The sequence below is a fragment of the Pseudomonas sp. C321 genome (assembly GCF_055407105.1).
On record NZ_JBUZRB010000007.1, the window covers coordinates 57,672 to 170,350 of the forward strand.

The window sequence follows — 112,679 nt, forward strand, 5'->3', positions numbered from 1 at the left end:
TCTGGCAAACACTGTTGCTGATTCCTTACGGGCGTACCTGGACTTATGGCGAGCAGGCCCGGCACCTGGACAATCCCAAGGCCATTCGCGCCGTAGGCACTGCCAATGGCGCCAATCCGATTTCCATCATCATTCCCTGCCACAGGGTGGTGGGCAGTGATGGAACGCTGGTGGGGTACGGTGGCGGGATTGAAAACAAGTTGAAACTGCTGGAGCTGGAAGGCAGTTGGTTAATTTGAACAACTCAACCGTATCAAAGCCATTGCCATGACGCGACCGTAGATACTCCGTTCACGGTCAAGCTTTAGCGAGACTGGTGGGGGGGCGACTGGTGCTGGGGGCTGATCTGATGGCAGCGGTGTGGCTGACGTAGCCTCGCTGGGGCTCGACAACTGCTACGGTGATTTTGTGTAGATATTCCCCGTAGCAGCTGTCGAGTGAAACGAGGCTGCGTCCGGCGGCCTGTCTGACACACCGCAAACGCAGCCTCGTTTCACTCGACAGTTGCTACGGGGGGTATTGCAGGGTGATCAGTCAGATCCGCACATTGCCCCGTGGCCCGGCAATCGCCCAGATGATCAAGCCCAACACTGGCAGCAGCAGGATCAACAGGATCCACAGCACTTTTGCCCCGGTACCGGCGCCGCTTTTGAACACGTTGATAATCGCCCAGATATCCAGCGCCAGGATGATCAACCCGATCAGACTATTAAAAGTGGAACCCATGGTGTCGCTCCTATAGTGAGGGCTTGCCTCTTTAGGATAGTTCGCCGTGACTAGGGTTCCGTATTATTTCAGACGTGGACCGCAACCCGCAGGGCTTCCAGGGACGGCTCGCCCTTGATGCCAACCTGGGCACACAATTCCAGCACCCGTGGCACATCGTTGCCATAGACCAGCACCATCTGAATCTCGTCATCGAGCAACTGGCTGAAATTCATCAGCACATAGCCGCCGTTTTCCGGGTTCAGGGCGCTCATCTGGATCTGGATGCGGTTCAGCGCGGTGAGCGCCTCAGTTTTAGCAAGCTGCTTGGGTTTGAGGTTGAACGCCACGCCGGGGCCAAAGGAGGCGACGATCTGGGCGAACAGGTCCTGATAGGTGTCGGCCTGGAACAGCACGGTGTCCGGCAGGCTGCCGACGACAATCCATTCACCCAAGGGAATCGGAAAAGTGTCGTCGTAGTTGATGTCCGGGTTGGCCGCCAGAAACGCCTCAGGATCAGCAAACGCCTGGGCCGCTTCGTCGGCCACTTTTACGACCTCGGTTTCGCTCATGCAGCCGGAGCTGATTTTGTTGATGAGTTCGACGAGTGCGGTTTTCATGGGGCGAATCCTGTGGCTGAGGCTGGTTTTGAGGGCGCGAAGATAACACTGGTCTATGGAGGGCAACAATTCCAGTTTTGGCCGGTATCTACTCATCTGTTGAGGTTGCCGATGGCAGGGGCTTGCCGGCAATGGACTTACAGGCACCGCGCTCACTCAGAAAGCCCGCGTCATCGTTAACGACCATCGCGAGCAAGCTCGCTCCTACAGTGGCAGTCGATCCGCTCTTGCTTTCCACCACTCAGGTCGGCTACCAGGCCGCCGTGCTTTTGATCTTGATCTAAGGCGCCCCGTTAACCACGATGGCTGAACGCAGGCATTGATCTGTGGGTAAACCGGCAGGACGCCGGTTTAGCCGCGCTGGGCCAGGGATGGCCCATCGCGGCGGCCCACGGAGCAATGCCGGAGAGAGGGCATGCCGAGCCCTAGCGAGGCACCAAGTGGTGGGGCAAGAGCGCTTTGGTTACTTTGCCGCTTTTGCAAAGTGACACGCCGTAAGGGCGTAACCCTAAGCCGCCCTGACCAAAATAACGGATATGTACCCAACCCAACCCAACCCAACCTACCCACATGTTGACCGTGCAAGACATTACGTCCCGCCGCGCCTACACCAGTTTTTGCAACTGCGCCGCCGTATCCACTGCGCCCATGGTCTGGGCCGCGGCCAGCGCGGTAACGCCCTGGGCGTCCGTTACCTTGGGGTTGGCGCCCTTGGAGATCAAGTAATCCACCATCTCGGTGCGATTGAACATCGCTGCCATCATCAACGCAGTACGACCATCGACGGATGCGCCTTCAACCTGGGCACCGCCTTCGATCAGCGCCTTGACCACGTCCAGGTTGCCCTTGAACGCCGCACCAGCAATCGGCAACTGGTTCTTGTCGTTGGCAATCTGCGGATCGGCCTTGAATTCCAGCAGCACTTTCACCGCATCGGCGTGGCCGTGGTAGGCGGACAGCATCAACAAGGTGTCGCCATTGTGGTTACGCAGATTGGCCGGCAAGCCCTTGGCCAGCAGTGCCGCGAGCAAGGCTGCATCGCCCTTGCGCGCCACGTCGAAGACCTGCTCGGCAAACTCGGCAGCTTCTTCTTCGGTCATTTGTTTGGCTTGGTCTGTCATCTGTGGCTCCTTGTTCGGCATTTCGTAAGGCGCTCAGTTTCCCGAGCGCCGCCAAACCTGTCACCCCTTTTTTCCTCACCGCGACCATAGGCACAATCAATAGCGAAACTTGCCTGCCTGGATATCCACAAGCATGTCGCCAGTCACGGGCACATAGGTATCGGAGCCCGGCAGCCAGGCGTACAGCGGATCGTCACCGACCTTGGCCGGGTCGAACGCTTCTTCCTTGAGCCGCACCTTCTGGTATTTAAAGGTGCCGGTGGTTTCCATTGTCACCTTGATCCGTAGGAACAACGGCACGGCATAGGACGGCAGTTGGCCATGGGCAAACTGCAATAACGCCCGCATGTCCAGAGCCGCCAGGGATTCAGACGGGGTAATCGCCGCCATCCCGGCCCGGCCGTTGGTGTTGTGGATCTCGACGCCATAAGCGACCGCTTCGGCGATCTGCGGGTGTTGCATGAAGATATTTTCCACTTCGGTGGTGGAGACGTTTTCGCCTTTCCAGCGGTAGGTGTCCCCGAGGCGGTCGACAAATTGCGCATGGCCGAAACCGATGCTGCGCAACAGATCACCGGTGTTGAAATAGCAATCGCCCTTTTCAAACACATCGCTGAGCACCACCTTGCGGTTCTTCTCGGGGTCGGTGTAGCCATCGAAGGGTGCCTTGTCGTCGATCCTGGCCAGCAGCAGGCCCTGGCCGCCCTTCTGCACTTCGCGCATGAAGCCGTTGCTGCCGCGAATTGGCTCACCGGTGTCATGGGCGTAGTCCACGAGCGCCCAGTGCATCAGGGAAAAACCGATGGTGTTATCGAAATTCAACACATTGGTGAAGCCGATATTGCCGTCGCTGGCGGCATACAGTTCGCAGATGTGATCGACACCGAAACGCTCCTTGAATTGTGCCCAGACCCCAGGGCGCAGGCCGTTGCCGATCATTTTCACCACGCGGTTGTCCCGGTCGTGCACGCTGGGCGGTTGGTCGATCAGGTAACGGCACAGTTCACCGACATATCCCAGGGTCGTGGCGTTGAATTTACGTACATCGTCCCAGAACTGGCTGGCGCTGAACTTGCGGCGGATGGCAAATCCCGACGCCCCGGCTATCGCCGAACCCCAGCACACGCACAAGCCCGTGGCGTGATACAGCGGCAAGGTGCAATACATGACGTCATCGGGCCCCATGTCCAGGGCGATGGTGCCGAAGCTGGCTGAGGATTTCATCCAGCGTCCATGCTTGAAGATGCCGGCCTTGGGCAGCCCCGTGGTGCCGGAGGTGTAGATGTAGAAGCAAGGGTCGTTGAAGTAGATCTGCTGGCTGCTGGCCGGATTGCCCACCGAGGCTCCAGCGCTGGCCGCCATCAAGTCGACGTAGCCATCCGGCGCAGGGGCCTGGAACTGCTCGGCGACAAACCAGGTTCGCGCCGGATCAATCGCCACCTGATCGCGCACGGCCGTGTAGGCCGCGACCAGTTCCGCCCCCACGACAATGGCCACCGGTTTGACCAGGTTCAGGCTGTGTACCAGCACCGCGTGGGTTTGTGCGGTGTTGAGCATGGCGCAAATGCCGCCGACCTTGGCCACGGCCAGCACGGTCAACAACAGTTCCGGACGGTTTTCAATAAACAGCGCCACCACGTCGCCCTTGCCGATGCCCTGTTCCAGCAGATAATGGGCAATGCGGTTGGCTTGCTGGTTGGCCTCGGTGTAGCTGAGCACCCGGTCGCCATACAGCAACGCGGCGCCATTGGGGTTGCGCAGGGTGGCCTGTTCGAAGGTGAAGCCCAGCCCGCAAGGCTGGTTGGGGTCGGTGATGTTGGCGACGCGGATGCCGCGTACCAGCCTTGGCAAGGCCCGGACGATAGTGGGCACCTTACGCAACATCATGCCCCAGGTAATCATGTCACTTTGCTGATGGCTCATGAGCGGGAACGTCCTTTTTCTTATTATTCGTATGATCCTTGGCCATCCATCCCCTGTAGGACTAACGATGAATGGCTTGCAGGAAAATACGCCAACCATTCTTTGGCTGTACACGCAGGATTTGAAAAGTTTTGTATCCCGGATCAGCGGGAGACGATAAAGGGAATTTATACAGCCATTGAGTGGTCGGTATGGATGTCCTGCCTTGTCCGGCAACGGCAAAATCCCCGCCTGGACAAAGCAAAATGCAGGATGCACGATGGCCATTCATGCAGATTGCACGAATCCAAAAATAGGGAAAACTTACAACACGTTGATTTATAACGACTTTTAGAAAAACAGAATACTGGCACAATCACTGCACCTATCACTCCACGCTTGCCAATCATGAGCTAACGGAGCTGATAGACATGAGCCTGATCCAAGATAAGTTTTCTTCTGTGTTCTCCAATTTCGACGTCACCACCCAGGCCCGTCCTGACGGTGGCATCCTGCTGACCCTGCGCAACAGCGAAGGCAAGCAAATCAAGCGCTCGATTTCTTATCAGCAGTTGCACACGGCCGATCAACTGACGTGGGTCATCAGCGCCATCCGTCGTGACCTGGCCGAACAAGCCAGCGAACTGCCGCAGATTTCGATGTTGCAAAGCCAGCACCGCTTTGCCCTGCCGACCTACCACTCGGCATAAGCGCACGTTTCATTTATCGGGTCGTGATGCCGCCGTGCATCACGGCCCGTTTTTTTTACCGCATTATTTGCAATAGATGTTTCGCAGATGAAACTTGACCGTTGCCGGTGAGGCAGTGGTCAGAAGCGTCAGTCGTCCAGACGCGGGAAACCATTGGCGATATCGTCGCCAGTCAAGAGCTCACCCCCACCTTCGGCGCCCCTGAACAGGCGGATCGCCACGAATCGCGGTTCCTCGCCCATATCGAACCAGCAAGCCGTCCCGGCGGGTACACAAATCAGGTCGTTTTTCTCACACAGCACGGCATAGACGTAGTCACCGATGTGCAAACTGAACAGCCCACGGCCCGCAGCGAAAAGACGGACTTCGTCGACACCATGGCGGTGTTCGTCGAGGAACCGCGCGCGAATTTCGGCTTTTTGCGGATCATCGCTGTTGACGCTGAGCACACCCACCGAGGTGTAGCCGCCCTTGGTCATCAGCGTGTCGATCTGTGCCTTGTACGCCGAAATCACGTCGACCTCGCTGGCGCCCGCCTCGATCCTGGTAGCGGCTTGCCAACGCTCAAAACCCACGCCCTGCTCGGCCAGCGTGGATGCGATATCGTCGAAATGGGTCAGCACCTTGTTCGGCGTATCCGGGGTACTGATGTGGTAAACGAAAAGACTGCTCATGAAAGGGTTCCTCGGTCGGCACCACCGTTCGGCATTTCAAGGTCCGGTCGGGCGGTATAAATCATTAGGCGCAAGGCTGCTTCTTGATCACCACGGCTCATGACTGCTCCTCTGGCAATCGAACAGCCATGATCACAGCGGCCGCGAGGGCCGCGAGGCTGGCAATACTGAAAGTCAGGGTCGGCCCCAGCAGGTTCCAGCTATACCCCGAATACAAGGCGCCCACCGCGCCTCCGGTGCCGGCAAGAGCGGCATACAGCGCCTGTCCCTGGCCTTGCTGGCGAGCGCCGAAGCTACGCTGGACGAACTGAATGGCAGCAGCATGAAAACTGCCGAAAGTAGCGGCGTGCAAGACCTGGGCAAACAGCAGCACCCAGAAAAACTCGGCAAACGAACCCAGCAACAGCCAGCGCATCGCCGCCAGCAAAAAACTGGCGATCAGCACCCGGCGCACCGAGAAGCGCGTCAGAATCCGGCTCATGGCCATGAACATCAACACTTCCGCCACCACCCCCAGGGCCCAGAGCAGGCCGATCACGCCACGGCTGTAGCCAAGATGTTCAAGGTGCAGGGTCAGGAAGGTGTAATACGGGCCGTGGCTCATTTGCATTAGCGCGACGCAGGCATAAAACGCCATTACGCCGGGGCTGCTTAGTTGGCGCAAGAAGCCATCGGCGGCCAGGCGATTGCCCTGGGTCGACGGTTGGGCATTGGGCACCCATAGGCTGGCACCGATGATGCCCGCCATGATCACCGCGATCGCCACCGGGTAAATGTCCAGGCTCAAGGCCTCGAATAGGCGACCCAGGGCCACCACGGCCAGGATAAAACCGATGGAGCCCCACAGGCGGATCTGGCTGTAGCGCGAGGTCTGGCCTTGCAAATGCGCCAGGGTAATCACTTCAAACTGCGGCAGCACCGCATGCCAGAAGAAAGCGTGCAAGGCCATGACCAGCGCCAGCCAGGCGTAAGACTTGCTGATGAAGATCAGCGAAAAGCTCAACAGGGTGCAGACTGCGCCAAACCGCACGATGGCCAGGCGCCGGCCCGTGTAGTCCCCCAGCCAGCCCCAGATATTGGGCGCCACGCAGCGCATCAGCATGGGGATAGCTACCAACTCGCCGATGCGCGCGCTGGAAAACCCGAGGTGATCGAAATACAGCGCCAGGAATGGCGCTGTCGATCCGAGCAGGGCGAAATAGAACAGGTAAAAGCTGGAGAGCCGCCAGTACGCAAGCGCTGCCACGGCCGTCAGACCGTCACAACTGACCCAACACCGGGGTGCTCACACGCACATCGGCATTTTGCCCGCGATGGCGCAGCAGATGATCCATCAGCACGATAGCCATCATTGCTTCGGCAATCGGCGTGGCACGGATGCCGACACATGGGTCATGGCGACCCTTGGTGATCACGTCCACCGGGTTGCCGTGAACATCAATGGAACGCCCCGGCGTGGTGATGCTCGACGTTGGCTTGAGTGCCAGGTGCGCAACGATGGGCTGGCCGGAGGAAATGCCGCCGAGAATACCGCCAGCGTTGTTGCTGACAAACCCTTCAGGCGTCAGTTCGTCGCGGTGCTCGGTGCCACGCTGGGCAACACTGGCGAAACCGGCGCCGATTTCCACGCCCTTGACCGCGTTGATGCTCATCAGCGCATGGGCCAGTTCGGCGTCCAGGCGGTCGAAGATCGGCTCGCCCAGGCCCGGCATCACGCCTTCGGCGACTACGGTGATCTTGGCGCCGACGGAATCCTGATCCCGGCGCAATTGGTCCATGTAGGCTTCCAGCTCCGGCACTTTGTCTGGGTCGGGGCTGAAGAAGGCGTTTTCTTCAACGCTGTCCCAAGTCTTGAACGGGATTTCGATCGGGCCGAGCTGGCTCATGTAGCCGCGAATGACGATGCCCTGGGTGGCCAGGTATTTCTTGGCAATGGCGCCGGCTGCGACGCGCATGGCGGTTTCCCGCGCCGAACTGCGACCGCCACCACGGTAATCGCGCTCACCGTATTTGTGATGGTAGGTGTAGTCGGCATGGGACGGGCGGAACAGGTCCTTGATAGCCGAGTAGTCCTTGGACTTCTGGTCGGTGTTGCGGATCAACAGGCCGATGGCACAACCGGTGGTGCGGCCCTCGAACACACCGGAGAGGATTTCGACTTCGTCGGGCTCCTGGCGCTGGGTAGTGTGGCGGCTGGTGCCGGGCTTGCGGCGATCCAGATCGCGCTGCAGGTCTTCCAGGGACAGCTCAAGACCCGGCGGGCAGCCGTCGACAATGGCGACCAACGCCGGGCCATGGCTTTCGCCAGCGGTGGTGACAGTGAACAGCTTGCCGTAGGTATTGCCGGACATGCAGGGCGCTCCGTGAAATCAGCTGAAATAACTCAACCGTGATAACTAAGCGCGCCAGTATACGCAGGCTCTCTCAGTAGTTCATCCTCGAAACCTTACCGGTAGACGTTGGTCCAACCGGCACCTTCCTCATGATGGCGCGATGATGCTTCGAGTCTTGCTCTTGACCCTCACCCTGTTTTCCAGCCTTGGCTTCGCCGCCTCCCCTGTCGTGCTGCAACGGCCCATCAGCCTGGACACCGGCAGCGGCGAGCTGTTCGGCTCGCTGTTGCTGCCCAAATCCGACAGCCCGGTGCCCGTGGTACTGATCATTGCCGGCTCAGGGCCCACCGACCGCAACGGCAACAGCGCCGATGGCGCACGTAACGACAGCCTCAAACGCCTGGCGTGGGTGCTGGCCAAACACAACATCGCCAGCGTGCGCTATGACAAGCGCGGTGTGGCCGCCAGCCTCGCGGCAACACCCGATGAGCGCAACCTGACCTTGGACGCCTACGTGGCCGACGCCGTCGCCTGGGGCAAACTGCTGAAAACCGACCCGCGCCTGGGGCCGCTGATTGTACTGGGCCACAGCGAAGGCGCATTGGTGGCCGCCCTCGCCGCCCCGCAACTGAATCCCGCCGGGGTGATTTCCCTGTCCGGCAGCGCCCGCCCGGTGGACCAGGTGATCCGCCAGCAACTGGCTGACCATCTGCCCCCGGCCCTGTTGCTGCGCAGCAACCAGATTCTCGACCACCTCAAGTCCGGCCAGGTGGACGCCGATGTACCCGGCCCGCTTGAGGGCATTTTCCGTCCCAGCGTGCAGCCTTATCTGATCAGCCTGTTCCGCGCCGATCCTTCGGCCGCGTTTGCCAAGCTGACGATGCCGGCCCTGATCATCCAGGGCACCAACGACCTGCAAGTGGGCGTGGCTGACGCGCAGAAGCTCAAGGCGTCCAAACCGGATGCCGAGCTGACAGTGATCGAAGGCATGAACCATGTGATGCGTATCGTCCCCAACGATGTGAAACAGCAATTGGCCTCCTACAACAACCCGCAATTGCCTCTCGCTGCTGAGCTGGGTACCCGCCTGATTCGCTTTATCGACGGACTTCGCCCCAGTTAAGCGAGCATTTGCCCTCCAGTCCTGAATAAAGCGGCCGATAAGCACAGGGTCAACAGCAAAAAGACTGTCGACTCGCAGGGGCTTGGACAGGATCGCACCGAATGACGAACACCGACGCAATACCGGAATCTCCCGCCGAAACCCCCGCTGAAACCGAAGCCGCCGCAGCGGCTGCGCTGCCGTGGGCGGAGGTTCAGGCCGAACACTTCAAGATGCTGCGCCTGGCGCCCTTGGCAACCGATCGCGCCACCGGCGTGCGGCCGTTGCGCTTTGTTCAATTTGGCTACGCCGAACGCAATAACAAGGACCAGAGCCTGCTACGCATGGTCATCCAACTGCCTGGGCAGCGAGTGCGGCGCGAACAGAACCACCTGGATATCTGGGTTGAACACGCCACCCAGCGGGTGCATTTCGGCCCCGGCAACAGCCTGGAGATCGAACCGGCCAACCGTGGCATCGGTCGCTTCCTGGTGGCACAGGGTGTCGCCTGGGCAAAAAAGAAGTGGTCACACTATCGCGTCGACGGTGTCGACCTGGCGAACAAGGATGCGCTGAACGAAGCCACGCGCCTGCGGCGTGATCACTTCCTGCGCATCCAGGGCTTTGATGTGGCCTACGCCGATGTCCAGCATTTGAAGGGCAACGTGCAACCGGGCAAGGTCAGCGACCTGCTGGACAGCTGGAGCACCGAAAAGCTGCAGTTCGTGGAAATCCTCGAAGCGGCGCAGATGCTGCAGCAAGCCGAGCAGAACCTGGCGGAGCAGGAAGTGAGGCTGCGCAAGGAAGAGGAAAAGGTCATCAAGTTCAAGCGAGAAGACAGCGGCTTGCGCTTCACCATTACTTGCCTGGTGGCGTTTACGGTGTTTCAGGCGGGGTTGTTGATCTGGATTGCGACGCATCGCTGACAACTGATTCGCACTGAAGAAATTGAGTTGAATATGGGGCTGCGGGCAGAGGCTGGGCTGGGTACATATCCGTTATTTTGGTCAGGGCGGCTTGGGGTTACGCCCTGACCAAAATAACGGATATGTACTCAATTGCCAGATCCTGCCTCACCATTGACTGCCCCATCGCTATCGCAGGCAAGCCACACATTTTGTGTCCCGATTCCTACAGTGAGCAAGGTTAAACCCTTGAGGCAAACACCGCCTGATGCTGCCGGCACTGTTCGGCGGTGAGCATAAACACCCCATGCCCGCCTCGCTTGAAGTCCAGCCAGGCAAAATCTACCTCGGGGTATAGCGCCTCGACATGAACCTGGCTGTTGCCCACCTCGACGATCAACAAGCCTTTCTCGGTCAAATGATCCGCCGCCTCGGCCAGCATGCGCCGTACCAGGTTCAAGCCATCTTCACCACAGGCCAGGCCCAGTTCGGGTTCGTGCTGGTATTCGTCGGGCATGTCGGCGAAGTCTTCGGCATCGACATACGGTGGGTTGGAAACGATCAGGTCAAAACGCTGGCCCGGCAGGCCGTCGAAGCCGTCGCCCTGAACGGTGTAGACCCGTTCATCGACGCCATGACGCTCGATGTTTTGGTTGGCCACTTCCAGCGCTTCGAACGACAAGTCCGCCAGTACCACTTCGGCGTCCTGGAACTCGTAGGCACAGGCAATGCCGATGCAGCCAGAACCGGTGCACAGGTCGAGGATGCGCGCCGGCGGTACGGCGAACCAAGGTTCGAAGCGGTTTTCGATCAGCTCGCCAATCGGCGAACGCGGGATCAGCACTCGCTCATCAACGATAAACGACATGCTGCAAAACCACGCTTCCCCCAACAGGTAGGCGGTGGGAATGCGCTCTTCAATCCGGCGATTGAGCAAGCGCTGCAGATTGACCAGTTCATCCTCTTCCAGGTTGCAGTCCAGATAACTGTCAGCAATTTCCCACGGCAGGTGCAAGGCGCCGAGCACCAGTTGCCGGGCTTCGTCCCAGGCATTGTCGGTGCCATGGCCAAAAAACAGGTCTTCCCCATGGAAACGGCTGACAGCCCAACGGATGTGGTCGCGCAAAGTGCGCAGGCGAGAAGTGATCACGGGGGCAGGCTCCTGGAAAAAACGACTGGCGATTCTAACAGTCTTAAGCTGTACGGACGATGTACGAAAAAACTTCACCGCACGTCGGATTTCATCCGCTTGTGCTTTTTTCTGTGACACAACGCCCCCTCTTGACATGGCTGTAGGCCAACAACGGCGTACCTTACGATGGTAGCGATTCACAGAAGCGCTCAGCCAGAGGACAATGTCGCAAAAGCCCCACTCACAGGAGCCCCAGAATGTCCGTTCCAAAGACGATGTTTCAACTCAGCGGTCGTGGTTACGCACCGGCCAACTTGAGCCACGCGACCCTTGTGATCATCGATGCCCAGAAAGAATATTTGAGCGGCCCCCTTGCCCTGTCGGGCATGGAGGCAGCTGTCGAAAACATCAAACAACTGACGGCTGCGGCACGCAACGCCGGGCGTCCGATTGTCCATGTGCGCCACTTGGGCACTGTGGGCGGTCTGTTCGACCCACAGGGCGAACGCGGTGAATTCATCCCGGGGCTTGAGCCTGAAGGTGAAGAAACCATCATCGGCAAGCTGCTACCCAGCGCCTTCCATGGCACAGCCCTGGAAAAGCGCCTGCAGGACCTCGGCTCCCTGGACCTGATCGTCTGCGGCTTCATGAGCCACTCCAGTGTCAGCACCACCGTGCGCGCAGCGAAGAACCTGGGCTTTCGCTGCACCTTGGTGGAAGATGCCTGCGCCACCCGCGACCTGCCTTACAAGGGCGGCATCCTCAGCGCCGAGCATGTGCAGCAAACCGAGATGGCCATCATGGCCGACAACTTCGCCACACTCGCCTTGACCAAAGATCTGATCTGATCGACCTATCGATGAGCGGTGCAGCCATTGCGGCCCCGCTCATCCGCAAAAAACCTCTCATTTTCTGCAATTGCCTCTGTACCCGGAACAACCTGTCCATCTTCCGGTCGAAGGGCCGATACCCTTGAGGAAAGGTCGGAATGAAGATATCCGATGGTTTTGATGCTCGTCGCTTGCGCCCCAAGGGCCCGAGCAACTGGCGTCTGCGTCTGGGCGCTGGCTTTGCCGCGCTTTTGGCGATGTTGGGCGTGTTGCTGGCGATGGCCGGGGCCGCAAGTCTGTTGGGACACTCACCGGCTCTTGGCGAGCTGAATGCCAGCCCGGGCGGTTCTGCCGTAGTGCTGGTGATTGGCCTGTTGATCCTGTGGTTTGGCGTGTGGTTGTGGCGCCGTTGCCGGCGGCGCATGCGTCAGCCGCTAGAGCTGAGCATCGCCTCGCACTTGATGAAAAAACACGACTAAAAAAACACTGATAGCGTTTTGTCCCGCCTCTGGCACCTCGATTTGGGTAAACTGCCCGCCCTTCGCGGAGGCTGACATGCAAGACGACGATTTTTCCCTGTTCAAAAGCGCGACTCAAGGCATCAAGCCCATCAAGCACGAGCGCGCTGAAACCGGCAAACCCAAGGCCGACCGTGCGCAGATCGCCAAGCTGCGCCAAGCGGCCACGGTGCGTACTGACGCCACCACGGTGGACGGCCTGTCTGATCAGTTCGTCATCGACGTCGGCCCCGAAGATGAGCTGATGTGGGTCCGCGACGGCGTCCAGGAAAGCCAGATGCGCAAGCTCAAGGTTGGCCAGATTCCGTTCGAGGGTAGCCTCGACCTGCACGGCATGACCGTGGAAAAGGCGCGTGAAACCCTCTGGGCCTTCCTTGCCGAAGCCACTAAATTCGAAATCCGCTGCGTGCGCGTCACCCACGGCAAGGCTGTGCGCCTGGATGGGAAGCGCCCGATGATCAAGAGCCACGTCAATACCTGGTTGCGCCAGCATTCCCAGGTGCTCGGCTTTACCTCCTGCCAACCGCGCCACGGCGGTGCTGGCGCGGTGTATGTGATGCTCAAGCGCACGATGATGGAAGGGCGCGACGAGTAACAAGTACCATCGTCAGGCTTGCAGCGATGTGTCGGCCACCGTACCCTTGCACTTTGCGAAAATCCCACAGGTAGTTTCATGTCCCTGGAACAGAATTACACCGCGATCCTCGGCCAACTCGGCGAGGACGTCTCCCGCGAGGGCCTGCTCGACACGCCAAAACGTGCCGCCAAGGCGATGCAGTACCTTTGCCGCGGTTATGAACAGACTCTGGAAGAAGTCACCAACGGTGCCTTGTTCAGCTCCGACAACAGTGAAATGGTGCTGGTCAAGGACATCGAGTTGTACTCGTTGTGCGAACACCACTTGCTGCCGTTCATCGGCAAGGCCCACGTCGCCTATATCCCCAGCGGCAAAGTACTGGGGCTGTCGAAGGTCGCGCGTATCGTCGACATGTACGCCCGCCGCCTGCAGATCCAGGAAAACCTCAGCCGCCAGATCGCCGATGCCGTTCAGCAGGTGACCGGTGCCCTGGGCGTGGCCGTGGTGATCGAGGCCAAGCACATGTGCATGATGATGCGCGGTGTGGAGAAACAGAATTCATCGATGATCACGTCGGTGATGCTGGGTGAGTTCCGCGAAAACGCGGCGACCCGTAGCGAGTTTCTCAGCCTGATCAAATAACAGGCTGCACAAAAGAAAACCGGCATTCATCGCCGGTTTTTTTTCGCCTATCGAAAATCAGGTAAGCTGCCGCCCCTTCGTTCATGGGCAAGAGGTTTTAACCGTGTTAGTCAAAGCGCTTCGAATAGGCCTCGGCCAAGTCATCATCTTTGTCGACTTCATCACCCGCCCGCGCAAACAACAGCGCCCGGCCAATGCCCAGGCGGTGGTCGACCAGTCGGCCAAGGCCCTGACCCTGTATCAGTTCCACGCCTGCCCGTTCTGCGTGAAGACCCGCCGTACCTTGCACCGCCTGAACGTGCCAGTAGCATTGAAAGACGCGAAGAACAATGAACAGGATCGCCAGACGCTGCTGGAACAGGGTGGCAAGATCAAAGTGCCGTGCCTGCGCATTGAAGAGAACGGCCAGACCACCTGGATGTATGACTCCAAGGTGATCATCGATTACCTGGACAAGCGGTTTACGGCGGCCTGAAACCCTGCTGTTCCTACATTGGCTCGCGATCAGTCCAGCATCGCCACATGTTTCGGATGGCTGGCCACTCGTTTCAGCCAGGCCTGCACGCTCGGATAAGGGCTCAAGTCAAAACCACCTTCATGAGCGACATGGGTGTAGGCATACAGGGCAATATCGGCAATGGAATACTGATCGCCCACCAGGTACGGCGTGGCTTGCAGCTGCCTTTCCATGACCTTCAAGGCCTTGTAGCCGCCTTTATGGGTGGTCTTGTATTCCTCCAGGCGATCTTCCGGCAGCCCCAGGTAAGACTGGATAAACCGCGCTACTGCAATGTACGGTTCATGACTGTACTGCTCGAAAAACTGCCACTGCAGCACTTGCGTACGCAAGCGCGGTTCGGTTGGCAGGAATTCGCTGCCGTCGGCCAGGAAGTTGAGGATCGCGTTGGATTCCCACAGGCAAGTGCCGTCTTCCAGTTCCAGCACCGGGATCTTGCCGTTGGGGTTCTTTGCCAGGAATTCGGCCGTCTGGGTGTCGCCTTTCAAGATATCCACGTCCACCCACTGGTACGGGATACCCAGCAGGTTGAGCATCAATTTGACCTTGTAGCAGTTGCCCGAACGGTAATCGCCATAAACCTTGTACATGGGGCTCCCCTTATGCCGCTTGCGCGAGCTGTGCTTGGCGGACCACCGCAGCGAGACGCTTGATACCTTCGTCCAGGCGCTGCGGGTCAATGTGGCTGAAATTGAGCCGCAAATGACCGTGATGCTGGTCCGGCTCTGAAAAGAACGGTTCACCGGGCATGAACGCGACGTCCTGATCGAGCGCTTGATCCAATAAAGTGCGGGTGTCGAGCGGCTGTTTCAAGGTCAGCCAGAAGAATAATCCGCCTTGGGGCACCTGCCAGTCGGCCAATTCAGCGAAATGCCGCTCCAGCGCCACCTGGAATGCGTCGCGGCGAACCCGATAGAAACTGCGCAGCTCAACCAGATGTTGCCGGTACTTTTCAGTGCCAATCCACTGCATCGCCTGCCATTGGCCGACACGATTGGTGTGCAGGTCCGCCGACTGCTTGAGCTTGAGCAGATGGGGGAAAAGGTCGGGGCTGGCGATCAGGTAACCGACGCGCAGACCTGGCAGCAAGGTCTTGGACACGGTCCCGGTGTAGACCCAACTGGCTTTCTTCAAACGGCTGACAATCGGCCGGGCGCTGCCGCCGTCGAAGGTCAGTTCACGATAGGGTTCGTCTTCGATCAGTGTCACGCCGAATTCATCGAGCAACGCCGCCACCGCGTCGCGCTTGGCTTCGCTGTAGCGCACCGCCGACGGATTCTGGAAGGTCGGGATCAGGTAGATGAATGCAGGGCGGTGCAGTTCAAGACTGTTGCGCAGGGCCGCCAGATCAGGGCCATCGGCCTCAAGCTGCACCGTCAGACAATCGGCGCCGAACAGTTGAAAAATCTGCAACGCCGCCAGATAGGTCGGCCCTTCCAGGAGGACTTTCGTGCCTCGGTCGATATACAGCTTGGCCGCCAGGTCCAGGGTTTGCTGGGAGCCACTGACCACCAACACCTGGCTGTCTTCGCACTGCACACCCAATGCCCGCGCCTCGGCAGCCAGCAGTTCACGCAACTGCGGCTCGCCTTCACTCATGCCGTACTGGCCGATACTCAGCGGCATGTCTTCCCAATCAAGCTTGGGCAGCATAGCTTCGGCCGGCAGGCCACCAGCAAAGGACATCACCTCCGGCCGCTGGGCCGCCGCGAGGATTTCACGGATCAAGGAACTTTTAAGGCGCGAGACACGTTCGGAGAAAGCCATAGAGGTCACCGGTAGCAAAGCCAGGGAAGAATACGTCAAACTGGTTGACCGAAATTACGATGACTCGGGTAGATACGTCAATATGCTTGACCTTAAAAACCAGACCACCCAGCAAGCGGCCATGGAGGCATTTTTCTTCGGCTACCAGGCCTTTACCGCCAAGGCCGATGAAATGCTCGAACGCCGGGGCTTGAGCCGCGTGCACCAGCGCGTGGTGTTTTTTATCGCCCGCTACCCAGCCTTGAGCGTGAAAGAACTGCTGCAATTGCTCGGCGTGAGCAAGCAAGCGTTAAACATACCGCTACGCCAATTGCAGGAAATGCACCTGGTGAACAGCGTCGCCTGCGAGACCGACAAGCGTAAGCGCCTATTGGAATTGACCGAGGAAGGATTGCGTTTCGAACAATCCTTGCGCCGCGAACAGGTGAAGCTGTTACAGCGGGCGTTTGCCGACGCCGGGGAGACGGCGGTGAATGGCTGGTTGGCGGTGAACAAGGCGCTGGGCGGCCAATCCTGAATTGCCTTTCATCTCTTTCGCACAAAAAATATAAAACATTATTTGCTTTATTTGTATACAAAAGCATAATTCGCTTCGTGCGAGTTCCTGACCTAATGGTCAACAAAACCCGCAAGCCTGACGTACCTCAAAGCGCCGCTGCCCACTCATGTGTCCGGCGCTGGAAATAACAATAAAACTCTTGAGGAGTACTCGCTGTGGAAAGCCGCAAATCCGAAGCCCCGCTGAACCTCGCCTCGCCGCACCTCTCTTCCACGAAGCACGGCTGGCTGGAACGCCTGTTCAAACTCAGCTTGCATGGCACCACAGTGAAGACCGAGCTGATCGCCGGCCTCACGACCTTCATCACCATGGCCTACATCATTTTCGTCAACCCCAACATTATGGCCGACGCAGGCATCGATCACGGTGCGGCGTTCGTCGCCACCTGTATCGCCGCTGCCCTGGGTTGCCTGTTGATGGGCCTATACGCCAACTGGCCGGTGGGCCTGGCGCCAGGCATGGGCCTGAATGCATTTTTCACCTACACCGTGGTCGGCACCATGGGCTACACCTGGGAAACCGCGCTGGGAGCAGTGTTCATCTCCGGCGTGTTGTTCATGATCCTGACCCTGTCGCGCATCCGTGAATGGCTGCTCAACAGCATCCCGGTGAGCCTGCGTCACGCCATGGGCGCAGGGGTGGGCCTGTTTCTCGGCGTCATCGGCCTGAAAACCGCTGGCATCATCGTCGAGAGCCCGGCCACCCTGATCAAGCTTGGCTCCCTGCATGAACCTGCCCCACTGCTGGCGGCCATCTGCTTTCTGTTGATCGCGGTGCTCAGCTATCACCGTGTGTTCGGCGCGATCCTGATCAGCATCATCGCCGTGACGCTCGCCGGCTGGGGCCTGGACCTGGTGCAATATAAAGGTATTGTCGCCGCCCCACCGAGCCTGGCGCCGACCTGGATGGCGATGGATGTGATGGGTGTCTTCAATGTCAGCATGATCAGCGTGGTATTCGCCTTTCTGTTTGTACACATGTTCGACACCGCCGGTACGCTGATGGGCGTCGCACAGCGGGCAGGCCTGGTGAATGCGCACGGCAAGATCGAAAACCTATCACGCGCCCTGAAAGCCGACAGTGCCTCCAGCGTGTTCGGCGCCATGGTCGGCGTACCGCCGGTGACCAGCTACGTGGAAAGCGCGGCGGGCGTGGCAGCCGGTGGGCGCACCGGGCTGACGGCGGTGACCGTGGGCGTGCTGTTTATCGCGGCGATGTTTTTTGCTCCGTTGGCTGGCATGATTCCCGCTTACGCCACCGCCGGTGCCTTGATCTATGTGGCGATGCTGATGATGAGCGGCATGGCTCACATCAACTGGGACGACGCTACTGACAGCATTCCGGCAATTGTCACGGCGATCATGATGCCCCTGACCTTTTCCGTTGCCGACGGCATCGCCCTGGGCTTTATCACCTACGTGGTGCTTAAGGCCGGTACCGGTAAACACAAGGAAATTTCCGTCAGCCTGTGGGTTCTTTGCGCGATTTTCATCGCCAAATTTGCGTTCCTGTAGGCCTGCACGCGTGATCCCGCCTCACCCCGTCGGGTGGGGCTTTTGTACGAATGGAGGAATGCAATGAGTCTGGAAACCTGGCTGCTGTTCAGCGGCGCTGCGCTGGTGGTGATTCTAATCCCAGGCCCACTGTCGTTGTTGATGATCAGCAACAGCTTGAACTACGGCCTGCGCCGTTCGTACCCAGCGTTTCTCGGCGGGGTGTTTGCCTCGATCTGCCTGCTGAGCGCTTCGGCCCTGGGCCTGGGCGCCTTGTTGCTGGCCTCGGAGCAACTGTTCAGCGCCCTGAAAATTGTCGGCGCGCTGTACCTGTTCTACCTCGCCTGGCAGAGCTGGCAGCAATCACGCCAACCGGCCCATGGCGCCGAAGTGCCTGAAACCGCGCCGACTCCACGCTTTCGCGCCCTGTTCAGCCGAGCCTTTGTGCTAGGTGCGAGCAACCCCAAGGACATCTTGTTTTTTGCCGCCTTTTTGCCGCAGTTCCTCAGTAGCCAGCAACCGTTTCTACCGCAGTTGCTGATCATGATTGCCACCTGGACTGTTCTGGATCTGCTGTGCAAATTGGCCTACGGCCTGGGTGCCCATGGCGCGGCGCGGTATTTGCGCAGTGGCAAGGGCCAGAGCTGGTTCAACCGGATCAGCGCGGGGTTATTCAGTGGCGCAGGGGCGGCCTCATTATTGAGCCGCTAGCCAAAAAAAAGCCCGCAGTGTGAGCGGGCGAAACCAACGAAGAGCGTGGGGTATGAAGCGAGGTGACGACTCAGCTACCGCGATAGGTCGAATAGCTGTAAGGCGAGATCAGCAAGGGCACGTGGTAATGGTCCTGTTCGGCGCTGACACCGAAACGTAGTACCACCACGTCAAGAAAGGCCGGTTCAGGTAAGTGCACACCACGGGCGCGGTAGTAATCACCGGCGCTGAACTGCAACTGATAGACGCCACTGCGGTAGTCGTCACCTTGCAGCAGCGGTGCGTCGCAACGGCCGTCGTTGTTGGTCAGCGTGCTGGCCACCAACTCCAGTTGCGTGCCTTCGACGCGGTACAGTTCAACCTTGATGGCGCTGCCGGGGCAGCCATGTGCGGCGTCCAAAACGTGTGTGGTCAGTCGTCCCATGGGTCGCGAGCCTTCCGAAGTTGGTGAGAAAAAAGCCGCACCTTTTCAGGGCATGAAATAAGCCGGCGATGCCTAATTAAGACACTTTCTAAAAAAATTGTACACAATAAATTCAACAGGCCAGTTTTATGGCGTGGACATCGTTTCTGTAGGAGCGAGGGGGACGCCTAGTTCTTGCTCGCGAAAATCGTCAACGATGACGCAGCACATTCGGTTTACCGTGGTGCTCTCAGGTTTTTCGCGAGCAAGCTCGCTCCTACAGTGGACGAGTGTTTATTTTGATTTAGCTGTCCAGTCAGGCAGGTTTATTGCAATACCGTACAAGGTAGGCCGTTCGGAAAAAATGCAGAAATTCAGGCTTACAAAGTTGGCGATAAGTTGTATACAATCACTCATCGCTGTGACGCCACTCAGTCTTTTCGCTGCCCGGCCGCCACACCATTGCTACCACGAACAAGAAGGAAGACTGCAGTGAGCGCTGACTATCCACGCGACCTGATCGGTTACGGCAGTAACCCTCCTCACCCTCACTGGCCGGGCAAGGCCCGTATCGCCCTGTCGTTCGTACTCAACTACGAAGAAGGCGGCGAGCGCAATATCTTGCATGGCGACAAAGAGTCGGAAGCTTTCCTCTCGGAAATGGTCTCGGCGCAACCGCTGCAAGGCGAGCGCAACATGAGCATGGAGTCGCTCTACGAATACGGCAGCCGGGCCGGCGTGTGGCGCATCCTCAAACTCTTTAAAGAATTCGATATCCCGCTGACCATCTTCGCCGTGGCCATGGCCGCCCAACGCCATCCGGATGTGATCCGCGCCATGGTCGCCGCAGGCCACGAGATCTGCAGCCACGGCTATCGCTGGATCGACTACCAGCACATGGACGAGGCCCAGGAGCGCGAGCACATGCTCGAAGCTATCCGCATCCTCACCGAACTGACCGGCGAGCGCCCACTGGGCTGGTACACCGGGCGCACCGGCGCCAACACCCGGCGGCTGGTGATGGAGGAAGGCGGTTTCCTCTACGATTGCGACACCTATGACGACGACCTGCCCTACTGGGAACCCAACAACCCGACCGGCAAGCCGCACCTGGTGATCCCCTACACCCTGGACACCAATGACATGCGCTTCACCCAGGTCCAGGGTTTCAACAAGGGCGATGACTTTTTCGAATACCTCAAGGATGCCTTCGATGTGCTGTACGCCGAAGGTAGCGAAGCACCGAAAATGCTCTCCATCGGCCTACATTGCCGCCTGATCGGCCGCCCGGCACGCCTGGCCGCCCTCAAGCGTTTTATCGAATACGCCAAAGGCCATGAGCAGGTGTGGTTCACCCGCCGTGTGGACATTGCCCGCCACTGGCACCAAGCCCATCCTTTTCAGGGAGCGGCCAAATGAGCACCTTCCAGACCTTGAAACCCTCGACCCTGAGCCGCGATGAGTTTGTCGCCGCCTTCGCCGACATCTACGAACATTCGCCATGGGTGGCCGAAAAGGCCTTCGACCTGGGCCAGGACGCATCGATCGATGAGATCGAAACCCTGCACCAGCGCATGAGCGACATCCTGTTGAGCGCTGATCACGAAAGCCAACTGGCCCTGATCAACGCTCACCCGGACCTGGCCGGCAAAGCTGCCGTCCAGGGCCAGCTTACCGCGGCCAGCACTGGAGAACAGGCAGGCGCGGGTATTCACCAATGCTCGAGCAACGAGTTTTCTCGCTTCACCGAGCTGAACGACGCCTACAAGGCCAAGTTCAAGTTTCCCTTCATCATGGCGGTAAAAGGCAGCAACCGGCATCAGATCCTCGCGGCATTCGAAACCCGCATCCACAACTCAACAGACACCGAGTTCAAGTGCGCGCTGGCCGAGATCAACAAGATCGCGTTGTTCCGATTACTGACCCTTTAGCAGACCTGGCCCGAGCGATCAGCGCCCAGGGCCTGGCGAGCATCCCAAGCCACTTAATTTAAGGCAGACAAGAAGAATGAAATCTTACGCCGTACCTTTCGAGAAGTTCGTCAACCTGGCCGACGCCCGTTTGGGCACCAAGATCATCTCGGTGACCGATGACTGGTTCGCTGACGCCAACCGTCTGTTCCAGCCGACCCCGGCCGTGTGGAAGGAGGGCGTTTTCGATGACAACGGCAAGTGGATGGACGGCTGGGAGTCACGCCGCAAGCGCTTCGAAGGCTACGACAGCGCGGTGATCCGCCTGGGCGTGCCGGGTTCGATCAAAGGCGTGGACATCGACACTTCATTCTTCACCGGCAACTACCCGCCGTCGGCCTCGCTGGAAGCGTGCTTCCTGGCCTGCGGCGAGCCGGATGCAAACACCCAGTGGGTTGAAGTGCTGTCGGCTGTTGAGTTGCAGGGCAACAGCCATCACTTCCACGAGATCAGCAACGACCAGGCGTTCAGCCACCTGCGCTTCAATATCTACCCGGATGGCGGCGTGGCACGTCTGCGTGTGTACGGTATTCCGTTTCGCGACTGGTCCGCTGTGGGCGACAACGAACAGGTTGACCTGGCTGCCGCACTTAATGGCGGTCGCGCCCTGGCATGCTCCGATGAACACTTCGGCCGCATGAGCAACATCCTCAACCCAGGCCGTGGCATCAACATGGGCGACGGCTGGGAAACCGCTCGTCGTCGCACACCTGGCAATGACTGGGTGATCGTCGCGTTGGGCCATCCGGGCGAGATCGAAAAAATCGTCGTCGACACCCTGCACTTCAAAGGCAACTACCCGGACACTTGCTCGATCCAGGGCGCGTTCGTCAAGGGCGGCACCGACAGCCAGATCGAAACCCAATCGCTGTTCTGGCGCGAACTGCTGCCGGCGCAGAAACTGGAAATGCATGCCGAACACAGCTTCGCCGAGCAGATCAAGGCACTGGGCCCAATCACTCACATTCGTCTGAATGTGTTCCCGGATGGTGGCGTGAGCCGCTTGCGGGTTCTTGGCAAGGTCGCGAAGTAATGCTGAGTCTGTAGGAGCGAGGGGGACGCCTAGTTCTTGCTCCTACAAAGATCCATCAACAACCAAACAGATTAAGAGACAGCCATGCGCACACTGATGATCGAACCCCTGACCAAAGAAGCCTTCGCCCCTTTCGGAGACGTCATCGAAACCGACGGCAGCGATCACTTCATGATCAACAACGGTTCGACCATGCGTTTCCACCGGCTGGCCGACGTAGAAACGGCCACGCCTGAGGACAAGGCGATCATCAGCATCTTCCGCGCCGATGCGCAGGACATGCCGCTGACCGTGTGCATGCTGGAGCGACATCCGCTGGGCAGCCAGGCTTTCATACCGCTGCTCGGCAATCCCTTTCTGATCGTGGTCGCGCCACTTGGCGATGAACCTGTATCAGGCTTGGTCCGCGCCTTCGTCACCAACGGCAGGCAGGGCATTAATTACCATCGCGGCGTCTGGCACCACCCGGTGCTGACGATCGAAAAGCGGGATGACTTCCTGGTGGTTGATCGCAGTGGCACAGGCAATAACTGCGATGAGCATTTTTTCAAAGAGGATGAGCAGTTGATCCTTGCCCCCCACCAATAAGAGAAGGCCTGATCACCTGACAACAAGGGTGACAAGCGAGAGGTAAAGACTGTGGAAGCACATTTGATGGAATGGCTGAACCTTAGCGTGCGCTGGGTTCACATGATCACTGGCGTCGCCTGGATCGGCGCTTCGTTCTACTTCGTCTGGCTGGAAAACAACCTGAACCGCGTCAACCCCAAGGACGGCCTGTCCGGCGACTTGTGGGCGATCCATGGTGGTGGCATCTATCACCTGGAAAAATACAAACTGGCCCCGCCGACCATGCCGGACAACCTGCACTGGTTCAAATGGGAGGCCTACTTCACCTGGATGTCAGGCGTAGCCTTGCTGTGCGTGGTGTTCTACCTCAACCCGACGCTGTACCTGCTTGCCCCCGGCAGCAGTCTCAGCGGTAGCGAAGGCGTATTGCTGGGCATTGGCTCACTGTTCGCGGGCTGGTTCATCTACTCCTTTCTTTGCGACTCGGCCCTGGGCAAGCGCCCTGCCCTGCTCGGTTTCATCCTGTTCGTGCTATTGATCGGCGCGGCCTACGGCTTCAGCAAAGTGTTCAGCGGTCGCGGTGCGTACCTGCATGTCGGCGCCATCATTGGCACCATCATGGTCGGCAACGTGTTCCGCATCATCATGCCGGCCCAACGGGCGCTGGTGGCGGCGATCGCGGAAAACCGCACCCCTGATCCGTCGCTGCCAGCCAAGGGTTTGCTGCGTTCACGGCACAACAACTACTTCACCTTGCCGGTGCTGTTCATCATGATCAGCAACCACTTCCCGAGCACCTATGGCAGCCAATACAACTGGCTGATCCTGGCCGGGATCGCGGTGGCGGCGGTATTGGTGCGCCACTACTTCAACACCCGCCATAACAGCCAGAAATACGCCTGGACCCTGCCGGTCGGCGCCCTGGCGATGATTTGCCTGGCCTATGTCACCGGCCCCAAGCCGGTGGCGACTGCTCCGGACGTGGCCAAGGCTGCGACCACCATCCAATACCAACCATTGCCGGAAACCGCAGTGGGCGGCGGCGCCAAACCCGCAGCACCCGCAGCACCTGCACCCGCTGCTGATCCAGCACCGGCCCAGGCTTCGACGGACTTCGGCAAGGTGCACAGCGTGATTCAAGAACGTTGCGCCGTGTGCCATTCAGCCAAGCCCACCAGCCCGCTGTTCAGCGCTGCACCAGGCGGGGTGATGTTTGATACGCCGCAGCAGATCCAGCAACAAGCGGCACGGATTCAGGCACAGGCGGTGGCGAGCCAGATCATGCCGCTGGGCAACATTACCCAGATGACCCAGCAGGAACGGGATTTGATTGGCACCTGGATCAATCAAGGAGCCCACGCTAACTAGCTATGTGCACCATCCACTGTAGGAGCGAGCTTGCTCGCGAAGATCGTCAACGATAACGCGCCCATCCTGAATGAACGCGGTGCCCTTGAGTTTTTCGCGAGCAAGCTCGCTCCTACAGAGGTCGCGAACAGCTCCAATGGCAATTGAATACCGAACAACACAAAAATAAAAAAGATCCGAGGTGTTGCATGTCCGAGTTAGCCGAACCGCAGATTCCTGCCGCACCCGCCATGGTGCGGCTCCCCCTGTTGCAACTGATCCTGGTAGGCCTGCAACACGTCCTTCTGATGTACGGCGGCGCGGTGGCAGTGCCCTTGATCATCGGACAAGCCGCGGGCTTGAGTCGTGAAGAAATCGCTTTTCTGATCAACGCCGACCTGCTGGTGGCAGGCATCGCCACCATGGTCCAGTCGTTCGGCATCGGCCCGGTGGGCATCCGCATGCCCGTGATGATGGGCGCCAGTTTCGCCGCCGTCGGCAGCATGGTGGCCATGGCCGGCATGCCCGGCATCGGCCTGCAAGGGATCTTCGGCGCGACGATCGCCGCCGGGTTCTTCGGCATGGTGATTGCGCCGTTCATGTCCAAGGTGGTGCGTTTCTTCCCTCCTCTGGTGACGGGCACAGTCATCACAGCCATCGGCTTATCCCTGTTTCCGGTCGCTGTGAACTGGGCCGGTGGCGGTGCTGCTGCGGTGCAATTCGGCTCGCCGATTTACCTGGCGATTGCCGCGTTGGTGCTGGTTACCATCCTGCTGATCAACCGTTTCATGCACGGGTTTTGGGTCAATATCTCGGTGCTGATCGGCATGGCCGTGGGTTACGGGCTGTGCGGGATGATTGGCATGGTCGACCTCAGCGGCATGGCCCAGGCGCCGTGGCTGCAAGTGGTGACGCCGCTGCATTTCGGCATGCCGAAATTCGAGTTGGCACCAATCCTGTCAATGTGCCTGGTGGTGGTGATTATCTTCGTTGAGTCCACCGGGATGTTCCTCGCCCTGGGCAAGATCACCGACCAGGAAGTCACGCCAAAGATGCTGCGGCGCGGACTGCTGTGTGATGCCGGCGCATCGTTTTTTGCCGGGTTCTTCAACACCTTTACCCACTCCTCTTTCGCGCAAAACATCGGCCTGGTGCAGATGACCGGTGTGCGCTGCCGTTCGGTGACGATCGTCGCCGGGGGCTTTTTGATCGTCCTCAGTCTGTTGCCAAAGGCGGCGTACCTGGTGGCATCGATTCCACCTGCCGTACTCGGTGGTGCATCCATCGCCATGTTCGGCATGGTGGCGGCCACCGGGATCAAAATTCTCCAGGAAGCCGACATCGCCGACCGGCGCAACCAGTTGCTGGTAGCCGTGAGCATCGGCATGGGCTTGATTCCGGTGGTGCGTGCGGAGTTCTTCGCGCAATTGCCGCTGTGGATGAGCCCGATTACCCACAGTGGCATCGCCATGGCCACCATCAGTGCGTTGTCGCTGAACCTGTTGTTCAACATCCTGGGCGGAGCCGAACGGGCTGCGGCCTCTGAACATGTCCACCAGCATTGATTTAGAAAACAGCTCACCCGGCGTCACAACAACAATAAGAACGATCAGGGAGCAAGACCATGCACGCCATTCACCCAGGGCCGGCCTCACGCCGTGCCCTATTCTCGCCCCACGCGCTCTGTAACGGCGCACTTGAGCCAAGGCACGGTAGCCAGTATTCTCCGCGCCTGCTCAAGTCAACTCAAAAAAAAACAGCGAATGTAAAAGCTGACTACAAGGCCAACTTATCCCGGCCCCATGTCCGCAGCCAAAGCGTGCAAAAAACCTCTGAATTCGACTGCGTTTATCGCAGCCGACGGGGTTTTATTGGCTTTTTAAACACCTTGGCGCAGCTCTTGCTAAAAGCATTAAAGCTGACCGAACAGACGATTTTTGCAGCACCCAAAAAAACGCCAAACCAGAGCGTTTTGCCTAGAAAAAAAACACAAAACTTTAACTCGGGAGCAACCGAATGAAACGCACCGTCAATAGCCTGATGCTGGCAGGGTCCCTGCTGGCCGGGGGCCAGGCACTTGCTGGCGATCTGCTGCAGTGGCAGAACAACAGCCTGACCTATCTGTGGGGCAAAAACTTCACCGTTAACCCGCAGATCCAGCAAACCGTCACTTTCGAGCATGCCGATGCCTGGAAGTACGGTGACAACTTCTTCTTCCTCGACCGTATTTTTTATAACGGCAAGGAAGACGGCAACGTCGGCCCCAGCACTTACTACGGCGAGTTCAGCCCACGCCTGTCGTTTGGCAAGATTTTCGACACCGACCTGTCATTCGGGCCGATCAAGGATGTGCTGTTGGCGTTTACTTACGAGTTCGGCGAAGGCGACAACGAGTCCTACTTGCTGGGCCCGGGTTTCGACCTGGCGATCCCTGGTTTCGACTACTTCCAGTTGAACTTCTACCAGCGCCAGACCGAAGGCAATCGCCCGGGTGACGGCATCTGGCAGATCACCCCGGCATGGGCCTACACCATCCCGGTGGGCAATTCCAACGTGCTGATCGATGGCTTTATCGACTGGGTCGTGGACAACGACAAGAACGCCCGCGGAACTTACCACGCCAACCTGCACATCAACCCGCAGATCAAATATGACCTGGGCAAGGCGATGAGCTGGGGCGAAAAGCAGCTGTATGTCGGTGTTGAATACGACTACTGGAAGAACAAGTACGGAATCCAGGATTCAGGCGCGTTCGAGACCAATCAGGACACGGCGAGTCTGTTGGTCAAGTATCACTTCTAAACATAATCCCGCTTTACCCCACTGTAGGAGCGAGCTTGCTCGCTCCTACAGAAGGTCAGGACAGGCCCAGAAACCGCTGCAACTCCTCGCGTTTGGCCAACGCATCCCGCCTTCCCAACTCAATCAACTCGCTGCAATACCCCGCCTCGAACAGCAAGTAACTGAGCACCCCCGCCCCGCTGGTCTTGGTTGCCCCCGGCCCACGCAAAAACAGGCGCAACGCTGCCGGCAATTCCTGGCGATGACGGGCGGCGATTTCATCGATGGGCTGGCTCGGCGCGATCACCAGCACTTCCACCGGCGACAGACCGTGGATGGCGCTGTCAGCGGGTTGCAGATGGCTGAAATGGTTCAAGCGTTCCAGTAATTCAATATCGCTTTCCAGGCTGTCGATGAACGTGCTGTTGAGCATGTGCCCGCCGATCTGCGCCAGGGTCGGTTCCTGACCGGTGTAACTGCGCTGCAAGGGATTTTGCGGGTCAGGGCTACGCGGGTTGCCGCTGACGCCCACGACCAGCACCCGAGTCGCCCCCAGGTGCAGCGCCGGGCTGATCGGCGCCGACTGGCGCACCGCGCCATCACCGAAATATTCCTGATCGAGCTTGACCGGCGCAAACAGCAACGGGATGGCCGAACTGGCCAACAGGTGTTCAACGGTCAATTGGGTGGGCAGGCCGATGCGTCGATGACGCAGCCAGGCATCGATGGCGCCGCCGCTCTGATAGAAAGTCACGGCCTGCCCCGATTCGTAACCGAAGGCGGTCACCGCAACAGCGTGCAGTTGCTTGTGACGGATGGCGTGGTCGATGCCTTCCAGTTGCAGCTTGTTGAGCAGCAGATCCCGCAGCGGGGAGCTGTCGAGCAGCGCCACCGGCACCTGCGCCCCCAGGCCCAACAGGCTGTGCGTGACGAATCGGCTCGCCTGGCGGATCACCCCAGGCCAGTCGCTGCGCAGTACCTGATGGCTGCGAAAGCCCTGCCAGAACGCGGTCAACCGCTCGACGGCGGCGGTGAAGTCCATGGCACCGCTGGCCAGGCTGACCGCATTGATCGCCCCCGCCGACGTGCCAACAATCACCGGAAATGGATTGGCTGCACCCGGCGGCAGCAGTTCGGCAATCGCCGCCAGCACCCCTACTTGATAGGCCGCTCGCGCTCCGCCGCCGGAAAGAATCAAGCCTGTGACCGGTTCCGCTGAACGCATTGCATCACTCCATGGTGCTTAAGGGCTACGAATCAACGGCGGCGTTTTTCGTACAGTTTCGGTTCGCCCGGTGGCCGGCTCTTGAAGCGGCGGTGGGTCCACAGGTATTGCTCGGGGCATTCGCGCACGGAGGCTTCAACCCACTGATTGATGCGCAGGCAGTCGATTTCGTCGGTTTCACCAGGGAAGTCGGTCAACGGTGGATGGATCACCAGTCGGTAACCGCTGCCATCAGCCAGGCGTTCCTGGGTAAAGGGCACCACCAAGGCCTTGCCCAGACGGGCGAACTTGCTGGTGGCAGTGACCGTCGCCGCCTGAACGCCGAACAACGGCACAAAGATGCTTTGCTTGGCGCCATAGTCCTGGTCCGGTGCATACCAGATCGCTCGGCCGGCCCGCAGCAGCTTGAGCATGCCGCGCACGTCTTCACGCTCCACGGCCAGGGAATCGAGGTTATGCCGCTCGCGGCCACGGCGCTGGACGAAGTCGAACAACGGGTTGCCGTGTTCGCGGTACATGCCATCAATGGTGTGCTTCTGCCCCAGCAAGGCGGCGCCGATTTCCAGGGTAGTGAAATGCAGGGCCATCAGAATAACGCCCTTGCCTTCAAGCTGGGCCTGCTTGAGGTGTTCCAGGCCTTCGACATGGGCCAGGCGCGCCAGGCGCGGCTTGGGCCACCACCAGCTCATGGCCATCTCGAAGAAGGCGATGCCGGTGGAAGCAAAGTTTTCCTTGAGCAAATGTTTACGCTCTTTGGCGGACTTTTCCGGGAAACACAGCTCCAGGTTTCGCGCGGCAATACGCCGACGCTCACCGGCCACCCGGTACATCCCCGCACCCAGGACGCGGCCAATCCCCAATAAAACCCGATACGGCAACTGCACGATCAGCCACAGCAGACCGAGTCCCAGCCATAACAGCCAAAAACGCGGGTGAAAAAATACAGCTCGAAAACGCGGGCGATCCATTACAGATTCCGGTAAAGACAAGGGCCGCGCATTCTACAACGGTTCGACCCGGCTTGCGGCTTGCGGATGTTCTCGTTATAAGTCTCGACACTTTTCGTGACAAGCCGCTTTAATGCCGACCATGAGCCAAACCGACCCGCTAGACCAAGATCCCGTGTTCCAGCTCAAAGGCAGCATGCTCGCCATTACCGTGCTGGAACTGGCCCGTAATGACCTTGACGCCCTGGACCGCCAGCTCGCTGCCAAGGTCGCCCTGGCGCCGAACTTCTTCAACAACGCCCCACTGGTGCTGGCCCTGGACAAACTGCCAGCCGGCCAGGGTGCGGTTGACCTGCCTGGATTGATGCGTGTGTGCCGCCAACATGGCCTGCGCACCCTGGCCATTCGTGCCAACCGTATTGAAGATATTGCAGCGGCCATCGCCATTGAACTGCCAGTACTGCCACCGTCCGGTGCCCGCGAGCGCCCGATCGACCCGCGGGAAGGCGATGTGAAGAAAAAACCGGAAAAGCCACCGGAGCCGATGATCAAGCCTACAAAAATCATCACCTCCCCCGTACGCGGCGGGCAGCAAATTTACGCCCAGGGCGGCGACCTGGTGGTGATCGCCCCGGTCAGTCCCGGGGCGGAACTTCTCGCCGATGGCAACATCCATGTATACGGCCCCATGCGCGGTCGCGCACTGGCCGGCATCAAGGGTGACACCAAGGCCCGTATTTTTTGCCAGCAATTGACCGCTGAGCTAGTGTCCATCGCAGGCCAGTACAAGGTTTCAGAAGATTTGCGCCGTGATCCGCTGTGGGGGGCCGGGGTACAAATCAGCCTGTCGGGTGATGTGTTGAACATCATTCGTCTTTAACGGATACTGCCGCATTTTCCAAGCATCTCTAAACTCTGATAGCACAGCGAAAACGGCAAAACTTGAGTAGGAATAATCAGCAGGTGGCGTTTCCTTCCGGTAAACCGCACCTTTTTCAGCTTATTCCTACACAGGCTGTCCGCCTGCAGCGGGTTTCAAGAGATGTTTTTCAGGGGCTAGAAAGTCCTTTTTCCTTAGGGGTGAAACACCTTGGCCAAGATTCTCGTGGTTACATCCGGCAAGGGTGGTGTGGGTAAGACCACCACCAGCGCCGCTATCGGTACCGGCCTCGCTCTGCGCGGCCACAAGACAGTCATCGTCGACTTCGACGTCGGCTTGCGTAACCTCGACCTGATCATGGGCTGCGAACGCCGTGTGGTGTACGACTTCGTCAATGTCGTCAACGGCGAAGCGACCCTGAGCCAGGCCCTGATCAAGGACAAGCGCCTTGAGAACCTGTATGTACTGGCCGCCAGCCAGACCCGGGACAAGGAAGCGCTGACCAAGGAAGGCGTGGAAAAAGTCCTGATGGATCTCAAGGAAACCTTTGAGTACGTGGTCTGCGACTCCCCGGCCGGCATCGAGACCGGTGCTCACCTGGCGATGTACTTCGCCGATGAAGCCATCGTCGTGACCAACCCGGAAGTGTCTTCGGTACGTGACTCGGACCGCATGCTGGGCCTGTTGGCCAGCAAATCCCGCCGTGCCGAGAAAGGCGAAGAGCCAATCAAGGAACACTTGCTGCTGACCCGCTACAACCCGGAGCGTGTGAGCAAAGGCGAAATGCTTGGCGTTGAAGACGTCAAGGACATCCTGGCAGTGACCCTGCTGGGCGTCATTCCAGAATCCCAGGCAGTGCTCAAGGCCTCCAACCAGGGCGTCCCGGTGATTCTCGATGACCAGAGCGACGCCGGCCAGGCGTACAGCGATGCCGTCGATCGTTTGCTGGGCAAGACCGTGGAACATCGCTTCCTCGATGTACAGAAGAAGGGATTCTTCGAGCGTATTTTTGGAGGCAACTAAACAATGAAATTTCTTGACTTCTTTCGTGCCAATAAAAAGCCAAGCACCGCGTCGGTAGCGAAAGAGCGTCTACAGATCATCGTGGCGCACGAACGCGGCCAACGCAGCACGCCGGATTACCTGCCAGCCTTGCAGAAGGAACTGGTAGAGGTGATTCGCAAGTACGTCAATATCGGCAACGATGATGTGCATGTCGCTCTGGAAAACGACGGCAGCTGCTCGATTCTGGAACTCAATATCACCCTGCCTGATCGTTGATCGAAAAGGCGGTCGCCACGGCGGCTCGGGCACTTTTACCCCATGCGGGGTCGAGGTGGCCGAGCCGCCGTTGGCGTTTGTTACGAGGCTGTTTTAATGCCGTTGTCCAATATCCATATCCTTCACCAGGACGCCGCTGTCCTGGTAGTGAACAAGCCTACCCTGTTGCTGTCCGTGCCCGGCCGGGCCGACGATAACAAGGACTGCCTGATCACCCGCCTGCAGGAAAACGGCTACCCCGAAGCCCGCATCGTCCATCGCCTGGACTGGGAAACCTCGGGAATCATCCTCCTGGCGCGGGATGCCGACACCCACCGTGAACTGTCTCGCCAGTTCCACGACCGCGAAACTGAAAAGGCCTACACCGCGCTGTGCTGGGGCCAGCCGGAACTGGACAGCGGCAGCATCGACCTGCCGCTGCGCTACGACCCGCCGACCAAGCCCCGGCATGTGGTGGACCACGAGTTCGGCAAGAACGCCCTGACCTTCTGGAAAGTCCTGGAGCGTTGCGGGGACTGGTGCCGGGTTGAACTGACGCCGATTACCGGGCGCTCGCATCAATTGCGGGTGCACATGCTGTCCATCGGGCATCCATTGCTCGGCGATGGCTTGTACGCCCATGAGCAGGCGCTGGCTGCGTGGCCGCGCCTGTGCCTGCATGCAAGCATGTTGAGTTTTACCCATCCGCAAAGCGGCGAGCGCTTGCGCTTTGAGTGCCCTGCACCGTTCTAAAGGGTAAATACGGTTACCTGAGCGAGGGGGACGCCTAGTTCTTGCTCGCGCAAATCCAGAATACCCGCGTTATCGTTGGTGATTTTCGCGAGCAAGCTCGCTCCTACAATGAATCGGCTGGGCCAATACGGTAAACTCGCGCCATTGCTGTCTGGAGCTACTTATGCGCGAAGCGTTGAACCAAGGCCTGATCGACTTCCTCAAGGCCTCCCCTACCCCCTTTCATGCCACTGCCGCCCTCGCCCAGCGCCTGGAAGCAGCTGGTTTCCAGCGTCTTGATGAGCGCGAAACCTGGACCACCGAGGCCAATGGTCGCTACTACGTGACCCGCAACGACTCCTCAATCATCGCCTTCAAGCTTGGCCGCCATTCACCCCTGCAAGACGGCATCCGCCTGGTTGGCGCCCACACCGACAGCCCGTGCCTGCGAGTCAAGCCACAACCGGAGTTGCAACGCCAGGGCTTCTGGCAGTTGGGCGTGGAAGTCTACGGCGGCGCGCTGCTGGCTCCGTGGTTCGACCGCGACCTGTCCCTGGCCGGCCGCGTCACCTTCCGCCGGGACGGCAAGGTCGAAAGCCAACTGATCGACTTCAAGCTGCCTATCGCCATCATCCCCAACCTGGCCATTCACCTGAACCGTGAAGCCAACCAGGGCTGGGCGATCAATGCCCAGACCGAGTTGCCGCCAATCCTCGCGCAGTTTGCCGGTGACGAGCGCGTGGACTTTCGCGCCGTGCTCACCGACCAACTGGCCCGCGAGCATGGCCTGAACGCCGACGTGGTCCTCGACTATGAGCTGAGTTTCTACGACACCCAAAGCGCGGCTGTGATCGGCCTGCACGGCGACTTTATTGCCGGCGCGCGGCTGGACAACCTGCTGTCGTGCTACGCCGGCCTGCAAGCCTTGTTGACTGCCGAAACCGAAGAAACCTGCGTATTGGTGTGCAACGACCACGAAGAAGTTGGCTCTTGCTCCGCCTGCGGTGCCGACGGCCCGATGCTGGAACAGACCCTGCGTCGCCTGCTGCCCGAAGGTGATGAATTCGTACGCACCATCCAGAAGTCGCTGCTGGTTTCCGTCGACAACGCCCACGGCGTACACCCCAACTACGCCGACAAGCACGACGCCAACCATGGCCCAAAACTCAACGCTGGCCCGGTAATCAAGGTCAACAGCAACCAGCGCTACGCCACCAACAGCGAGACCGCCGGGTTCTTCCGCCACTTGTGCATGGCCGAAGAAGTACCGGTGCAAAGCTTTGTGGTGCGCAGCGATATGGGCTGCGGCTCAACCATCGGCCCGATCACTGCCAGTCACCTGGGCGTGCGCACCGTGGACATCGGCCTGCCAACCTTTGCCATGCACTCGATTCGTGAGTTGTGCGGCAGCCATGATTTGGCGCACCTGGTGAAAGTGTTGAGCGCGTTTTACGCGAGTCGCGATTTGCCGTGATCGGATGATGAGGGAGCTTGCTCCCTCCTTTCTGACTCACATCAACCCCACTTCCCACAAACCCGCCTAGACTTATCTGCATCCCTCTTCGACAAGGCCGTCGCCCGATGATCACTATGCAAGCCTTCCACGCCATGCTTATCCCTATCCTCACGGGCATGATCCTGCTAGCCGTCGGCTTCAACTTCCGCGACAAGAATGTCGGTGTGTTTGGCATGTGGGTCGGCATGCTGCTGATCCTCGGCACCGTGGTTTACAAGATCCTCGCCAAACTCGCCGAATAAACAAATGCACTCGCATTGGGCATAGCCGCCTCGTACACTCGGTCAATCTGTCGTTTTCAAGGTTGACCGCCTCGTGCTTGCCCGTCTGTTTACCCTGCCGTACTGCCTGCTTCTTTGCCTGCTGACCCTGTTGCCCATGGCCCCAGCCCAGGCCGTCGGTTTACCGGGCATTCTGGGCAGCACCACTAAAACCCAGCCGCAGGCCGATGTGCCGCTGGGGCAGTCCCTGGACGAAGTCATCAAGACCCTGGAAAACGACCAGCAGCGCACCAAGCTGCTGAGCGATCTGAAGAAGCTGCGCGAGACCACAAAAAAAGCTCAACCCGCCGTCGAGCAAGGCGTGCTCGGCCTTATTGGCGGTACCCTGGCGAGCCTTGAGCAACAGTTCTCCGGTGCCAACAGCCCGCTGAGCCGCTGGTCCAGCGAGGTTGACCAGGCCAAGGATGAACTGGCCGCGCTGATGCTGCCGACCAGTGAGTGGCTGCCGATTATCTTTGGCTTTGCCATGATTCTGATGCTCTGGAGCCTGCTGGCAGCCGCGCTGATCTGGCTCAGCTCTCGGGTGCGGATGCGCTTCGGCCTTACCGAAGAACTGCCGCAACACCCCAAAACCTGGGACATACTGCGCTTTGCCCTGCGCAAACTAGGTCCGTGGCTGATCGCCTTGGTGATCACCGTTTACCTGAGCTACGCGCTGCCGTCGTCCCTGGGCAAATCCCTGGCGATGGTGCTGGCCTACGCCCTGGTGGTGGGCACCTGTTTCTCGGCGATCTGCGTAGTAGCGTTTTCCGTACTGGATGGCCCACACCGCCGTCGGGCACTGTACATCCTGCGCCACCAGGCCTTTCGCCCGCTGTGGCTGATCGGCAGCTTTGCTGCCTTCGGCGAAGCCCTTAGCGACCCGCGCCTGACCGACAGCCTGGGTGCGCACCTGGCCCACACCGCTGCGACCATCGCCAATGTAATGGCCGCGCTGTCCACCGGCGTGTTCATCCTGCGCTTTCGCCGCCCCATCGCCCACCTGATCCGCAACCAGCCACTGTCCCGGCGCCTGACCCGCCGCGCCCTGAGCGACACCCTCTCAATCATCGGCACCTTCTGGTACCTGCCCGCGCTGCTACTGGTAGGCATCTCGCTGTTTGCCACCTTCGTCTCCGCGGGCGACACCAGTACCGCTCTGCGCCAATCCTTGCTCTGCACGGTGTTGCTGGTGCTGTGCATGGTGATCAACGGCTTGGTGCGCCGTCATTCTCTCAAGCCGCAGCGCGGGCACAAACGCCACGCGCTGTATTCCGAGCGCCTGAAAAGCTTCGTCTACACCCTCGTCCATCTGCTGGTGTGGCTGGTGTTTATCGAACTGGGCCTGCGGGTCTGGGGGTTGTCGCTGATTCGCTTTACCGAAGGCGATGGCCATGAAGTCAGCGTCAAGCTGTTCGGTCTCGCCGGCACGCTGCTGTTCGCCTGGCTGATCTGGATCCTCAGCGACACCGCGATCCACCACGCCCTGACCCATTCGCGCAAAGGCCTGGCCAACGCCCGTGCGCAAACCATGATGCCGTTGATTCGTAACGTGCTGTTCGTGACGATCTTTATCATTGCTGCCATCGTCGCATTGGCGAACATGGGCATGAACGTCACGCCGCTGCTCGCCGGTGCCGGCGTGATCGGCCTGGCCATCGGTTTCGGCGCGCAGTCCCTGGTGGCGGACTTGATCACCGGCCTGTTCATCATCATCGAAGACTCCCTGGCCATTGATGACTACGTCGACGTCGGCGGCCACCTCGGCACCGTCGAAGGCCTGACTATCCGCACCGTGCGCCTGCGGGATATCGACGGCATTGTCCACACCATCCCGTTCAGTGAAATCAAAAGCATCAAGAACTACTCCCGTGAGTTCGGCTACGCGATCTTCCGGGTGGCCATTCCCTACAACATGGAAATCGACGACGCCATCAAGCTGATGCGCGATGTTGGCCAGAAAATGCGCAACGATCCGCTGCAGCGCCGCAACATCTGGTCGCCACTGGAGATCCAGGGGGTGGAAAGTTTCGAGTCCGGCAGCGCGATTCTTCGCGCACGCTTCAAGACCGCGCCCATCAAGCAGTGGGAAGTGTCGCGGGCATTCAACCTGTCCCTCAAGCGGCACCTGGACGAAGCCGGGCTGGACCTGGCGACACCGCGCTTGAGTGTGCAGGTGGTGACGGCGGCGGGTGGTGCCCAGGAGAAAGAGTAAGCGCTACCAGACGGCCGCGGACCCACAACAATAATCATGGAGAAGTCCCTATGCGATTAACCGGTTTTAGACATCAATGGGTATTAGGCCTGCTCTGTGGCGTCGCCAGCAGTGCGGTGATTGCCGCCAGCAGCGACCAGGACAGCGCCCGGGAAGAAATCGCCGCCCAGGCGAAAATTCTCGAGCCGGCCCTGCTGGAAACCCGGCGCGACATCCACGCCCATCCCGAACTGGGCAACACCGAAAAACGCACCGCCGAGCTTGTGGCCAAGCAACTGCGGGAGATGGGGTTGGAAGCAAAAACCGGCGTCGCCCGCACCGGCGTGGTCGCCATCCTCAAAGGCGCCCTGCCCGGCCCGACCGTCGCCCTGCGCGCCGACATGGACGCGCTGCCAGTCAAGGAAGTCTCCGACCTGCCCTTCGCCTCGAAAGCCAAAGGCGTGTACCTGGACAAGGAGGTCGACGTAATGCACGCCTGTGGCCACGACGCCCACACCGCGATCTTGCTGAGCACGGCGAAAATTCTCACTGGCATGCGCGACCGCCTGCCCGGCACCGTGGTGTTCTACTTCCAGCCTGCTGAAGAAGGTCCGAGCGACTTCATCCCCGACGGCAAAAACACCTGGGGCGCGAAGATGATGGTGCAAGAAGGCGTGATGAAATCACCCAAGCCAGACGCGGTGTTCGGCCTGCATGTGTGGGCAGGCGTTCCCGCCGGTCGCATCGCCTATCGCCCGGGCCCGACCCTGGCCAGCTCTGACGACCTGCGCATCAAGATCCTCGGCAAACAGACCCACGCCGGACGACCATGGGACGGTATCGACCCGATCACCGTGGGCGCGCAAACCATTGTCGGCCTGCAAACGGTGGTCAGCCGGCGTACCGATATTTCTTCGTTTCCGTCGGTGGTGAGCATCGGCACGATCAATGGCGGCACCCGCTATAACATCATCCCCGAGTCCGTGGAGATGAGCGGCACCATTCGTTCCTACGACTATGGCATCCGCCAGAAACTGCATGCGGATGTGCGCCAGACCGTGGAGAAGATTGCTGAAAGTGGCGGCGCCAAGGCTGAGGTGACGATCATTGAGAAGTACGATCCGACCATCAACAACCCGGCACTGACGGAGAAGATGCTGCCGAGCCTGCGTTGGGCGGCCAACGGTGATGTGGTCCAGGGGCCGCTGGTAGGCGGGGCCGAGGACTTTTCCTTTTATGCCAAGGAGGCGCCGGGGTTGTTTGTGTTCCTCGGGGTGACACCGCGGGATCAGGATATGAGCAAGGCGGCGCCAAATCATAATCCGGGGTTCTTTGTGGATGAGTCGGCGCTGGTGGTGGGGGTGAGGACGCTGGCTTCGTTGGCTACGGATTATTTGTATGAGAATGCGCGGCCTTGAGGGGTGGGGGATTTTGCGGGGACATATCCGTTGCTGCGGTAACGGCGGCTTAGGGTTACGCCCTTACGGCGTGTCACTTTGCAAAAGCGGCAAAGTAACCAAAGCGCTCTTGCCCCACCACTTGGTGCCTCGCTTAGGCTCGGCATGCCTTCACTCCGGCATTGCTCCGTGGGCCGCCGCGATGGGCCATCCTTGGCCCAGCGCGGCTAAACCGGCGTCCTGCCGGTTTACCCACGGCTCAATACCTGCGTTCAGCCATCGTGGTTAACGGGGCGCCTAAGATCAAAAGCAAAAGCACGGCGGCCTGGTAGCCGACCTGAGTGGTGAGAAGCAAGAGCAGATCCCATGCCCACTGCCCACTGTAGGAGCGAGCTTGCTCCGGGCGGCGTTCCGACGATGGTCGTTAACGATGACGCTGGTTTCCTGAATCACCGCGGCGCCCTCAGGTTCTTCGCGAGCAAGAACTAGGCGTCCCTCGCTCCTACAGAAAAGCAGATGGCGCTGGCTCTTAATCTGCCTACCCATAAAACCGGAGTGAGGGCACGCCGAGCCTAGGCGAGGCACCGATAGGTAGGGTAGCAGCGCTTTGGCTACTTTCGTCAGGGCCGGCACTCCGGTTTTTCGAAAGTGACACGCCGTAAGGCCGTAACCCTAGGTGGCCGTTACCGCAGCAACGGATATGTATCCCCCCCGGAAGACCGCAAACTCCAGGCCAGCGCTCAGACCACATCTACCCCAACATGAATCGCATCATGGCGCCAAAATTCAAGGTCACAGTCGATCAACCGCTCATGCTGATCGTAATTGACCCGAGCAATCCGCAATCCCGGACTCCCAACAGACACCCGTAAAGCCGCCGCAGCTTCAACCTGCAAAGACGTGGGAACAATCTCAAACCGCACCCGCCCGTAGTGCAAGTCATAATCGCGCGCATACAACTCAGTCATCGACTCATTCAAATCACACTCCAGAATCCCCGGAAAATATTGCGGATTAAGGTAGTGCTCGACATACAAGACCAACCGCCCATCAATCCTGCGCCCCCGGCAAATCTGAATCACGCTGGACAACGCCGGCAGCTGCAACCACGCACACACCGCCGCCGAAGCCGGTTGCAGGCGCGCCGAAATCACTTCAGTGGAAGGCACCCGGCCCTGGGCGCTGACCATGGCGTGAAAGTGACTACGCTGCATCAGGTTGTACGCAAGCCTGGGCGGCGAGACGAACCAGCCCCGGCGCTCCTCGCGATAAATCTGCCCCTGGGCCTCAAGTTGTAACAAGGCTTCCCGCACGGTAATCCGGGTGGTACCAAACAACTCGCTGAGTTTGCGCTCGGCGGGCAGTTTGCTGGCGGGCGGTAGCAGGCCGTGGTCGATCTGCTCTTGCAGCGCCAGGCCAATGGTCGTCACCGCTTTGGTTGCCTCATCACGCATCAACGTTACCTATCTGGACTAGACCAGCACTGTCTGGGTGCAAAAAACATCCCTGAAATTCGTCACTTTCACTGCGAGCAAGCCTAGGCATTGCACATGACCGACAGATGACAGCGCCTTGCGACGCTCTTCCACAAGACCTGCAAGACATCGGCCAAGTCCAAGGCTTACGGGCACTTGGGCATGGTCTACGCTTACCCGGAAACCGCCTGTACAGGGCAGCAAAAAACGACACCGACATGAAACTGTCATCCATCGGGCCTAAATTGGCTCAGGTATTGCTGACCTAGACCAACACAACCGCAAACGTCGATAAAAACGCAGCGTTGAAAACGCCCAAAGGAGCTTCGGATGAAACAGCTTTTCCTGGCATCACTGTTAGGCTCGACCATTGCCATGTGCACCGCCGCCATGGCTGCTGATACCGATTTGAAAACCCTTGAAGCCGCCGCGAGAGCGGAAGGTGCAATCAACAGCGTCGGCATGCCCGATGACTGGGCCAACTGGAAGGGCACCTGGGAAGACCTGGCCAAGACCTACGGCCTCAAGCACATCGACACCGACATGAGTTCGGCCCAGGAAGTTGCCAAATTTGCTGCGGAAAAAGACAACGCCAGCGCCGACATCGGCGACGTCGGTGCGGCCTTCGGTCCGATTGCGGTGAAACAAGGCGTCACCCAACCGTACAAGCCGAGCACCTGGGACAAGGTTCCGGATTGGGCGAAAGACAAGGACGGCAACTGGGCTCTGGCCTACACCGGCACCATCGCTTTCATTGTTAATAAAAAACTGCTGCACGGCTCCGACGTACCCACACGCTGGGCCGACCTGAAGACCGGCAAATACAAGGTCTCCATCGGTGATGTGAGCACTGCGGCCCAGGCTGCCAACGGCGTACTGGCAGCAGCCATCGCCCTCAAAGGCGACGAAAAGAACATCCAGCCGGCTCTGCTGATGTTTGCCGATATCGCCAAGCAAGGTCGCCTGTCGCTGGCCAACCCGACCATCGCCACCATGGAAAAAGGTGAAGTGGAAGTGGGCGTGGTCTGGGACTTCAACGGCCTGAGCTACAAGGCCAAGATGGCCAACCCGGATGACTACGTGGTGCTGATCCCTTCCGATGGTTCGGTGAAATCGGGCTACACCACCATCATCAACAAATACGCCAAACACCCGAACGCCGCCAAGCTGACCCGCGAATACATTTTCAGCGATGCCGGCCAACTCAATCTGGCGCGCGGTAACGCCCGCCCGATTCGTGCTGAAACGGACCTGAAACTGCCTGCCGACATTGCCAAGAACCTGATCCCTTCCGAGCAATACACCGCCGCCAATCCACAACCGATCAAGGATGCCGACGCTTGGGAGAAAACCTCCAAGGCACTGCCACAGAAATGGCAGGAAGAAGTCATCATCAATATGCAATAAGGCTTCAGGCCCACTGAAACCTAAAAGAGGAGCGCGGTCAGTGTGGGAGCAGGTTTGCCTGCTCCCACATCTTTGATCCGGTTCCTGCAGCCAAACCGAATCAAGTCCATTTGTCGCGGAGTCCCAACCCCTATGAAGCACAACGTCATCCTTGTCGTGCTCGACGGCCTGAACTACGAGGTTGCCCGGCATGCCATGGGGCATCTTCAGGCTTATATCGGCGCAGGACGCGCAGCACTCTACAAACTGGAATGTGAACTGCCGGCCCTGTCGCGGCCGCTGTACGAATGCATCCTCACCGGTGTGCCACCGATTGAAAGCGGCATCGTCCACAACAACGTCTCGCGCCTGTCCAACCAGCGCAGCATCTTTCATTACGCCACCGACGCGGGCCTGACCACAGCGGCGGCGGCTTACCACTGGGTCAGCGAGCTGTATAACCGCTCGCCGTTCAACGCCGCACGGGATCGTCATACCGACGACAAGTCACTGGCGATCCAGCACGGGCACTTCTACTGGAATGACCACTACCCGGATTCCCACCTGTTTGCCGACGCTGAGCACCTGCGTCTCAAACACGCACCGAACTTCCTGGTGGTGCACCCGATGAACATCGACGATGCCGGCCACAAGCACGGCCTCGACACCCCGCAATATCGCAACAGTGCGCGCTCGGCCGACATCATCCTCGCCGACTACCTGCAAGGCTGGCTCGATGCCGGTTACCAGGTGCTGGTGACCGCCGACCACGGCATGAACAACGACCGCTCCCACAACGGCCTGTTACCCGAAGAGCGCGAAGTACCGCTGTTTGTCCTGGGCGATGCGTTCAGTCTCGATCCCCTGGCCCGCCCCAAACAAACCGAACTGTGCGGCACCGTCTGCGCCCTGCTCGGCGTTGCCCATGACAAACCTGTGTGCCGGGAGCTGTTGACGTGAATTCAGTGATCCGTGGCAAGTGGCTGGCTGCCTTGTGTCTGGTGCCCTTTGCCATCGTCTTTATCGTGTTCCAGATCGCGCCGCTGTTCTGGGTGCTGGTCAACAGCTTGCAATCGGAAGAGTTCGGCTGGGGTCTGGCCAACTTCACCAAGATCTTCAGTTCGAAGTTCTACCTGCAGGCAATCCAGTACAGCCTGGAGATCAGTTTCTACTCCAGCGTATTCGGCATCATCATCGCCGTACTGGGCAGTTACTCGTTGCGGCGGGTGGATGGGCCGCTGCGCAACTTCGTCACCGCCTTCGCCAATATGACCAGCAACTTCGCCGGCGTGCCCCTGGCCTTTGCCTTCATCATCCTGCTGGGGTTCAACGGCAGCATCACCATCATGCTCAAGCAGGCCGGGATCATTCAGGACTTCAACCTGTACTCCAAGACCGGGCTGATCATTCTCTACACCTACTTCCAGATTCCCCTCGGCGTATTGCTGCTTTACCCCGCCTTCGACGCCCTGCGCGAAGACTGGCGCGAGTCTGCCGCGTTGCTGGGGGCCAACGGCTGGCAGTTCTGGCGGCATATCGGCTTGCCGGTGCTGGCGCCGGCGCTGCTGGGCACCTTCGTGATCCTGCTGGCCAACGCCCTGGGCGCCTACGCCACGGTGTATGCACTGACCACCGGCAACTTCAACGTGCTGCCGATCCGTATCGCGGCGATGGTTTCCGGCGATATCTCCCTAGACCCGAACATGGCCAGCGCACTGGCTGTAGTGCTGGTGGCACTGATGACCGTGATCACCGTGGTGCACCAACTGCTGCTCAAGAGGAGCTACCATGTCTCGCGCTGAAGCCGGGTCGGCCGCCCTCTACCATCGGGTAGTGGTCTATCTACTGTTTGCGATCCTGGTACTGCCGCTGCTCGGCACCCTGGTGTATTCCATCTCCAGCAGTTGGTCGGCGACCATCCTGCCCTCAGGCTTTACCTTCAAATGGTATTTGCAGCTGTGGAGCGACCCGCGCTTTCTCAATGCCTTTGGCCAATCGCTGCTGGTCTGTGTCGGCGCGCTGATCCTGTCGGTGGTGCTGATCCTGCCGTTGCTGTTCGTGGTGCATTACCACTTTCCCCGGCTCGACGCGCTGATGAACATCCTGATCCTGCTGCCCTTCGCGGTGCCGCCGGTGGTGTCGTCGGTGGGGCTGTTGCAGCTGTATGGCTCGGGGCCGTTTGCCATGGTCGGCACGCCGTGGATTCTGATCGGCTGCTACTTCACCGTGGCGTTGCCATTCATGTACCGGGCGATCACCAATAACCTGCAGGCCATCAACCTTCGAGACTTGATGGATGCCGCGCAACTGCTCGGCGCCAGTACCTGGCAGGCGGCGTTCCTGGTGGTGCTGCCGAACCTGCGCAAGGGCTTGATGGTCGCGCTGCTGCTGTCGTTCTCGTTCCTGTTCGGCGAATTCGTCTTCGCCAACATCCTGGTGGGTACCCGCTACGAAACCCTGCAGGTGTACCTCAACAACATGCGTAACGGCAGCGGCCATTTCACCAGCGCTCTGGTGATCTCCTATTTCTTCTTCGTGCTGCTGCTGACCTGGGCCGCCAACATCTTGAACAAGGACAAAAGCCAATGAGCTTCGTCAGCGTCCAGCATCTGCAAAAAGGCTATTCCGGGACCCCAGTATTCAGCGACATCAATTGCGAAATCGCCAAGGGCGAGTTCGTCACGCTGCTCGGTCCCTCAGGTTGCGGCAAGTCCACGCTGCTGCGTTGCATCGCCGGCCTGACGTCGGTAGACAGTGGGCAAATTCTCCTGGACGGCCAGGACATCGTCCCGTTGAGCCCGCAAAAGCGTCATATCGGCATGGTGTTCCAGAGCTACGCGCTGTTCCCCAATATGACAGTGGAACAAAACGTCGCCTTCGGCCTTCGCATGCAAAAGGTCAACGCCGACGACAGCCACAAGCGCGTGCAGGAAGTGCTGCAATTGGTGGAACTGAAAGACCTCGCCGGCCGCTATCCGCACCAGATGTCCGGCGGCCAGTGCCAGCGCGTAGCCCTGGCCCGTTCGCTGGTCACTCGCCCGCGCCTGCTGTTGCTGGATGAACCGCTGTCGGCCCTCGATGCACGGATTCGCAAGCATTTGCGCGAGCAGATCCGCCAGATCCAGCGCGAACTGGGACTGACGACGATTTTCGTCACCCATGATCAGGAAGAAGCCTTGGTCATGTCCGACCGCATCTTCCTGATGAACCAGGGCAAGATCGTCCAGAGCGGCGATGCCGAAACCCTCTACACCGCGCCGGTTGACGTGTTCGCCGCCGGCTTTATCGGCAACTACAACCTGCTGGACGCCGACAAGGCCAGCAAGCTCTTGCAGCGGCCCATCACTGGGCGCATAGCCATTCGCCCGGAATCCATTGAGCTAAGTCGCAGTGGTAAACTCGACGCTCTAGTGCGCAGCCATAGCCTGTTGGGTAACGTGATCCGCTATCGCGTCGAAGCCCGAGGAGTGGAACTGGTGGTGGACGTGCTCAACCGTTCGGCAGACGACTTGCACCCTGACGGAGTACGCTTGGCACTCTCCATCGATCCCAGCGCTCTATGTGAGGTAGCCTGAGGGATTGAGGATTCAGACGATTTGAGGAAGAAAGACTGATGGCTTTGGTAATTTTTGATCTGGACGACACCCTGATCCACGGCGACTGCGCGAGCCTTTGGAGCGAGCAGATGGGCCGGCTGGGCTGGGTCGACCCGGAATCGTTCATGCGCAAGAACAACGAACTGATGTACGCCTACAGCAAGGGCGAGTTGGCCATGGAGGTCTTCATGGACTTCAGCCTGGAGCCGATGATTGGCCGCACCCCGGAAGAAATCGAGCACTTGGTTGAGCCGTGGGTGGAAGACATCATCGAGCCGCTGATCTACAGCGATGCCACCAAGACCATCGCCCAACACCGCAAGAACGGCGACCGTATCCTGGTGATTTCAGCCTCGGGTACCCATCTGGTCACGCCGATTGCGGCGCGCATCGGCATTGATGAAGTGCTGGGAATTGAGCTGGAAGTCAAACATGGCGTGTACAGCGGTAATACGGTGGGTGTACTGACCTACCGCGAAGGCAAGATCACCCGCTTGCTGGAGTGGCTGGAGAAAGAAGGCGAGAGCCTGGAAGGCGCGTACTTCTATTCCGACTCGCGTAATGATTTGCCGTTGTTGCTCAAGGTGGATCATCCGCAGGTGGTGAACCCGGACCCGGTGTTGCGTGAGCAGGCTGAAAAGGCGGGCTGGCCGATTCATCACTGGATCTGAAAACCCCTGTGGCGAGGGAGCTTGCCCCCTCGCCACAATAATTTCGGTTCTCGATTAGTGGGTCACTTCAAGGTTTCGTCGATCACCAACACCAATTTCCCGGAAATCTGGTTGGTCGCCAATTCGGCAAACGCCCCTTCGGCATCCTTGATCGGGAATGTCTTGGCCAGTTGCGGGCTCAAGCGCCCCTCGGCAAACAGCGGCCAGACATGCTGGCTCAAATCGCTGAACAAATCGGCCTTGAACTGATCATCACGACTGCGCAAGGTCGACCCCAGCACTTGCACACGCTTGGCCAGCACTTGGGCCAGGTCCAGTTGGGCCTCGCGACCGCCCATCAGGCCAATCAGCACCCAACGACCGTCGCGGGCCAATAGCTTGAGGTTCAGCGCAGCGTAGTTACCGCCCACCGGATCGAGGATGACGTCGAACGGGCCGAAGTCATTGAGGCTCTCGATACCATCAGTACGTACCACACCGCCCTGGGCGCCCAGGCCCTCACAATACGCCAGACGCTCTGCCGAGCCGACGCTGACCCAGCACGGGCTGCCAAAAGCCTTGCACAGCTGGATCGCCGCCGAGCCCACGCCACTGGCGCCAGCATGCAACAGTACCTTTTCACCAGGCTTGAGAGCCGCCAGTTGGAACAGATTGAGCCAGGCGGTGCTGTACACCTCCGGCAACGCCGCCGCTTCGATCAACGACAAACCTTCCGGCACAGGCAGCACATGCCGCGCGTCGACCACCACTTCCTCGGCCATCCCGCCACCGGCCAACAGTGCGCAAACCCGCTCACCGATCTGCCAGGACGAGCCGGCACCGACTTCACTGATTACTCCGGAACACTCCAGGCCCAGCACTTGGCTCGCGCCGGGCGGTGGCGGATAAAGCCCCGATCGTTGTAATAAATCGGCCCGATTTAATCCAGCAGCCGCCACGCGAATGCGCACTTGCCCTACATCGCACGTAGGACTTGGTTCTTCAAGCCACTCCACATGACCGTCAACGCCTTGCAATGCTTTCACAGTGCCTCCATAGTGAGTCTGGACTGAGCCCGTTGCTGTAGCGTCGGGCTTTTTGCATTATGCGACCGGCCCATATGGAACCGGCGACTTCAAAGACGGCCTAATATGCGTTATCAATTGCCCCCGCGTCGAATCAGCATGAAGCATTTGTTCCCCAGCACCGCCCTCGCTCTTTTCATTGGCCTCGGCCTGTTGCCACTGTCGACCAATACGTTCGCAGCCAACAGCTGGGACAAACTTCAGCCTGATCGCGACGAGGTGATTGCCAGCCTTAACGTCGTCGAGTTGCTCAAGCGTCACCACTACAGCAAACCGCCGCTGGACGATGCGCGCTCGGTGATCATCTATGACAGCTACCTAAAGCTGTTGGACCCCTCGCGCAGCTACTTCCTGGCCAGCGATATTGCCGAGTTCGACAAGTGGAAGACGCAGTTTGACGACTTCCTCAAAAGCGGCGATTTGCAGCCCGGTTTCACCATCTACAAGCGTTACCTGGACCGCGTCAAAGCGCGTCTGGACTTCGCCCTGGGTGAGCTGAACAAAGGCGTCGACAAGCTCGACTTCACCCAGAAGGAAACCTTGCTGGTGGATCGCAAGGACGCCCCTTGGCTGACCAGCACCGCCGCCCTGGATGACCTGTGGCGCAAGCGCGTCAAGGATGAAGTCCTGCGCTTGAGGATCGCCGGTAAAGAACCTAAAGCGATTCAAGAGCTGTTGACCAAGCGCTACAAGAATCAGTTGGCGCGTCTGGATCAGACCCGTGCCGAAGATATCTTCCAGGCCTACATCAACACCTTTGCGATGTCCTACGACCCGCACACCAATTATCTGTCACCAGATAGCGCGGAAAATTTCGATATCAATATGAGTCTGTCCCTGGAAGGCATCGGTGCCGTCCTGCAGAGCGACAACGATCAGGTCAAGATCGTGCGCCTGGTGCCGGCAGGTCCGGCGGACAAGACCAAGCAGGTCGCTCCGGCTGACAAGATCATCGGTGTGGCCCAGGCCGACAAAGAGATGGTCGACGTGGTCGGCTGGCGGCTGGACGAAGTGGTCAAGCTGATCCGTGGGCCAAAAGGCACCGTGGTGCGTCTGGAAGTGATTCCTCACAGCAACGCGCCAAACGACCAGACCAGCAAAATCGTCTCGATTACCCGTGAAGCGGTGAAGCTTGAAGACCAGGCCGTGAAAAAATCGGTGCTCAACCTCAAGCAGGATGGCAAGGACTACAAACTCGGTGTAATTGAAATCCCGGCCTTCTACCTGGACTTCAAGGCGTTCCGCGCCGGTGATCCTGACTACAAGAGCACCACTCGCGACGTCAAGAAGCTGCTGACCGAACTGCAGAAAGAGAAAGTCGACGGCGTGGTCATCGACCTGCGCAACAACGGCGGCGGCTCCTTGCAGGAAGCCACCGAGCTGACCAGCCTGTTTATCGACAAGGGTCCGACCGTGTTGGTCCGCAATGCTGACGGCCGTGTCGACGTGCTCGAAGACGAGAACCCGGGTGCCTTCTACAAAGGGCCGATGGCGTTGCTGGTCAACCGCCTCTCGGCGTCGGCTTCGGAGATTTTCGCCGGCGCGATGCAGGACTACCACCGCGCGTTGATCATCGGCGGCCAGACCTTCGGCAAAGGCACCGTGCAGACCATTCAGCCGCTGAACCATGGCGAACTGAAACTGACCCTGGCCAAGTTCTACCGGGTTTCCGGGCAGAGCACCCAGCATCAGGGCGTACTGCCGGATATCGATTTCCCGTCGATCATCGACACCAAGGAAATCGGCGAGAGCGCCCTGCCCGAGGCCATGCCATGGGACACCATCCGTCCTGCGATCAAGCCTGCATCGGACCCGTTCAAGCCCTTCCTGACCCAACTCAAGAACGAACATGACGCCCGCTCCGCCAAGGATGCCGAGTTCGTGTTTATCCGCGACAAGCTGGCCCTGGCCAAGAAGCTGATGGCCGAGAAAACCGTCAGCCTCAATGAAGTGGATCGCCGCGCGCAGCACAGCGACATCGAGAATCAGCAACTTGTACTGGAGAACACCCGCCGCAAGGCCAAGGGTGAAGATCCACTCAAGGAACTGAAGAAAGAAGATGAAGATGCGCTGCCGACCGAGCCTGAAAAAACCAAGCCGGAAGATGATGCCTACCTGAGCGAGACCGGGCGGATTCTGCTGGACTACTTGAAAATCAGCAAGACAGTGGCCAAGCAGTAAATGATGGCAATTTAATATGACCGCTCCCCGGAGTGTCATCATATAGACATCATTCTGTCGTGAAATGAAGGACCGGATACGTAACGTATCCGGTCCTTTTTTTCGATAGAGAACACCATGACCATGACCGAACAGCTGAATGCCCTGGGCTCCATCCTGGCTCAAGGCAGTTTGCACAGTCTGTTCCAACCGATCATTTCCCTCTCCGAACGGCGCATCCTCGGTTACGAAGCCTTGAGCCGCGGCCCGTCCAACAGCCCTTTGCACTCCCCTATCGCACTGTTCTCCGTGGCCCGCTACGCTGGGCGTCTCAGTGAACTGGAAATGGCCTGCCGGCAAAGCGCCTGCAGGCGGTTCAGCGAACAGAAACTGCCGGGCAAGCTGTTTCTCAACGTCTCGCCGGAATCCCTGCTGGAAACCGCGCACCAACCGGGACGCACCCTGCAACTGCTGCGTGACTTCGGCATTCCTCCCAGCCAGGTAGTGATCGAACTCACCGAACAAACCCCGACCGACGACTTTCAACTGCTGCAAACCGCATTGCATCACTATCGCGCCATGGGATTTTCGATTGCCCTGGACGATCTGGGCGCCGGCTATTCCAGCCTGCGCTTGTGGTCCGAGTTGCGTCCGGACTATGTGAAGATCGACCGGCACTTTATCGATGGCATCCACCAGGACGCACTCAAGCGCGAGTTCGTCGGCTCGATCCTGAAAATCGCCAGGGCGTCCCGTGCGCAGGTGATCGCCGAAGGTATCGAGCTATCAGAAGAACTGGCCGTGCTGACGGAGATGGGCGTCGACCTGATCCAGGGTTATCTGCTCTGCCGCCCTCAGGAACATCCGCCCCAGGAAGCACGGTTAATGTTACCCAAGCCGGACAACGCCATCGTGCCCCTCAACGATGAGACCAGCGACCTCAGCGCCCTGCTCAACGAGCAGCCGGCGGTGGGCCAAGACACAGCCACCGCCCAAGTGCTGGAGGCCTTTCGCCGCCAGGCCAACCTCAACTCACTGGCGGTGCTGGATGAACGTGGCCAGCCCATTGGCATCGTGCATCGACATTCTCTCTCGGACGCGCTGCTCAAGCCCTTTGCCACCGACCTGTTTGCCCGCAAGCCCATCAGCCGCTTGATGAGTGACGACTTTCTCGCCGTGGAGTTGAGCCAGTCCTTGCAACAGGTCAGCCGCCTGCTCACTAGCCGTGCGCGGCAGCGGATTGAAGAAGATTTCATCATCACCCTCAACGGTAACTACCTGGGACTGGGCCGGGTGATTGATGTGCTCAAATTGATTACCGAACTGAAAATCCAGCAGGCCCGCTACGCCAACCCGCTGACCCTGCTGCCCGGCAACGTGCCAATCCAGCAGTGCCTGACGCGGCTCTTGCAGCAGCAGCGCGAATCGGTGATCTGTTATGTGGATATCGACAGCTTCAAGCCGTTTAACGACATCTATGGCTATGGGCGCGGCGATGAAGTGCTGCTGTGCCTGGCGCAATGCCTGAACGATCGGGTAGACCCGAGCCGCGACTTTGTCGGGCACATAGGCGGCGATGATTTTTTGCTGGTGTTGGGTGCCCAGGATTGGCGCAAGCGGCTGAATCAACTGGTGGATGACTTCCAGACTCAGTGCCGACGTTTTTACCGCAGCGAACACCTGGAAGCTGGCTGTTTTATCGCGCTGAATCGGCAAGGGGTGCGCCAGGAGTTTGCGTTGTTGTCACTGTCCATCGGCGTGGTGCATTTGCATCCACAGAGCTGTGGCCATCTCGATGCCAGCCAACTGGCCGAACTGGCATCGCAGGCCAAACACCACGCCAAGAATGTGGCGGGGTATAGCATTCATGTGATTGATAGCTTGCGGCTGGAACTGGAGGAGCCAGAATCCCTGTAGGGGATTCAGCCCAGCTGTTCCAGCCGAATGGCCGCCAATGGATGCCCGGCCTTGGCGGCAACTTTCCACCAACGGGCCGCTTCCACAGGGTCCGGCGCCTTGCCCAGGCTTCCCGCCAGGCTTAACACACCCACCTGATAGGCCGCCTTGCCATCACCGGCCTGGGCGGCCAGGCGCAGCAAGCGCACCCCCTCTTCACGGGCGCCAAGGCCTTGGCCGCGAAAGGTCAGGATATGCCCGTAGAAACTTTGCGCCTCTACATTCCCCAGATTGGCCATGCGCGCGAACTGACCTTCCAGCCAGTGCCAGCCACGGGGCTGCTGCATGAACCAGGACCAATGAAACAGTTTGCGCGCTAGCCAATAGCTGACATACGCCTTGAGTTTCCAGAGCACTCAGGCCTCCACCGATTCAGGATAATCGTACTCAAACACTCGAACCACTTCCGATGCGTGCCATGACGCGGCTGCGACGCCATCGGACGGCCCGCAAAAGCGACCAAGGCGCTCGACGCACTCAAAAAAGCCGGTACGTGGCAGGCGGCTAGCGCCCTGGCTGATCACCAGAGAACTGCGCAACGGCTGATCGGCCTTGGCATCCAAGGCCGCCAAATGCTCCAGGGCGGCTGTCAGGGTTTGCATGGCCGGGGCAGGAAATTGCAGGCGCTCCAACAGGGCGCGATAGGTCAAGAGGTGTCGCTGGCGGCGAGCCTGGTCGAGTTCGTTGAGCAACCCCTCCCAGTGTTGACGGCTGATGCGCACGCTCACACTTCATCCCTCCAACCGGCGATACCCAGTTCCCAGGCCAAGCTGCGGCGGATGGCGGCATCCGGCTGGCGTTCGCCGCTTTCGATCAAGCCCAGGTACGACGGGCTGATACCCACGGTGCGGGCCAGAGTCTCGATGGCCAGGCCCTTTGCCTCGCGCAAGCTGGACAGGTGCGCCAATGGCCGCAAATCCTGATCGACAGCGGCCTGGGGGATATTCGATGAGGGCGTCGCAGGCTGCTGCAGACCGGCGGTTTTTAACAATGCCTGGTACTGAGCCCATGGCAGAACCGCGTACTCGGGTTCACCATCCCGTGAAATTATTTGTATATCCATGACTGCCCCGTAGGATCACAACACTTACTGAGTAAGTACTTTCCTTAGGAGTGTAATCCTAACAGCCACAAAGAGCGCAGGGGGATAATCCACGCGTTCAGTTTTTTTTCGGGTTTTCCTGCTCCAGAAGCTGCGGCGTGTCAGGCAGGCGCTCAACCACCGCAAGCTTTTCGGGGCGCTGGCGTTCACGCCAGGCGCGAAAAGCGCTCAGTTCGCCGTCCAGGGTCTTCATGACCCATGCCAGCACGGCAATGTCGTCGAGCATGCCGAACATGGGGATAAAGTCCGGGATCGCATCGATAGGGCTGAGGAAGTACATCAAGCCCGCCACCACCGACACCAGGGCCTTGGGGCTGATCGCCCGGTACTCGCCGCGCCAATAAGCCAGGCACAGCGCCTGCAGCAACTTGAGGTCGTCCTTGAGCTTTCCCAGCCGGTTACCCTGGCTGGAGCCTTTGGCAGCCACCGCGAACAACAGGGTCGGCAAGCGACCGCGACCAAGAAGGCGCGCGGCCAAAGGCAGGAAACGGGTGAAATTCCAGGGTGCTTTCATCGTCACTCCAGTTCCAGGCGACAGAAAAGGTTATCCACACAAGTTGTGGATAACCTTGTGAACAGAGCGCATTTTCGCGGCTGCAAGGCCCGGATTACAAGGCCCACGGTCAGATCGGGCGTTTTTTGCGCATATAAAAAAAACCCAAGAATTCATTGACTTGGGGGGCATCTGCGGATACCCACACTCAGGTCTTTTATCAGACTGCCCTCAGTCGCACACGTTCGGTTGGATTTGCACTGGATTCAAAGCACTGTAGGAGCTGTCGAGCTTTAGCGAGGCTGCGATGGCATCGCGGCGGTCTTACAAGGGCTGCGGGGATTGAGAGGTACGATTGCCCCAGAAACAACAACGCCCCGTCGAGACGGGGCGTTGGGTGTTCAACTGCGTGTTACTTGGCAGCTGGTGCTTCAGCCTTGGCCGGGTCCTTGATCGCCAGCAGTTCCAGGTCGAATACCAGCACGGAGTTGGCTGGAATCGCCGGGCTCGGGCTCTGGGCGCCGTAGGCCAGGTCGGACGGGATGTACAACTCAACCTTCTCGCCCACGTGCATCAGTTGCAGGCCTTCGACCCAACCTGGAATCACGCCGCTGACCGGCAGGTCAATCGGGCTACCGCGATCCACGGAGCTGTCAAAGGTGGTGCCGTTGGTGAGCTTGCCGGTGTAGTGAACAGTCACTACGTCGGTAGGCTTGGGCTCAGCACCGTCAGCTTTCTTCACGATCTTGTATTGCAGACCGGAAGCGGTAGTGACAACGCCGTCTTTCTTGGCGTTTTCTTCGAGGAATTTCTTGCCAGCGGTTGCCGACTCTTCACTCATCTTGGTCATACGCTCTTCAGCACGTTTTTGCAGTGCGGCGAAGGCTTCGACCAGTTCGTCATCTTTCAGCTTCTGCTCTTTCTTGCCGACGGCATCTTCAATGCCCTGGGCGACCGCTTTGGAGTCCAGGTCATCCATGCCTTCCTGAGCCAGGCTTTTGCCCATGTTCAGGCCGATACCGTAGGAAGCTTTCTGCGCCGGGGTTTTCAGCTCTACGCTGGTTTGCGAATCACAACCCGCAAGTACCAGGCTAACCAGGGCCACCGCCGCCGCCAACCGATGCTGTTTCATGCTATTTCCTTGTTCATGCGCCAAAAGGGCATTCGAGTAAAGTCGCGAGCTTATCAGGCGGCCACGACCAATGGCTACCGGCATGTGAGCAGGAAACTTCTGATAAGTTCACGTGTTTAAACGCATTTTCATCCGTACCAACGCCCTGCAACGGATGCTGGGACCGCCAGAAACCGTCCATGAGCTGGGCTCATGGTTACTTGCCGCACCCATTGGGTGATGGCATAACAGCGCTACCACTCGACAAGGATAGTTATTTTGCGCATTTTTTCCCGATTTTTACTCTTAACCCTCGTATTACTGAGCGTCGGTCTTGCCGTGCTGCTCTATTACGTCGCCAACCCGAAACTGCCGGAGTACGTGCCGGTGGAGCAGGTCCACTACCAGAATCAATGGAGTGCGGCCGACCGCCAGACGTATTACTTCACGCCCCAGGGCACCCAGGTCAAGGGCCTGCGCTATGACTGGTTCGCCGCGCTGGAACTGCCATTTTCCCAGCAACGTTTTGCCGCGCCCGAGTACCTGGCGCGCTTCGGCTTCCTGGTAGACCCGCGACAACAGGTCACAGCCCAAAACCCCGGCAACCTGCCTGTCGGCTTCGCCCGACACAAGAACGCCGGCAGCAACGACGAGTTTCTAGACATCACTTGCGCCGCCTGCCACACCGGTGAGCTGCACTTCAAAGGCCAGGCCTTGCGCATCGACGGCGGTTCAGCCCAGCACGTATTGCCCTCCAGCGTTCCTACCCTGCGCGGTGGCAGTTTCGGCCAGGCGTTGGTAGCCAGCCTCGCGTCCACCTATTACAACCCGTGGAAGTTCGAGCGCTTCGCCCGCACGGTGCTGGGGGACGAATACGACTCCCGACATAGCCAACTGCGCCAGGACTTCAAAAAGTCACTGGACAACTTCCTTAAGGTCGCCTGGAACGACACCCATCGCGGCCTCTACCCCACCGAAGAAGGCCCCGGCCGCACCGACGCTTTCGGCCGCATCGCCAATGCCAGCTTCGGCGATGCCATTTCCCCAGACAACTACCGCATCGCCAACGCCCCGGTGGATTACCCGCAACTGTGGGACATGTGGAACTTCGACTGGGTGCAATGGAACGGCTCGGCCCAGCAACCCATGGCGCGCAATATCGGTGAAGCCCTGGGCGTGGGCGCAACCCTGGATTTCTTCGACAGCGCCGGCCAGCCTCTCAAGGGCGATGCGCGCTACCCGTCCAGCGTGCGAGTTCGCGACTTGAACCTGATTGAGGAAACCCTGCAACGGCTCAAGCCTCCCACCTGGCCTGAAGAGCTGTTCGGCGCCGTCGACAAGCCACTGGCTGCCCAAGGCCGCGCCCTATTCAGCAAAAACTGCGCCGGCTGCCACGTGCCAACCGTTACCCAAGTTAATGGTCGCCCGATGCAGCAACTGAAAATGCTCCCCATCGAGGTGATCGGCACCGACCCTGGTACCGCCAGCAACATCGCCGACCAGCGTTACGACCTCAGCGCCCTGCAATGGGACCCGGCAGAATTGGCGCAGTTGAACGTCGAACTACACCCGACGCCAACCGAGCCTCTGGACCTGCGAAAAATGTCGGTGGCCAAGGGGCTGGCCTACGTCACCGCCTTCGTCGAAGAGCATGCTTATCGCGCTGCCGGTGTCACCCCGGCCGAACGCCCGCGCCTGGACGGCTACGGCTTGCCGATTGGCGTACGCGAGTTACGCGCCTACAAGGCACGCCCGCTGGCCGGCGTGTGGGCCACGCCGCCGTTCCTGCACAACGGCTCGGTACCGACGATCTACCAGTTGCTCTCTCCCCAGGACGAGCGCAGCCGTACCTTCTATAAAGGCACCTTCGACTACGACCCGCGTCACCTGGGCTATCAAACCTCGGCCTTTAAAAACGCCTTCCTGTTCGATACGCAGATCACCGGCAACCACAACAGCGGTCACGAGTTCCGTGCCGGCAAGCGGGGCAACGGCGTGATCGGGCGTGGCTTGCTGCCCGAGGAACGCTGGGCGCTGCTGGAATATTTGAAAGTACTGGGCGGCCCGCTGGAACAGCAACTGCCCTGATCAACCGTCTTCGTCAAAAAGGATTTTTCAATGCTCGCTCGACTTTGGCTGCACCTCGGCGCGTTTCTCGGCAAGACCCTGTTGTGGCTGGTGGGCCTGGGCTTGCTCGGCTGGTTGCTGTCCACCATCTGGTTCGCCTGGCAACACAGCGGTCCGGTATCGCCGGATGAACAAATCCCGTCAGGGGAAGCCGCCATGACCCAAGGCATCATTCAGACGGCGGTGCGCATCGTCGATCAGCACCGCGAGGGCACACGTTATTTACGCGACGCCCATGCCAAGGCTCACGGCTGCGTGAAGGCCGAGGTCAGCGTGCTGGCGGACCTCGACCCGGCACTGCGCCAGGGCGTTTTTGCCGAGCCGGGCAAAACCTGGCAGGCGACCCTGCGCCTGTCCAACGGCAACGCCTACCCGCAGTTCGACAGCATCCGCGATGCCCGGGGCATGGCGATCAAGTTGCTCGATGTACCGGGCAAGCAACTGCTGGCTGATCAGCAGGCGCGCAGCGAACAGGATTTCGTTATGTTCAGTCATCCGAACTTCTTTGTCAGCGACGTTGCTGAGTACGCGCAGAACGTAGGCGCCCAGGCCGATGGCAAAAAAGTCATGGCCTTCTTCCCAAGCCTCGACCCGCGCAGTTGGCAGGTGCGCCACCTGTTTATCGCCCTGGCGACCCTGGCACCAGCGCCGGCCAGTGCGACCCAGACCACCTACTTTTCCGTATCGCCCTACAAGTTCGGCACGGCCAACGCCAAGTTTCGCGTCGCACCCGACCCGCAAAGCTGCCCGGAGTACTCCCTGCCCAAACAGAATCAGGACCTGCCGAACTTCCTGCGCAGTGCCTTGAACCAGCAGTTGTCCACCGACCGTGTGGCGGCGTGTTTTGCCCTGCAAATCCAGCGGCAGAATCCACAGAAATACATGCCGATCGAAGACACCAGCATCGAGTGGAAGCAAAGCGATGCACCTTATGAAACTGTCGCCAACATCAAGATCCCGGCCCAGGATTTCGATACGCCGGCGCTGAACCTGGCCTGCGATAACCAATCGTTCAACCCCTGGTTCGGCCTGGAAGAGCACCGGCCGATTGGCGGGATCAACCGACTGCGCAAAGCGGTGTACGAAGCGGTCAGCGACTACCGTCACAGCCGTAACCTGTAAAGGTTTCATATAGATTCGAGGGCGATCATAACGATTGCGTCGAGTCTATTGAGACACTGGCGCCCCGCCACTACCGTGGCTTCCTACCCCTCACACTCGTAGGAAGTCACCGTGGAAAGCTCAACACTCGGCATGATCGTACTTTCAATGATTGCGCTGTTCGGCGCCGCGTCCTTTTGCTTTGACCATCTGTCCACGCGCCAACCGAAAAAGAAAAAAGCCAAGTAATCCGATCAGGTCTTCACGCCTGGATCACTAGCAGACGCTGGCTCGTCGATCACCAGTTCCTGGGGAATTTCGTCCACGCGCGGATCGAGCATGGCGGCCATGGCGCCCATTGGGTGCTCCGGCATTGCGACGTGATGCAGCGGTGCGCCGTCCACCAGGTATTCGCCAGTGACCTGCTTGGGCTGCACTCGCCAGATCAGCAGCAAGGCGCAAGCGGAAAACAGCATGTAGAAGGCGCCATGGCCATAGCTGTTCATCAGCGCCCCGCTGACCATTGGCCCCAGGCAAGCGCCGATACCGTGGGTGGCGAGCATCATGGCGCTCAAGGGCACCCGGCGCGGTTGTTCAACGTTGTCATTGGCCAGTGCAACCGCCAACGGGTACAGGGTGAACAACAGCAAGCCGCTGAGAAAACCGAACACCAGTAACAGCGGATAGCTCAGTTGGACCATTCCCCATAACGGGATCACCAACACGCCCAGGGCCAGGGCGCAGCAACGGATCAGCCGGGAACGATCAATCCGGTCAGACAGCCAGCCAATCGGCCATTGCCCGCACAGGCCGGCAAAGATCGACACCGCGACAAAGGTGCCGGCCTCAGCGGTACTCAGGCCGTTGCGGGTGGCGAACACCGGCGCCAGGGCGTAGAAAGCGCCGATCATCAGGCCGGTGATGAACACCGTGGTCAATGCCTGAGGCACGCGTTTCCAGAAGAAGCCGACTTCCAACGGCGCGGCCACCAACTTGGCCGGGTGCAGGCGCTTGGTCATGGTCACCGGCAGCAGGCAGGCGGCAAAGCAGATGGCGACGATCAGCAGCGGCTTGAAGTCCAGCTCCGGGCGCCAGATCAACACGCCCTGGCCGAGCATCAAGCCCAGGGAGACGGCGACCATATAGCCGGCGAACACCGCGCCGCGCTGGTTGTTTTCGGCCTGCTCGTTGAGCCAGCTCTCGATCACCATGTACTGGTTCATCATCACCAGCCCCATGACAAACCGTAGCGCCAGCCAGAACTCCAACTGCTCGAACAACACGTGCAACAGCACGATGATAGTGGCGACCCCGGCGCAGGCGACGTAGGAACGCACATGACCGACGCCTGCGATCATCCGGTGGCCAAACTTGGCGCCGCAGACCATGCCGCCGTAATAGGCGGCTGTCAGTGCGCCAATCCACAGTTCATTGACGCCCTCGCTGCTCAGGCGCAGGCCGATAAAACTGAAAAACAACCCGTTGCCAGCCAGCATCAGGATGGTGGCGCTGTAGAGCGCGGGAAAGGTCAGCAGGGTCAAGTTCATAAAGGTCAGGTCAGGAGGTGGTTTTCAAGGTGTCGGCATGTGCCAGCAACCACTGGCGAAAACTGCGGGCAGCCGATGGCGGGTTGCGATGGTGCGGTTGCATCAGTTGCAGGCGCCCGCGGCTGAGCATGCTGTGGGGCAAGGCCATTTGCAGGCGCCCTGCCGCCAACTCACCCTCCAGCAGGCTTTTCCAGCCCAGGGCTACGCCATGGCCCATCACCGCCGATTGCATGAGTAACTGGTAGCTATTGGTGCGCAAGGCATGGCGCGGGGCGTGGTAATGGGCGCCGGCATCGACGAACCAGTCGGTCCAGGTCAGCCAGTCGTGATAGTGATCCTCGACGATCAGCAAGGTGTGGGCATGCAGCAGGTGCTGCGGGTCACGGATCGGCCCGTGACGCTCCACATAGCTGGGGCTGCAAACAGTGATGACCTGCTCGCTGTCGAACACCGGCGTCAACTCCAGGCCGTGAGGCGCAGGCAGCTCATCCAGGTGATAAAACAAGCCCAGGTCATACTCGCTGACGTCCAGATGGCTCGGACTCTCGCTGCACAGGATGCGGATATCCAGGTCCGGGTGCTGACTCTGGAAAGCGGGCAACAGCGCGGCGAGCCAGATTGAACTGATGGTCGGCGTGCTGGCCAGCGTGAGTTGGCGATCCGCCCCCCGGCGGCGCAACTCGGCCGACTCGCGATCCAGCTCGCGCAACAAACGCTGGATAGTGCGGAAGTAGCGCTCACCTGCAGGCGTCAGGCTGATGCCCAGTGCCAGTCGATGGAACAGCGGGCGCGCCAGGTCTTCTTCCAGGCGCTTGATCTGCCGGCTCACCGCGCTTTGGGTCAGGTTCAGTTCATGGGCGGCCTGGGTAAAGCTCAGATGGCGAGCTGCTGCCTCGAATGTCTGCAAGCAGTTGAGCGGTGGAAGATCGACGTTTCGGCGCGACATGAGGGTTTCCAATGGCAAGCGCTGGCGCCGATGAACTGGCGCCAGCGGGTGATCAGGTTTATGGGCATCCTGCCACTTGATCATTCACAGCGCGACCCGGGCTACACGTTTGCTCCATTGGCGACGATGCACCCACTGGCCACTTTCCCATGCCACTTGCTCGGCCTCGATGTAGAACCACTGAGCATCGGCGTGCACATGCAGGCTGCTGTCCACTTCCACCGACCATTGATCACGACTGACACGGTAGTGCCACTGGATATCGGCACGGGTCGACAACGGGTCCCACGCCAAGGTGCGGTACTGCTCGGTGCAGCGCTGGTCCACCGACAACCCATGATCGGTAAAACGTACCGCGCCCAGGTCATCCTCGATCTTCACGCAGACTTCACCGCTGCCGACATCTTCCATCAGCGTGCGTTTCGGCGCGGCAGCGCGCAGGACTTCCAGGGCCGCTGGCGGGGCTGATTGCGGGGCTTCGAACGGGCACTCTATAGCCTCGCCGGTAAAAACGGGCAACTGCACGTTTTGCAGTTCGGGCAGCAAGGTCAGGGTGGTCAATTCGCGACTGGGCCACAGCAGCGGGAAACTGGCGGTGCTGAGGGCCAGGCGCAAACGGTAGCCCGCCGGAAGGCGCATGCCGACGTGATCCAGGCTCAATTGCACGTCCATCGGTTCGCCCGGCACCGGCGGTGTCACCCGGGAAACATCTTCGCGAAGGGTGAGATTAAGCACGCCATAAGTGATCTGCGTGACCTGACCATCGGGGGCCACGGCATTAAGTCGGGCCACCAGTTGCCCGCAGGTGGTATCGCTGGCCACTCGCAGGTTCAAACGCACGTCGCCCAGCAGCGCCAGCGGCTCGGTCAGCGGCAGGGAGTCGAAGCACAGGGAGTGAGCGTCGTCGCGGCGCTGATCTGTCGGGCCGTCGGGACCGAACCAGATGGCGCAATATTCACCTTGATGCAGGCCAGTGGTCAGTGGTGAACAGACACTGCGTGCCGTCGCCAATGGCTGGCGGCCCGGCGCAAGACCCGCGTCGTCGAGGCTGTAATCGGTCCATTGAACCTGAGGATCAGGCCAACCCGATGTCTGCACCCACACACCCGGCCGCTCGGCGTAACTGCCCTTGGGTGGCAGAACGTCCTGTAGGTAAAAAGTGCAGGCGGCATCATCCATCATCCCGTTGTCGATGCCCTTGAGCCAGTGATCCCACCAACGCTTGGCCTCCTGCAAAAAGCCGATAGCCGGTTTGGGCACAGCGAAATGCGGGTACTTGTGAATCCACGGGCCGATCATCGCTTTCTTCGGACCCGGCAGGTTTTCCATCAGCCGTGGCACGGCATTCTTGTAGGCATCGCCCCAGCCACCGACGGCATACACCGCCGCCTTGATCGCCGAGTAGTCCTCGCACACCGAACCATGGCGCCAGTAATCATCGCGGGTCTGGTGTTGCAGCCAGGTCTCGGCCAGCAGCGGCATGGCGTCCAGGCGCTCTTGCCACATGGCTTTCCAGTCTTCGCCCACCAGCAAGGGATCGGGCACCGCAGCGCTGAAGTTGAGCATGGTGGCGGCCCAGCCGAAATTCTCCATCAGCAGGTTGCCGCCCTTGTAATGGATGTCATCGGCAAAGCGGTCATCGGTGGAGCACAGGGTGATGATCGCCTTCAATGCCTCGGGCTGGCGCGCCGCCACTTGCAGGCCGTTGAAGCCGCCCCAGGAGATGCCCATCATCCCCACGTTGCCGTCGCACCAGGGTTGCTGGCATAGCCAGTCGATCACTTCGAGGGCGTCATCCTGTTCCTGCAGCAGGTATTCATCGGCCATCAGGCCTTGGGATTCACCGTTGCCGCGCATGTCCACCCGCACACAGACATAGCCCTGCCCGGCCATCCACGGATGGGTCAGCGCATCGCGCACGGCGGTACCGTCGCGCTTGCGGTACGGCAGGTATTCGAGGATCGCCGGGAAGGCTTGATCGCCTGCCGTTTCCGGCAGCCAGATGCGGGCGGCCAGTTGTGTGCCATCGCTCAGCGGGATCAGGCAATGCTCGATTTCACGGACCTTGTGGGCAAACTCGGTAACGATTTCCATCGGTAACTCCAGAAGCGGGTAGACGTTATTGCAAGCAAACGACTCCCACGCGCTCAGGTTGCAGCACGCGAGAAGACACGCAGGATCAGTCGGTCAGCGGGCAAAATCCGGTAACGGGCTGGCGCCACGCAGGCCAGGCTCCGGCGTCGTCACCGCAAGGTTTTTCACCTCCAGCAACGCCGGATTTTTCAGCCAGTAGATCAACGAGGTGCTGGCCAGCAGTACCAGGATCATCCCCGGCAAGCCGCCGAGGTTGGAGAGCATTTTCACCCCGTCGATGCCGACAAAGGCCACCATCACCCACGACACGGTGCCGATGATTACGCCCCAGACGATCTTGAGCGCCGGGTTGCCGTCCAGGTCAGAGTCGGCGGTGACGCCCTTGCTGCACAGGTTGGCAATGACATCAGTGCTGGAGTCGGCGGCGGTGACGAACGAGATAAAGGCGACGAACAATAGGAACGCGATCATCAAGCCACTGGCCGGCAACTGCTGGAACATCTGGTACAGCACATGCTCGATGCCCTGCTCATTGAGCACGCGGTTCAAGCTGCCATCACCCAGCGCATCGAAATACAGACTGCTCCCGGAGAAGATGCAGATCCACGCTGCGGTGAACAACGCCGGGTACAGCATGTTGATATGGATAAATTCGCGCACCGTGTAGCCCCGGCCGATCTTGCCGAGGAACAGCGCGCTCACCGGCGCCCAGGCGAACCACACCGACCAGTAGAACACCGTCCAGCTTTGCGGCCAGGTGTCGCCACTGGCGGCACCGGTAAACAGGCTGCGGCTGAAGAAGGTATCGAGGTAAACACCGAGGGATTCGACGCCGAGGCTGACTATGTACAGGGTCGGTCCACAAAGCAGCACGAACAGCCCCAGGGCCAGCATGATCCAGGTATTGAACGAGGACAGCATGACGATACCGCGTTGCAAACCACTGGCGGCCGAGGCGACGAAGGTGATGACGATCACGGCGATGATCAGCCCCAGGCGCAAGGGCGTGGTTTCGCCGCCGATGTACTGGCTCAGGCCGCCGGACAACGTCAGTGCGCCGGTGCCCAGGGACGAGGCCATGCCGGCCACCAGGGCAAACATCGCCAAGGTATCGATCAGCCCCGCGTAGCGTTTGACCCGCTGCTCGCCGAGCAATGGTTGCAACATGGCGCCAATGGAAAAATTGCTGCGCAGGTTGTAGAACACCAACGCAAACACCAGGGACGGCACCAGGTAAATCGCATAGGGGGTGATGGTCCAGTGCAGGAACATCGTCGACATCGCAAAGCTCTTGGCCGCCGCGCTACCGGCCTCGATCGGCAGGCTGGTAGGGGGCGAATACAGGTGATAGAGCGGCTCGGCCGTGGTCCAGAACAACACCCCCACTGCCAACGTGGTACACAGCGCGACCATGAACCAGCGCCATTTACTCAGCAGAGGCTTGGCGTTTTCACCGCCGATGCGCACCTTGCCCAGCGGCGACAGGTAGACGATGCCTGTCAGCACCACCATGGCAAACGAGCCAGCGCTGAACAGCCAGGAGAAGTTTTCGAGAATCATCGTGTTGAGCTGTTTGCTGACCGCAAGGAACGCATTCAGGTCGACATAACTGGCAATTACCGCCGCCAGTAAAATCAGAAAGGTTGGCCAGAAGACCAACGGGCGCAATGGGTATTTCATGTTATGCGATTCCCCAGACAGACTATTTTTATTGCCTTTACAGGCCATTTTTAGAGGGTGAACGCCGCGCATCCTGCGTCGGGTGGTTCGCCTTGAAGTCTTCGCGTGGGTATAGATAACCGTTTATGCACAACCGGGCGCAATCGACCAATGGGTATGGGGGCATTCCCTCAGGTCATGACTGGGGCTCGAAATACCGCGTAAAGAACACGTATAAAAAGGCTATTGGCCATAACGATTACGTCACCTCTATTGAACCACCGCCAACAACCCCACTACCGTGACTTTCTGCACACTCATCTATACGCCGTCTTAATACCCGCACCCGCAATCAGTGCCTGAGCTTGATACCCCGTCCCTTAACCTCCCCGCGTCCGCTATTGCGGCTTATTAATAAGGGGAGCTTTACCGTGTTGACACTCACGTTCATTTATATCGCCAGCGGCTTATGTGCCGCGGGCCTGTTCGCTTATCTGGGTTATGCCCTTATTCGCGCCGAAAAGTTCTAGGGAGTTCGCCATGTACGACTTGATCTTTGTAGGCATCTCCCTGGTGTTTTTTGCTGCGACTGCCATGGCCATTGTTGCCATGGGCAAGATTTGAACGGAGCCTCAATATGTTAAGCACTTTGCTGGAATTTGCGCTGGTCCTGGGGTTGATGACCGGGCTCGCCGTGCTGATGGGCAAGTGGCTAGCCCGGGTATTTACCGGGACCCGCCACGCCCTGCCGGAACGCGCGACGTTTCGCCTGCTGGGCATTGATCCCCTGGAGACCATGGGCTGGGCCCGTTATGGCTCGGCGCTGGTGTTGTCGAACGCGGCGATGATGCTGCTGGGTTATTTCATCCTGCGCCTGCAAGCAGTCATGCCGATCAACCCCCTGGGGTTGGCAGCGCAGGCGCCGGACCTGGCGTTCAACACCGCCGTGTCCTTTATTACCAACACCAACTGGCAGGCGTACTCGGGCGAAACCAGCCTGTCAAACTTCAGCCAGATGGCGGTCATTACCTTTCTGATGTTTGTCGGAGCCACCTCCGGCGTGGTCGCTGCGGCCGCTTTTATTCGCGGATTGAGCCGCGCCAATTCGGCGGACATCGGCAACTTCTGGGTCGACTTCACCCGCACCCTCTACCGGGTGATGCTGCCGCTGTGCGTGGGCATGGCGCTGGTGTATGTCTGGCAAGGCATGCCGCAGACCTTCGCGTCCCAAGCCCTGGCAACGACGCTGGAAGGCGCGCAACAACAGTTGATCGTCGGTGCAGTGGCAAGCTTTGAGTCGATCAAGCACATCGGCACCAATGGCGGTGGCTTTTTCAGCATGAACGCCGCGCACCCGTTCGAAAACCCGACGCCGCTGACCAACATCCTGCACATCCTCAGCATGTTGCTGATCCCATCGGCACTGACCTACACCTTCGGCAGCATGCTGGTGCGTCGCCGTCAGGGCTGGGTGTTTTTCGGCACGTTCCTGGTGATGTTCATCGGCTTTTTGGCCCTGGTCTACGGTTCGGAGCAGAACGGCAACCCGTTGCTGACCCAGGCCGGCGCTAATCAGACGCTGTCGATAGAGCAGAGCGGCGGCAATATGGAAGGCAAGGAACTGCGCTTCGGCATCGCCGACAGCAGCTTGTTCATTGCGACTACCACGGCGGCAACCACCGGTTCCGTCAACACCATGCACGACTCGCTGACGCCCATGGGCGGCTTCGTGCCACTGGCGCAGATGATGCTCAACTGCGTGTTTGGCGGCGACGGCGTGGGCTTTATCAACCTGATCCAGTACGCACTGCTGACAGTGTTCCTGGTGGGCATGATGATCGGCCGCAGCCCGGAATTCCTCGGCAAGAAGATCGAGGCCCGGGAGATGAAACTGGTGATGCTCTCGGTACTGGCGCACCCCATCAGCATCCTTGGTTTCACCGCCCTCGCCTCCGTGTGGCCCGACACCATGGCCAGCCTCAATAACCTCGGCCCCCACGGTTTCAGCGAGGTGCTGTACGCCTACACCTCGGGCACCGCCAACAACGGTTCGGCCTTTGCTGGCTTAAACGCCAACACACCGTTTTTCAACACCACCATTGGCCTGGCGATGCTGATCGGACGCTTCTTCACCATGCTGCCCATGCTGGCAGTGGCCGGTTCCCTGGCGATGAAGAAAACCGTACCTGCCGGTGCTGGCACCATCCCCACCGCCACCCCGCTGTTCATGTTGCTGGTGGTGTTCGTGGTGCTGGTGGTCGGCGGCCTGACCTTCCTGCCGGCGCTCGCGCTTGGCCCGCTGGTGGAGCAACTGCAGTTGCTGTCCGGCCAGACGTACAAATAAGGACACGTTGATGACGACTCAATCGATATTCAAAGGGCTGTTGCGCCCGGTGCTGGTCTCGGCGGTGTTTTTCATGGCCCTTACGGGCCTGGCATACCCGATATTCACCACCTTTGCCGCACAACTGTTGTTCCCATTCCAGGCCCAGGGTTCGCTGATCGAGCGCGACGGCCTGGTGATCGGCTCGGCCCTGATCGGCCAGCACTTCACCCGCCCGGAGTATTTCCACGGCCGCCCAAGCATGACCCTCGGCGCCGACCCGCAAGACCCGAGCAAAAGCGTGTCGCAGCCCTACAACGCCGGTTCCAGCGGCGCCAGCAACCTGGGGCCGACCAACCAGAAACTGATCGACCAGGTCAGTGCGCGGGTTTTGGCGTATCGCCAGGAGAACGCCCTCGCCGCCGATGCGCAAGTGCCTGTGGATGCCGTCACCGCCTCTGCCTCCGGTCTGGACCCACATATATCAGTGGCCAACGCACGGATCCAACTGGCACGGGTGGCCCTTCTGCGGCAGATGCCCGAAGCCGAACTGCTGCAACTGGTGAACGACCACACCGCTGCCCGCACCCTCGCCCTGCTCGGCGAGCCACGGGTCAATGTGCTGCAAATCAACCTCGCGCTGGACGCTCGTCTGCCCCTGCGTCAGCCCCCTATTGCGGCCAGTGAGTAAGAGATTCCCCTCATGATCAAGAATGCTCGTTTACCTCTATTTGATCGGCGCATTGTGCTCACCGCCTGCGTCGATGCCTTTAAGAAACTGCTACCCCAGGCCCAGTGGAAAAACCCGGTGATGTTCGTGGTGTACCTGGGCAGCATTCTCACCACGCTGCTGTGGTTCCAGTCCCTGGGCGGAGCGGGTGAAGCCCCCAGCGGCTTTATTTTAAGCATCACCCTGTGGCTGTGGTTCACCGTACTGTTCGCCAACTTCGCCGAGGCCCTGGCCGAGGGACGCAGCCGCGCCCAGGCAGCAAGCCTGCGCAGCATGAAGCGCCAGACCCTGGCCAAATTGCTGCAACAACCCCGGCACGGTGCGGCCTGGTTGCCCACTGAAGCCAGTCTGTTGCGCAAGGACAGCGTGGTGCTGATCGAAGCCGGCGACCTGGTGCCCCTGGACGGTGTGGTGATCGAAGGCGTGGCCTCGGTGGATGAAAGCGCGATCACCGGCGAATCGGCTCCGGTGATTCGCGAAGCGGGTGGCGACTTTTCCTCGGTCACCGGCGGCACGCGGGTACTGTCGGACTGGCTGGTGGTGCGCATCAGCGTCAACCCCGGAGAGTCGTTTCTCGACCGCATGATCTCCATGGTCGAGTCCGCCAAGCGCCAGAAGACGCCCAATGAGGTAGCCCTGAATATTTTGCTGGTGGGGCTGACCCTATTGTTTCTGCTGGTGATCGCCACCCTGAGCCCCTACTCGATTTTCGCCGTAGCCATGAGCGGCACCGGCAGCGTGATCAGTGCCACGGTGCTGGTGGCGTTGCTGGTGTGCCTGATCCCCACCACCATCGGCGGCCTGCTCTCGGCCATTGGCGTGGCGGGGATGAGCCGGATGATGTCGGCCAATGTAATCGCCACTTCAGGCCGGGCCGTCGAGGCGGCTGGCGATGTCGACGTGTTGTTGCTGGACAAGACCGGCACCATCACCCTGGGTAATCGCCAGGCCAGCAGTTTCCTTCCTGCACCGGGTATCAAGGAAGCCGAGTTGGCGGACGCCGCGCAACTGGCGTCCCTGGCCGATGAAACCCCTGAAGGTCGCAGCATCGTGGTGCTGGCCAAACAGAAGTTCGACCTGCGGGCGCGAGACATCAACGCCCTGGGCGCCAGCTTTGTCCACTTCACCGCACAAACCCGCATGAGCGGCGTCGACCTGCCCGAGGGCCGGACCATTCGCAAGGGTGCGGCGGATGCTATTCGCAGTCATATCGAAGCCCTGGGTGGGAGCTTTCCGGCGGCGTTGCAGGCCAAGGTCGATGAAGTCTCACGGCGCGGCAGCACCCCGCTGGTGGTGTCCGACGGTTCCACGGCATTGGGCGTGGTAGAGCTCAAGGACGTGGTCAAGGGCGGCATCAAGGAGCGCTTCGCCGAACTGCGGCGTATGGGCATCAAGACGGTAATGATCACTGGCGACAACCGCTTGACCGCTGCAGCGATTGCCGTGGAGGCTGGTGTCGACGACTTCCTCGCCGAGGCTCGCCCAGAGGACAAGCTGCAACTGATCCGCGACTACCAGGCCCAGGGCAAGCTCGTCGCCATGACCGGCGACGGCACCAACGACGCTCCGGCACTGGCCCAGGCCGACGTGGCGGTAGCAATGAACAGCGGCACCCAGGCAGCGAAAGAGGCCGGCAACATGGTCGACCTGGACAGCAACCCGACCAAGCTGATCGAAGTGGTCGAGGTCGGCAAACAGATGCTGATGACCCGTGGCGCCCTGACCACCTTCAGCGTCGCCAACGACGTGGCGAAGTATTTCGCGATCATCCCGGCGGCATTCGTGGCGACCTATCCGCAGCTCGGTGCCTTGAACGTCATGCACCTGACCAGTCCCAACTCGGCGATTCTCAGTGCGGTGATTTTCAACGCGCTGATCATTGTCGCGTTGATTCCACTGGCGCTGCGCGGCGTGACCTATCGGGCCATTGGTGCGGCGGCGTTGCTTAACCGCAACCTGCTGATCTATGGCGTGGGTGGGGTGCTGGTGCCGTTTGCCGGGATCAAGGTAATTGACATGGTGTTGACTGGACTAGGTCTGGTGTAACGGACCAACTCCCCTGTAGGAGCAAGAACTAGGCGTCCTCCTCGCTCCTACAGACTCTCTTGAGGAATGACATGCCCGCATTAAACGAAGATCGCCCCGACCCCGACGCCTTGCTGGCCCGACTCCAGCAGGAAGAACAAGCCGCCTTGCGCGGCAAATTGCGTATCTACTTCGGCTCCAACGCCGGCGTGGGCAAGACCTGCGCCATGCTCGCGGCAGCGCAGCGAGAAGTCGCCCTGGGCCGCGACCTGCTCGCGGGCGTCGTGGAAACCCACGGTCGCCAGGAAACCACCGACCTGCTCCATGGCCTGGAACAACTGCCCCGCACCGCCCTGTTACACCGCGAAGTCGCCCTTACTGAATTCGACCTCGACGCCGCCCTGCTCAGGCATCCGTCGGTGCTGCTGGTCGACGAACTGGCCCACAACAACGCCCCTGGCTCGCGCCACCCCAAACGCTGGCAAGATGTGGAAGAACTGCTCAGCGCCGGCATCGACGTGTGGACCACCCTCAACGTCCAGCACCTGGAAAGCCTTAACGATCTTGTCAGTGGGATCATTGGTATCCGCGTGCGGGAAACCGTACCCGACCACGTGTTCGACAATGCCCACGAAGTGGTGGTGGTCGACCTGCCGCCCGATGACCTGTTGCAGCGCTTGAAGGACGGCAAGGTCTACCTGGGGCCTCAGGCCGAGCGTGCGTCACGGCATTTTTTCCGCAAGGGCAACCTGCTGGCCCTGCGCGAGCTGGCACTGCGCCGCACGGCCGACCGGGTCGACACGCAGATGCGGGTGTATCGCCGCGAACGCTCAATCAAAGCCTTGTGGCCAGCCCGCGAGCGGCTGCTGGTCGGCGTGGCGGGCGACGCCGGTGATGAACGCCTGGTGCGTGAAGCGGCGCGGCTGGCGCAAAAGCTTGAGGCAGACTGGATCGTCGTGCATGTGGCTTCGGCCCAAGGTCGCGGGGCCAAGCGCTATCTGACGGCCATGAAAACCCTGGCCCTGGCCACCGAGTTTGGTGCCGATACCGCAACACTGCCAGGCATGGACGTCGCCGAGGCGCTGGCAGCCTGTGCCCGTGAGCACAACGCCAACCGTCTGGTGCTTGGCCATCATCCCCGCCAGGCCTGGCGGTTCTGGCACCAGTCGGTCAGTGATCGAATCAGCCGCCACCATCCGCAGATTGATCAGATCGTCATTGCCCACGGTGTATTACCCGCCAGCGCCCCCGTCAAAAATCTTGAAAAGCCAGCACCTGCGCCGGGTCGCACCTTGGCCTATATCTGGGCCAGCCTGGCCTGCTTCACCGCCAGCGCCATCGCCGCGCTGCTGCTTCAGGTGTTCGACCTGGCCAACGTGGTCATGGTGTTTTTGCTCACCGTGGTGCTGGTGGCCCTGCGCTATGGGCGCGGTCCCGGCGTCTGGGCGGCGATGCTCGCGGTGCTGTGTTTTGACTTCTTTTTCGTGCAGCCGCGCTATTCCTTCACCGTCAATGACACCCAGTATTTCTTCACCTTTGCCTTGATGCTCGGCATCGCCTTGATCACCGGGCAACTCACCGCCCGTCTACGCCATGAAGCACGCACCGCCGCGGCCCGGGAGCGGCGTGCAACGTCGTTGGCGCGACTGGCCCGCGACCTGTCGGCGGCGTTGACCGTTGAGCAGATCAGCGAAGTGGCACTGCGCACCTTCAGCGGCGTGTTCGAGGCGCGGGTGGGCCTGGCGTTGCCAGATGCGCAAGACCGTCTCCATAGCGTTGGCGCGGGCGTGCTGCCCATCGATGAAGGCATCGCCCAATGGAGCTACGACCATGGCCGCCCGGCGGGCCAGGGCACCGACACCCTGGCGGCCGCCAAAGGTTGCTACCTGCCATTGAAGGCACCGATGCGCGTACGCGGTGTGCTGGTGCTGGAACTGGCCCAGCGCGAACGCCTGAGCGAACCGCAAGAGCGCCGGTTGCTGGAAGCCTGCATGAGCCAGCTGGCGATCGCCCTGGAGCGAGTGCATTTCGTCGAAGTGGCGCAAAGCACACTGGTGCAGATGGAAGGCGAGAAAATGCGTAACACCCTGCTCGCCGCCATTTCCCACGACTTGCGCACGCCCTTGACCACACTAATCGGCGCCGCCGACACCGCACTGCCCCACGCCCCTCCCGGGCCCCTGACTGACTTGCTGCACGACATCCACGAACAAGCCACTTCCATGCAACGGCTGATTGAAAACCTGCTGGACATGGCCCGCATGCAAGAACACGGAGTGCGGCTCAATCGGCAATGGCACTCCCTGGAAGAAATCGTCGGCAGCTCCCTGCGCCAGTTGCGCGAACCGCTGGCCCGGCACGTCGTACACACCGCCATTGACGCGCAGTTGCCACTGGTTGAGGTCGATGGACTATTGATCGAACGGGTGCTGGTCAACCTGCTGGACAACGCCGCCAAGTACACCCCCGACGGCACCTGCATTACTGTTGGCGCCCGCCAGGCTGGGGACAAGATCCTGCTGGAGGTCAACGACACCGGGCCGGGCTGTGCTGCTCACAACCTGTTCAAACCCTTCACTCGCGGCCAGCAGGAGTCCGCCGTCGCGGGCATCGGCCTGGGGCTGGCACTGGTCAAGCGCATCATCGAAGCCCATGGCGGGCGCATTGAGGCCAACCCCGGCACCGAGTGCGGCATGCATTTCGTCATCACTTTACCGGCGGGCACCCCGCCATCCATGGAAACCCTATGAGCACTGCGCGCATTCTGATTGTTGAAGACGAGGCCAATATCCGCCGTTTTGTCGGTATCGCCTTGCAAGATGAAGGCTTCCAGGTCTTCGAGGCCGACAGCGTCAAGCGCGCCTTGATCCATGCCGCCAGCCGCCAGCCAGACCTGGTGATCGTCGATCTCGGCTTGCCGGATGGTGACGGCAAACAGTTGATCAGCGAATTGCGGGGCTGGCTGGCGGTGCCGATCCTGGTGCTGTCGGCGCGGGATCGCGAAGAGGAAAAAGTCGCCGCCCTGGACGCTGGCGCCGATGACTACCTGACCAAACCCTTCGGCGTGCCCGAACTGCTGGCACGTATCCGCGCACAACTGCGTCGACATGGGAAAACCGGCACCGTGGCAGCCACCAGCAAAGTGGCGTTTGGCGAGGTTGAAGTCGACCTGGCCACCCATGAGGTATGGCGCCAGGGCCAGCCGGTGCACCTGACGCCCATCGAGTACCGCCTGTTGTGCGCGATGATTCGCGGGCAGAGCCGAGTGCTGACCCACAGGCAGTTATTGCTGGAAGTCTGGGGCCTGGATTACGTGGAACGCGCCCATTATCTACGCGTACATATGGCCCATCTGCGCCAGAAGCTGGAGGCGAACCCCGCACAACCGCAGTATTTCATTACCGAGTTGCAGGTGGGGTATCGACTGGTAGGGCTCTAAATTCCAGGCAAAAAAAAGCCCGCTTTATAAGCGGGCTTTTCGTGGTGACCTGGCGTTCAGCGGTCCAGGAAACCTTAATATGGCGCAGCGGACGGGACTCGAACCCGCGACCCCCGGCGTGACAGGCCGGTATTCTAACCGACTGAACTACCGCTGCGCGTAGCGTTGAAAGTAATGGTGGGTGATGACGGGATCGAACCGCCGACCCTCTGCTTGTAAGGCAGATGCTCTCCCAGCTGAGCTAATCACCCTTCACCTTCGTTGCGGGGCGCATTCTCTCACAAAAAATTCTAATGTGTTGATTTAAATGCAATTTATTTAAAAGATTTCATTTTTGTGAAATCGCAGACAACAAAAAGCCCGCTACTTGAGCGGGCTTCTCGCGGTGACCTGGCGTTCAGCGGTCCAGGAAACCTTAATATGGCGCAGCGGACGGGACTCGAACCCGCGACCCCCGGCGTGACAGGCCGGTATTCTAACCGACTGAACTACCGCTGCGCGTAACACTGTAAGCGAATGGTGGGTGATGACGGGATCGAACCGCCGACCCTCTGCTTGTAAGGCAGATGCTCTCCCAGCTGAGCTAATCACCCTTCACTTTCGGTGTGGCGCGCATTCTACGGAGCGACCCAAACTCTGGCAAGCACTTTCTTAAATATTTTTTTCAGGCCTTCCAATGGCTTAGGCGGGGTTGGCCTACGGCGCTACGAGGGGAATAATGCCCACCTTTGTATAAAGGAGAGACTCACCCCATGTGGTTCAAAAACCTGCTTATCTATCGCCTGACCCAAGATCTGCCTGTTGATGCCGAGGCGTTGGAAACTGCACTGGCCACCAAACTGGCGCGCTCCTGTGCAAGCCAGGAGTTGACCACTTACGGCTTCGTCGCCCCGTTCGGCAAAGGCGAAGATGCGCCATTGGTACACGTCAGCGGTGACTTCCTGCTGATTGCTGCGCGCAAGGAAGAACGTATCCTGCCGGGTAGCGTGGTGCGTGATGCGGTGAAGGAAAAGGTCGAAGAGATCGAAGCCGAGCAAATGCGCAAGGTCTATAAAAAAGAACGCGACCAGATCAAGGATGAAATCATCCAGGCCTTCCTGCCCCGCGCCTTTATCCGTCGTTCGTCGACCTTCGCCGCCATCGCGCCGAAACAGGGCCTGATCCTGGTCAACTCGGCCAGCCCAAAGCGTGCCGAAGACCTGCTGTCCACCCTGCGTGAAGTGATCGGCACCCTGCCGGTACGTCCGCTGACCGTGAAAATGGCCCCAACCGCCACCATGACCGACTGGGTCACCACGCAAAAGCCGGCCGATGACTTCTTCGTCCTCGACGAATGCGAGTTGCGCGACACCCACGAAGACGGCGGCATCGTGCGCTGCAAGCGCCAGGACCTGACCGGCGAAGAAATCCAACTGCACCTGAGCACCGGCAAGGTGGTGACGCAACTGTCCCTGGCCTGGCAGGACAAGCTGTCCTTCATGCTGGACGATAAGATGGTGGTCAAGCGCCTGAAGTTCGAAGACCTGCTGCAAGACCAGGCAGAACAGGACGGCGGCGACGAAGCCCTGGGCCAGCAGGACGCCAGCTTTGCCTTGATGATGATGACGTTTGGCGACTTCCTGCCGGCGTTGGTTGAGGCTTTGGGCGGCGAAGAGACCCCGCAGGGGATCTAAAAATATCGCCGGTTCCATGCGGGCATGGTCAGTGTGGGCTTGCCTGCGATGGCCATAGGTATCTACACATCTCTTGAGGTTGCCGTTGCTGATATTTTAGGGCAGGTTTGAGTACATATCCGTTGCTGCGGTAACGGCGGCTTAGGGTTACGCCCTTACGGCGTGTCACTTTCGAAAAGCGCGAAAGTAACCAAAGCGCTCCTGCCCTACCTATCGGCGCCTCGCTTAGGCTCGGCGTGCCCTCACTCCGGCATTGCTCCGTGGGTCGCCGCGATGGGCCATCCCTGGCCCAGCGCGGCTAAACCGGCGTCCTGCCGGTTTACCCACTGCTCAACACCTGCGTTCGGCCTCTGGTTTTATGGGCAGGCAGATCAAGAGCCAGATCAAAAGCAGAGCAAAGCCAGCGCCATCCGCTTTTCTGTAGGAGCGAGCTTGCTCGCGAAGAACCTGAGGGCGCCGCGGTGATTCAGGATGCCAGCGTCATCGTTAACGACCATCGTCGGAACGCCGCCCGGAGCAAGCTCGCTCCTACATTTTCACCACTCAGGTCGGCTACCAGGCCGCCGTGCTTTTGATCTTGATCTTGATCTAAGGCGCCCCGTTAAACCACGATGGCTGAACGCAGGTATTGATCCGTGGGTAAACCGGCAGGACGCCGGTTTAGCCGCGCTGGGCCAAGGATGGCCCATCGCGGCGGCCCACGGAGCAATGCCGGAGTGAAGGCATGCCGAGCCTAGGCGAGGCACCAAGTGGTGGGGCAAGAGCCCTTTTGGTTACTTTTGGGGCTCTTTTCCAAAAGTGACACGCCGTAAGGGCGTAACCCTAATCCGCCCCAACCAAAATAACGGATATGTACCCATCCCAACCCAGCCCAACCCCAAAACATATAGATACCTATAGCTATCGCAAGCAAGCCACACACATTCGATCAGATTACCGCCTCGGATTTTCTGTCACTCGACAAACTGCTCTCCAATAACAAGGACCACCCCATGCGCGCACTCGCCGCTTTAAGCCGCTTCGTCGGCAACACCTTCGCCTACTGGGTGCTGATTTTTGCCGTGGTCGCGTTCCTGCAACCAAGCTGGTTTATCGGCCTGAAGAGCGCCATCGTCCCACTGCTGGGGCTGGTGATGTTCGGCATGGGGCTGACCCTCAAACTTGAAGACTTCGCCGAGGTCGCCCGTCACCCATGGCGTGTAGCGCTTGGCGTGGTCGCGCATTTTGTGATCATGCCCGGCATGGCGTGGTTGCTGTGCCAGGCCTTCCAGCTGCCGCCGGAAATTGCCGTCGGCGTGATCCTGGTGGGTTGCTGCCCCAGCGGTACCTCGTCCAATGTCATGACCTGGCTGGCCCGTGGCGACCTGGCGCTGTCAGTGGCCATTGCCGCCGTCACCACCCTCCTCGCCCCGCTGCTCACCCCGGCGCTGATCTGGCTGCTCGCCTCGGCCTGGCTGCCGGTGTCGTTCATGGAGTTGTTCTGGTCTATCCTGCAGGTGGTGTTGCTGCCCATCGTGCTCGGTGTGCTGGCGCAACGGTTGCTGGGTGATAGGGTGCGCCATGCCGTGGACGTATTGCCGCTGGTGTCGGTAGTCAGCATCGTGATCATCGTCGCCGCCGTGGTGGCCGCAAGCCAGGCGAAGATTGCCGAGTCGGGCCTGCTGATCATGGCCGTGGTGATGTTGCACAACAGCTTTGGCTACCTGCTGGGTTATTTCACCGGCCTCGTGTTCAAGCTACCGCTGGCACAACGCAAGTCGTTGGCGCTGGAAGTGGGCATGCAGAATTCAGGGCTGGGCGCCGCCTTGGCGAGCGCGCACTTTTCGCCGTTGGCGGCGGTGCCGAGCGCGCTGTTCAGCGTCTGGCACAACATTTCCGGGGCGTTGCTGTCGACGTATTTCCGCCGGATGAGCGAGAAGGAAGATCGCGAACTGTTGGCGCAACAGCAGACCGACTGACGGTTGAAACTTGATCACACGATCAATTTTCGGCACTCTACCGAGCTTCGCGGGGACGACCTCGCGGCTCGAACAAGGTATTCACTGGGGACGACCCCTTCTATCGATGGAGGTTTTCATGTCCTGGATCATTCTGTTTTTTGCAGGTCTCTTTGAAGTCGGCTGGGCCGTTGGCCTGAAATACACCGACGGCTTCAGCAAACCCATGCCAACAGCCCTGACGATTGCCGCCATGGCTGTCAGCCTGGGCTTGTTGGGATTGGCCATGAAAGAACTGCCACTGGGCACCGCCTATGCCATCTGGACCGGAGTCGGTGCAGTGGGCACGGTGATTGCCGGGATTATCCTGTTTGGGGAATCCATGGCGCTGTTCAGGCTGGCCAGTGTGGCATTGATTATTGCCGGGCTGGTGGGGCTCAAGATCAGCGCTTGAACCCCGGATCGTTCCCGCAAAAGTGGGAACGATCAACCTACCTGACACTCCCCCGCAACTGCCCCACCACTTCCTGCAATGCTTGCGGCGTCGCCGTCTCCAGCGTCACTGGCGGCCCTGCCACCAGCGTCACCCGCGACCACAACCGACGGAACATCCCCTTGGCCGGGTCACGACTGAAGAAACTTCCCCACAACCCCCGCAAGGCCAACGGAATCACCGGCACCGGGGTCTCCTCAAGAATCCGCGTCAACCCGCCCTTGAACTCATTGATCTGGCCATCACCTGTCAACTTGCCTTCGGGGAAGATGCACACCAACTCGCCATCCTTAAGGTACTGGGCAATCCGCTGGAACGCCTTGTCGTAGATCTGGATATCCTCATGCCGCGCGGCAATCGGAATCGCCCCGGCAGTGCGGAAGATAAAGTTCAGCACCGGCAAACGGTAGATCTTGTAGTACGTGACAAAACGAATCGGCCGACGCACCGCGCCGCCAATCAACAATGCATCGACAAACGACACATGGTTGCACACCAGTAGCGCCGCACCTTCGTCGGGAATCAGCTCCAGGTTGCGATGTTCAACGCGGTACATGGAATGGCTGAGCAGCCAGATCATGAAACGCATGGAGAACTCGGGAACGATCTTGAAGATGTAAGTATTGACCGCGATATTGAGCAGCGACACCACCAGGAACAACTCGGGAATCGACAGCTTGGCCACGCTCAGCAGCAGGATCGAGACAATTGCCGAGACCACCATGAACAGCGCATTGAGAATGTTGTTGGCCGCAATGACCCGCGCCCGCTCTTTTTCGGCGGTGCGCGACTGGATCAACGCATACAACGGCACGATGTAGAACCCACCAAACACGCCAAGGCCGAGGATATCGATCAACACCCACCAGGCTTGACCGTAGCTGAGCACGGCGATCCAGTCGTTGGCCTGGACGTTCTGCGGGAAACCGCCGGAATGCCACCACAGCAGCAGGCCAAACACCGTAAGACCAAAGGAGCCAAAGGGCACCAGGCCAATTTCCACTTTACGCCCGGAGAGCTTCTCGCAGAGCATCGAACCTAGCGCGATACCTACCGAGAATACGGTCAGGATCAGCGTGACCACAGTCTCATCGCCGTACAGCCACTCCTTGGCATAGGCCGGGATCTGCGTCAGGTAGATCGCACCGACAAACCAGAACCACGAATTGCCAACAATCGAACGGGACACAGCCGGCGTTTGCCCCAGGCCCAGGCGCAAGGTGGCCCAGGATTGGCTGAAGATATTCCAGTTCAGGCACATCTCAGGGCTGGCGGCGGCGGCGCGAGGAATGCTGCGGCTGGCCAGGTATCCCAACACCGCAACGCCGACGATGGCGATAGACACTACCGGCGCGTAATAGCTGGAGGACATCATGATCCCGGCACCGATGGTCCCCGCCAGAATCGCCAGGAATGTGCCCATCTCCACCAGGCCATTGCCACCCACCAACTCATCTTCATGCAACGCCTGGGGCATGATCGAGTACTTCACCGGACCGAACAGCGCCGAATGAGTGCCCATGGCAAACAGCGCCAACAGCATCAGTTCAAGGTGGTTGAACATAAAGCCGACGGCGCCCACGGCCATGATCACGATCTCGCCAAGCTTGATCATGCGGATCAGCGCGTCCTTGTTGAACTTCTCGCCAAATTGCCCGGCCAGGGCCGAGAACAGGAAGAACGGCAGGATAAACAGCAAGGCGCAGAGGTTGACCCAGATCGAGCGGTCGCCCTCGATGGTCAGCTTGTAGAGAATCGCCAGGATCAGCGACTGCTTGAAGATGTTGTCGTTGAATGCACCCAGGGACTGGGTAATAAAAAACGGCAGAAAACGCCGTTTGCGCAGCAAGGTGAATTGCGAGGGGTGACTCATCGTCCATGTTCCTGCGTGGCCTGAAGGCTGTTATTGATCTGGCAATTGGGACTTTGCACTTGAGAGCCAGGCCACGACTTTACCTAATCCTGATTACTTATTCCCTAGTCCCGCAATGCACGGTGAAACAAAAAGCTCACCTTTCCAGGCCCCCTGCACCGTGCGCTTGGCGACGATCAGCCACATCAGGGCCAGGGCCGCCACCAACACACAACCGAAGACGCTGAAAAAAACCAGGTGCAAGGTGCCTGCCAGCTTCAAGGTGGTCAGGGCATAGACCCCCAGCGGAAAAGTGAACCCCCACCAGCCCAGGTTGAACGGGATACCGGCCCGCAGGTAGCGCAAGGTGATCAGCACCGCGATCAGCATCCACCACAACCCCAGCCCCCACAGAGTAATGCCAGCGATCAGGCCCAGGCCTTCAGCAATCTCGCCGATGCCTGGGAAGCCGTTGGCGGCAAAGATTGCCGGGGCGTCGTTGCCCAGCAGCAACATGCCAAGGGCACCGGTGCCGATGGGACCGAGGGCCAGCCAACTCGACGCGGCCATGTTGGCGTGAGGCAGTTTATGCAAGGCCATGCGCAACATCAGGATGGTCAGAATGCTGAACGCCACTGGCAGGGAAAACGCCCACAGCACGTAGCTGGTCACCAGCATAACCAGTTGCGAGTGGGCGTCGACCAAGTGCGGTGCCAGCAGGCCACCGCTGGCGGCGGCAACTTCGGCGGCGACCACCGGCAACAGCCAGACCGCAGTCATCTGGTCGATGCTGTGTTCCTGGCGAGTGAACATCATGTAGGGAATCAGCACCCCGCACGCCAGGGACATTGCCACGTCCAGCCACCACAGCACTTCGGCCAATTGCACCACGCCCTCGCCCCAGCGTGGCAGGCCAAACAGCAGAAAACCGTTGATGATGGTCGCCAGGCCCATGGGAATGGTGCCGAAGAACATCGAGACCGTGGAATGGCCGAAAATCCGCCGCGCCTCATGGAAAAACATCACCCAGCGTGCGGCGTACAGGCCACTGAACAAAACAAACAGAACGATCGTGAGCAGCCACAGCGCCTCGGCGATGGCATGCAACCCAGGCAGGTTGACCGGCACTTGCGCCAAGGCCAGCGCCAACACCCCGGTGCCCATGGTGGCGGCAAACCAGTTGGGGGTGAACTGGCGAATGACTTCCCGGGGACGGGCCAGGTGGCTGAATGGTTTGTAACCGGTGGTGATGCTGTTGGGGCAGGTCATGGGTAATCCTCTTCCTCGTATGAGGTTGAGGCCATGGTAGAAGCTGATCGAATATCTATAAAACGGGTAATATCTCTAACTGTTATCTGTTTTACCAATATAAGGCTATTCGCTGCCCTCGGATTCGATCACCAGAATTCGCGCCGCGCCCTGCGGATGGGCCACATGCTCGGTGCCGATACTGGCGTAGAAGATGTCGCCGACTTCAAGTAACACCCTTTTTTCTTTACCGTTTTCGCGATAGTGCATCTGCACCTGACCATCCAGCACCACAAACACCTCCTCGCCATCGTTGATGTGCCAGCGGTAAGGCTGATCGGTCCAGTGCAAGCGGGTGGTGATGCCGTTCATCCTGGCGATGTCCAGTGCCTCCCAGGCGCGGCTACCGGTGAAGTCCTTGCTGCGGATGATCTTCATGCTTGAATCTCGATTCTGGGTTGCACGGAGCGCGGATTATTACCGATCAACCGCCCGACGTCGCCCTGGTCTTGGCAGAGTCCTGCATCATCAAACCGACCAAGGCACTAAGCGCCAACACGATCAGCACGAGCCCATAACCATCAGTGGTGGCGATCAGGCCAAAGGTGCGAGTGAGGTGGCCCGCCAACAGCGACGGCAAGCAGAACGCCAGGTAGCTCAGCACGTAGAACGCCGATATCAAGCCGGCCCGCTCGTGAGGCAATGCCAACGGCACGACGCTGCGCAATGCGCCGAGGAAGCCCGCACCAAACCCGCTGCCGGCGACCAGAGTGGCAAAGAAAAACAGTGACAGGCTGGCGCTGTGGACCGCCGCGAGAATCAGCGCCACGCCCACGGCGAGCAAGCTCGCTCCCAGCCGCAGGACTTTGTCCGCCGGGCGATTGCGCAAGCTGAAAATCATCACCGCGCCGCTCAACGTCAACACTGCCACCAGGCCGCCGCCGATCAGATTGGAGGTCGAACCAGTCGCCGCCCGCACCAGCGAAGGTGCCAGGGACAGATAAAAGCCACCCATTGCCCACACCGCGATATCCACCGGCAGCGACAGCCACAAGGCTCGTCGCGCCTGAGGCGGTACATGCAAGGTCGGCCACAGGGATGCCAGCGCACCGGGTATGCGACTCACTGTTTCCGGCAAGCGCCAGACATACAGGCACTGCAACGCCAACAGGGCGAACAGCGTCCAATAGATCAACTGCGTGGGCAGCGGCGCGAACTCCACCAACAAACTGCTGCCCATGGCGCCACACGCCATGCCCAATAGCGGCGCAACGCTGTTGACCAGCGGGCCCCGCTGACGGTCAGTGTCGAGCAACGCCGCACCCAACACCGCCGTGGCCATGCCGGTGGCGAAACCTTGCAGCGTGCGGGCGGCAATCAGCCAGGCAACACTGTCGGCATTGATAAACAGCAGCATCGCCAGCATATCCAGGACCAGCGCGACAAAGATCACCGGCTTGCGCCCCAGGTGATCCGACAGCGAACCGACGGTCAACAGAGCCGCCAGCAAGCTCAGGGCATACACGCCGAAGATCAGGGTGAGCACACCAGCGGAAAAATGCAGGTCTTCCTGGTAGAGGTGATACAACGGCGTCGGCGCGCTGGAGGCGGCGAGAAATGTCAGCAAGGTGATCGCCAGGAACACCAGGCTGCAACGATGAGAAGTGACAATGGGCATGAGCACACTCCGCTAAAGCTAATATTTTGCTTTTGCGGAGTGTGCTACTCCACCGCCCTTAAAGCAAATTCTTTGTGTTAAGGTTTTAAACATGGCGATAAAAGAAGGCCTCCGCCCGGGGGGCCGCAGTGCCCGGGTACAAGAGTCGGTTCATTCGGCGGTGCGTCAATTGCTGCAAGAGCAGGACCGCGCCAGCGTGACCGTACCGCAAATCGCTACTCGTGCGGGAGTGACGCCGTCGACGATTTACCGACGCTGGGGCGACCTGCCCGCCCTCCTCGCCGACGTCGCCCTGGCCCGCATGCGCCCAGACAGCACACCTGCCAATACCGGCAGCCTGCGTGGCGATTTACGAGCGTGGGCCGAGCAATACCTGGACGAGATGAATTCGCAGCCGGGGCGCAACATGATGCGTGATGTGCAGTGCAGCCAGACGCCGGGGTATTGCGTGAGCATTCTGGGTGGGCAGTTGCAGGCCATCCTTGATCGTTATCAGGACAGCCGTGACGTATTGCCCAGCGTGGACCGGCTGATCAACCTGCTGGCAGCACCGACGGTGTTTCGGATTTTGTTCTCCTCCGTGCCGTTGCAGCTTGAGGAGTTGCACGAGCTGATCGAGATCGCGTTGCGAGGGTAACCCCATAAAAAACGGCCTCATCTAGAGGCCGTTTTGCTATCTCACATCACCGTCACGTGCGCATCCCACGCCCACTCACCAGCAACCGCGCACAGCCCAGATACAGCACCACGGTCGCTACGAGCATGAAGGTGATTGCCACACCGATCTTGATATCCGAAACCCCAAGAATCCCGTAGCGAAACGCGTTGACCATATGCAACACCGGGTTGGCCAACGACACCGTCTGCCAGAACGGCGGCAGTAGGGTAATCGAGTAAAACACCCCACCCAGGTAAGTCAGTGGCGTTAGCACAAAGGTCGGGATAATGGAGATGTCATCAAAGTTGCGCGCAAATACCGCATTGATGAAGCCCAGCAGCGAGAAGATAGTCGCCGTCAGTACCACCACCAAAATGGTGACGCCCAGGTGATGCACCTGCAGATCAGTAAAGAACAGCGACAGCAGGGTCACGATCACCCCGACCATCAAACCGCGGAGCACGCCGCCCACGGTGTAGCCAATCAGAATGGTATGGGGCGAGACAGGCGAGACCATCAATTCCTCAATGGAGCGCTGGAACTTGCTGCCGAAGAAACTGGAGACCACGTTGCCGTAGGAGTTGGTGATCACCGACATCATGATCAGCCCCGGCACGATGTATTCCATGTAGGTGAAACCACCCATGTCACCGATCTGCCGGCCGATCAGGTTACCGAAAATCACGAAGTACAAAACCATGGTGATCGCTGGCGGCAGCAGGGTTTGCGGCCAGATCCGGGTAAAGCGCTTCACTTCGCGGTAGACGATAGTATTGAGGGCAACGAGGTTGGGTTGCAGTTCGGAACTCATACCGCCACCTTCGCCAGATTTTTCTCCACCAGGGACACGAACAACTCCTCAAGGCGATTGGTTTTATTGCGCAGGCTCAGCACTTCGATGTTCTGGGTAGCCAATTGGCCGAACAACGCGGTGATGCCCACGGCTTTATCCACCTGGACTTCCAGGGTGTGGCTGTCCACCAGACGATTCGGGTAGCCGATCAACTGCGGTGGCACCGTCATGTCGTATTTCAGGTCCAGCAGAAAAGTCTCGACATGCAGCTGGCCGAGCAACTGACGCATGCTCGTGTTTTCGACAATGGTGCCGTGGTCGATGATGCCGATGTTGCGGCACAACTGCTCAGCCTCTTCCAGGTAATGGGTGGTGAGGATGATGGTGATGCCTTTCTCGTTCAGCTCGGTGAGGAAGGTCCACATCGAGCGACGCAGCTCGATGTCTACCCCCGCCGTCGGTTCGTCAAGGATCAGCAGGCGCGGTTCGTGAACCAGGGCGCGGGCGATCATCAGGCGGCGCTTCATGCCGCCGGACAGAGAACGTGAAGGTACGTCGCGCTTGTCCCACAAGCCCAGTTGCGTCAGGTACTGCTCGGCGCGCTCCTTGGCAATTTTCGGAGGGATGCCGTAGTAGCCAGCCTGGGTCACGACGATATCGAAGGTCTTTTCAAACTGGTTGAAGTTGAACTCCTGGGGCACCACGCCAATGCAGCGCTTGAGCGCGGCCGGGGATTTATCCAGGTCGTGGCCAAAGATATTCACCGTGCCGCTGGTCTTGTTCACCAGTGTCGAGAGAATGCCGATGGTGGTAGATTTGCCGGCGCCGTTGGGGCCGAGCAAGGCGAAGAAATCACCTTCGGCAACATCCAGATCGATACCACTCAGGGCCTGGAAACCGTTGCCGTAGGTTTTGGTTAGCTGCCGGATGGACAGAGCGGAACTCATATCGGATTACGCACCAAGAAGAAGGAAGTTACTTATTAAATAAGGGCAGGCGGCCGACAATACAACGCCGGCGCATGACAGCCATGGTGCGTGCCCGCGCCGTACAAGTACAGTCACCTGTATTAATAGTCAGTATTAAGTCAACGCGGTCATAACCGCTTTTTGATAGGCCGGACGCTGGCAAAGACGCTGGTACCAGGCCTCTAGGTTGGGCATCGCAGGCCGTTCGATAGGCATCTCGAACCAGGCGTAAATGAAGCTGCCCAAGGGGATATCGCCCATGCCGATCTCGGCACCCGACAGGTAGGGCTGCGTGGCCAGGGCCTGGTCCACCGTCTGCAACACGTCGATGCAGGCTTGGCGCCCGGCGTGGATGTTGTCCCAGTTTTGCTTTTCAGCAGGGGTACGCAACACGCCCCAGAATACGATCTTGAACGGCTCAGCGAAGGTGGACGTGGTCCAGTCCATCCATTTTTCAGCGTTGGCTCGCGCTTGCAGATCGCCGGGGTACCAGTTCGAATCCGCAGCATGGCGCGCGGCCAGATAACGCACGATGGTGTTGGATTCCCACAACACAAAATCGCCATCTTCGATCAGCGGCACCCGGCCATTCGGGTTCAACGCCCGGTATTGCGGCGTATCGACCACACCAAAAGCCCCGCCCGCATCAATTGCCTCATAGTCCAGGCCGAGTTCCTCGGCGCACCACAGTGCCTTCCTGACATTTGACGAATTTTTACGACCCCAGATTTTCAGCATGACCGCCCCTGACTTGATGAACATGGTGGATGAATGCCGAGGCAGCATACGCCGGTTCACGCCTTGCTCAAATCGCTCTGCATGTCCCCCAGCAGGATCGGCATCTGCTCGCCAAACAGGTGCGGGTAACATTTCTCCAGATGAGCGAAGAAGAATTCCTCGGGCACATCGGCAAATTGCCCGTGGTCCACCACGTACTCCATGGAGCGTTGGCCCTTACGGTTGAACGGGTGGAAAACACTGTCGTTGATACCGTCGAAATCCAGCGGCGGCACGTCGAACAGTTCACACAGTTGCTGGTTGAACGCCGGCGTGGCCTTGACCCAGCGCCCCTGCAAATACAACTCGGTGTAGCCGTGCATGGCGAACACGTCACTTCTGAGCAATTCGATCAAACGCGGCGTCGACAGGTGATTGCGCACGTCGGCCAGGCCGATGCGCGACGGTATGCCGCAATGCCTGGCGCAGGCAGCAAGCAGGGTGGCCTTGGGCACGCAATAGCTTTGGCCGGCAGCCAAGGCGTAACTGCCACTCAGGGTTTGCGGATCGCGGCTGAAGGTGTAAGGGTTATAGCGCACCGCCTCGCGGACGGCGTAATAAAGGCTGACTGCCTGGTCACAGGGATCAGCACTCGAACCGCGGTGTTTTTCGGCGAACTCCACCACCGTTGGGTGGTCACTATCGATGAAGCGGCTGGGACTCAAGTACGCATTCATGGGGTTAATCTCCGAGGCAAGCCTGGAGTCTAACCACAGGTCCGGCCCTGGGATAACGACGATTCGGCCAAATGTCGGCGCCTGACACCCATACCTTAACAACATTGCCCGGCACACCACGTAACACCCTGATCACCCATTTGTTCGGATGCCGACTAAGCTCTGAGGTGATTTCGCCCCTGGTTTCACGGAGGATTGAATATGCTGTTGTTGTGGATACTGGTTCTGGTGGTCGGCATTGCCTACCTGGCACACCGCCGCATCGCGCCCCTGCCCGCCCTGGGTGTGGTCGCCGTCTACCTGCTGGCCATGGGCGCCTTCAGCCATGCGCCGGGCGGGTTGCTGCTGGTCTTCTGGGTGCTGATCGCCGTCGTGGCCGCTCCCTTGCTACTGCCGGACCTGCGCCGCAAGTACTTCACCGCGCCGCTGTTCAACTGGTTTCAGAAAGTTCTGCCGCCAATGTCCGAGACCGAACGCGACGCCATCGACGCTGGCACTGTGTGGTGGGATGGCGAACTGTTCAGCGGTCGCCCCGACTGGGACAAACTGCTGGCCTACCCCAAGGTGCAGTTGACCGAAGAAGAGCAGGCTTTTATCGACGGACCTACCGAAGAACTTTGCGCCATGGTCAGCGACTGGGAAATCGGCCAGGCCATGGACTTGCCGCCCGCCGCCTGGGAGCACATCAAGCAGCACGGCTTCTTTGCCCTGATCATCCCCAAGGAATTTGGCGGCAAGGGTTTCTCGGCCTACGCCCACTCCCAGGTCGCCATGAAGCTGGCGACCCGCAGCGGCGACCTCGCCTCCACCGTAATGGTCCCCAACTCACTGGGCCCGGCTGAACTGCTGCTGCATTACGGCACCGATGAACAACGCAACCACTACCTGCCGCGCCTGGCCCGTGGTGATGATATTCCGTGCTTCGCCCTTACCGGCCCGCTGGCCGGCTCCGATGCCGGTGCCATGCCCGACACCGGCGTCATCTGCAAAGGTGAATGGGAAGGCCAGGAAACACTGGGCCTGCGCCTGAATTGGGAAAAGCGCTACATTACCCTCGGCCCGGTCGCCACTTTGCTGGGCCTGGCCTTCAAGGCCTACGACCCGGATCACCTGCTGGGCGATGAAGAAGACCTGGGCATCAGCCTCGCGCTGATCCCCACCGAAACTCCCGGCGTAGAGATTGGCCGCCGTCATCTGCCGCTGGGTGCGGCATTTATGAACGGCCCTAACTCCGGCAAGGATGTATTCATCCCGCTGGAATTTCTTATCGGCGGCCAGGAAATGCTCGGCAAGGGCTGGATGATGCTGATGAATTGCCTGTCGGTGGGCCGTTCGATTTCCCTGCCGGCTGTCGGCACTGGCGCAGCCAAGTTCACCAGCCTGGTGACTGGCCAATACGCCCAGGTGCGGGAACAATTCAACGTACCACTGTCGGCCTTTGAAGGTATCCAGGAAGCCCTGGCCCGTATCGGCGGCAACGCCTGGCTGATGGACAGTGCGCGCATGCTCACCGCCAACGCGGTAGACCTGGGCGAAAAACCCTCGGTGCTGTCGGCAATCCTCAAATACCACCTGACCGAACGCGGTCGCGAGTGCATCAGCCACGCCATGGACGTACACGGTGGCAAGGGCATCATCATGGGCCCCAACAACTACCTGGGCCGTAGCTGGCAAGGCGCGCCGATCTTCATCACCGTGGAAGGCGCAAATATTCTGTCACGCAACCTGATGATCTTCGGCCAGGGGGCCATTCGTTGCCATCCGTTCGTGCTCAAGGAGATGGCCCTGGCCGGTCGAGAAGACCATGACCAGGCGCTGAAAGAGTTTGATGGGCTGCTGCTGCAACACATCGGTTTTGCCGTGAGTAACGCCGCCAGTACCCTGGTGCTGAACCTGGGCTTCGGGCATTTCGAAAAAGCGCCTGGCAACCGTTTGAGCCAAGGCTATTTCCGCGCCCTCAATCGTCAGGCAGCGGCGTTTGCCCTGCTGGCAGACCTGAGCATGATGCTGCTGGGCGGCGAACTTAAACGCCGCGAACGCCTGTCGGCGCGCCTGGGGGATGTGCTCAGTCATATGTACCTGGCATCGGCGGCGCTCAAGCGTTACCACGACCTCGACTCACCCGATCATCTGCGTCCGTTGTTCGCCTGGGCCATGGAAGAAAGCCTCGGCCATTCGGAGCGGGCACTGGATGAACTGCTGAGCAACTTCCCGAACAAGGTGCTGGGTTGCCTGCTGCGGGTGATCGTGTTCCCGTTCGGTCGTCGCCACAAGGGCCCGTCCGACGCTCTGGATGCCGAAGTTGCCGCTGTGATTGGCCGTGCCAAGGGCGATCCAACCCTGGAAGAATTGCTGGCTGGCTGCTATCGCCCGCAATCGGCCGAGGACCCGGTGGGCGCACTGCAACATGCCTACGACCTGCTGGCCGCCAGCCATCCATTACAGAAAAAACTCCACTCAGCCCTCAAGAGCGGCCAGCTCAAGCCGGCAGCAGGGGAAAATGCCATCGACGCCGCGCTGCAAGCTGGTGTGCTGCAACCGGCAGAAGCGCAAAACCTGCGTGACGCCGAAGCGGCACGACGCAAGGTGATCGACGTGGATGACTTCAGCAAGGAAGAGCTGGCCCAAACGGAAGGAAAAGTCCGCTGAGTCCAACGGTCATATAAAAGCGGGCGCGAGAGCTATATACTCTCGCGCCCGTTTTGCTCTTGAGGACTTATCTCGTGTCCAACGTCGTTGCCGATCATCTTGCCTTGCTCGACCACCTGCGCAGCATCCTGGTTGCCGTCGGTGAAGCCGAACAGGTTCCCGAGGAAAGCCACGCGCTGTTCCTGGAGCGTTTCGACGAACTGCGCGCCCTGCTGCCCATCGACCCAATCGAAAGCCAGTACCTGGGCCAGGACATGATGAGCCAGGTCATCCTGCGCTACCCGCAAATTGCCCATCTGGTACCGCGCGACCTGCTGTGGTTCTTCGGCGGTGATTGCCTGCACTTCATGCCGGACGACGAACTGGACCTGTATCAGGCCCTGGAAGAGCGTCGCTTCGAAGCCGAGCAGAATGACGAACCGTTTGACTGGAACCAGGAAAAGCAGTTGTTGGCCATGTCCAATGACCAGCCCAAGCACTGATTAGCGATCAACTGTAGGAGCGAGCACCCTCGCTCCACAATTAACGCAACGTCGGCTCCCTCGCCATGCACTCCACCAGTTGACATCCTCCCCCACCTCTCGGCCTGCTACGCAGGACCTCCCCAGACAAGCTGGAAAGGAAGGGAAATACGTGAAGTAGGTTTCCCGAGGCTTGCCTGCCGTGGAACCCATGTCCAGACATTGGGGGAGCTGGGCCAGGTAACAACTCCGGCCCTTTCGCAGAAGAAGGGGACATTGTCGGTGCGTTATAGCCTGGACTGAGCTCGCCAATATTTATCAAGGAAAGGTCAGGGTAATCAGATAGGCGCCCGAGCGTACGGGTTTTCCTGCAGCATCGATCAATGCGTACTGTTGATCGTAATAGCGCCCTGTCGAACCGCTGTCGGAAACCAGTTTTACACCCACGACAGAGTGATCCAATGCCTCGACCTCGGCGACCTGCGCAACGCGAACCGCGCTGATGGCCCTGCCTCGGCTCGACCTCGGACAGCCGTTGAATTCCAGGACCGAATTAGCCCCTATACCATGCGTACAGCCCAACTCGACGATACTCCCGGTGAATTGGATAACGCCGTGGCTCGATGGCGCTGCCGCAAGGCAAGCACCACTCAATCCAAACAGCAAGGTGATACCGATCGATAGACACTTACCGTTCATAGCAAACACTCCTTAGGACTTAAGAAGTGTGTCGCCTGCCAGGCCGATGTCTTTAAGCGCCAAGGAACAATCGATGGTTTTTCGTCTGAGACTGCGAAGCCGTTCGCAACTGGAGCAAAACACCTGCAATAACCACTGCGCGCACTGAAAAATGAGCTAGCGGCACCGTTGTGAATCTCAGTGCAGGGCTCACATTAAAAATCCATGACATCCTCCAGCCCTGCTTGGCGAACAGGCTGTTGTAAACCGCTAAGCAACGGAGCGCGAGTAACTCAAACTTAGTTGGAGCTTTTCGCGCACAAACAAAAACGCCGCTCATTGCTGAGCGGCGTTTTTGTTAAATATGGAGCGGGAAACGAGACTCGAACTCGCGACCCCGACCTTGGCAAGGTCGTGCTCTACCAACTGAGCTATTCCCGCAATGGCGTCCCCTAGGGGACTCGAACCCCTGTTACCGCCGTGAAAGGGCGGTGTCCTAGGCCACTAGACGAAGGGGACACGCGTACAACATTCACTACTCAACTGCGCTTTGCTGTGTGCTTTACGCTGTAAGTGGCGCGCATTGTATGGATGGACTGGGGTGTCGTCAACCCCCAAGGATATATTTATTTAAATCAATGACTTCGCGGCTCTTTACCGGCCCTCTCGGGCATTTTCGCCGCCCAAGGTTTGGCGCCTATATTCTGGCGCCCTACAAGACGTTATAGTTCGCACCAGCAAATGATGGCAATGTGCATTCATACAGGCACCACTTACTTATATAGAGGAAGGACTGACTCAGCTCGTCGATCAGTCCTATCCGCCACACGCACCAATCACTACACTTCAACACACATCCAATAAAGAGGTCACACCGGTGACACCACTCATGATCACCCTGCTGGTAATAGCCGGGATCGTAATACTGATCGCCATTGGCTACATGAACCACGTGGTGGAAAACAACAAACTGGAAAAGGCCCGGACCCAGATCGAGCTCAATGACCGTCTGCGGCGCTGTGGCGAAATCACCGAGACCTTCCCTGGCCAATTGATGACCCCGGCGCTCAAGCTGTTGCTGACCCGCCTGGAACTGAACGCCAATCAACGCCTGCTGCACCTGAGTAAATCCAGCGCCGCCCTCAAGGCACGCATTGCGGAACTGAACGCGCTGGTGGCTCAGGGCGAATCGATTCCGGTTAATAACCCACCAGGGCCGATTCAGACCGAGGCCAAGGCCAAGGACGTGCGCTTCCTGCTGGAAGCTCTGCACGGCCAAGTCACGCGCGCAGCCCAGGACGGCTTTTTGCCGACCAATGAGGCCAAGCACTGGATCAAGGAAATTCGCCACATCCTGGTGCTGCTGCACATTGAGTTCTTCAACAACCTCGGCCAGCATGCCTTGCAACAGGCCCAACCGGGTCAGGCGCGTTTGGCGTTTGAGCGCGGAGTCCAGTATCTGCGCAAGCAGCCTGAGCCTGCCCTCTACCGCCAACAACTGCAGTCCCTGGAAAAGCAACTGGCCCGCGCCAACTCTACGGTGCTGACCAACACCCAGCCCGCCGAAGATGAGGTCAATGAGTTGACCGAAGGCTTGAAAGTCGTGGATGCGGATGCGGACTGGAAGAAGAAGGCGATTTACGACTGACACCCCCTCCCCTGTGACCAGGGGGTATTTTGTGGCAAGGGGCTTGCCACATGCCATCACCTTGCACCTATCCCCACACTCGCGACCAGGGTAAAAAAGCGCGCTTCATTGCGTTAACGAAAGAGGCCCGGTCGCCCTGCTCGGCCAGAGCTACCTATGGGACCGCCATATGTGATCGCTGCGCCCGCGCAGCGATCAAAGGCGGAAGTGCCCGACCATCCCTTTGAGTTCTGCCCCCAAGTGCGCCAGCTCAATGCTCGACGCGGCATTGCCCTGCATGCTCAATGCCGATTGATCGGCACTGGCACGAATGCTGGTGACGCTGCGATTGATCTCTTCGGCCACCGAGCTTTGCTCCTCAGCCGCCGCCGCGATCTGTTGGTTCATCTGCTGAATCAACGACACCGCTGCTGCAATACTGCCCAGGGCACTTTCCGTTTCGAGGGCGTCGCTCACGGCCAGCTTGACCAGCTCACCGCTCTGCTTGATTTGCTGCACCGAAGACTGCGCCGCGCCGCGTAATGTACTTACCAGCCGCTCAATTTCTTCGGTCGATTGCTGGGTCCGCTTGGCCAACGCCCGAACCTCATCGGCCACTACTGCAAATCCGCGCCCTTGCTCGCCTGCCCGTGCAGCTTCGATGGCCGCATTGAGCGCCAGTAAATTAGTCTGTTCGGCCACGCTTTTGATCACACCCAGCACAGTGCCGATGTTCTGGATTTCTGCGCTCAAACTCTCGATGCTGGTACTGGCGGACGTCGCAGAACTGGCCAGCAGCTCGATGCGCTGCAAACTCTGGCGTACCACTCGCTGACCACTGTCAACCTTATCGTCGGCTGTCTGCGCCGCCTGGGCCGCCTCCTCGGCGTTGCGCGCAACGTCGTGCACCGTGGCAGTCATCTGGTTCATCGCCGTGGCGACTTGTTCGGTTTCTTCTTTCTGGCTGCTGACTTCGATATTGGTCTGCTCGGTCACGCTGGACAACGAATGGGCAGAACTGGCCAATTGCTCGATACCGGCCTGCAAGCCGCTGACCATGCTGCTCAAACCGTTGCCCATCTGCTGCATCGCCAGCATGAGCTGGCCGATCTCATCGCGGCGGCTCACTTCCATGCGACCGCTGAGATCCCCTGCGGCAATTTGCTGGGCGACGGCGATCACGCTGCGCAACGGCGCGACAATCAAGCGGGTGATCACCCACGCGGCAATCAGCCCCACCAGCAAGGCCAGGGCCGAAGAACCGATGATCAGCAACGCGCTTTTCTTTAATTGCCCCTGCATCGATTGGTCTTCGGCGTCGTAGGCCTGATTGACGCGTGACACGACCTGGTCGGCGCGCTCATGCAGTTGCTGGTACACCACTTTTTCCTGGGTCAGCAGGCCGGTGTATTCCCCGAGTTTTTCGCTGAAGGCGGCGATATGCCCAGCCACTTCATTGAGCACCGTTTGATAACCGGGGTCCTTGACCGTGGTTTTCAGTTGCTCGGCCTGGGCCAAGGCCTGCTCGGCCTGCTCGATCTTACCTTGCCCGGCATTCTCCTCATCGCCCTTGCGGCTTTGATCCAGGCGCACATGCGCTTCGTTCATGGCTTGCAACATCAAGCGCGAGACCTGGCCGACTTGACCCGCCTGCTCGATAAAATCGGCGCCCTCCTTGCCCTGGCTTTCCTTTAGGCCATAAGCGCCATCATCGGCCAGCCCGGCCTGCAGCACATCGAGGTTATTGGAGACGCTGGAGACGGACCAACTGGCCATTTCCAGCGCCAGGTCCTTGGCCTGGGTCAGTTCGACAAACTCGTCAAACGCCTTGCGATAGGCGCCCAGAGCCTGCTCCACGTCAGTCATTACCGGCACGTTGGCGGCAGACTGCGCCTTGAGAATCTGCGCCTGGGCCAACAACGCATCGACGCTTTCATGCAAGGCGTCAACGGACTTGGGGTCGGCGTGCAGTGCGTAGTCCTGCTCGATCAAGCGCACCTTCAACAGGCCACTGTTGAGCGAGGACATGGCCTTGAGGCCTTCGAACCGCTGCCCGATGGTTTGCAGGGACCACACGCCAATGGCAGCCACCAAGGCCGTCAGCAGCAGCACCAAGGCAAACCCCAGGCCCAGTTTCCTTGCCATACCGAGGTTGGCAAAACGTCGTTGCACGGACGAAATCATTGCACTGAATCCTCTTGGAGTGGCGAATGCCATCAAGCCCACTGTCCATACAGCGAGATTCGCAACGAGAGGCCCTGATGCACAAGACGTTGGCGCCGGAATAATGGCAAAAAGCTACACGCCCGTCGCTTTCAGAATGGTGGAGGTCGATCCTGCAGGGCCCATAGCCTTGAACAGCGCCAGGGCACGTTGATCAGAAGCATAGGCCACATTGATGCGCAACCAGTCGCTGTTTTCTGCCGTTGGGCTGAACAACGGCCCTGGTGAAAGCAACACCCTTAATTTGCGGGCCCGCGCCTCCAGCATGGACCTGTCGCCTGTGCCCGGCCTGGCCCTGAGGAACATCCCACCCGCCGGCACGGCAAAGACCTCCCACTCCTCGTCCTCCAGCACCTGCAAGGTCATCGCCATTTCCGTGCTCAATCGTCGACGCAGGCGCTGTAGCCACTTGCGGTAGGTACCATTGGCCAGAAGGCTGGCCACTACCGCCTCGGAGAACCGCGAGGTGCCGATGCCGGTCAGGGTTTTGACCTTGAGCAGTTGAACAATGATCGCCGCGCTGACGATTTGCTGCACTACCGGTACAAGGGCTTGTCGATCGATCCCTAAATGGCAGTCGCACCACCGTCGACGGCGAGCGCCTGACCCGTGGTGAACGCAGCACCGTCGCTGCACAAATAGAGGACCGCACTGGCGATTTCCTCGACCGTACCGATACGCCCGACCGGATGCATGGCCGCCGCAAACTCGGCTTTTCTCGGGTCGGCTTCATAGGCGCGGCGAAACATGTCGGTATCGATCACTGCCGGGCACACGGCATTGACGCGAATTTTCTTCTTCGCATACTCAATCGCCGCCGATTTGGTCAGCCCAATCACCGCGTGCTTGGAAGCTGCATAGATACTCATCTTCGGCGCCGCACCCAACCCGGCAACCGAGGCCGTGTTGACGATCGCCCCACCGCCCTGGGCCAAGAGCAGAGGCAACTGGTATTTCATGCACAACCACACGCCCTTGACGTTGACGCTCATGATGGCATCGAACTCGTCCAGGCTGCCGTCGGCCAGCTTGCCTTTTTCAATCTCGATACCGGCGTTATTGAAGGCGTAATCCAACCGACCATAGGTAGCCACAGCCTGCTGCATAAGCTGCTGCACGTCAGCTTCCAGGGTGACGTTGCAACGCACGAAGACCGCTTCGCCTCCGGCCTGGTGGATCAGCGCGACCGTGCCCTCGCCGCCCGCCGCGTCCAGATCGGCGACCACCACTTTCAAGCCTTCTGCGGCGAAAGCCAGGGCCGTAGCGCGGCCTATACCCGCAGCCGCACCGGTCACCAGGGCGACCTGGCCGGAAAATATCATGCTCATGGTTATGTCCTTAGATGAATACCTGTTGGCCCAGTCTAGCCAGTGGCAGCAACCGCGCGTCAGCACTATCAGAAGGCCGGTTGTGTACTCATGAGTGGTAGTGATGAACCAGCATGGATCACTATCAGCGCAGTGTATCGACGGCCATTCGCACCCTCGGCACCGCTTGCCCCTCGGGCCGAGAGGGTCTATCAATCAAGGTTCATTTATTGAGAGTCCCTGCCATGACTGCCCAGACCAACCGCCAATTTCTGCTCGCCAATCGTCCGGTCGGCGCGGCCACCCGGGAAACCTTTACTTACCAGGAAGTGCCGGTGGGTACTCCTGTGGACGGCCAGGTTCTGGTGCGCAATGAATACCTGTCCCTTGACCCAGCCATGCGCGGCTGGATGAACGAAGGTAAATCCTACATTCCACCGGTAGGCATCGGCGAAGTAATGCGGGCACTGGGCGTCGGCAAGGTCATCGCCTCGAACAATCCGAAATTCGCCGTCGGGGACTACGTCAACGGCGCCTTGGGTGTACAGGATTACTTCCTGGGAGAGCCCCGCGGTTTCTACAAGGTCGACCCAAAACTGGCACCACTGCCACGTTATCTGTCAGCGTTGGGCATGACCGGCATGACCGCCTACTTCGCCCTGCTCGACACCGGTGCCCCAAAGGCCGGGGAGACCGTGGTCATTTCCGGTGCGGCCGGTGCGGTCGGCAGCATTGCCGGGCAAATCGCCAAGATCAAAGGTTGCCGCGTGGTGGGGATTGCCGGCGGTGCAGACAAGTGCAAATTCCTGGTGGATGAACTGGGCTTCGACGCCGCCATCGACTACAAAAACGAAGACGTCCACGCCGGACTCAAACGCGAATGCCCGAAAGGTGTGGACGTGTACTTCGACAACGTCGGCGGCGACATTCTCGACGCAGTACTGAGCCGCCTGGCGCTGAAAGCACGGGTAGTGATCTGTGGCGCCATCAGCCAGTACAACAATAAAGAGGCCGTGAAAGGGCCGGCCAACTACCTGTCATTGCTGGTCAATCGGGCGCGCATGGAAGGTTTTGTGGTGATGGATCATGCGGCGAACTTTGCCGCCGCCGGGCAGGAGATGGCCGGCTGGATGGCGCAGGGCAAGCTCAAGAGCAAGGAAGATATCGTCGAAGGGCTGGAGACGTTCCCTGAAACGTTGATGAAATTGTTCAACGGGGAGAACTTTGGGAAGTTGGTGTTGAAGGTCAACTGATACACCGCCCCAACCCAGTGGGCATGGTCAGTGTGGGAGCTGGCTGGCTGGTCGGATCGCCGCATCGCGGCGATAGCAGCGCCTCGGTGTTACTGAAAGACCGGGTCGCCTGCATCGCAGGCAAGCCCGGTTCCCCCATTGACCAAGCCTTCCTTGAGATCGAGTGAGTCAGGCGATCTCGGCCACCACCGCCGCCAGGGCCTTGGCCGGGTCGGCCGCCTGGCTGATCGGGCGACCGATCACCAGGTAATCGGAGCCGGCATCCAGCGCCTGGCGTGGGGTCAGGATACGGCGCTGGTCGTCCTGGGCGCTGCCCGCCGGGCGAATCCCTGGAGTGACCAATTGCAGCGATGGGTGGGCGGCTTTCAACGCCTGGGCTTCCAGTGCCGAGCAAACCAGACCGTCCAGACCCGCTTTCTGCGCCAATGCAGCCAGGCGCAGCACTTGCTCCTGTGGCTCGATATCCAGGCCGATCCCGGCCAGGTCTTCACGCTCCATGCTGGTCAGCACGGTCACGCCAATCAACAGCGGCTTGGGACCGCTGCGCTGATCCAGCACTTCACGGCAGGCGGCCATCATGCGCAGGCCGCCGGAGCAGTGCACATTGACCATCCACACGCCCATTTCGGCGGCGGCCTTGACCGCCATGGCGGTGGTGTTGGGGATGTCGTGGAATTTAAGGTCCAGGAACACCTCAAAACCTTTGTCACGCAGAGTACCGACGATTTCCGCGGCGCAACTGGTGAACAGTTCCTTGCCGACTTTGACCCGGCAAAGCTTGGGGTCCAACTGGTCAGCCAGCTTCAGTGCGGCGTCACGGGCGGGGTAATCCAGGGCGACGATGATAGGAGTCTGGCAGACGGACATTGGAATGGGCTCTCAGGCAAGTCGAAATCGGCGCGGATTGTAGCGCAAGCAGCGCCTTTGCGGGGTCCGATGATCGGTAAATCCTCAGGTTCCGCGCATTGATGGCCAATATTATCGGTCGCCGGGAATATATTTCAAAGCCGATACATTCATGACATGCCTGCAATACCCCCGCAGCTTAGCCTCCCTCGCAAGACCCGAAAGTCCAGCACTTCCAGCCATCGGGCTGGGCGCCTATGCTGAACGCAACAACCTAGCCGCCGTCTCTGGGCGTGGCGGCCAACCAGGCAGATGATCGCACCATGCATACCCCTTCCGTTCTGCTGAATAACGAGCAAAAAGGCGCGATTCCCGCTGATGAAAAACGCTGGAGCACCCGCGCGCTGATCGTCGACGACGATGTGCCGATCCGCGAACTGCTGATCGATTACCTGGCGCGCTTCAATATTCTCGCCAGCGGCGTGACCGACGGCACCGCCATGCGCCAGGCCATGCAAGCCGAAACCTTCGACGTGGTGGTACTCGACCTGATGCTGCCCGGCGAAGACGGCTTGTCGCTGTGCCGCTGGTTGCGGGCCGAGTCGGACATCCCGATCCTGATGCTCACCGCCCGCTGTGAACCCACCGACCGCATCATTGGCCTGGAACTGGGGGCCGACGATTACATGTCCAAGCCCTTCGAACCCCGAGAACTGGTGGCGCGCATCCAGACCATCCTGCGCCGGGTACGCGATGACCGCACTGAACAGCGGGCCAATATCCGTTTCGACAACTGGCGACTCAACAGCGTGCTGCGCCAACTGGTGGCCGATGACGGCCTGGTAGTGCCGCTGTCCAACGCCGAGTTTCGCTTGCTGTTGGTATTCATCGAACGCCCGCGCCGGGTATTGAGCCGCGAACAACTGCTGGATGCGGCCCGTGGTCGCTCCATCGAAGCCTTTGATCGCAGCATCGACCTGCTGGTCTCGCGCTTGCGGCAAAAACTGGGCGATGACCCCAAAGCCCCGCAATTGATCAAGACCGTGCGCGGCGAAGGCTACCTGTTCGACGCCCGGGATATCGGCTGATGCGCAACGCCTTCAACACCCTGTTCGGCCGGTTGTTCGGTGTGTTGCTGGTGGCCATCGTACTGGCCCATGTGCTCGCCATCTTCTGGTTTCACCACTATGACCCTCCTCCTCCGCCCCCAGAGTCAGCCGAGGCGACGCTGGAACAAGCAGACAGCACGACGCCAACCCTGCTGCGCAAGCACCCTACGCGCCCCTGGTTTGGCGGCCCGCTGGTGCCACTGACCTTTCAGTTTATCTCGCTAATCATCGCGGCCTGGTACGGCGCCAAGCTGCTCAGCCGGCCGATCCAGCGCTTGAGCGCGGCGGCCGAGCGCTTGAGCCTTGATCTGGACAGCCCGCCACTGAGCGAATCCGGCCCTCGGGAAGCCCGACAAGCGGCGTCGACGTTTAACATGATGCAAAAACGTATCCGCGAGCAGGTCAGCCAACGGGCACGCATGCTTGGCGCCGTCTCCCACGATCTGCGCACCCCGCTGTCACGGCTCAAGCTACGCCTTGAACAGGTCGAGGACACAAAGTTGCAGGGCCAGATGCGCCAGGACCTGAACGACATGATCGGCATGCTCGATGCCACCCTCAGCTACCTGCACGAACAACGCACCGGCGAAAGCCGACAGTGGCTGGACGTCCAGGCGCTGGTGCAGTCGCTCAGCGAAAACGCCCAGGACCAGGGCTCGGACGTTCAATGCAGCGGTGAATCCGTGCCGTTGCAGGTGCAGCCGATGGCCCTGCGCTCATGCCTGAATAATCTGCTGGATAACGCGCTGCGCTATGCCGGCACTGCCCACATCGAGTTGGCGGACAGTCCCCAGGCGCTGGTGATCAGAGTGATCGACCATGGGCCGGGAATTGTCGCCGACAAGCGCGAAGCGGTGTTTGAACCGTTTTATCGCCTGGAAGGCTCGCGCAACCGCAACTCCGGCGGCGTAGGGCTGGGGATGACCATCGCCAAGGAGGCGGTGGAGCGGCTCGGTGGAAAGCTGGGCCTGGAAGAGACGCCAGGCGGTGGGCTGACGGCGGTGATGTGGTTGCCCCGCGCCTGATCATTCAGGCTGACCAGGCTTGTCTTCTCGCCGCGCCTGAGCCTGCGTCGTACTCCAATCGGTCAACAGGCTATAAGCCACCGCCAACAAGGTCGGCCCGATAAACAAACCGATAAAGCCGAACGCAATCAACCCGCCGAACACCCCCAGCAGCACGATCACCAATGGCAGGTTGCCGCCGCGGCTGATCAAGTACGGCTTGAGCACATTGTCGACGCCGCTGATGATAAAAGTGCCCCAAACACCGAGGAATACCGCGTAGGTGTAATCGCCCTTCCAGGCCAACCAGGCCGTGGCCGGAATCCACACCAGCGGCGGGCCCATGGGGATCAGGCTGAGCAGGAAGGTGACGACCCCCAGCACCAACGCCCCAGGCACACCTGCGATCATGAAGCCGATCAGTGCCAGCACCGCCTGAGCCGCAGCGGTGCCGATCACACCGTTGACCACCCGCTGCACCGTACCCGCCACCAATTCGATGTAGTAACCGGCGCGGTCGCCAATCAGGCGCTCCAGCAAGCGATGGATGAACATCGCCAGCCGTGGCCCATCGCGGTAGAAAAAGAACACGAACACCAGGCTCAGGGTCAGCTCCAGTATCCCGCCGCCAATCTGCGCACTGCGGCCCAGCAGCCAGTTGCCGACCTGCCCCAGGTACGGCTTGAGGGTCACCATCAAGGCAGCGCCCTGCTGGTCGATGCTGTCCCACAGGCCCACCAGCCGCTCGCCGACAAAGGGAAGTGAGCCCAGCCAGCTTGGCGCTTCGGGCAAGCCGTCGACCTGGATGTCCTTGATAAGCACCACGGCATCACGCACATGGTCGGCCAGGTTGAATCCCAGCCAAACCAGAGGCACAGCGACCAGCAGCATCCAGCCCAGCGTCAGGACCCCGGCAGCCAGGGATTCTCGGCCCTTCAGCCAGCGGGTCAGCAGGCGCATCAACGGCCAACTGGCAAAGGCCAGCACCGCGCCCCAGAACAGCGCCGACCAGAACGGCGCCATCACCCAGAAGCTGGCACCAAATAGCACCAGGAGCAGGATCTGCACCAGCAGGCGATCGTTGTTGAGCATGTGGTTTCTCGAAAAGAAGTCTGTAAGAGGAGAGCTTAGGCGAACGGCGCGGGTCCGTTCGCCCTGAAACGGTCAGCGCAGCAATTGCAGGTGCAGGCCCTTGGCCTCGGCGGTCCCGGTTTCCATCCGCGCGGCACGCACGCCCTTGTCGATCAAGCCCTGACGCCAGGCTTCGGCATTGGGGCCTGTCAGACTGACCCGCAAGGTGGCGTCCAGGTTCAATCCACGGGAAATCAAGGTCAGCCACGTGGCGTCAAGATCGGCCCCCAGAGTGGGAAAGTCCAGCTCGCCCGTACTTTTAAGCTCGCGCAACAGGGTTGCCGAGGTCGGCAGCAAATCCCCCAATGGCGCACTGGCGTCGAGTTGCTCGACATGCAGATAGGCCCGACGATTGCCACGGGTGATGCCATACAGCGCCACCAGGGAGTTGTCCTGGGGGGCCGCCAGGCGTAGCAGCAGATATTCCTGCTGGCCGTCGGCACCTACCAGCTTCGCATTGCCGAAGACCTCATTGGCCCACAGGCTGCTTTCCCCGCAATCACGCGCCTGGCACCAAAACAGCAACTGCGCACCCTGCTCCTGCAACGCTTCGCGCGTCGCGGTGAAGGCGGCACTGGAGGTGTGTTCGGCGGGCAACTCATAGGTGATGGCCGTGGCCTGGCCGCGAGCAGTGGCCTGGCCTTCGTAGCGCAACTGGCCGCTGATCTTGCGGATCGAACCCATCGGGTAGATGCGTTCCTTCTCTTGCGCCGGGCGGTAATCGACGATCTGTGCATCGGCCTGACGAGCCACGGCTGGCAAATCCTGGCTTCCTGGCAAGTCGGCAGCGAACACCAGCGGGCTGAAACAGCACAGACCCAAAATACGGATAAATCCTTTCGGCATACTCATCGGCTCAGCAAGCCCTGGCCATTCGGGGTCGCTGCGGTGTTGAAATCGTTCATGGTTGACTCCCTTTCAATCCGCCCAGCCTCGGCAGTTGCCCCCGCCAAGTCAAGGCATGGTGAAGAACCGATTGAAACAGTCTGCAACAAGGGCAGCACCGGATGCGTCGTTCAAGTGCAAATGATGGCCTCCGGGCAACCGCGCCACATTGAACGGAAGCTGGGAAAACAGTTCGGGATGTTTCGCCAGCATGCCGTCTTCGGCGACCACCAACTGTGTCGGACAGGCAACTCTGCGCACGAACGCCATGGCCTGTTCTTCCGTCAGGCGCATCGGCGAAGCCAGGGTCAAGCGGCTGTCGCTGCGCCAGGTATAACCACCCGGCACCGGCATCAGCCCCCGCTGGGCCAGGAGTTCGGCGGCTTCACGGCTGACCGCCACCACGCCTTTCATCCGCGCTTCGATGGCACGATCAAGGGTGCTGTACACCGGCTTGCGCTTGTCTTGCAGGTTCAACTGCGCCTGCAACGCCATTCCCAGGCGCTCGGCGGCATTCTCGCCGGTGGCGGTCGGCGGGATCACGCCGTCGATCAACCCCAGGTGCGTCACACGCTCGGGCAAGGCGCCGGCCAACACCAGGGAAACGATGGCACCAAGGGAGTGACCAAGTAATGCAAAACGTTTCCAGCCCAGTTGTTCGGCCACTTGCAGCACATCGTGGACGTAGTCCCACAAGGCATAACCGGCCCCCGCCGGCCGGTGGGCCGAGTGACCGTGGCCGGCCATGTCCAGGGCAATGATGCGCAAGCCACTGAGTTGGGGGGCCAGGCGGGCGAAGCTGTTGGCGTTGTCCAGCCAGCCATGCAGGGCGATAACCGGCAGACCGTCTTCAGGCCCGAACAAATGCGCGGCCAGCTCAATATGCGGCAGGCTGAGGCGAACCTCTTCGACGGGTGTGGTCATGCGCAACTGCGCTCGCGTTGGCGGGTTTCCCAGCGGGCAAACAGGTTCTTGATCAAGGTCGCGGTGTCCTGGGGGCGCTCAAGGGGAAACATGTGGCCGCCGGGCATGCTCAGCATCTCGCCCATGGGCAGACGTGCCACACCACTGGCATGGTGGCGCATGACTACCCGGCTCTGCCGACCGCGCACCACCGCCAGCGGCACTTTCAATTGCCGGGTCTGCCCGGGACTGGTGTGGGGCACCCCGCGGTAGATGCTGATCTCGGTAGCTGGGTCAAAACACAGGCGCAGGCGGTCGCCCACCTGGTGCAAACCATGTTGCAAATAGGCTTCCAGGCATTCAGGGTCAAAGCCGCGAAAGAGGGTCTTGCCGGAAAAGTAACTGCGGGCGGTGTCGAGGTCGGCGAACTCTTCGCGCCGACCCAGGGTACGACCGGCCGGAGTCAGGCGGTCGATAAAACCAAAACGCTTGGCCGCACGAATCACCCAGCGGTCGGCCAAGGTCAATACCGGCGAGTCCAGCATCACCACCCCGCGATACAGATGCGGGCAGCGCATGGCGGCGTGCAGGTGCAGCACGCCACCCAGGGAATGGCCCACGCCCCACACTGGCTCCGGTTGCTGTTCGAGGTGGTGGATCAACTCGTCCACCAGGTTCTGCCAGTTGTCGTCCACCGGAAACCTGGGGTCATGACCGTGCTGCGGTAAATGTGCGACGACGTACTCCGGGGCCAGGGCAGCAAACAACTTGCCGTAGGTCGCCGAAGGAAAGCCATTGGCGTGAGCGAAAAACACGTGCTGCGACATACCGGTTCCATCACTAAAAACAGAGGTTGATTGTCACCATGTGCGGCACCAACAGCAATGACTGTAACTGCCAGGAATGATGACACTCACGCTACGCCTATCGTGCCGGCGGACTCTCGCCCAAAGGCACCACCGCCATTGTCAGGCGCGATACACAACTGGCCTTGCCTTCATCGCTGGTCAGGCGAATGTCCCAGACATGGGTAGTGCGACCGATATGGATAGCCTTGGCCACCGCCGTGACACGCCCGGAGCGCAGGCCCCGCAGGTGATTTGCGTTGATTTCCAGGCCCACGCAATAGAACTTGCTGGCGTCGATGCACAGGTAGCTGGCCATGGAGCCCACGGTTTCCGCCAGCACCACCGAGGCCCCCCCGTGCAGCAAGCCATAGGGTTGATGGGTGCGGTGATCGATCACCATGCTGGCGGTCAGGGATTGATCGTCAAACGCTTCGAAGCGAATATCCAGCACTTCACCGATGGTGTTTTTCTGGATGCCATTCAATTGCTCGATATTGGGAAGGGTGCGCCACAGGCTCATTTACGTGTCCTTATTGATTTTATGAGTGCTCAATCCTGCCACAGCACCAGCTCGGAACGCTCGCTCCAGGCCTGGAACTGTGCCCCGTACTTTGACTCGATAACATTGCGCTTGATCTTCAGGGTGGGGGTCAGAAAACCGTTTTCCACTGCCCAACTGTCTTTCACCACCACCAGTCGATGCAAGCGCTCATGTTTATCCAGGGCTTGGTTGACCTCCTCCAGCAGGCGCTCCAGGCTGCTTTGCAAGGCATGACGCGCAGCACCGGCCGCCTCTTGCACGCCCACCGCCGATAACACACACAGACCCATCGGCGCAGCCATGCCATCACCCACGACGCACACCTGCTCGATCCGCCCATGCTCCGCCAGGCGGTTTTCAATGGGCGCTGGCGCCACGTATTTGCCCTTGCTGGTCTTGAATATATCCTTGAGGCGCCCGGTAAGCCGCAAACGGCCTTCGGCATCCTGCTCGCCCTTGTCGCCAGTGCGCAGGAAACCGTCCTCGGTAATCGTCTCGGCTGTTTTGACCGGGTCCTTGAAGTAACCGAGCATGGTTGCACCGCTGCGCACCTGGACTTCCCCGGCAGGATCAATGCGCACCTCAACCTCCGGGCACGGCAGGCCAATCCAGCCGATTTTCTGTTGGCCGGGGCGACAGATATGGGAGTAGCCGCAGCTTTCGGTCATGCCGTAGACCTCCAGCACATCCAGGCCCAGGCGCCGATACCAGCGCAGCAACGCCTCGGGCACTGGTGCTGCCCCGCAAAGCGCGACACGCACCGCGTCCAGCCCCAGCCCGACGAGCACCTTGTGGCCCACGCGCTTGCCGATAAACGGTAGGCTCAACAACCGCTCCAGGCGCTTTTCCGGGATTTTGCTGTAGACGCCCATCTGGAACTTGGTCCAGATCCGGGGCACACCGAACAAAGCCGTTGGCCGGGCCCGCTGCAGATCCACCAGAAAAGTGTCGAGGCTTTCGGCGAAAAACACCGTCTGCCCGGTGTAGATCGAGGCCATCTCGACAAACATCCGCTCTGCCACATGACACAGCGGCAAGTAGGACAACAGGCGATCGCCCTCCCCCAGGCTGAACAATTGGGTACCACGCACGGCGGCAAAGCCCAGTGCGGCAAAACTGTGCATCACGCCCTTGGGCAGCCCAGTGGTGCCGGAGGTGTAAATAATGGTGGCCAAATCAGACGCCGCAGGCGCCGGGTCGTCCTGGATCGGTGAACAGCCCTGCAGGTCGGCCCAGGTGTAATCGAAGTCACCCTCGGGGCACAGCGGCAGACTGATGGTGGGCAAGCCAGCCTTGAACCCGCGGGCCATGGCAGGCCAGTCGTCCAGCTTGCCGATAAACGCCAGGGCCGCCTCGGAATGCTCCAGGACATGGGCGACGGAATCAGCAGTGAGGTTGGGATACAGCGGCACAGAAACATGCCCGGCCATCCAGATCGCCAGGTCGGCGATGATCCAGTGGGCGCAGTTTTTTGAGATCAGGGCAATGTGCGAACCCTGGGGCAGTTCACGCGAGCGCAACCAGTGCGCGGCGCAGCGGGCCTGATGGCCGACCTCGCCCCAGGTGAGGGTCTGCACTTGACCGCCGCCGATGGGCTGGACCAGAAACCGTTGGCGCGGATGGCGCGCTTCACGTTCGAAGAAGACCTGCAACGGCAAACGAAAAGCGACAGACATGGGACGCGCTCCTGTGTGTTCCGACGATAGCCAACCAAGCACTTGCTTGGTTGACTATATAGCACACAAAAATGGAGCGCGATGGGTCAGGGATTCTTGACGCTATTGAGGCTCATCAACCCCGCCAACGGGAAATCCCCTTCCAGCTCCGCCAGGCTCGCGGTGCTCATGGGATGCGGCTGGCGCAGGTGCCCATGCTGCAAGAAGCTGATCAAACTTCCCACCAACGGCTGGTGACTGACCAACAGCACATTGTCATCGGTGTCGAGCTTATCCAGCACCTGAAGTGGACTGCAATCGGGAGTCAACCAGGGCTCCGTGCGTACTCCCGGCTCAAATCCCAACGCCTCACGCACCAATTGCGCCGTCTGCTGCGCCCGTACATAAGGGCTGGCGATGATGGCTTTGATCGGTTGGCCGATCAGATGGGCCGCACTGCGCAATACTTCTTCGCGGCCATGGTCAGTCAGGTTGCGCTCGGCATCACTGCGGGCATGACTCTCGGCTTCACCGTGACGCAATACCCACACTTTCATAGCTTCGGCTCCTCATCACGCACTGGATGCGGTGCCGGCGGCACGCTGTGGGCAGCTTCGCCTTCCGGAGCACGGGGGGTTGGCCAATCGGCGAACGGCCAAGGCTTCTGCTCGCTGTGGAAGCTGCCGAAACGGCCGATCTGCGCCAGAAACTGGCTGAGGCTGTCGCCAACGTTCATCAGGCTCAGGTTCGGTGAGCCATAGACCAGGCGGTAGATCAGTTGCACCACCACCAGCGCGCCCAGGAGGAACTGCGCTACTTGCCATACCAGGGCAAACACCAGCATCCACAGGATGCGCAGGGCAATGGATTCATATTTGGGTGGCGTTTTCGGATCGTTCATCGCGCGTTCCTCAGTTGAAACCACTGGTGGAAATAAAATCGACATCGGTTTTCGGCTCGGCGCGCATCAGCAGCTCGATTACCTGGTTCAAGGTGCGCCCTTCGAACAGAATCGCATGCAAACCGGCGACCAACGGCATATAGACACCGACTTCCTGGGCCTTGGCCTTCAGCACTTTCAGGGTGTTGACCCCTTCGGCCACTTCACCCAGGCGCGTTACCGCGTCCTCCAGGCTCAAACCCTGGCCCAGGGCGAAGCCGACCTGATAGTTGCGGCTTTTCGGCGACGAGCAGGTGACGATCAGGTCACCCACGCCGGCCAACCCCAGGAACGTCATCGGGTTGGCCCCCTGATTGACCGCAAAACGGGTCATTTCCGCCAGCGCACGAGTAATCAGCATGCTCTTGGTGTTTTCCCCCATGCCCAGCGCCACGGCCATACCGGCAATGATCGCGTAGACGTTTTTCAGCGCCCCGCCCAACTCCACGCCAAAACGATCGGCACTGGCGTAGACGCGAAAGGTGCGGCCATGCAGTACTTTCTGGACCCGCTCACACAGTTCCTCGTCCTCGCTGGCGACCACCGTTGCGGTCAGCGCGTGCTCGGCTACTTCCCGCGCCAGATTCGGCCCGGACAACACACCGATACGCGCTTGAGGGGCGATCTCTTCGAGGATTTCGCTCATCAGCTTGAAGGTGTGGGCCTCGATGCCTTTGGTCAGGCTGACCAGCAGCTTGCCGGCCAGGCGCTCGGCGTGGGGCGCCAGCACCGAACGCAAGGCGCTGGACGGCAGGGCGATGAAGCATAAGTCGCACGCGTCCAGAGTCGCCAGCAGGTCGGTGACCGGCGTGACAGCGGGATGAATCTTGATGCCTTTGAGGTAACGAGGGTTTTCCCGGTTAACTCGAATGGCCTCGGCCTGCTCGGGATCGCGCATCCACTGACGTACCTGATGACCGTTTTCAGCCAGCAGATTAGCCACGGCGGTACCAAAACTTCCGCCTCCCAGGACCGCAATAGGGCGCTGTTCAGTCATATGCAATTCGTTAATCCATACCAGTGGCGATGACGGCATTATACGGGCCGACCTGCTGGCGGCCAGCCCCCGTTTGATTTCCCGCGCTTGTCGGAAAAAGACCGAGTGAAGCACAGTAATTGCGATGGCAGCGACTGGCAAAAGCCCCCGCCTCGGTTAACATGGGCGGCTATCAGTAATTATCAAGGCCGTGCCGTGTATTTGGGCCATCCTCCTCGCTCATCCTTCTTTCTGGCGCTGTTGTTCAGTGCCCCGCTGCTCGCCGACGATCTTTTCCTCGACAGCCAACCGCTGCCGCAAGTCCTGACCGCCACCCGGCTCAAGCAGTCGGCTGCTGCCGTACCTGGCAGCATGACGGTGCTCGACAGCGAACTGATCAAGGCCAGCGGCGCACGGGACATCGCCGAGCTGCTGCGGCTGGTGCCGGGGATGATGGTCGGCTACACCACAGGCAACCAGGCCGCCGTCAACTATCACGGCACCAATGCCAGTGAAGCGCGGCGCATGCAGGTGCTCATCGACGGCCGCTCGGTGTACCGCGCAGGCCTGGCCACCGTGGACTGGAGCGACATCCCAGTAGCCATGGAGGATATCGAACGCATCGAAGTGTTCCGTGGGCCCAACACAGTCAGCTATGGCGCCAACGCGCTGATGGCAGTGGTCAACATCCTCACCCGCTCACCGGCCAACAGCCAGGGCACGCGGATGAAAGTCATCCGGGGCGAGCGCGGGATCAACGACTGGTACGCCAGCCAAGGCATGGGCTGGGAAACCGGCGACCTGCGACTTTCACTGTCCGGGCAACAGGACGATGGTTTTGACAGCGACCGTGTCGGTGCCGACCGCCGCGACAGCAGGCGCCTGAGTCGCTTCAGCCTGGCTGTCAGCCAGACCTTGAACCAGCAACAAAGCATCGATTGGCAATTGAGCGCCAAGGAAGGGACCAACCAGCGCCCCTACGCCTACACACCCGTGTTTGGCAAGATTACCGAAAACGGCACCAATTCCGACGTCACCGCCAAGGACTATGCCGGCTCGTTGCGCTGGAATTTCGATTTCAATCCCGACCACAGCCTGTATATCCAGGGCTCGGCCCAGCAATGGGATCGCCGGCAAATCTGGAAAGCCTGCGATGCCAAAGTCTCGTTCAGCCCCGAACTGACGCAACTGTGGCAGCTCAATCCCAACTATGCCGAGAAGTTGGCGCGGAATATGAAAGCATTCAGCCAGAATGGCGCGCCACCGGGCAGTGCGGCCGAACAGGCCCTAGGCAACCAAGTCCTGGGCCAATGGAAAAACGGCGGCCAAGACAGCGTCTGCGGCAACATCGACCAAAGCACCAAGGAAAGCCGCTACGACCTGGAACTGCAAGACACCCTGAGCCTGTCCGACAGCCTGCGCCTGGTCAGTGGCCTGAATTACCGCTATGACCGCGCCGACTCCGACACCTACTTTAACGGCACCCTCGACGACACCACCTGGCGCCTGTTCGGCCACCTGGAGTGGCGCGCCAGCGAGCACTGGTTGCTACAGGGCGGCGCGATGTACGAAAACACCCACCTGAGCGGTAACTCACTGACGCCAAGGGTCGCGGTCAACTACCTGATCAACCCGCGCCACGGCTTGCGCGCCGTTTACTCCGAAGCCATCCGCTCGCCGGACATGTTCGAGAACAACGTCAACTGGAGCTACCGAGTCACCAACCTCAGCTCCCCTACCTATGGGCAGACCTCTGGCCAGTACTTCGTCAAGACACGCGGCCCGGGCAATCTCGACAAGGAGTTGATGCGCTCCCGGGAGCTGGGCTACAACGGCTTTTTCGCCGACATCGGGCTGAACCTCGACGTGAAGCTGTTCTATGACGAAATCACCGGCATGATCAGCGAACCGTTGCGCAACAATCAGTACATTGCCAGCAACACCAACAGCTCGCGCTTTATCGGTACTGAAACTCAGCTCGACTGGCACGTAAGCACTGCCGACCGCCTGCGGCTGACCTATGCTTACGTCGACGCCAGCGCCAGCAACCCGCTCGACCAGCAACAAACAGCCCGCAACAGCGGCTCGGCCGGCTGGATGCATGAGTGGGGCGCCGGCTGGTCCAGTGCGTTGTTCTATTATGGCGACGATGCACTCAACCAATACCGCTTCCAACGGGTCGACATGCGGGTGGCCAAACGCATTGCCCTGGGCAAAGCCAACCTGGAGCTGGCCGGCATGTTGCAACAACGGCTCGATAACCAGCCCACTACCTGGCCCGACAATAACTACGACCAGCGCCACGTGCTCTACTTCAGTGCGGAGTTAGAGTTCTAGCATGAACCATGCTCAGTCACGGATGACCGCCCCCTTTTCCTCAAGGTTCTGGAGACGTTGCCTGCTGCTTGTCAGCCTGATGTTTGCTGCCCCCGCCTGGACCGCCGAGATCCTGCTGATCGCCGCCGAAGATGGGCCCGGCGTGCAGGCATTCGCTCAGGCACTCAGCCAGCAGCGTCCCGAGGACAAGGTCGACTTCAAGCCGCTGAAAGACCTGCCAGCTCCCGGCCAGTTGCCCGCCAGCACCCGCCTTATCCTGCTGGACCTGCAAAGCCTGGACTGGCGCTTGCAGGAGGCCCAGGGACCGCCGACTCTGGTGCTGCGCATCAGCCGCCTGCAAGCCCGACAACGCCTGGGCAATGCCCTGCCGAACAAGATCAGCCTGCTGTGGAGCGATCCACCGCTGGACCGGCAATTGCACTTGATCGCCAGCATCCTGCCCCAGGCCCGGCGCATTGGTGTGCTGTATGGCAACGACAGCGAGTTCCTGCTGCGTGAACTGCGCCAGTACGCCAGCCCCCTGGGCCTGGAAATCGTCCCCCAGCACTGGGACGACATTAACGACAGTCGGCCGCTGCAAGCCTTGTTCAAAAATAGCGATGTGTTGCTGGGGCTGGACGATCCGCAGCTGTACAACCCAAAAACCGTGAAAAACCTGCTCTTGAGCAGCTACGCCAGGCAGTTGCCGCTGATCGGGCCCAACGCTGGCTTCGTTAGGGCCGGCAGCCTGGCCAGTACCTACAGCGACCAGAACGACTGGCTAAACGTCCTCGACCGCTTGCTGGACCATGCACCGTCCAGTTGGCCGCGCTCGCTGTACCCGGAACACTTCAAAGTCGTGGGCAACGCGCAGGTGGCGCGCTCGCTGGGGATCGAACAGGTGAACGAAACCAACGTTGCGACCCGATTGGCCGAAGGAGAAAAACGCCCATGACCTTGCGTCGACGTTGGGACATCAACACCCGCACCCAGCTCATCACCCTGGGCCCGGCCCTGTTGCTGACGTTGCTGTTGATCAGCTTCTTCACCTTCGTGCGGATTCAGGACCTGCGCCAGGAACTGGATCACACCGGCCAACTAATCGCCAACCAACTGGCTCCGGCCACCGAATACGGGGTGATCTCCGGCAACAACGACGTGCTGGAAAGCCTGTTGCGGGCGACCCTGGCCACACCTCACGTGCGCTTCCTGGAAATCCAGGACAGCGCAGAAAACATCCTGGTCTACGTCGAACAACCCTCGGAAAAACACGACCGTTCACTGACGGTGAAAGTGTTCCAGGCGCCAATACGATTGCAACATATCCAACTGGGCAATGATTTTTTCCAGGACAGCACCGCGCAGCCCAAGGCGCCACGAGCGGACTATCTGGGCCGCGTGATCGTCGGCATGTCCAACGACGCCTTCAGCCAGCGTCAACAGGAAATCCTCTTCAAGGCCGGGATTCTTGCGTTGTTCGCTTTGCTGTTCACCTTCCTGCTGGCGCGGCGCCTGGCTGCCAGCCTGTCGCAACCGATCAGCGCCATGGGCAACGCGGTCAAGGCCATCCAGCAAGGTGACTACAAAACCCCGCTACCTATTGTCGATGACTCCGAGCTGGGCGACCTGTCGCGCCACATCAACAACCTCGCCGAAGGCCTGCACCAGGCCAGCCGTGAACAGCAGCAGGCCATGGCCCAGATGATCCAGACGCGCGAAGAGGCCGAGCGGGCCAACAATGCCAAGTCAGACTTCCTGGCAATGATGAGCCACGAACTGCGCACGCCGATGAACGGTGTGCTGGGCATGCTGCAACTGCTCGAAACCACCACCATGACCGAAGAGCAGACTGAGTACGCCGCCCTGGCTTGCGAGTCCACCGAGCACCTGCTTAAAGTCATCAATGACATCCTCGACTTCTCGCGCATCGAGCGCGCAGCCTTGGAACTGGAGCACATTCCGTTCAATCTGGTGGAGTTGATCAACAGTTGCACCCAGGCCTTCCAGCACAACGCCGTGCAGCGTGGCCTGTTGCTGGAGTTACTGATTGCGCCTGGCATGGACGCATTGCGCGTGCAGGGCGACCCTACGCGTATCCGGCAGATTCTGGTGAACCTGATCGGTAATGCGCTGAAGTTCACCGAGCACGGCACCGTCACCGTCGAGCCCCACTGGCAAAACCTGGACCATGAACTGCTGTGGTTCACCTGCACCGTGCGCGACAGCGGGATTGGCATCTCGGCGGAGCGCCTGGAACTGATGTTCGACGCCTTTCAGCAGGCGGACAGTTCCATTTCAAGACGTTACGGCGGTACCGGCCTGGGTCTGCCTATTGCCCGCACGCTCGCCGAACGGATGGGCGGCACCTTGCGGGCCAAAAGCGAAGAAGGCCAAGGTTCGGTGTTCACCCTTGAAATCCCCTTGGCGATCTACCAACAGAGCCTGCCGGCCATCGCGCCGGATGCCGAAGGCAAAGCCAGTGCGGGCGACGGGCGTAACGTCCTGCTGGTGGAAGATAACCCCGTCAACCGCACGGTGGTCGAAGCCATGCTGCGCAGCCTGGGGTTTGAGGTCAGTATCGCCACTGATGGCGCCGAGGCGATTCGCAGTGCCGAGAGCCTGATTTTTACCGCGATCCTGATGGACTGCCGACTGCCGGTGATCGACGGTTACGAGGCCACCCGGCAGATTCGCCAATTGCCCGGATGCGCCGACCTGCCCATCATCGCCCTGACCGCCAACGCCTTGCAGGGTGATCGGGAAGCCTGTTTGGCCGCAGGAATGAACGATTACCTGGCCAAGCCGTTCAAACGCACGGATTTACAGCAGATCTTACAACGGTGGGTTCATTAGATCGGCATCGTCAGCCAACTGCGACTGGCGTGAAAGGCGAAAGTGCGGCAGTCTTAGACACCCGAACGGGCCCGTAAACCGGCCCGGTTTAAATTTTCAGTGCACAAGTGTACATTCATGACCTTGACGCTGTGACTTTCACTACAACGCAATAGTCTATGTGTAGGCTACCGATGTGAGGCATGAACGCTTCAGTCGGTCGGGAAGATTTGCCCTACCCTGCCGCATGGGACTATTGAGGAGCTCGCATGACCAAACAAAACGCCTTTACTCGGGAAGACCTGCTGCGCTGCGGTCGCGGTGAGCTATTCGGCCCAGGTAACGCGCAACTGCCCGCCCCGAACATGTTGATGGTGGATCGCATCACCCATATCAGCGAAGAAGGTGGCAAGTACGGCAAAGGTGAATTGGTCGCCGAGCTGGATATCACCCCTGACCTGTGGTTTTTCGCCTGCCATTTCGAAGGCGATCCGGTCATGCCAGGTTGCCTGGGCCTCGACGCCATGTGGCAGTTGGTCGGGTTTTACCTCGGCTGGCAAGGTCTGCCGGGCCGTGGTCGCGCCTTGGGTTCGGGCGAAGTGAAGTTCTTTGGTCAGGTCTTGCCGACCGCCAAGAAGGTCACGTACAACATTCACATCAAGCGCGTCCTCAAGGGCAAGCTGAACCTGGCTATTGCCGATGGTTCGGTGACTGTCGACGGTCGCGAGATTTATACTGCCGAAGGCCTTCGGGTCGGCGTATTTACTTCCACTGACAACTTTTAAGGGTTATCCGCATGCGCCGCGTCGTTATCACTGGTCTGGGCATTGTTTCGTGCCTGGGCAATGACAAAGAGACCGTCTCCGCTAACCTGCGTGCAAGTCGCCCTGGCATCCGTTTCAATCCGGAATATGCCGAAATGGGTCTGCGTAGCCAGGTTTCCGGCTCCATCGACCTGCCCCTCGAAGAGCTGATCGATCGCAAGATCTATCGCTTCGTCGGCCACGCCGCCGCCTATGCCTATCTGGCCATGAGGGATGCGATCACCGACTCCGGTCTGACCGACGAGCAGGTTTCCAACCCGCGCACCGGCCTGATCGCAGGTTCCGGCGGCGCATCGACCTTGAACCAGATGGAAGCGCTGGACATCCTGCGCGAGAAAGGCGTCAAGCGCGTCGGCCCGTACCGCGTCACGCGGACCATGGGCAGCACCGTTTCCGCCTGCCTGGCCACGCCGTTCAAGATCAAGGGCGTGAACTACTCGATCTCCTCCGCTTGCGCCACCAGTGCTCACTGCATCGGTACTGCGGTCGAGCAGATCCAGTTGGGCAAGCAGGACATCGTGTTCGCCGGCGGCGGTGAAGAAGAACATTGGAGCCAGTCGTTCCTGTTCGACGCCATGGGCGCCCTGTCCACCCAGTACAACGATACCCCGCAAAAGGCCTCCCGTGCCTATGACGCCAAGCGTGACGGTTTCGTCATCGCCGGCGGCGGCGGCATGGTGGTGGTCGAGGAGCTGGAACACGCTCTGGCCCGTGGCGCGAAGATCTACGCGGAAATCGTCGGTTACGGTGCTACTTCCGATGGCTACGACATGGTTGCGCCAAGCGGCGAAGGCGCCATCCGCTGCATGCAGATGGCCATGGCTACCGTTGACGGCCCGATCGACTACCTGAACACCCACGGCACCTCGACTCCGGTCGGCGACGCCAAGGAAATGGAAGGCGTACGTGCAGTGTTCGGCGACAAGGCTCCCGCAATCAGCTCTACCAAGAGCCTGTCGGGTCACTCCCTGGGCGCCGCCGGCGTTCACGAAGCGATCTACTGCCTGCTGATGATGGAAGGCAACTTCATGGCAGGTTCTGCCAACATCGAGGAACTGGACCCGGAAATGGCTGACATGCCGATCCTGACCAAGACCCGTGAAAATGCAACCATCAACACCGTGATGAGCAACAGCTTCGGCTTCGGTGGCACCAACGCCACACTGGTGCTGAAACGCTGGCAGGGCAAGTAAGCCCCGCAGCTTGATCACATGAAAACGCCCCGACTGGTTCGGGGCGTTTTTTATTGTGGCAAATGAATCACACCGAAAACCGCGCCACCATCGTATTAAGATCCACCGCCAACCTCGACAACTCCTGACTCGCCTCACTGGTCTGATTGGCCCCCGCCGACGTCTGCTGCGCCAAGTCGCGGATGTTCATCAAATTGCGATCCACCTCCCGCGCCACCGCCGCCTGCTGCTCCGAGGCACTGGCGATTACCAGGTTGCGCTCGTTGATCAGGGTAAACGCCGAGGCAATCTCCTCCAGTGCCATCCCCGCCGACTTGGCAATATCCAGGGTTGAACGTGCCCGGTTGTTGCTCTGCTGCATGGAGCTGACGGCCTGATCAGTGCCCTTTTGAATCCCACTGATCATCTCCTCGATTTCCTGGGTCGACTGCTGGGTGCGATGGGCCAGCGCCCGCACTTCATCGGCCACCACGGCAAACCCGCGCCCGGCATCCCCGGCCCGCGCCGCTTCGATGGCGGCGTTGAGCGCCAGCAGGTTGGTCTGTTCGGCGATCGAACGGATCACGTCCAACACCTTGCTGATGCCATAGACCTTTTGCGCCAGATCCTCGACCTGCGTGGCGTTGGCGGCCACGTCATCAGCCAGGGACTCAATGGACAGCACGGTCTGATGAACCTGTTCGCGCCCCTGCTGGGCAATGCGATCAGACTCGCGGGACGCTTGGGACGTCGCCACCGCATTGCTCGCTACCTCCTCCACCGCCGCCGTCATCTGGTTGACCGCAGTGGCCGCCTGTTCGATTTCCTGGCTTTGCTGATGCAGGCCACGGGTTGCGTCTTCAGTGACACAACTGAGCTCTTCGGAGGCGGACGCCAACTGATTGGATGAGTCCAAGATGCGCCGAATGGTTTCCCGCAGGTTCTCCTGCATGCTCTTGAGCGCCTGCTGCAAGCGCGCAGGCTCGTCCTTGCCGCTGACGGCGATCTCTGCTGTGAGATCGCCACTAGCTACGCCCTGGGCGACTTTCAACGACTGGGAGAGTGGCAGCACGATACTGCGAGTCAACAACAACGCCAGGCCAATCGTGATCAGGGCCGTCACGGCAATCATGCCAATCACCCAGCCTCGGGATTGGCTGAACACGCGCTGGGCCAGAGTCGCCGCCTGATTGGCACTTACCTTGTTGAGATTGACCAGCTCGCGCAGGGTGCCGGCCATTTCGTCGGCCACGTGATTCATATCACCATTGGCGACCTTGATCGCGTCTTCCAGCTGGTTTTGCCGGGAAAGCGCCATGACTTGCTCCTGGCGTTGCAGGTATTGCTGCTGCTCGGCTTTAAAGCGGTCGAACAGCACCGTCTCTTCGGGCAGAACAATCAACCCTT

Annotated in this window: 105 protein-coding genes, 6 tRNA genes and 6 pseudogenes (2 of these 117 cut by a window edge); 61 read left to right on the plus strand and 56 right to left on the minus strand. The window is 59.9% G+C overall.

The window, feature by feature from the left end:
* Positions 1-239: the 3' portion of a methylated-DNA--[protein]-cysteine S-methyltransferase gene (locus ACZRJ6_RS20245; RefSeq protein WP_149411555.1), read on the plus strand. The gene continues 232 nt to the left of window position 1, outside the view; the window shows 239 of its 471 coding nt (coding positions 233-471); its start codon lies off the left edge, out of view; its stop codon occupies positions 237-239.
* Between the two features lie 295 nt (positions 240-534).
* Here the strand turns inward: ACZRJ6_RS20245 and ACZRJ6_RS20250 are convergent, their stop codons facing one another.
* The 4 genes from ACZRJ6_RS20250 to ACZRJ6_RS20265 all read right to left on the minus strand — a co-directional run bounded on the left by ACZRJ6_RS20250 (position 535) and on the right by ACZRJ6_RS20265 (position 4,369).
* Positions 535-726 carry a PLDc N-terminal domain-containing protein gene (locus ACZRJ6_RS20250; protein WP_463969771.1) on the minus strand — a complete coding sequence of 64 codons (192 nt, stop codon included), beginning with the start codon at positions 724-726 and terminating at the stop codon, positions 535-537.
* A gap of 68 nt (positions 727-794) precedes the next feature.
* Positions 795-1,325, minus strand: a complete 531-nt coding sequence (locus ACZRJ6_RS20255) for a hypothetical protein (RefSeq protein ID WP_463969770.1) — start codon at positions 1,323-1,325, stop codon at positions 795-797.
* 605 nt (positions 1,326-1,930) lie between these two features.
* Positions 1,931-2,446 (minus strand): ankyrin repeat domain-containing protein, encoded by a 516-nt coding sequence (locus tag ACZRJ6_RS20260; RefSeq protein ID WP_463969769.1) that lies wholly within the window; start codon positions 2,444-2,446, stop codon positions 1,931-1,933.
* 96 nt (positions 2,447-2,542) lie between these two features.
* Positions 2,543-4,369: a long-chain-acyl-CoA synthetase gene (locus ACZRJ6_RS20265; protein WP_463969768.1), complete on the minus strand. Its 1,827-nt coding sequence runs from the start codon at positions 4,367-4,369 to the stop codon at positions 2,543-2,545.
* A 410-nt stretch (positions 4,370-4,779) separates the two neighbouring features.
* Between ACZRJ6_RS20265 and ACZRJ6_RS20270 the strand changes: the two genes are divergently transcribed.
* The gene (locus ACZRJ6_RS20270) at positions 4,780-5,058 is read left to right on the plus strand and encodes a DUF3509 domain-containing protein (protein WP_463969767.1); all 279 of its coding nucleotides are present in this window, start codon (positions 4,780-4,782) and stop codon (positions 5,056-5,058) included.
* Positions 5,059-5,186: 128 nt separating this feature from the next.
* Here ACZRJ6_RS20270 and ACZRJ6_RS20275 read toward each other — a convergent pair whose 3' ends face one another.
* From ACZRJ6_RS20275 to aroC, 3 genes are all read right to left on the minus strand, one after another.
* Positions 5,187-5,732, minus strand: coding sequence for a 1,2-dihydroxy-3-keto-5-methylthiopentene dioxygenase (locus ACZRJ6_RS20275; RefSeq protein ID WP_463969766.1), 546 nt, complete (start codon positions 5,730-5,732; stop codon positions 5,187-5,189).
* Between the two features lie 97 nt (positions 5,733-5,829).
* Positions 5,830-6,978 carry an MFS transporter gene (locus ACZRJ6_RS20280; protein ID WP_463969765.1) on the minus strand — a complete coding sequence of 383 codons (1,149 nt, stop codon included), beginning with the start codon at positions 6,976-6,978 and terminating at the stop codon, positions 5,830-5,832.
* Between the two features lie 13 nt (positions 6,979-6,991).
* Positions 6,992-8,083, minus strand: a complete 1,092-nt coding sequence (gene aroC, locus ACZRJ6_RS20285) for a chorismate synthase (protein WP_149411547.1) — start codon at positions 8,081-8,083, stop codon at positions 6,992-6,994.
* A 142-nt stretch (positions 8,084-8,225) separates the two neighbouring features.
* Here aroC and ACZRJ6_RS20290 point away from each other — a divergent pair, with 142 nt between their 5' ends.
* Entirely contained in the window at positions 8,226-9,188 is a 963-nt protein-coding gene (locus ACZRJ6_RS20290) for an alpha/beta hydrolase (RefSeq protein ID WP_463969764.1), read from the plus strand.
* Positions 9,189-9,289: 101 nt separating this feature from the next.
* A complete protein-coding gene (locus ACZRJ6_RS20295) occupies positions 9,290-10,093 on the plus strand; it encodes a hypothetical protein (protein ID WP_463969763.1) in 804 nt (267 codons plus the stop codon).
* Positions 10,094-10,313: 220 nt separating this feature from the next.
* Here the strand turns inward: ACZRJ6_RS20295 and prmB are convergent, their stop codons facing one another.
* Positions 10,314-11,222 carry a 50S ribosomal protein L3 N(5)-glutamine methyltransferase gene (gene prmB / locus ACZRJ6_RS20300; RefSeq protein ID WP_463969762.1) on the minus strand — a complete coding sequence of 303 codons (909 nt, stop codon included), beginning with the start codon at positions 11,220-11,222 and terminating at the stop codon, positions 10,314-10,316.
* Between the two features lie 239 nt (positions 11,223-11,461).
* Between prmB and ACZRJ6_RS20305 the strand changes: the two genes are divergently transcribed.
* From ACZRJ6_RS20305 to ACZRJ6_RS20325, 5 genes are all read left to right on the plus strand, one after another.
* Positions 11,462-12,052, plus strand: coding sequence for a cysteine hydrolase family protein (locus ACZRJ6_RS20305; RefSeq protein WP_463969761.1), 591 nt, complete (start codon positions 11,462-11,464; stop codon positions 12,050-12,052).
* Positions 12,053-12,192: 140 nt separating this feature from the next.
* Positions 12,193-12,513: a hypothetical protein gene (locus ACZRJ6_RS20310; RefSeq protein ID WP_133098960.1), complete on the plus strand. Its 321-nt coding sequence runs from the start codon at positions 12,193-12,195 to the stop codon at positions 12,511-12,513.
* Between the two features lie 76 nt (positions 12,514-12,589).
* The gene (locus ACZRJ6_RS20315; RefSeq protein WP_463969760.1) at positions 12,590-13,147 is read left to right on the plus strand and encodes a Smr/MutS family protein; all 558 of its coding nucleotides are present in this window, start codon (positions 12,590-12,592) and stop codon (positions 13,145-13,147) included.
* Positions 13,148-13,225: 78 nt separating this feature from the next.
* On the plus strand, positions 13,226-13,771 hold the full coding sequence (folE, locus tag ACZRJ6_RS20320; protein WP_003204506.1) for a GTP cyclohydrolase I FolE: 546 nt from the start codon (positions 13,226-13,228) through the stop codon (positions 13,769-13,771).
* Positions 13,772-13,874: 103 nt separating this feature from the next.
* Positions 13,875-14,246: a glutathione S-transferase N-terminal domain-containing protein gene (locus ACZRJ6_RS20325; protein WP_463969759.1), complete on the plus strand. Its 372-nt coding sequence runs from the start codon at positions 13,875-13,877 to the stop codon at positions 14,244-14,246.
* A 29-nt stretch (positions 14,247-14,275) separates the two neighbouring features.
* Here ACZRJ6_RS20325 and ACZRJ6_RS20330 read toward each other — a convergent pair whose 3' ends face one another.
* Complete coding sequence (locus tag ACZRJ6_RS20330; protein ID WP_463969758.1) at positions 14,276-14,878, minus strand: glutathione S-transferase family protein; 603 nt, start codon at positions 14,876-14,878, stop codon at positions 14,276-14,278.
* 10 nt (positions 14,879-14,888) lie between these two features.
* Complete coding sequence (locus tag ACZRJ6_RS20335) at positions 14,889-16,055, minus strand: aminotransferase-like domain-containing protein (protein ID WP_463969757.1); 1,167 nt, start codon at positions 16,053-16,055, stop codon at positions 14,889-14,891.
* An 82-nt stretch (positions 16,056-16,137) separates the two neighbouring features.
* Here ACZRJ6_RS20335 and ACZRJ6_RS20340 point away from each other — a divergent pair, with 82 nt between their 5' ends.
* The 3 genes from ACZRJ6_RS20340 to ACZRJ6_RS20350 all read left to right on the plus strand — a co-directional run bounded on the left by ACZRJ6_RS20340 (position 16,138) and on the right by ACZRJ6_RS20350 (position 18,818).
* Positions 16,138-16,572, plus strand: a complete 435-nt coding sequence (locus tag ACZRJ6_RS20340) for a MarR family winged helix-turn-helix transcriptional regulator (protein WP_463969756.1) — start codon at positions 16,138-16,140, stop codon at positions 16,570-16,572.
* 197 nt (positions 16,573-16,769) lie between these two features.
* On the plus strand, positions 16,770-18,128 hold the full coding sequence (locus ACZRJ6_RS20345) for an NCS2 family permease (RefSeq protein WP_463969755.1): 1,359 nt from the start codon (positions 16,770-16,772) through the stop codon (positions 18,126-18,128).
* Positions 18,129-18,191: 63 nt separating this feature from the next.
* Positions 18,192-18,818 (plus strand): LysE family translocator, encoded by a 627-nt coding sequence (locus ACZRJ6_RS20350; RefSeq protein WP_463969754.1) that lies wholly within the window; start codon positions 18,192-18,194, stop codon positions 18,816-18,818.
* 70 nt (positions 18,819-18,888) lie between these two features.
* Here ACZRJ6_RS20350 and uraH read toward each other — a convergent pair whose 3' ends face one another.
* On the minus strand, positions 18,889-19,242 hold the full coding sequence (gene uraH / locus ACZRJ6_RS20355; protein WP_463969753.1) for a hydroxyisourate hydrolase: 354 nt from the start codon (positions 19,240-19,242) through the stop codon (positions 18,889-18,891).
* A 174-nt stretch (positions 19,243-19,416) separates the two neighbouring features.
* Between uraH and ACZRJ6_RS20360 the strand changes: the two are divergent.
* The 9 genes and pseudogenes from ACZRJ6_RS20360 to ACZRJ6_RS20400 form a co-directional block, all read left to right on the plus strand.
* A pseudogene (locus tag ACZRJ6_RS20360) lies at positions 19,417-19,506 on the plus strand (outer membrane lipoprotein carrier protein LolA); the annotation flags it as partial.
* 207 nt (positions 19,507-19,713) lie between these two features.
* The gene (gene puuE, locus ACZRJ6_RS20365; RefSeq protein WP_463969752.1) at positions 19,714-20,640 is read left to right on the plus strand and encodes an allantoinase PuuE; all 927 of its coding nucleotides are present in this window, start codon (positions 19,714-19,716) and stop codon (positions 20,638-20,640) included.
* A complete protein-coding gene (uraD, locus tag ACZRJ6_RS20370) occupies positions 20,637-21,152 on the plus strand; it encodes a 2-oxo-4-hydroxy-4-carboxy-5-ureidoimidazoline decarboxylase (RefSeq protein WP_463969751.1) in 516 nt (171 codons plus the stop codon). The genes puuE and uraD overlap by 4 nt, the downstream gene beginning before the upstream one ends.
* Positions 21,153-21,228: 76 nt before the next feature.
* Positions 21,229-22,224, plus strand: coding sequence for an allantoicase (gene alc, locus ACZRJ6_RS20375; protein WP_463969750.1), 996 nt, complete (start codon positions 21,229-21,231; stop codon positions 22,222-22,224).
* A gap of 84 nt (positions 22,225-22,308) precedes the next feature.
* A complete protein-coding gene (locus ACZRJ6_RS20380; protein ID WP_149411529.1) occupies positions 22,309-22,812 on the plus strand; it encodes an ureidoglycolate lyase in 504 nt (167 codons plus the stop codon).
* Between the two features lie 51 nt (positions 22,813-22,863).
* The gene (locus ACZRJ6_RS20385; protein ID WP_463969749.1) at positions 22,864-24,162 is read left to right on the plus strand and encodes a urate hydroxylase PuuD; all 1,299 of its coding nucleotides are present in this window, start codon (positions 22,864-22,866) and stop codon (positions 24,160-24,162) included.
* A 188-nt stretch (positions 24,163-24,350) separates the two neighbouring features.
* Positions 24,351-25,706: a nucleobase:cation symporter-2 family protein gene (locus ACZRJ6_RS20390; protein WP_149411527.1), complete on the plus strand. Its 1,356-nt coding sequence runs from the start codon at positions 24,351-24,353 to the stop codon at positions 25,704-25,706.
* A gap of 59 nt (positions 25,707-25,765) precedes the next feature.
* Complete coding sequence (locus ACZRJ6_RS20395) at positions 25,766-26,161, plus strand: hypothetical protein (RefSeq protein ID WP_463969748.1); 396 nt, start codon at positions 25,766-25,768, stop codon at positions 26,159-26,161.
* On the plus strand, positions 26,158-26,943 hold the full coding sequence (locus ACZRJ6_RS20400) for an outer membrane protein OmpK (RefSeq protein ID WP_149411525.1): 786 nt from the start codon (positions 26,158-26,160) through the stop codon (positions 26,941-26,943). The genes ACZRJ6_RS20395 and ACZRJ6_RS20400 overlap by 4 nt, the downstream gene beginning before the upstream one ends.
* Before the next feature lie 55 nt (positions 26,944-26,998).
* On the opposite strand, the gene ACZRJ6_RS20405 is transcribed toward ACZRJ6_RS20400, so the two are convergent.
* Both ACZRJ6_RS20405 and ACZRJ6_RS20410 read right to left on the minus strand, forming a co-directional pair.
* Positions 26,999-28,147 (minus strand): patatin-like phospholipase family protein, encoded by a 1,149-nt coding sequence (locus tag ACZRJ6_RS20405; RefSeq protein ID WP_463969747.1) that lies wholly within the window; start codon positions 28,145-28,147, stop codon positions 26,999-27,001.
* Between the two features lie 32 nt (positions 28,148-28,179).
* A complete protein-coding gene (locus tag ACZRJ6_RS20410) occupies positions 28,180-29,115 on the minus strand; it encodes a lipid A biosynthesis lauroyl acyltransferase (RefSeq protein WP_149411523.1) in 936 nt (311 codons plus the stop codon).
* 121 nt (positions 29,116-29,236) lie between these two features.
* On the opposite strand from ACZRJ6_RS20410, the gene minC reads away from it, so the two are divergent.
* From minC to ACZRJ6_RS20450, 8 genes are all read left to right on the plus strand, one after another.
* Positions 29,237-29,974 (plus strand): septum site-determining protein MinC, encoded by a 738-nt coding sequence (gene minC / locus ACZRJ6_RS20415; protein WP_463969746.1) that lies wholly within the window; start codon positions 29,237-29,239, stop codon positions 29,972-29,974.
* A 210-nt stretch (positions 29,975-30,184) separates the two neighbouring features.
* Positions 30,185-30,997 carry a septum site-determining protein MinD gene (gene minD / locus ACZRJ6_RS20420; RefSeq protein ID WP_133098984.1) on the plus strand — a complete coding sequence of 271 codons (813 nt, stop codon included), beginning with the start codon at positions 30,185-30,187 and terminating at the stop codon, positions 30,995-30,997.
* A 3-nt stretch (positions 30,998-31,000) separates the two neighbouring features.
* Entirely contained in the window at positions 31,001-31,255 is a 255-nt protein-coding gene (minE, locus tag ACZRJ6_RS20425) for a cell division topological specificity factor MinE (RefSeq protein WP_003175252.1), read from the plus strand.
* Between the two features lie 96 nt (positions 31,256-31,351).
* Positions 31,352-31,987 carry an RluA family pseudouridine synthase gene (locus ACZRJ6_RS20430; protein ID WP_463969745.1) on the plus strand — a complete coding sequence of 212 codons (636 nt, stop codon included), beginning with the start codon at positions 31,352-31,354 and terminating at the stop codon, positions 31,985-31,987.
* Between the two features lie 163 nt (positions 31,988-32,150).
* Entirely contained in the window at positions 32,151-33,440 is a 1,290-nt protein-coding gene (locus tag ACZRJ6_RS20435) for a M18 family aminopeptidase (RefSeq protein ID WP_463969744.1), read from the plus strand.
* A gap of 107 nt (positions 33,441-33,547) precedes the next feature.
* On the plus strand, positions 33,548-33,724 hold the full coding sequence (locus ACZRJ6_RS20440; RefSeq protein ID WP_178114425.1) for a hypothetical protein: 177 nt from the start codon (positions 33,548-33,550) through the stop codon (positions 33,722-33,724).
* A gap of 73 nt (positions 33,725-33,797) precedes the next feature.
* The gene (locus ACZRJ6_RS20445) at positions 33,798-35,957 is read left to right on the plus strand and encodes a mechanosensitive ion channel family protein (protein ID WP_463969743.1); all 2,160 of its coding nucleotides are present in this window, start codon (positions 33,798-33,800) and stop codon (positions 35,955-35,957) included.
* Positions 35,958-36,007: 50 nt separating this feature from the next.
* The gene (locus tag ACZRJ6_RS20450; RefSeq protein WP_463969742.1) at positions 36,008-37,354 is read left to right on the plus strand and encodes an amidohydrolase; all 1,347 of its coding nucleotides are present in this window, start codon (positions 36,008-36,010) and stop codon (positions 37,352-37,354) included.
* A gap of 719 nt (positions 37,355-38,073) precedes the next feature.
* Here ACZRJ6_RS20450 and ACZRJ6_RS20455 read toward each other — a convergent pair.
* On the minus strand, positions 38,074-38,787 hold the full coding sequence (locus tag ACZRJ6_RS20455; RefSeq protein WP_133098989.1) for a UTRA domain-containing protein: 714 nt from the start codon (positions 38,785-38,787) through the stop codon (positions 38,074-38,076).
* Between the two features lie 351 nt (positions 38,788-39,138).
* Between ACZRJ6_RS20455 and ACZRJ6_RS20460 the strand changes: the two genes are divergently transcribed.
* The 6 genes from ACZRJ6_RS20460 (at position 39,139) to ACZRJ6_RS20485 (ending at position 44,461) form a co-directional block, all read left to right on the plus strand.
* On the plus strand, positions 39,139-40,215 hold the full coding sequence (locus tag ACZRJ6_RS20460) for an ABC transporter substrate-binding protein (protein ID WP_463969741.1): 1,077 nt from the start codon (positions 39,139-39,141) through the stop codon (positions 40,213-40,215).
* Between the two features lie 132 nt (positions 40,216-40,347).
* On the plus strand, positions 40,348-41,154 hold the full coding sequence (locus ACZRJ6_RS20465) for an alkaline phosphatase family protein (protein ID WP_463969740.1): 807 nt from the start codon (positions 40,348-40,350) through the stop codon (positions 41,152-41,154).
* Entirely contained in the window at positions 41,151-41,996 is an 846-nt protein-coding gene (locus ACZRJ6_RS20470; RefSeq protein ID WP_463969739.1) for an ABC transporter permease, read from the plus strand. The genes ACZRJ6_RS20465 and ACZRJ6_RS20470 overlap by 4 nt, the downstream gene beginning before the upstream one ends.
* On the plus strand, positions 41,983-42,783 hold the full coding sequence (locus ACZRJ6_RS20475; protein WP_463969738.1) for an ABC transporter permease: 801 nt from the start codon (positions 41,983-41,985) through the stop codon (positions 42,781-42,783). Before ACZRJ6_RS20470 ends, ACZRJ6_RS20475 begins: the two co-directional genes overlap by 14 nt.
* A complete protein-coding gene (locus ACZRJ6_RS20480) occupies positions 42,780-43,769 on the plus strand; it encodes an ABC transporter ATP-binding protein (protein WP_463969737.1) in 990 nt (329 codons plus the stop codon). The genes ACZRJ6_RS20475 and ACZRJ6_RS20480 overlap by 4 nt, the downstream gene beginning before the upstream one ends.
* A 38-nt stretch (positions 43,770-43,807) precedes the next feature.
* Positions 43,808-44,461, plus strand: coding sequence for an HAD family hydrolase (locus ACZRJ6_RS20485; RefSeq protein ID WP_463969736.1), 654 nt, complete (start codon positions 43,808-43,810; stop codon positions 44,459-44,461).
* 62 nt (positions 44,462-44,523) lie between these two features.
* Here ACZRJ6_RS20485 and ACZRJ6_RS20490 read toward each other — a convergent pair whose 3' ends face one another.
* The gene (locus ACZRJ6_RS20490) at positions 44,524-45,486 is read right to left on the minus strand and encodes a zinc-binding dehydrogenase (protein WP_463969735.1); all 963 of its coding nucleotides are present in this window, start codon (positions 45,484-45,486) and stop codon (positions 44,524-44,526) included.
* A 138-nt stretch (positions 45,487-45,624) separates the two neighbouring features.
* On the opposite strand from ACZRJ6_RS20490, the gene ACZRJ6_RS20495 reads away from it, so the two are divergent.
* On the plus strand, positions 45,625-47,706 hold the full coding sequence (locus ACZRJ6_RS20495) for a carboxy terminal-processing peptidase (RefSeq protein ID WP_463969734.1): 2,082 nt from the start codon (positions 45,625-45,627) through the stop codon (positions 47,704-47,706).
* Positions 47,707-47,823: 117 nt separating this feature from the next.
* Positions 47,824-49,602: a bifunctional diguanylate cyclase/phosphodiesterase gene (locus ACZRJ6_RS20500; RefSeq protein WP_463969733.1), complete on the plus strand. Its 1,779-nt coding sequence runs from the start codon at positions 47,824-47,826 to the stop codon at positions 49,600-49,602.
* 5 nt (positions 49,603-49,607) lie between these two features.
* On the opposite strand, the gene ACZRJ6_RS20505 is transcribed toward ACZRJ6_RS20500, so the two are convergent.
* The 5 genes from ACZRJ6_RS20505 to ACZRJ6_RS20525 form a co-directional block, all read right to left on the minus strand.
* Complete coding sequence (locus ACZRJ6_RS20505; protein ID WP_463969732.1) at positions 49,608-49,997, minus strand: tetratricopeptide repeat protein; 390 nt, start codon at positions 49,995-49,997, stop codon at positions 49,608-49,610.
* Positions 49,998-50,369: a hypothetical protein gene (locus tag ACZRJ6_RS20510; protein WP_463969731.1), complete on the minus strand. Its 372-nt coding sequence runs from the start codon at positions 50,367-50,369 to the stop codon at positions 49,998-50,000.
* A complete protein-coding gene (locus tag ACZRJ6_RS20515; protein WP_463969730.1) occupies positions 50,366-50,704 on the minus strand; it encodes a helix-turn-helix domain-containing protein in 339 nt (112 codons plus the stop codon). The genes ACZRJ6_RS20510 and ACZRJ6_RS20515 overlap by 4 nt, the downstream gene beginning before the upstream one ends.
* Positions 50,705-50,801: 97 nt before the next feature.
* Positions 50,802-51,257, minus strand: a complete 456-nt coding sequence (locus tag ACZRJ6_RS20520; protein WP_149411508.1) for a YkvA family protein — start codon at positions 51,255-51,257, stop codon at positions 50,802-50,804.
* Positions 51,258-51,648: 391 nt separating this feature from the next.
* A complete protein-coding gene (locus tag ACZRJ6_RS20525) occupies positions 51,649-52,368 on the minus strand; it encodes an FKBP-type peptidyl-prolyl cis-trans isomerase (protein ID WP_463969729.1) in 720 nt (239 codons plus the stop codon).
* 258 nt (positions 52,369-52,626) lie between these two features.
* Between ACZRJ6_RS20525 and ACZRJ6_RS20530 the strand changes: the two genes are divergently transcribed.
* Both ACZRJ6_RS20530 and ACZRJ6_RS20535 read left to right on the plus strand, forming a co-directional pair.
* On the plus strand, positions 52,627-54,435 hold the full coding sequence (locus ACZRJ6_RS20530; RefSeq protein WP_463969728.1) for a di-heme-cytochrome C peroxidase: 1,809 nt from the start codon (positions 52,627-52,629) through the stop codon (positions 54,433-54,435).
* 30 nt (positions 54,436-54,465) lie between these two features.
* Positions 54,466-55,596, plus strand: coding sequence for a catalase family protein (locus ACZRJ6_RS20535; RefSeq protein ID WP_463969727.1), 1,131 nt, complete (start codon positions 54,466-54,468; stop codon positions 55,594-55,596).
* 233 nt (positions 55,597-55,829) lie between these two features.
* Here the strand turns inward: ACZRJ6_RS20535 and ACZRJ6_RS20540 are convergent, their stop codons facing one another.
* From ACZRJ6_RS20540 to ACZRJ6_RS20555, 4 genes are all read right to left on the minus strand, one after another.
* On the minus strand, positions 55,830-57,122 hold the full coding sequence (locus ACZRJ6_RS20540) for an MFS transporter (RefSeq protein ID WP_463969726.1): 1,293 nt from the start codon (positions 57,120-57,122) through the stop codon (positions 55,830-55,832).
* A gap of 10 nt (positions 57,123-57,132) precedes the next feature.
* The gene (locus ACZRJ6_RS20545) at positions 57,133-58,068 is read right to left on the minus strand and encodes a LysR substrate-binding domain-containing protein (protein ID WP_463969807.1); all 936 of its coding nucleotides are present in this window, start codon (positions 58,066-58,068) and stop codon (positions 57,133-57,135) included.
* Positions 58,069-58,152: 84 nt separating this feature from the next.
* Positions 58,153-60,162 (minus strand): CocE/NonD family hydrolase, encoded by a 2,010-nt coding sequence (locus ACZRJ6_RS20550; RefSeq protein ID WP_463969725.1) that lies wholly within the window; start codon positions 60,160-60,162, stop codon positions 58,153-58,155.
* Between the two features lie 93 nt (positions 60,163-60,255).
* Entirely contained in the window at positions 60,256-61,842 is a 1,587-nt protein-coding gene (locus tag ACZRJ6_RS20555) for a BCCT family transporter (RefSeq protein WP_463969724.1), read from the minus strand.
* 410 nt (positions 61,843-62,252) lie between these two features.
* Here ACZRJ6_RS20555 and kdpF point away from each other — a divergent pair, with 410 nt between their 5' ends.
* The 6 genes from kdpF to ACZRJ6_RS20585 all read left to right on the plus strand — a co-directional run bounded on the left by kdpF (position 62,253) and on the right by ACZRJ6_RS20585 (position 70,338).
* Entirely contained in the window at positions 62,253-62,351 is a 99-nt protein-coding gene (gene kdpF, locus ACZRJ6_RS20560) for a K(+)-transporting ATPase subunit F (protein WP_463969723.1), read from the plus strand.
* 107 nt (positions 62,352-62,458) lie between these two features.
* Positions 62,459-64,165 carry a potassium-transporting ATPase subunit KdpA gene (gene kdpA / locus ACZRJ6_RS20565; protein WP_463969722.1) on the plus strand — a complete coding sequence of 569 codons (1,707 nt, stop codon included), beginning with the start codon at positions 62,459-62,461 and terminating at the stop codon, positions 64,163-64,165.
* Positions 64,166-64,175: 10 nt separating this feature from the next.
* Positions 64,176-64,835: a K(+)-transporting ATPase subunit C gene (gene kdpC, locus ACZRJ6_RS20570; protein ID WP_463969721.1), complete on the plus strand. Its 660-nt coding sequence runs from the start codon at positions 64,176-64,178 to the stop codon at positions 64,833-64,835.
* A 12-nt stretch (positions 64,836-64,847) separates the two neighbouring features.
* Positions 64,848-66,920 carry a potassium-transporting ATPase subunit KdpB gene (gene kdpB, locus ACZRJ6_RS20575; protein ID WP_463969720.1) on the plus strand — a complete coding sequence of 691 codons (2,073 nt, stop codon included), beginning with the start codon at positions 64,848-64,850 and terminating at the stop codon, positions 66,918-66,920.
* A gap of 71 nt (positions 66,921-66,991) precedes the next feature.
* The gene (locus tag ACZRJ6_RS20580) at positions 66,992-69,649 is read left to right on the plus strand and encodes a DUF4118 domain-containing protein (protein WP_463969719.1); all 2,658 of its coding nucleotides are present in this window, start codon (positions 66,992-66,994) and stop codon (positions 69,647-69,649) included.
* On the plus strand, positions 69,646-70,338 hold the full coding sequence (locus tag ACZRJ6_RS20585) for a response regulator (RefSeq protein WP_463969718.1): 693 nt from the start codon (positions 69,646-69,648) through the stop codon (positions 70,336-70,338). The genes ACZRJ6_RS20580 and ACZRJ6_RS20585 overlap by 4 nt, the downstream gene beginning before the upstream one ends.
* A gap of 80 nt (positions 70,339-70,418) precedes the next feature.
* On the opposite strand, the gene ACZRJ6_RS20590 is transcribed toward ACZRJ6_RS20585, so the two are convergent.
* From ACZRJ6_RS20590 to ACZRJ6_RS20605, 4 genes are all read right to left on the minus strand, one after another.
* Positions 70,419-70,495 (minus strand) — tRNA-Asp (locus ACZRJ6_RS20590).
* A gap of 18 nt (positions 70,496-70,513) precedes the next feature.
* Positions 70,514-70,589, minus strand: a tRNA-Val gene (locus ACZRJ6_RS20595).
* A 170-nt stretch (positions 70,590-70,759) separates the two neighbouring features.
* Positions 70,760-70,836 (minus strand) — tRNA-Asp (locus tag ACZRJ6_RS20600).
* A 19-nt stretch (positions 70,837-70,855) separates the two neighbouring features.
* Positions 70,856-70,931: transfer RNA gene (locus ACZRJ6_RS20605), tRNA-Val, on the minus strand.
* Positions 70,932-71,090: 159 nt separating this feature from the next.
* Here ACZRJ6_RS20605 and rdgC point away from each other — a divergent pair.
* Complete coding sequence (gene rdgC / locus ACZRJ6_RS20610; RefSeq protein WP_463969717.1) at positions 71,091-72,011, plus strand: recombination-associated protein RdgC; 921 nt, start codon at positions 71,091-71,093, stop codon at positions 72,009-72,011.
* Between the two features lie 419 nt (positions 72,012-72,430).
* Here the strand turns inward: rdgC and ACZRJ6_RS20615 are convergent.
* A pseudogene (locus ACZRJ6_RS20615) lies at positions 72,431-72,508 on the minus strand (outer membrane lipoprotein carrier protein LolA); the annotation flags it as partial.
* A 495-nt stretch (positions 72,509-73,003) separates the two neighbouring features.
* Here ACZRJ6_RS20615 and ACZRJ6_RS20620 point away from each other — a divergent pair.
* Positions 73,004-73,969, plus strand: a complete 966-nt coding sequence (locus tag ACZRJ6_RS20620; protein ID WP_463969716.1) for a bile acid:sodium symporter family protein — start codon at positions 73,004-73,006, stop codon at positions 73,967-73,969.
* Between the two features lie 118 nt (positions 73,970-74,087).
* The gene (gene sugE, locus ACZRJ6_RS20625; protein ID WP_133099016.1) at positions 74,088-74,402 is read left to right on the plus strand and encodes a quaternary ammonium compound efflux SMR transporter SugE; all 315 of its coding nucleotides are present in this window, start codon (positions 74,088-74,090) and stop codon (positions 74,400-74,402) included.
* A gap of 37 nt (positions 74,403-74,439) precedes the next feature.
* Here sugE and ACZRJ6_RS20630 read toward each other — a convergent pair whose 3' ends face one another.
* The 4 genes from ACZRJ6_RS20630 to ACZRJ6_RS20645 form a co-directional block, all read right to left on the minus strand.
* Positions 74,440-76,314 carry an MFS transporter gene (locus ACZRJ6_RS20630; protein ID WP_463969715.1) on the minus strand — a complete coding sequence of 625 codons (1,875 nt, stop codon included), beginning with the start codon at positions 76,312-76,314 and terminating at the stop codon, positions 74,440-74,442.
* A 93-nt stretch (positions 76,315-76,407) separates the two neighbouring features.
* A complete protein-coding gene (locus tag ACZRJ6_RS20635; RefSeq protein ID WP_463969714.1) occupies positions 76,408-77,562 on the minus strand; it encodes a TDT family transporter in 1,155 nt (384 codons plus the stop codon).
* A gap of 105 nt (positions 77,563-77,667) precedes the next feature.
* The gene (locus ACZRJ6_RS20640; protein WP_463969713.1) at positions 77,668-77,979 is read right to left on the minus strand and encodes a cupin domain-containing protein; all 312 of its coding nucleotides are present in this window, start codon (positions 77,977-77,979) and stop codon (positions 77,668-77,670) included.
* A 46-nt stretch (positions 77,980-78,025) separates the two neighbouring features.
* Positions 78,026-79,219 (minus strand): MFS transporter, encoded by a 1,194-nt coding sequence (locus ACZRJ6_RS20645; protein WP_463969712.1) that lies wholly within the window; start codon positions 79,217-79,219, stop codon positions 78,026-78,028.
* 91 nt (positions 79,220-79,310) lie between these two features.
* Here ACZRJ6_RS20645 and ACZRJ6_RS20650 point away from each other — a divergent pair, with 91 nt between their 5' ends.
* Positions 79,311-79,856 (plus strand): TetR/AcrR family transcriptional regulator, encoded by a 546-nt coding sequence (locus ACZRJ6_RS20650; RefSeq protein WP_463969711.1) that lies wholly within the window; start codon positions 79,311-79,313, stop codon positions 79,854-79,856.
* 52 nt (positions 79,857-79,908) lie between these two features.
* Here the strand turns inward: ACZRJ6_RS20650 and ACZRJ6_RS20655 are convergent, their stop codons facing one another.
* The 4 genes from ACZRJ6_RS20655 to ACZRJ6_RS20670 all read right to left on the minus strand — a co-directional run bounded on the left by ACZRJ6_RS20655 (position 79,909) and on the right by ACZRJ6_RS20670 (position 83,092).
* The gene (locus ACZRJ6_RS20655) at positions 79,909-80,688 is read right to left on the minus strand and encodes an ABC transporter permease (RefSeq protein ID WP_463969710.1); all 780 of its coding nucleotides are present in this window, start codon (positions 80,686-80,688) and stop codon (positions 79,909-79,911) included.
* Positions 80,685-81,617 carry an ABC transporter ATP-binding protein gene (locus ACZRJ6_RS20660; protein ID WP_463969709.1) on the minus strand — a complete coding sequence of 311 codons (933 nt, stop codon included), beginning with the start codon at positions 81,615-81,617 and terminating at the stop codon, positions 80,685-80,687. Before ACZRJ6_RS20660 ends, ACZRJ6_RS20655 begins: the two co-directional genes overlap by 4 nt.
* A 135-nt stretch (positions 81,618-81,752) precedes the next feature.
* The gene (locus ACZRJ6_RS20665; protein WP_463969708.1) at positions 81,753-82,376 is read right to left on the minus strand and encodes a glutathione S-transferase family protein; all 624 of its coding nucleotides are present in this window, start codon (positions 82,374-82,376) and stop codon (positions 81,753-81,755) included.
* A 56-nt stretch (positions 82,377-82,432) separates the two neighbouring features.
* On the minus strand, positions 82,433-83,092 hold the full coding sequence (locus ACZRJ6_RS20670; protein WP_463969707.1) for a transglutaminase-like domain-containing protein: 660 nt from the start codon (positions 83,090-83,092) through the stop codon (positions 82,433-82,435).
* 201 nt (positions 83,093-83,293) lie between these two features.
* On the opposite strand from ACZRJ6_RS20670, the gene ACZRJ6_RS20675 reads away from it, so the two are divergent.
* The 3 genes and pseudogenes from ACZRJ6_RS20675 to ACZRJ6_RS20685 all read left to right on the plus strand — a co-directional run.
* Entirely contained in the window at positions 83,294-85,741 is a 2,448-nt protein-coding gene (locus tag ACZRJ6_RS20675) for an acyl-CoA dehydrogenase (RefSeq protein WP_463969706.1), read from the plus strand.
* 74 nt (positions 85,742-85,815) lie between these two features.
* Complete coding sequence (locus ACZRJ6_RS20680; RefSeq protein WP_149411483.1) at positions 85,816-86,223, plus strand: PA2817 family protein; 408 nt, start codon at positions 85,816-85,818, stop codon at positions 86,221-86,223.
* Positions 86,224-86,373: 150 nt separating this feature from the next.
* Positions 86,374-86,505, plus strand: a pseudogene (locus ACZRJ6_RS20685) (alanyl-tRNA editing protein); the annotation flags it as partial.
* A 15-nt stretch (positions 86,506-86,520) separates the two neighbouring features.
* Here ACZRJ6_RS20685 and ACZRJ6_RS20690 read toward each other — a convergent pair.
* The 3 genes from ACZRJ6_RS20690 to ACZRJ6_RS20700 form a co-directional block, all read right to left on the minus strand.
* Positions 86,521-86,901 (minus strand): type 1 fimbrial protein, encoded by a 381-nt coding sequence (locus tag ACZRJ6_RS20690; protein ID WP_463969705.1) that lies wholly within the window; start codon positions 86,899-86,901, stop codon positions 86,521-86,523.
* A 344-nt stretch (positions 86,902-87,245) separates the two neighbouring features.
* A tRNA-Gly gene (locus tag ACZRJ6_RS20695) sits at positions 87,246-87,321 on the minus strand.
* Positions 87,322-87,323: 2 nt separating this feature from the next.
* Positions 87,324-87,399: transfer RNA gene (locus tag ACZRJ6_RS20700), tRNA-Glu, on the minus strand.
* A gap of 358 nt (positions 87,400-87,757) precedes the next feature.
* Here ACZRJ6_RS20700 and ACZRJ6_RS20705 point away from each other — a divergent pair.
* Entirely contained in the window at positions 87,758-88,528 is a 771-nt protein-coding gene (locus ACZRJ6_RS20705; RefSeq protein ID WP_463969704.1) for a hypothetical protein, read from the plus strand.
* A 195-nt stretch (positions 88,529-88,723) separates the two neighbouring features.
* Here ACZRJ6_RS20705 and ACZRJ6_RS20710 read toward each other — a convergent pair whose 3' ends face one another.
* The 4 genes and pseudogenes from ACZRJ6_RS20710 to ACZRJ6_RS20725 all read right to left on the minus strand — a co-directional run bounded on the left by ACZRJ6_RS20710 (position 88,724) and on the right by ACZRJ6_RS20725 (position 92,058).
* Positions 88,724-89,605 carry a methyl-accepting chemotaxis protein gene (locus ACZRJ6_RS20710; RefSeq protein ID WP_463993557.1) on the minus strand — a complete coding sequence of 294 codons (882 nt, stop codon included), beginning with the start codon at positions 89,603-89,605 and terminating at the stop codon, positions 88,724-88,726.
* Positions 89,585-90,724: pseudogene (locus tag ACZRJ6_RS20715) on the minus strand (HAMP domain-containing protein); the annotation flags it as partial. The gene ACZRJ6_RS20710 and the pseudogene ACZRJ6_RS20715, both read right to left, overlap by 21 nt.
* 81 nt (positions 90,725-90,805) lie before the next feature.
* Positions 90,806-91,252: pseudogene (locus tag ACZRJ6_RS20720) on the minus strand (PLP-dependent aminotransferase family protein); the annotation flags it as partial.
* Between the two features lie 44 nt (positions 91,253-91,296).
* On the minus strand, positions 91,297-92,058 hold the full coding sequence (locus ACZRJ6_RS20725; RefSeq protein WP_463969703.1) for an SDR family oxidoreductase: 762 nt from the start codon (positions 92,056-92,058) through the stop codon (positions 91,297-91,299).
* 224 nt (positions 92,059-92,282) lie between these two features.
* Between ACZRJ6_RS20725 and ACZRJ6_RS20730 the strand changes: the two genes are divergently transcribed.
* Positions 92,283-93,290 carry an NADP-dependent oxidoreductase gene (locus ACZRJ6_RS20730; RefSeq protein ID WP_463969702.1) on the plus strand — a complete coding sequence of 336 codons (1,008 nt, stop codon included), beginning with the start codon at positions 92,283-92,285 and terminating at the stop codon, positions 93,288-93,290.
* Between the two features lie 168 nt (positions 93,291-93,458).
* Here ACZRJ6_RS20730 and pyrF read toward each other — a convergent pair whose 3' ends face one another.
* Positions 93,459-94,157, minus strand: a complete 699-nt coding sequence (gene pyrF / locus ACZRJ6_RS20735) for an orotidine-5'-phosphate decarboxylase (protein WP_463969701.1) — start codon at positions 94,155-94,157, stop codon at positions 93,459-93,461.
* Between the two features lie 302 nt (positions 94,158-94,459).
* Between pyrF and ACZRJ6_RS20740 the strand changes: the two genes are divergently transcribed.
* Together ACZRJ6_RS20740 and ACZRJ6_RS20745 are read left to right on the plus strand one after the other, a co-directional pair.
* Positions 94,460-95,224, plus strand: coding sequence for a response regulator (locus ACZRJ6_RS20740; RefSeq protein ID WP_463969700.1), 765 nt, complete (start codon positions 94,460-94,462; stop codon positions 95,222-95,224).
* Positions 95,224-96,270, plus strand: a complete 1,047-nt coding sequence (locus tag ACZRJ6_RS20745; RefSeq protein WP_463969699.1) for a sensor histidine kinase — start codon at positions 95,224-95,226, stop codon at positions 96,268-96,270. The genes ACZRJ6_RS20740 and ACZRJ6_RS20745 overlap by 1 nt, the downstream gene beginning before the upstream one ends.
* Here ACZRJ6_RS20745 and ACZRJ6_RS20750 read toward each other — a convergent pair whose 3' ends face one another.
* From ACZRJ6_RS20750 to ACZRJ6_RS20790, 9 genes are all read right to left on the minus strand, one after another.
* Complete coding sequence (locus ACZRJ6_RS20750) at positions 96,271-97,341, minus strand: AI-2E family transporter (protein ID WP_463969698.1); 1,071 nt, start codon at positions 97,339-97,341, stop codon at positions 96,271-96,273.
* 72 nt (positions 97,342-97,413) lie between these two features.
* Positions 97,414-98,232: a DUF4892 domain-containing protein gene (locus tag ACZRJ6_RS20755; RefSeq protein WP_463969697.1), complete on the minus strand. Its 819-nt coding sequence runs from the start codon at positions 98,230-98,232 to the stop codon at positions 97,414-97,416.
* Between the two features lie 102 nt (positions 98,233-98,334).
* Complete coding sequence (locus ACZRJ6_RS20760; RefSeq protein WP_149411474.1) at positions 98,335-99,189, minus strand: alpha/beta hydrolase; 855 nt, start codon at positions 99,187-99,189, stop codon at positions 98,335-98,337.
* Positions 99,186-99,995 carry an alpha/beta fold hydrolase gene (locus ACZRJ6_RS20765; protein WP_463969696.1) on the minus strand — a complete coding sequence of 270 codons (810 nt, stop codon included), beginning with the start codon at positions 99,993-99,995 and terminating at the stop codon, positions 99,186-99,188. The genes ACZRJ6_RS20760 and ACZRJ6_RS20765 overlap by 4 nt, the downstream gene beginning before the upstream one ends.
* Before the next feature lie 97 nt (positions 99,996-100,092).
* On the minus strand, positions 100,093-100,536 hold the full coding sequence (locus tag ACZRJ6_RS20770; RefSeq protein ID WP_463969695.1) for a hotdog fold thioesterase: 444 nt from the start codon (positions 100,534-100,536) through the stop codon (positions 100,093-100,095).
* Between the two features lie 29 nt (positions 100,537-100,565).
* On the minus strand, positions 100,566-102,233 hold the full coding sequence (locus tag ACZRJ6_RS20775) for an AMP-binding protein (RefSeq protein ID WP_463969694.1): 1,668 nt from the start codon (positions 102,231-102,233) through the stop codon (positions 100,566-100,568).
* Positions 102,234-102,319: 86 nt separating this feature from the next.
* A complete protein-coding gene (sixA, locus tag ACZRJ6_RS20780) occupies positions 102,320-102,769 on the minus strand; it encodes a phosphohistidine phosphatase SixA (protein WP_463969693.1) in 450 nt (149 codons plus the stop codon).
* Positions 102,766-103,113, minus strand: coding sequence for a DUF4389 domain-containing protein (locus ACZRJ6_RS20785; protein ID WP_463969692.1), 348 nt, complete (start codon positions 103,111-103,113; stop codon positions 102,766-102,768). The genes sixA and ACZRJ6_RS20785 overlap by 4 nt, the downstream gene beginning before the upstream one ends.
* A gap of 10 nt (positions 103,114-103,123) precedes the next feature.
* The gene (locus ACZRJ6_RS20790; protein ID WP_149411468.1) at positions 103,124-104,149 is read right to left on the minus strand and encodes an NAD(P)H-dependent glycerol-3-phosphate dehydrogenase; all 1,026 of its coding nucleotides are present in this window, start codon (positions 104,147-104,149) and stop codon (positions 103,124-103,126) included.
* 195 nt (positions 104,150-104,344) lie between these two features.
* Here ACZRJ6_RS20790 and ACZRJ6_RS20795 point away from each other — a divergent pair, with 195 nt between their 5' ends.
* The 5 genes from ACZRJ6_RS20795 to fabB all read left to right on the plus strand — a co-directional run bounded on the left by ACZRJ6_RS20795 (position 104,345) and on the right by fabB (position 111,293).
* A complete protein-coding gene (locus ACZRJ6_RS20795; RefSeq protein ID WP_463969691.1) occupies positions 104,345-106,465 on the plus strand; it encodes a TonB-dependent receptor plug domain-containing protein in 2,121 nt (706 codons plus the stop codon).
* Position 106,466: 1 nt separating this feature from the next.
* A complete protein-coding gene (locus ACZRJ6_RS20800; protein ID WP_463969690.1) occupies positions 106,467-107,399 on the plus strand; it encodes an ABC transporter substrate-binding protein in 933 nt (310 codons plus the stop codon).
* Entirely contained in the window at positions 107,396-109,297 is a 1,902-nt protein-coding gene (locus ACZRJ6_RS20805; protein ID WP_463969689.1) for an ATP-binding protein, read from the plus strand. Before ACZRJ6_RS20800 ends, ACZRJ6_RS20805 begins: the two co-directional genes overlap by 4 nt.
* 248 nt (positions 109,298-109,545) lie before the next feature.
* The gene (gene fabA, locus ACZRJ6_RS20810) at positions 109,546-110,061 is read left to right on the plus strand and encodes a 3-hydroxyacyl-[acyl-carrier-protein] dehydratase FabA (protein ID WP_133099048.1); all 516 of its coding nucleotides are present in this window, start codon (positions 109,546-109,548) and stop codon (positions 110,059-110,061) included.
* Positions 110,062-110,072: 11 nt separating this feature from the next.
* Entirely contained in the window at positions 110,073-111,293 is a 1,221-nt protein-coding gene (gene fabB / locus ACZRJ6_RS20815) for a beta-ketoacyl-ACP synthase I (protein WP_463969688.1), read from the plus strand.
* A gap of 67 nt (positions 111,294-111,360) precedes the next feature.
* Here fabB and ACZRJ6_RS20820 read toward each other — a convergent pair whose 3' ends face one another.
* Positions 111,361-112,224: a methyl-accepting chemotaxis protein gene (locus tag ACZRJ6_RS20820; protein WP_463969805.1), complete on the minus strand. Its 864-nt coding sequence runs from the start codon at positions 112,222-112,224 to the stop codon at positions 111,361-111,363.
* Positions 112,216-112,679 (minus strand): annotated as a pseudogene (locus ACZRJ6_RS20825) (MCP four helix bundle domain-containing protein); its annotated part runs 307 nt beyond the window's last position; the annotation flags it as partial. The gene ACZRJ6_RS20820 and the pseudogene ACZRJ6_RS20825, both read right to left, overlap by 9 nt.

What these genes read in the sequence shown, in the direction of transcription:
- ACZRJ6_RS20250 (WP_463969771.1), bottom strand. Translation starts at nt 726, where the DNA reads ATGGGTTCCACTTTTAATAGTCTGATCGGGTTGATCATCCTGGCGCTG.
- ACZRJ6_RS20255 (WP_463969770.1), bottom strand. Translation starts at nt 1,325, where the DNA reads ATGAAAACCGCACTCGTCGAACTCATCAACAAAATCAGCTCCGGCTGC.
- ACZRJ6_RS20260 (WP_463969769.1), bottom strand. Translation starts at nt 2,446, where the DNA reads ATGACAGACCAAGCCAAACAAATGACCGAAGAAGAAGCTGCCGAGTTT.
- ACZRJ6_RS20265 (WP_463969768.1), bottom strand. Translation starts at nt 4,369, where the DNA reads ATGAGCCATCAGCAAAGTGACATGATTACCTGGGGCATGATGTTGCGT.
- ACZRJ6_RS20270 (WP_463969767.1), top strand. Translation starts at nt 4,780, where the DNA reads ATGAGCCTGATCCAAGATAAGTTTTCTTCTGTGTTCTCCAATTTCGAC.
- ACZRJ6_RS20275 (WP_463969766.1), bottom strand. Translation starts at nt 5,732, where the DNA reads ATGAGCAGTCTTTTCGTTTACCACATCAGTACCCCGGATACGCCGAAC.
- aroC (WP_149411547.1), bottom strand. Translation starts at nt 8,083, where the DNA reads ATGTCCGGCAATACCTACGGCAAGCTGTTCACTGTCACCACCGCTGGC.
- ACZRJ6_RS20290 (WP_463969764.1), top strand. Translation starts at nt 8,226, where the DNA reads ATGATGCTTCGAGTCTTGCTCTTGACCCTCACCCTGTTTTCCAGCCTT.
- ACZRJ6_RS20295 (WP_463969763.1), top strand. Translation starts at nt 9,290, where the DNA reads ATGACGAACACCGACGCAATACCGGAATCTCCCGCCGAAACCCCCGCT.
- ACZRJ6_RS20305 (WP_463969761.1), top strand. Translation starts at nt 11,462, where the DNA reads ATGTCCGTTCCAAAGACGATGTTTCAACTCAGCGGTCGTGGTTACGCA.
- ACZRJ6_RS20310 (WP_133098960.1), top strand. Translation starts at nt 12,193, where the DNA reads ATGAAGATATCCGATGGTTTTGATGCTCGTCGCTTGCGCCCCAAGGGC.
- ACZRJ6_RS20315 (WP_463969760.1), top strand. Translation starts at nt 12,590, where the DNA reads ATGCAAGACGACGATTTTTCCCTGTTCAAAAGCGCGACTCAAGGCATC.
- folE (WP_003204506.1), top strand. Translation starts at nt 13,226, where the DNA reads ATGTCCCTGGAACAGAATTACACCGCGATCCTCGGCCAACTCGGCGAG.
- ACZRJ6_RS20330 (WP_463969758.1), bottom strand. Translation starts at nt 14,878, where the DNA reads ATGTACAAGGTTTATGGCGATTACCGTTCGGGCAACTGCTACAAGGTC.
- ACZRJ6_RS20335 (WP_463969757.1), bottom strand. Translation starts at nt 16,055, where the DNA reads ATGGCTTTCTCCGAACGTGTCTCGCGCCTTAAAAGTTCCTTGATCCGT.
- ACZRJ6_RS20340 (WP_463969756.1), top strand. Translation starts at nt 16,138, where the DNA reads ATGCTTGACCTTAAAAACCAGACCACCCAGCAAGCGGCCATGGAGGCA.
- ACZRJ6_RS20350 (WP_463969754.1), top strand. Translation starts at nt 18,192, where the DNA reads ATGAGTCTGGAAACCTGGCTGCTGTTCAGCGGCGCTGCGCTGGTGGTG.
- uraH (WP_463969753.1), bottom strand. Translation starts at nt 19,242, where the DNA reads ATGGGACGACTGACCACACACGTTTTGGACGCCGCACATGGCTGCCCC.
- uraD (WP_463969751.1), top strand. Translation starts at nt 20,637, where the DNA reads ATGAGCACCTTCCAGACCTTGAAACCCTCGACCCTGAGCCGCGATGAG.
- alc (WP_463969750.1), top strand. Translation starts at nt 21,229, where the DNA reads ATGAAATCTTACGCCGTACCTTTCGAGAAGTTCGTCAACCTGGCCGAC.
- ACZRJ6_RS20380 (WP_149411529.1), top strand. Translation starts at nt 22,309, where the DNA reads ATGCGCACACTGATGATCGAACCCCTGACCAAAGAAGCCTTCGCCCCT.
- ACZRJ6_RS20390 (WP_149411527.1), top strand. Translation starts at nt 24,351, where the DNA reads ATGTCCGAGTTAGCCGAACCGCAGATTCCTGCCGCACCCGCCATGGTG.
- ACZRJ6_RS20395 (WP_463969748.1), top strand. Translation starts at nt 25,766, where the DNA reads ATGCACGCCATTCACCCAGGGCCGGCCTCACGCCGTGCCCTATTCTCG.
- ACZRJ6_RS20400 (WP_149411525.1), top strand. Translation starts at nt 26,158, where the DNA reads ATGAAACGCACCGTCAATAGCCTGATGCTGGCAGGGTCCCTGCTGGCC.
- ACZRJ6_RS20405 (WP_463969747.1), bottom strand. Translation starts at nt 28,147, where the DNA reads ATGCGTTCAGCGGAACCGGTCACAGGCTTGATTCTTTCCGGCGGCGGA.
- ACZRJ6_RS20410 (WP_149411523.1), bottom strand. Translation starts at nt 29,115, where the DNA reads ATGGATCGCCCGCGTTTTCGAGCTGTATTTTTTCACCCGCGTTTTTGG.
- minC (WP_463969746.1), top strand. Translation starts at nt 29,237, where the DNA reads ATGAGCCAAACCGACCCGCTAGACCAAGATCCCGTGTTCCAGCTCAAA.
- minE (WP_003175252.1), top strand. Translation starts at nt 31,001, where the DNA reads ATGAAATTTCTTGACTTCTTTCGTGCCAATAAAAAGCCAAGCACCGCG.
- ACZRJ6_RS20430 (WP_463969745.1), top strand. Translation starts at nt 31,352, where the DNA reads ATGCCGTTGTCCAATATCCATATCCTTCACCAGGACGCCGCTGTCCTG.
- ACZRJ6_RS20435 (WP_463969744.1), top strand. Translation starts at nt 32,151, where the DNA reads ATGCGCGAAGCGTTGAACCAAGGCCTGATCGACTTCCTCAAGGCCTCC.
- ACZRJ6_RS20440 (WP_178114425.1), top strand. Translation starts at nt 33,548, where the DNA reads ATGATCACTATGCAAGCCTTCCACGCCATGCTTATCCCTATCCTCACG.
- ACZRJ6_RS20450 (WP_463969742.1), top strand. Translation starts at nt 36,008, where the DNA reads ATGCGATTAACCGGTTTTAGACATCAATGGGTATTAGGCCTGCTCTGT.
- ACZRJ6_RS20455 (WP_133098989.1), bottom strand. Translation starts at nt 38,787, where the DNA reads ATGCGTGATGAGGCAACCAAAGCGGTGACGACCATTGGCCTGGCGCTG.
- ACZRJ6_RS20460 (WP_463969741.1), top strand. Translation starts at nt 39,139, where the DNA reads ATGAAACAGCTTTTCCTGGCATCACTGTTAGGCTCGACCATTGCCATG.
- ACZRJ6_RS20465 (WP_463969740.1), top strand. Translation starts at nt 40,348, where the DNA reads ATGAAGCACAACGTCATCCTTGTCGTGCTCGACGGCCTGAACTACGAG.
- ACZRJ6_RS20475 (WP_463969738.1), top strand. Translation starts at nt 41,983, where the DNA reads ATGTCTCGCGCTGAAGCCGGGTCGGCCGCCCTCTACCATCGGGTAGTG.
- ACZRJ6_RS20480 (WP_463969737.1), top strand. Translation starts at nt 42,780, where the DNA reads ATGAGCTTCGTCAGCGTCCAGCATCTGCAAAAAGGCTATTCCGGGACC.
- ACZRJ6_RS20485 (WP_463969736.1), top strand. Translation starts at nt 43,808, where the DNA reads ATGGCTTTGGTAATTTTTGATCTGGACGACACCCTGATCCACGGCGAC.
- ACZRJ6_RS20495 (WP_463969734.1), top strand. Translation starts at nt 45,625, where the DNA reads ATGAAGCATTTGTTCCCCAGCACCGCCCTCGCTCTTTTCATTGGCCTC.
- ACZRJ6_RS20500 (WP_463969733.1), top strand. Translation starts at nt 47,824, where the DNA reads ATGACCATGACCGAACAGCTGAATGCCCTGGGCTCCATCCTGGCTCAA.
- ACZRJ6_RS20515 (WP_463969730.1), bottom strand. Translation starts at nt 50,704, where the DNA reads ATGGATATACAAATAATTTCACGGGATGGTGAACCCGAGTACGCGGTT.
- ACZRJ6_RS20520 (WP_149411508.1), bottom strand. Translation starts at nt 51,257, where the DNA reads ATGAAAGCACCCTGGAATTTCACCCGTTTCCTGCCTTTGGCCGCGCGC.
- ACZRJ6_RS20525 (WP_463969729.1), bottom strand. Translation starts at nt 52,368, where the DNA reads ATGAAACAGCATCGGTTGGCGGCGGCGGTGGCCCTGGTTAGCCTGGTA.
- ACZRJ6_RS20535 (WP_463969727.1), top strand. Translation starts at nt 54,466, where the DNA reads ATGCTCGCTCGACTTTGGCTGCACCTCGGCGCGTTTCTCGGCAAGACC.
- ACZRJ6_RS20540 (WP_463969726.1), bottom strand. Translation starts at nt 57,122, where the DNA reads ATGAACTTGACCCTGCTGACCTTTCCCGCGCTCTACAGCGCCACCATC.
- ACZRJ6_RS20545 (WP_463969807.1), bottom strand. Translation starts at nt 58,068, where the DNA reads ATGTCGCGCCGAAACGTCGATCTTCCACCGCTCAACTGCTTGCAGACA.
- ACZRJ6_RS20550 (WP_463969725.1), bottom strand. Translation starts at nt 60,162, where the DNA reads ATGGAAATCGTTACCGAGTTTGCCCACAAGGTCCGTGAAATCGAGCAT.
- ACZRJ6_RS20555 (WP_463969724.1), bottom strand. Translation starts at nt 61,842, where the DNA reads ATGAAATACCCATTGCGCCCGTTGGTCTTCTGGCCAACCTTTCTGATT.
- kdpA (WP_463969722.1), top strand. Translation starts at nt 62,459, where the DNA reads ATGTTAAGCACTTTGCTGGAATTTGCGCTGGTCCTGGGGTTGATGACC.
- kdpC (WP_463969721.1), top strand. Translation starts at nt 64,176, where the DNA reads ATGACGACTCAATCGATATTCAAAGGGCTGTTGCGCCCGGTGCTGGTC.
- kdpB (WP_463969720.1), top strand. Translation starts at nt 64,848, where the DNA reads ATGATCAAGAATGCTCGTTTACCTCTATTTGATCGGCGCATTGTGCTC.
- ACZRJ6_RS20580 (WP_463969719.1), top strand. Translation starts at nt 66,992, where the DNA reads ATGCCCGCATTAAACGAAGATCGCCCCGACCCCGACGCCTTGCTGGCC.
- ACZRJ6_RS20585 (WP_463969718.1), top strand. Translation starts at nt 69,646, where the DNA reads ATGAGCACTGCGCGCATTCTGATTGTTGAAGACGAGGCCAATATCCGC.
- rdgC (WP_463969717.1), top strand. Translation starts at nt 71,091, where the DNA reads ATGTGGTTCAAAAACCTGCTTATCTATCGCCTGACCCAAGATCTGCCT.
- ACZRJ6_RS20620 (WP_463969716.1), top strand. Translation starts at nt 73,004, where the DNA reads ATGCGCGCACTCGCCGCTTTAAGCCGCTTCGTCGGCAACACCTTCGCC.
- sugE (WP_133099016.1), top strand. Translation starts at nt 74,088, where the DNA reads ATGTCCTGGATCATTCTGTTTTTTGCAGGTCTCTTTGAAGTCGGCTGG.
- ACZRJ6_RS20630 (WP_463969715.1), bottom strand. Translation starts at nt 76,314, where the DNA reads ATGAGTCACCCCTCGCAATTCACCTTGCTGCGCAAACGGCGTTTTCTG.
- ACZRJ6_RS20635 (WP_463969714.1), bottom strand. Translation starts at nt 77,562, where the DNA reads ATGACCTGCCCCAACAGCATCACCACCGGTTACAAACCATTCAGCCAC.
- ACZRJ6_RS20640 (WP_463969713.1), bottom strand. Translation starts at nt 77,979, where the DNA reads ATGAAGATCATCCGCAGCAAGGACTTCACCGGTAGCCGCGCCTGGGAG.
- ACZRJ6_RS20645 (WP_463969712.1), bottom strand. Translation starts at nt 79,219, where the DNA reads ATGCCCATTGTCACTTCTCATCGTTGCAGCCTGGTGTTCCTGGCGATC.
- ACZRJ6_RS20650 (WP_463969711.1), top strand. Translation starts at nt 79,311, where the DNA reads ATGGCGATAAAAGAAGGCCTCCGCCCGGGGGGCCGCAGTGCCCGGGTA.
- ACZRJ6_RS20655 (WP_463969710.1), bottom strand. Translation starts at nt 80,688, where the DNA reads ATGAGTTCCGAACTGCAACCCAACCTCGTTGCCCTCAATACTATCGTC.
- ACZRJ6_RS20660 (WP_463969709.1), bottom strand. Translation starts at nt 81,617, where the DNA reads ATGAGTTCCGCTCTGTCCATCCGGCAGCTAACCAAAACCTACGGCAAC.
- ACZRJ6_RS20665 (WP_463969708.1), bottom strand. Translation starts at nt 82,376, where the DNA reads ATGCTGAAAATCTGGGGTCGTAAAAATTCGTCAAATGTCAGGAAGGCA.
- ACZRJ6_RS20670 (WP_463969707.1), bottom strand. Translation starts at nt 83,092, where the DNA reads ATGAATGCGTACTTGAGTCCCAGCCGCTTCATCGATAGTGACCACCCA.
- ACZRJ6_RS20675 (WP_463969706.1), top strand. Translation starts at nt 83,294, where the DNA reads ATGCTGTTGTTGTGGATACTGGTTCTGGTGGTCGGCATTGCCTACCTG.
- ACZRJ6_RS20690 (WP_463969705.1), bottom strand. Translation starts at nt 86,901, where the DNA reads ATGAACGGTAAGTGTCTATCGATCGGTATCACCTTGCTGTTTGGATTG.
- ACZRJ6_RS20710 (WP_463993557.1), bottom strand. Translation starts at nt 89,605, where the DNA reads ATGCTGGCGATGCAGCAGATGGGCAACGGTTTGAGCAGCATGGTCAGC.
- ACZRJ6_RS20725 (WP_463969703.1), bottom strand. Translation starts at nt 92,058, where the DNA reads ATGAGCATGATATTTTCCGGCCAGGTCGCCCTGGTGACCGGTGCGGCT.
- ACZRJ6_RS20730 (WP_463969702.1), top strand. Translation starts at nt 92,283, where the DNA reads ATGACTGCCCAGACCAACCGCCAATTTCTGCTCGCCAATCGTCCGGTC.
- pyrF (WP_463969701.1), bottom strand. Translation starts at nt 94,157, where the DNA reads ATGTCCGTCTGCCAGACTCCTATCATCGTCGCCCTGGATTACCCCGCC.
- ACZRJ6_RS20740 (WP_463969700.1), top strand. Translation starts at nt 94,460, where the DNA reads ATGCATACCCCTTCCGTTCTGCTGAATAACGAGCAAAAAGGCGCGATT.
- ACZRJ6_RS20745 (WP_463969699.1), top strand. Translation starts at nt 95,224, where the DNA reads ATGCGCAACGCCTTCAACACCCTGTTCGGCCGGTTGTTCGGTGTGTTG.
- ACZRJ6_RS20750 (WP_463969698.1), bottom strand. Translation starts at nt 97,341, where the DNA reads ATGCTCAACAACGATCGCCTGCTGGTGCAGATCCTGCTCCTGGTGCTA.
- ACZRJ6_RS20755 (WP_463969697.1), bottom strand. Translation starts at nt 98,232, where the DNA reads ATGAGTATGCCGAAAGGATTTATCCGTATTTTGGGTCTGTGCTGTTTC.
- ACZRJ6_RS20760 (WP_149411474.1), bottom strand. Translation starts at nt 99,189, where the DNA reads ATGACCACACCCGTCGAAGAGGTTCGCCTCAGCCTGCCGCATATTGAG.
- ACZRJ6_RS20765 (WP_463969696.1), bottom strand. Translation starts at nt 99,995, where the DNA reads ATGTCGCAGCACGTGTTTTTCGCTCACGCCAATGGCTTTCCTTCGGCG.
- ACZRJ6_RS20770 (WP_463969695.1), bottom strand. Translation starts at nt 100,536, where the DNA reads ATGAGCCTGTGGCGCACCCTTCCCAATATCGAGCAATTGAATGGCATC.
- ACZRJ6_RS20775 (WP_463969694.1), bottom strand. Translation starts at nt 102,233, where the DNA reads ATGTCTGTCGCTTTTCGTTTGCCGTTGCAGGTCTTCTTCGAACGTGAA.
- sixA (WP_463969693.1), bottom strand. Translation starts at nt 102,769, where the DNA reads ATGAAAGTGTGGGTATTGCGTCACGGTGAAGCCGAGAGTCATGCCCGC.
- ACZRJ6_RS20785 (WP_463969692.1), bottom strand. Translation starts at nt 103,113, where the DNA reads ATGAACGATCCGAAAACGCCACCCAAATATGAATCCATTGCCCTGCGC.
- ACZRJ6_RS20790 (WP_149411468.1), bottom strand. Translation starts at nt 104,149, where the DNA reads ATGACTGAACAGCGCCCTATTGCGGTCCTGGGAGGCGGAAGTTTTGGT.
- ACZRJ6_RS20800 (WP_463969690.1), top strand. Translation starts at nt 106,467, where the DNA reads ATGAACCATGCTCAGTCACGGATGACCGCCCCCTTTTCCTCAAGGTTC.
- ACZRJ6_RS20805 (WP_463969689.1), top strand. Translation starts at nt 107,396, where the DNA reads ATGACCTTGCGTCGACGTTGGGACATCAACACCCGCACCCAGCTCATC.
- fabA (WP_133099048.1), top strand. Translation starts at nt 109,546, where the DNA reads ATGACCAAACAAAACGCCTTTACTCGGGAAGACCTGCTGCGCTGCGGT.
- fabB (WP_463969688.1), top strand. Translation starts at nt 110,073, where the DNA reads ATGCGCCGCGTCGTTATCACTGGTCTGGGCATTGTTTCGTGCCTGGGC.
- ACZRJ6_RS20820 (WP_463969805.1), bottom strand. Translation starts at nt 112,224, where the DNA reads ATGCAGGAGAACCTGCGGGAAACCATTCGGCGCATCTTGGACTCATCC.